The organism is Kitasatospora sp. CB02891 (genome assembly GCF_002803145.1).
GTDB classification, from domain to species: domain Bacteria; phylum Actinomycetota; class Actinomycetes; order Streptomycetales; family Streptomycetaceae; genus Kitasatospora; species Kitasatospora griseola.
Genome location: NZ_NNBO01000001.1, coordinates 622,747 through 735,591, shown reverse-complemented (window position 1 = coordinate 735,591; position 112,845 = coordinate 622,747). Strand labels below are relative to the sequence as shown.

111 protein-coding genes (2 of these 111 cut by a window edge) are annotated in these 112,845 nt (G+C 72.2%); 57 read left to right on the top strand and 54 right to left on the bottom strand.

Going from position 1 to position 112,845, the window contains the following annotated elements; all coding sequences use genetic code 11:
- A protein-coding gene (locus tag CG736_RS03505) for a DUF6271 family protein (protein ID WP_100584624.1) crosses the window boundary here: on the bottom strand, window positions 1-85 show its 5' portion. It extends 1,220 nt beyond the left edge of the window; only the first 85 of its 1,305 coding nucleotides appear in the window; its start codon is at window positions 83-85; the stop codon falls past the left edge of the window.
- A 639-nt stretch (window positions 86-724) separates the two neighbouring features.
- On the bottom strand, window positions 725-3,637 hold the full coding sequence (locus CG736_RS03500; protein ID WP_100584623.1) for an AfsR/SARP family transcriptional regulator: 2,913 nt from the start codon (window positions 3,635-3,637) through the stop codon (window positions 725-727).
- Window positions 3,638-4,075: 438 nt separating this feature from the next.
- Here CG736_RS03500 and CG736_RS03495 point away from each other — a divergent pair, with 438 nt between their 5' ends.
- Together CG736_RS03495 and CG736_RS38800 are read left to right on the top strand one after the other, a co-directional pair.
- Entirely contained in the window at window positions 4,076-4,786 is a 711-nt protein-coding gene (locus CG736_RS03495) for a response regulator transcription factor (RefSeq protein ID WP_100584622.1), read from the top strand.
- Window positions 4,787-4,939: 153 nt separating this feature from the next.
- A complete protein-coding gene (locus tag CG736_RS38800) occupies window positions 4,940-5,125 on the top strand; it encodes a hypothetical protein (protein ID WP_100584621.1) in 186 nt (61 codons plus the stop codon).
- On the opposite strand, the gene CG736_RS03485 is transcribed toward CG736_RS38800, so the two are convergent.
- From CG736_RS03485 to CG736_RS03420, 12 genes are all read right to left on the bottom strand, one after another.
- Entirely contained in the window at window positions 5,110-6,279 is a 1,170-nt protein-coding gene (locus tag CG736_RS03485; protein ID WP_100584620.1) for a hydroxymethylglutaryl-CoA synthase, read from the bottom strand. The genes CG736_RS38800 and CG736_RS03485 overlap by 16 nt on opposite strands.
- A gap of 3 nt (window positions 6,280-6,282) precedes the next feature.
- A complete protein-coding gene (locus CG736_RS03480) occupies window positions 6,283-7,344 on the bottom strand; it encodes a hydroxymethylglutaryl-CoA reductase (protein WP_100584619.1) in 1,062 nt (353 codons plus the stop codon).
- Window positions 7,341-8,435 (bottom strand): type 2 isopentenyl-diphosphate Delta-isomerase, encoded by a 1,095-nt coding sequence (gene fni, locus CG736_RS03475; protein ID WP_100584618.1) that lies wholly within the window; start codon window positions 8,433-8,435, stop codon window positions 7,341-7,343. The genes CG736_RS03480 and fni overlap by 4 nt, the downstream gene beginning before the upstream one ends.
- Entirely contained in the window at window positions 8,432-9,526 is a 1,095-nt protein-coding gene (locus CG736_RS03470; protein ID WP_100584617.1) for a phosphomevalonate kinase, read from the bottom strand. The genes fni and CG736_RS03470 overlap by 4 nt, the downstream gene beginning before the upstream one ends.
- Complete coding sequence (gene mvaD / locus CG736_RS03465) at window positions 9,517-10,563, bottom strand: diphosphomevalonate decarboxylase (protein WP_100584616.1); 1,047 nt, start codon at window positions 10,561-10,563, stop codon at window positions 9,517-9,519. The genes CG736_RS03470 and mvaD overlap by 10 nt, the downstream gene beginning before the upstream one ends.
- Window positions 10,553-11,542, bottom strand: a complete 990-nt coding sequence (gene mvk, locus CG736_RS03460) for a mevalonate kinase (RefSeq protein WP_232733760.1) — start codon at window positions 11,540-11,542, stop codon at window positions 10,553-10,555. Before mvk ends, mvaD begins: the two co-directional genes overlap by 11 nt.
- Window positions 11,543-11,639: 97 nt before the next feature.
- On the bottom strand, window positions 11,640-12,686 hold the full coding sequence (locus tag CG736_RS03455) for a polyprenyl synthetase family protein (RefSeq protein ID WP_232733759.1): 1,047 nt from the start codon (window positions 12,684-12,686) through the stop codon (window positions 11,640-11,642).
- 493 nt (window positions 12,687-13,179) lie between these two features.
- Window positions 13,180-13,392: a ferredoxin gene (locus CG736_RS03440; protein ID WP_043911625.1), complete on the bottom strand. Its 213-nt coding sequence runs from the start codon at window positions 13,390-13,392 to the stop codon at window positions 13,180-13,182.
- Window positions 13,385-14,812, bottom strand: a complete 1,428-nt coding sequence (locus CG736_RS03435; RefSeq protein WP_157815387.1) for a cytochrome P450 — start codon at window positions 14,810-14,812, stop codon at window positions 13,385-13,387. Before CG736_RS03435 ends, CG736_RS03440 begins: the two co-directional genes overlap by 8 nt.
- 84 nt (window positions 14,813-14,896) lie before the next feature.
- Window positions 14,897-15,832, bottom strand: coding sequence for a hypothetical protein (locus tag CG736_RS03430; protein ID WP_100584611.1), 936 nt, complete (start codon window positions 15,830-15,832; stop codon window positions 14,897-14,899).
- Window positions 15,832-17,361, bottom strand: coding sequence for a prenyltransferase/squalene oxidase repeat-containing protein (locus CG736_RS03425; protein ID WP_157815386.1), 1,530 nt, complete (start codon window positions 17,359-17,361; stop codon window positions 15,832-15,834). Before CG736_RS03425 ends, CG736_RS03430 begins: the two co-directional genes overlap by 1 nt.
- Entirely contained in the window at window positions 17,354-18,676 is a 1,323-nt protein-coding gene (locus CG736_RS03420) for a cytochrome P450 (protein ID WP_157815385.1), read from the bottom strand. Before CG736_RS03420 ends, CG736_RS03425 begins: the two co-directional genes overlap by 8 nt.
- A gap of 513 nt (window positions 18,677-19,189) precedes the next feature.
- On the opposite strand from CG736_RS03420, the gene CG736_RS03415 reads away from it, so the two are divergent.
- Window positions 19,190-19,702, top strand: a complete 513-nt coding sequence (locus CG736_RS03415) for a DinB family protein (protein WP_100584608.1) — start codon at window positions 19,190-19,192, stop codon at window positions 19,700-19,702.
- A 52-nt stretch (window positions 19,703-19,754) separates the two neighbouring features.
- Here the strand turns inward: CG736_RS03415 and CG736_RS03410 are convergent, their stop codons facing one another.
- The 3 genes from CG736_RS03410 to CG736_RS03395 all read right to left on the bottom strand — a co-directional run bounded on the left by CG736_RS03410 (window position 19,755) and on the right by CG736_RS03395 (window position 24,035).
- Entirely contained in the window at window positions 19,755-21,182 is a 1,428-nt protein-coding gene (locus tag CG736_RS03410; RefSeq protein ID WP_198520339.1) for an MFS transporter, read from the bottom strand.
- Window positions 21,183-21,846: 664 nt separating this feature from the next.
- Window positions 21,847-22,788 carry a 5'-3' exonuclease gene (locus CG736_RS03400; protein ID WP_100584607.1) on the bottom strand — a complete coding sequence of 314 codons (942 nt, stop codon included), beginning with the start codon at window positions 22,786-22,788 and terminating at the stop codon, window positions 21,847-21,849.
- 173 nt (window positions 22,789-22,961) lie between these two features.
- On the bottom strand, window positions 22,962-24,035 hold the full coding sequence (locus CG736_RS03395) for a cation diffusion facilitator family transporter (RefSeq protein WP_100584606.1): 1,074 nt from the start codon (window positions 24,033-24,035) through the stop codon (window positions 22,962-22,964).
- 176 nt (window positions 24,036-24,211) lie between these two features.
- On the opposite strand from CG736_RS03395, the gene chrA reads away from it, so the two are divergent.
- Window positions 24,212-25,402 carry a chromate efflux transporter gene (gene chrA, locus CG736_RS03390; protein WP_232733758.1) on the top strand — a complete coding sequence of 397 codons (1,191 nt, stop codon included), beginning with the start codon at window positions 24,212-24,214 and terminating at the stop codon, window positions 25,400-25,402.
- Between the two features lie 52 nt (window positions 25,403-25,454).
- Here chrA and CG736_RS03385 read toward each other — a convergent pair whose 3' ends face one another.
- Complete coding sequence (locus CG736_RS03385; protein WP_100585028.1) at window positions 25,455-26,183, bottom strand: gamma-glutamyl-gamma-aminobutyrate hydrolase family protein; 729 nt, start codon at window positions 26,181-26,183, stop codon at window positions 25,455-25,457.
- A gap of 217 nt (window positions 26,184-26,400) precedes the next feature.
- Here CG736_RS03385 and CG736_RS03380 point away from each other — a divergent pair, with 217 nt between their 5' ends.
- Window positions 26,401-27,483: a DUF2510 domain-containing protein gene (locus tag CG736_RS03380; RefSeq protein ID WP_198520337.1), complete on the top strand. Its 1,083-nt coding sequence runs from the start codon at window positions 26,401-26,403 to the stop codon at window positions 27,481-27,483.
- Window positions 27,484-27,502: 19 nt separating this feature from the next.
- On the opposite strand, the gene CG736_RS03375 is transcribed toward CG736_RS03380, so the two are convergent.
- The 3 genes from CG736_RS03375 to CG736_RS03365 all read right to left on the bottom strand — a co-directional run bounded on the left by CG736_RS03375 (window position 27,503) and on the right by CG736_RS03365 (window position 30,354).
- Window positions 27,503-28,654: an RNA polymerase sigma factor gene (locus CG736_RS03375; RefSeq protein WP_100585027.1), complete on the bottom strand. Its 1,152-nt coding sequence runs from the start codon at window positions 28,652-28,654 to the stop codon at window positions 27,503-27,505.
- A 74-nt stretch (window positions 28,655-28,728) separates the two neighbouring features.
- Window positions 28,729-29,139 (bottom strand): YciI family protein, encoded by a 411-nt coding sequence (locus CG736_RS03370; protein WP_100584604.1) that lies wholly within the window; start codon window positions 29,137-29,139, stop codon window positions 28,729-28,731.
- A gap of 198 nt (window positions 29,140-29,337) precedes the next feature.
- On the bottom strand, window positions 29,338-30,354 hold the full coding sequence (locus CG736_RS03365) for a transposase (protein WP_232733757.1): 1,017 nt from the start codon (window positions 30,352-30,354) through the stop codon (window positions 29,338-29,340).
- Between the two features lie 370 nt (window positions 30,355-30,724).
- Here CG736_RS03365 and CG736_RS03360 point away from each other — a divergent pair, with 370 nt between their 5' ends.
- The 10 genes from CG736_RS03360 to fdxA all read left to right on the top strand — a co-directional run bounded on the left by CG736_RS03360 (window position 30,725) and on the right by fdxA (window position 40,610).
- Complete coding sequence (locus tag CG736_RS03360) at window positions 30,725-31,333, top strand: TetR family transcriptional regulator (RefSeq protein ID WP_369879789.1); 609 nt, start codon at window positions 30,725-30,727, stop codon at window positions 31,331-31,333.
- Between the two features lie 390 nt (window positions 31,334-31,723).
- Entirely contained in the window at window positions 31,724-32,968 is a 1,245-nt protein-coding gene (locus CG736_RS03355) for an NAD(P)/FAD-dependent oxidoreductase (protein ID WP_100584601.1), read from the top strand.
- Between the two features lie 96 nt (window positions 32,969-33,064).
- Complete coding sequence (locus CG736_RS03350) at window positions 33,065-33,403, top strand: cupin domain-containing protein (protein ID WP_100584600.1); 339 nt, start codon at window positions 33,065-33,067, stop codon at window positions 33,401-33,403.
- Between the two features lie 11 nt (window positions 33,404-33,414).
- Complete coding sequence (locus CG736_RS03345; RefSeq protein ID WP_100584599.1) at window positions 33,415-35,025, top strand: class I tRNA ligase family protein; 1,611 nt, start codon at window positions 33,415-33,417, stop codon at window positions 35,023-35,025.
- A 75-nt stretch (window positions 35,026-35,100) separates the two neighbouring features.
- A complete protein-coding gene (gene panD / locus CG736_RS03340; protein WP_043911639.1) occupies window positions 35,101-35,478 on the top strand; it encodes an aspartate 1-decarboxylase in 378 nt (125 codons plus the stop codon).
- A gap of 119 nt (window positions 35,479-35,597) precedes the next feature.
- Window positions 35,598-36,938 (top strand): SidA/IucD/PvdA family monooxygenase, encoded by a 1,341-nt coding sequence (locus CG736_RS03335; protein ID WP_100584598.1) that lies wholly within the window; start codon window positions 35,598-35,600, stop codon window positions 36,936-36,938.
- The gene (locus CG736_RS03330) at window positions 36,935-38,020 is read left to right on the top strand and encodes an FAD-binding oxidoreductase (protein ID WP_100584597.1); all 1,086 of its coding nucleotides are present in this window, start codon (window positions 36,935-36,937) and stop codon (window positions 38,018-38,020) included. The genes CG736_RS03335 and CG736_RS03330 overlap by 4 nt, the downstream gene beginning before the upstream one ends.
- The gene (locus CG736_RS03325; protein ID WP_100584596.1) at window positions 38,017-39,351 is read left to right on the top strand and encodes a hypothetical protein; all 1,335 of its coding nucleotides are present in this window, start codon (window positions 38,017-38,019) and stop codon (window positions 39,349-39,351) included. Before CG736_RS03330 ends, CG736_RS03325 begins: the two co-directional genes overlap by 4 nt.
- A 2-nt stretch (window positions 39,352-39,353) precedes the next feature.
- Window positions 39,354-40,280, top strand: coding sequence for a VOC family protein (locus tag CG736_RS03320; RefSeq protein ID WP_157815384.1), 927 nt, complete (start codon window positions 39,354-39,356; stop codon window positions 40,278-40,280).
- A 3-nt stretch (window positions 40,281-40,283) separates the two neighbouring features.
- The gene (gene fdxA / locus CG736_RS03315) at window positions 40,284-40,610 is read left to right on the top strand and encodes a ferredoxin (protein ID WP_100584594.1); all 327 of its coding nucleotides are present in this window, start codon (window positions 40,284-40,286) and stop codon (window positions 40,608-40,610) included.
- On the opposite strand, the gene CG736_RS03310 is transcribed toward fdxA, so the two are convergent.
- Window positions 40,605-41,612 (bottom strand): LysR substrate-binding domain-containing protein, encoded by a 1,008-nt coding sequence (locus CG736_RS03310; protein ID WP_232733755.1) that lies wholly within the window; start codon window positions 41,610-41,612, stop codon window positions 40,605-40,607. The genes fdxA and CG736_RS03310 overlap by 6 nt on opposite strands.
- A 93-nt stretch (window positions 41,613-41,705) precedes the next feature.
- On the opposite strand from CG736_RS03310, the gene CG736_RS03305 reads away from it, so the two are divergent.
- Window positions 41,706-42,944 carry a cytochrome P450 gene (locus tag CG736_RS03305; protein ID WP_100584592.1) on the top strand — a complete coding sequence of 413 codons (1,239 nt, stop codon included), beginning with the start codon at window positions 41,706-41,708 and terminating at the stop codon, window positions 42,942-42,944.
- Between the two features lie 112 nt (window positions 42,945-43,056).
- Here the strand turns inward: CG736_RS03305 and CG736_RS03300 are convergent, their stop codons facing one another.
- The 3 genes from CG736_RS03300 to CG736_RS37415 form a co-directional block, all read right to left on the bottom strand.
- Window positions 43,057-43,887: a thioesterase family protein gene (locus CG736_RS03300; protein ID WP_100584591.1), complete on the bottom strand. Its 831-nt coding sequence runs from the start codon at window positions 43,885-43,887 to the stop codon at window positions 43,057-43,059.
- Window positions 43,888-43,975: 88 nt separating this feature from the next.
- Window positions 43,976-44,959, bottom strand: a complete 984-nt coding sequence (locus tag CG736_RS03295) for a GlxA family transcriptional regulator (RefSeq protein WP_100584590.1) — start codon at window positions 44,957-44,959, stop codon at window positions 43,976-43,978.
- Between the two features lie 193 nt (window positions 44,960-45,152).
- On the bottom strand, window positions 45,153-45,536 hold the full coding sequence (locus tag CG736_RS37415) for a hypothetical protein (RefSeq protein ID WP_232733827.1): 384 nt from the start codon (window positions 45,534-45,536) through the stop codon (window positions 45,153-45,155).
- Between CG736_RS37415 and CG736_RS03290 the strand changes: the two genes are divergently transcribed.
- The 4 genes from CG736_RS03290 to CG736_RS03275 all read left to right on the top strand — a co-directional run bounded on the left by CG736_RS03290 (window position 45,424) and on the right by CG736_RS03275 (window position 50,320).
- Window positions 45,424-46,560 (top strand): MFS transporter, encoded by a 1,137-nt coding sequence (locus tag CG736_RS03290; protein WP_232733754.1) that lies wholly within the window; start codon window positions 45,424-45,426, stop codon window positions 46,558-46,560. The two genes, CG736_RS37415 and CG736_RS03290, sit on opposite strands and share 113 nt — an antisense overlap.
- 132 nt (window positions 46,561-46,692) lie before the next feature.
- On the top strand, window positions 46,693-48,543 hold the full coding sequence (asnB, locus tag CG736_RS03285) for an asparagine synthase (glutamine-hydrolyzing) (protein ID WP_100584588.1): 1,851 nt from the start codon (window positions 46,693-46,695) through the stop codon (window positions 48,541-48,543).
- A 150-nt stretch (window positions 48,544-48,693) separates the two neighbouring features.
- Window positions 48,694-48,933, top strand: coding sequence for a hypothetical protein (locus CG736_RS03280; RefSeq protein ID WP_100584587.1), 240 nt, complete (start codon window positions 48,694-48,696; stop codon window positions 48,931-48,933).
- Window positions 48,920-50,320: an amidase gene (locus CG736_RS03275; RefSeq protein ID WP_100584586.1), complete on the top strand. Its 1,401-nt coding sequence runs from the start codon at window positions 48,920-48,922 to the stop codon at window positions 50,318-50,320. Before CG736_RS03280 ends, CG736_RS03275 begins: the two co-directional genes overlap by 14 nt.
- Here the strand turns inward: CG736_RS03275 and CG736_RS03270 are convergent.
- The 3 genes from CG736_RS03270 to CG736_RS03260 form a co-directional block, all read right to left on the bottom strand.
- Window positions 50,305-51,525 carry an alanine racemase gene (locus CG736_RS03270; RefSeq protein WP_100584585.1) on the bottom strand — a complete coding sequence of 407 codons (1,221 nt, stop codon included), beginning with the start codon at window positions 51,523-51,525 and terminating at the stop codon, window positions 50,305-50,307. The genes CG736_RS03275 and CG736_RS03270 overlap by 16 nt on opposite strands.
- A 153-nt stretch (window positions 51,526-51,678) precedes the next feature.
- Window positions 51,679-52,716 (bottom strand): ABC transporter substrate-binding protein, encoded by a 1,038-nt coding sequence (locus CG736_RS03265; protein WP_100584584.1) that lies wholly within the window; start codon window positions 52,714-52,716, stop codon window positions 51,679-51,681.
- Between the two features lie 96 nt (window positions 52,717-52,812).
- Complete coding sequence (locus tag CG736_RS03260; protein WP_100584583.1) at window positions 52,813-53,145, bottom strand: hypothetical protein; 333 nt, start codon at window positions 53,143-53,145, stop codon at window positions 52,813-52,815.
- Between the two features lie 152 nt (window positions 53,146-53,297).
- On the opposite strand from CG736_RS03260, the gene CG736_RS03255 reads away from it, so the two are divergent.
- Together CG736_RS03255 and CG736_RS03250 are read left to right on the top strand one after the other, a co-directional pair.
- Window positions 53,298-54,032, top strand: coding sequence for an SseB family protein (locus CG736_RS03255; protein ID WP_100584582.1), 735 nt, complete (start codon window positions 53,298-53,300; stop codon window positions 54,030-54,032).
- 182 nt (window positions 54,033-54,214) lie between these two features.
- Window positions 54,215-54,568: a beta/gamma crystallin domain-containing protein gene (locus tag CG736_RS03250; protein WP_100584581.1), complete on the top strand. Its 354-nt coding sequence runs from the start codon at window positions 54,215-54,217 to the stop codon at window positions 54,566-54,568.
- A 61-nt stretch (window positions 54,569-54,629) separates the two neighbouring features.
- Here CG736_RS03250 and CG736_RS03245 read toward each other — a convergent pair whose 3' ends face one another.
- Complete coding sequence (locus tag CG736_RS03245; RefSeq protein WP_100584580.1) at window positions 54,630-57,749, bottom strand: phosphocholine-specific phospholipase C; 3,120 nt, start codon at window positions 57,747-57,749, stop codon at window positions 54,630-54,632.
- Window positions 57,750-57,981: 232 nt separating this feature from the next.
- On the opposite strand from CG736_RS03245, the gene CG736_RS03240 reads away from it, so the two are divergent.
- Window positions 57,982-58,671, top strand: a complete 690-nt coding sequence (locus CG736_RS03240) for a GNAT family N-acetyltransferase (protein ID WP_100584579.1) — start codon at window positions 57,982-57,984, stop codon at window positions 58,669-58,671.
- 105 nt (window positions 58,672-58,776) lie between these two features.
- Here CG736_RS03240 and CG736_RS03235 read toward each other — a convergent pair whose 3' ends face one another.
- Together CG736_RS03235 and CG736_RS03230 are read right to left on the bottom strand one after the other, a co-directional pair.
- Entirely contained in the window at window positions 58,777-58,968 is a 192-nt protein-coding gene (locus CG736_RS03235) for a DUF5999 family protein (protein WP_043911656.1), read from the bottom strand.
- A 348-nt stretch (window positions 58,969-59,316) separates the two neighbouring features.
- Window positions 59,317-60,000, bottom strand: a complete 684-nt coding sequence (locus CG736_RS03230) for a hypothetical protein (protein ID WP_232733753.1) — start codon at window positions 59,998-60,000, stop codon at window positions 59,317-59,319.
- A 361-nt stretch (window positions 60,001-60,361) separates the two neighbouring features.
- Between CG736_RS03230 and CG736_RS03225 the strand changes: the two genes are divergently transcribed.
- From CG736_RS03225 to CG736_RS03215, 3 genes are all read left to right on the top strand, one after another.
- A complete protein-coding gene (locus CG736_RS03225) occupies window positions 60,362-61,861 on the top strand; it encodes a glutamate--cysteine ligase (RefSeq protein WP_100584578.1) in 1,500 nt (499 codons plus the stop codon).
- Between the two features lie 111 nt (window positions 61,862-61,972).
- Complete coding sequence (locus CG736_RS03220) at window positions 61,973-62,761, top strand: CPBP family intramembrane glutamic endopeptidase (protein ID WP_232733752.1); 789 nt, start codon at window positions 61,973-61,975, stop codon at window positions 62,759-62,761.
- Between the two features lie 89 nt (window positions 62,762-62,850).
- Window positions 62,851-63,162 carry a hypothetical protein gene (locus tag CG736_RS03215; RefSeq protein WP_100584576.1) on the top strand — a complete coding sequence of 104 codons (312 nt, stop codon included), beginning with the start codon at window positions 62,851-62,853 and terminating at the stop codon, window positions 63,160-63,162.
- Here the strand turns inward: CG736_RS03215 and CG736_RS03210 are convergent.
- The 7 genes from CG736_RS03210 to CG736_RS03180 all read right to left on the bottom strand — a co-directional run bounded on the left by CG736_RS03210 (window position 63,143) and on the right by CG736_RS03180 (window position 69,241).
- Window positions 63,143-63,661 carry an HAD domain-containing protein gene (locus CG736_RS03210; RefSeq protein WP_100584575.1) on the bottom strand — a complete coding sequence of 173 codons (519 nt, stop codon included), beginning with the start codon at window positions 63,659-63,661 and terminating at the stop codon, window positions 63,143-63,145. The genes CG736_RS03215 and CG736_RS03210 overlap by 20 nt on opposite strands.
- A 79-nt stretch (window positions 63,662-63,740) precedes the next feature.
- A complete protein-coding gene (locus CG736_RS03205; RefSeq protein WP_100584574.1) occupies window positions 63,741-64,997 on the bottom strand; it encodes an MFS transporter in 1,257 nt (418 codons plus the stop codon).
- A gap of 43 nt (window positions 64,998-65,040) precedes the next feature.
- Window positions 65,041-65,562 (bottom strand): GNAT family N-acetyltransferase, encoded by a 522-nt coding sequence (locus CG736_RS03200; protein ID WP_100584573.1) that lies wholly within the window; start codon window positions 65,560-65,562, stop codon window positions 65,041-65,043.
- Between the two features lie 47 nt (window positions 65,563-65,609).
- Entirely contained in the window at window positions 65,610-66,305 is a 696-nt protein-coding gene (locus CG736_RS03195; protein ID WP_100584572.1) for a dienelactone hydrolase family protein, read from the bottom strand.
- Window positions 66,306-66,418: 113 nt separating this feature from the next.
- Window positions 66,419-67,780 carry a sugar porter family MFS transporter gene (locus CG736_RS03190; RefSeq protein ID WP_255418980.1) on the bottom strand — a complete coding sequence of 454 codons (1,362 nt, stop codon included), beginning with the start codon at window positions 67,778-67,780 and terminating at the stop codon, window positions 66,419-66,421.
- A 154-nt stretch (window positions 67,781-67,934) separates the two neighbouring features.
- Window positions 67,935-68,582: an FMN-binding negative transcriptional regulator gene (locus CG736_RS03185; protein ID WP_100584570.1), complete on the bottom strand. Its 648-nt coding sequence runs from the start codon at window positions 68,580-68,582 to the stop codon at window positions 67,935-67,937.
- Window positions 68,576-69,241: a pyridoxamine 5'-phosphate oxidase family protein gene (locus CG736_RS03180; RefSeq protein ID WP_100584569.1), complete on the bottom strand. Its 666-nt coding sequence runs from the start codon at window positions 69,239-69,241 to the stop codon at window positions 68,576-68,578. Before CG736_RS03180 ends, CG736_RS03185 begins: the two co-directional genes overlap by 7 nt.
- A 35-nt stretch (window positions 69,242-69,276) precedes the next feature.
- On the opposite strand from CG736_RS03180, the gene CG736_RS03175 reads away from it, so the two are divergent.
- The 3 genes from CG736_RS03175 to CG736_RS35870 are packed head-to-tail and all read left to right on the top strand — an operon-like array spanning window position 69,277 to window position 71,508.
- Complete coding sequence (locus tag CG736_RS03175) at window positions 69,277-70,620, top strand: aminotransferase class I/II-fold pyridoxal phosphate-dependent enzyme (RefSeq protein WP_100584568.1); 1,344 nt, start codon at window positions 69,277-69,279, stop codon at window positions 70,618-70,620.
- Between the two features lie 21 nt (window positions 70,621-70,641).
- A complete protein-coding gene (locus CG736_RS35875) occupies window positions 70,642-71,283 on the top strand; it encodes a hypothetical protein (RefSeq protein WP_157815383.1) in 642 nt (213 codons plus the stop codon).
- A gap of 39 nt (window positions 71,284-71,322) precedes the next feature.
- On the top strand, window positions 71,323-71,508 hold the full coding sequence (locus CG736_RS35870) for a hypothetical protein (RefSeq protein ID WP_157815382.1): 186 nt from the start codon (window positions 71,323-71,325) through the stop codon (window positions 71,506-71,508).
- A 132-nt stretch (window positions 71,509-71,640) separates the two neighbouring features.
- On the opposite strand, the gene CG736_RS03165 is transcribed toward CG736_RS35870, so the two are convergent.
- Entirely contained in the window at window positions 71,641-72,999 is a 1,359-nt protein-coding gene (locus CG736_RS03165) for an NAD(P)/FAD-dependent oxidoreductase (protein ID WP_100584566.1), read from the bottom strand.
- A gap of 146 nt (window positions 73,000-73,145) precedes the next feature.
- On the opposite strand from CG736_RS03165, the gene CG736_RS03160 reads away from it, so the two are divergent.
- The 4 genes from CG736_RS03160 (at window position 73,146) to CG736_RS03145 (ending at window position 75,778) form a co-directional block, all read left to right on the top strand.
- Complete coding sequence (locus tag CG736_RS03160) at window positions 73,146-73,901, top strand: HipA family kinase (protein ID WP_100584565.1); 756 nt, start codon at window positions 73,146-73,148, stop codon at window positions 73,899-73,901.
- Complete coding sequence (locus CG736_RS03155) at window positions 73,898-74,287, top strand: DUF3037 domain-containing protein (protein ID WP_198520366.1); 390 nt, start codon at window positions 73,898-73,900, stop codon at window positions 74,285-74,287. Before CG736_RS03160 ends, CG736_RS03155 begins: the two co-directional genes overlap by 4 nt.
- A gap of 81 nt (window positions 74,288-74,368) precedes the next feature.
- Window positions 74,369-74,809: a MarR family winged helix-turn-helix transcriptional regulator gene (locus CG736_RS03150; RefSeq protein WP_043911675.1), complete on the top strand. Its 441-nt coding sequence runs from the start codon at window positions 74,369-74,371 to the stop codon at window positions 74,807-74,809.
- A 54-nt stretch (window positions 74,810-74,863) separates the two neighbouring features.
- Complete coding sequence (locus tag CG736_RS03145) at window positions 74,864-75,778, top strand: DUF2797 domain-containing protein (protein WP_157815381.1); 915 nt, start codon at window positions 74,864-74,866, stop codon at window positions 75,776-75,778.
- A gap of 7 nt (window positions 75,779-75,785) precedes the next feature.
- Here the strand turns inward: CG736_RS03145 and CG736_RS03140 are convergent, their stop codons facing one another.
- Window positions 75,786-76,142, bottom strand: coding sequence for a DUF6204 family protein (locus CG736_RS03140; RefSeq protein ID WP_100584562.1), 357 nt, complete (start codon window positions 76,140-76,142; stop codon window positions 75,786-75,788).
- Between the two features lie 32 nt (window positions 76,143-76,174).
- A complete protein-coding gene (locus CG736_RS03135; protein WP_369879781.1) occupies window positions 76,175-78,427 on the bottom strand; it encodes an ATP-binding domain-containing protein in 2,253 nt (750 codons plus the stop codon).
- A 118-nt stretch (window positions 78,428-78,545) separates the two neighbouring features.
- Here CG736_RS03135 and purB point away from each other — a divergent pair, with 118 nt between their 5' ends.
- Both purB and CG736_RS03125 read left to right on the top strand, forming a co-directional pair.
- A complete protein-coding gene (gene purB, locus CG736_RS03130) occupies window positions 78,546-79,985 on the top strand; it encodes an adenylosuccinate lyase (RefSeq protein WP_100584560.1) in 1,440 nt (479 codons plus the stop codon).
- Window positions 79,986-80,185: 200 nt separating this feature from the next.
- Window positions 80,186-80,842, top strand: coding sequence for an RlpA-like double-psi beta-barrel domain-containing protein (locus CG736_RS03125; protein WP_157815380.1), 657 nt, complete (start codon window positions 80,186-80,188; stop codon window positions 80,840-80,842).
- 23 nt (window positions 80,843-80,865) lie between these two features.
- Here CG736_RS03125 and CG736_RS03120 read toward each other — a convergent pair whose 3' ends face one another.
- Together CG736_RS03120 and CG736_RS03115 are read right to left on the bottom strand one after the other, a co-directional pair.
- A complete protein-coding gene (locus CG736_RS03120) occupies window positions 80,866-82,359 on the bottom strand; it encodes an MFS transporter (protein ID WP_100584558.1) in 1,494 nt (497 codons plus the stop codon).
- A 92-nt stretch (window positions 82,360-82,451) separates the two neighbouring features.
- Complete coding sequence (locus CG736_RS03115) at window positions 82,452-83,378, bottom strand: diiron oxygenase (RefSeq protein ID WP_100584557.1); 927 nt, start codon at window positions 83,376-83,378, stop codon at window positions 82,452-82,454.
- 198 nt (window positions 83,379-83,576) lie between these two features.
- Here CG736_RS03115 and CG736_RS03110 point away from each other — a divergent pair, with 198 nt between their 5' ends.
- Entirely contained in the window at window positions 83,577-84,581 is a 1,005-nt protein-coding gene (locus CG736_RS03110) for a PHP domain-containing protein (RefSeq protein WP_100584556.1), read from the top strand.
- A 47-nt stretch (window positions 84,582-84,628) separates the two neighbouring features.
- Window positions 84,629-85,369 carry a VOC family protein gene (locus CG736_RS03105; RefSeq protein WP_198520335.1) on the top strand — a complete coding sequence of 247 codons (741 nt, stop codon included), beginning with the start codon at window positions 84,629-84,631 and terminating at the stop codon, window positions 85,367-85,369.
- A 287-nt stretch (window positions 85,370-85,656) separates the two neighbouring features.
- Here the strand turns inward: CG736_RS03105 and CG736_RS03100 are convergent, their stop codons facing one another.
- A complete protein-coding gene (locus tag CG736_RS03100; RefSeq protein ID WP_100584555.1) occupies window positions 85,657-86,457 on the bottom strand; it encodes a tyrosine-protein phosphatase in 801 nt (266 codons plus the stop codon).
- 291 nt (window positions 86,458-86,748) lie between these two features.
- Between CG736_RS03100 and CG736_RS03095 the strand changes: the two genes are divergently transcribed.
- Together CG736_RS03095 and CG736_RS03090 are read left to right on the top strand one after the other, a co-directional pair.
- Window positions 86,749-87,315 carry a DJ-1/PfpI family protein gene (locus tag CG736_RS03095; protein WP_100584554.1) on the top strand — a complete coding sequence of 189 codons (567 nt, stop codon included), beginning with the start codon at window positions 86,749-86,751 and terminating at the stop codon, window positions 87,313-87,315.
- Between the two features lie 73 nt (window positions 87,316-87,388).
- Entirely contained in the window at window positions 87,389-87,994 is a 606-nt protein-coding gene (locus CG736_RS03090; RefSeq protein WP_100584553.1) for a TIGR03086 family metal-binding protein, read from the top strand.
- A gap of 46 nt (window positions 87,995-88,040) precedes the next feature.
- Here CG736_RS03090 and CG736_RS03085 read toward each other — a convergent pair whose 3' ends face one another.
- On the bottom strand, window positions 88,041-88,619 hold the full coding sequence (locus CG736_RS03085; protein ID WP_369879780.1) for a TetR/AcrR family transcriptional regulator: 579 nt from the start codon (window positions 88,617-88,619) through the stop codon (window positions 88,041-88,043).
- A 399-nt stretch (window positions 88,620-89,018) separates the two neighbouring features.
- Between CG736_RS03085 and CG736_RS03080 the strand changes: the two genes are divergently transcribed.
- On the top strand, window positions 89,019-90,452 hold the full coding sequence (locus CG736_RS03080) for an MFS transporter (RefSeq protein ID WP_100584551.1): 1,434 nt from the start codon (window positions 89,019-89,021) through the stop codon (window positions 90,450-90,452).
- Window positions 90,453-90,544: 92 nt separating this feature from the next.
- Here CG736_RS03080 and CG736_RS03075 read toward each other — a convergent pair whose 3' ends face one another.
- Window positions 90,545-90,934 carry an SCO5389 family protein gene (locus tag CG736_RS03075; RefSeq protein ID WP_043911687.1) on the bottom strand — a complete coding sequence of 130 codons (390 nt, stop codon included), beginning with the start codon at window positions 90,932-90,934 and terminating at the stop codon, window positions 90,545-90,547.
- A 204-nt stretch (window positions 90,935-91,138) separates the two neighbouring features.
- On the opposite strand from CG736_RS03075, the gene CG736_RS03070 reads away from it, so the two are divergent.
- Window positions 91,139-91,405: a DUF2630 family protein gene (locus CG736_RS03070; RefSeq protein ID WP_100584550.1), complete on the top strand. Its 267-nt coding sequence runs from the start codon at window positions 91,139-91,141 to the stop codon at window positions 91,403-91,405.
- 186 nt (window positions 91,406-91,591) lie between these two features.
- On the opposite strand, the gene CG736_RS03065 is transcribed toward CG736_RS03070, so the two are convergent.
- Window positions 91,592-92,338: a helix-turn-helix domain-containing protein gene (locus CG736_RS03065; protein WP_100584549.1), complete on the bottom strand. Its 747-nt coding sequence runs from the start codon at window positions 92,336-92,338 to the stop codon at window positions 91,592-91,594.
- Window positions 92,339-92,614: 276 nt separating this feature from the next.
- On the opposite strand from CG736_RS03065, the gene CG736_RS03060 reads away from it, so the two are divergent.
- Window positions 92,615-93,820, top strand: a complete 1,206-nt coding sequence (locus tag CG736_RS03060) for a serine hydrolase (RefSeq protein ID WP_100584548.1) — start codon at window positions 92,615-92,617, stop codon at window positions 93,818-93,820.
- 739 nt (window positions 93,821-94,559) lie between these two features.
- Here the strand turns inward: CG736_RS03060 and CG736_RS03050 are convergent.
- Window positions 94,560-95,063, bottom strand: coding sequence for a GNAT family N-acetyltransferase (locus CG736_RS03050; protein ID WP_100584547.1), 504 nt, complete (start codon window positions 95,061-95,063; stop codon window positions 94,560-94,562).
- Window positions 95,064-95,779: 716 nt separating this feature from the next.
- Here CG736_RS03050 and CG736_RS03045 point away from each other — a divergent pair.
- Window positions 95,780-96,094, top strand: coding sequence for a hypothetical protein (locus CG736_RS03045; RefSeq protein WP_157815379.1), 315 nt, complete (start codon window positions 95,780-95,782; stop codon window positions 96,092-96,094).
- Entirely contained in the window at window positions 96,087-97,523 is a 1,437-nt protein-coding gene (locus CG736_RS03040; protein ID WP_100584545.1) for a caspase family protein, read from the top strand. Before CG736_RS03045 ends, CG736_RS03040 begins: the two co-directional genes overlap by 8 nt.
- A gap of 266 nt (window positions 97,524-97,789) precedes the next feature.
- Here the strand turns inward: CG736_RS03040 and CG736_RS35865 are convergent, their stop codons facing one another.
- Complete coding sequence (locus CG736_RS35865; RefSeq protein ID WP_157815378.1) at window positions 97,790-97,945, bottom strand: hypothetical protein; 156 nt, start codon at window positions 97,943-97,945, stop codon at window positions 97,790-97,792.
- A 516-nt stretch (window positions 97,946-98,461) separates the two neighbouring features.
- On the opposite strand from CG736_RS35865, the gene CG736_RS03035 reads away from it, so the two are divergent.
- Complete coding sequence (locus tag CG736_RS03035) at window positions 98,462-99,151, top strand: suppressor of fused domain protein (protein WP_232733751.1); 690 nt, start codon at window positions 98,462-98,464, stop codon at window positions 99,149-99,151.
- 779 nt (window positions 99,152-99,930) lie between these two features.
- Here the strand turns inward: CG736_RS03035 and CG736_RS03025 are convergent.
- Both CG736_RS03025 and CG736_RS03020 read right to left on the bottom strand, forming a co-directional pair.
- On the bottom strand, window positions 99,931-100,392 hold the full coding sequence (locus tag CG736_RS03025) for an SMI1/KNR4 family protein (protein ID WP_232733750.1): 462 nt from the start codon (window positions 100,390-100,392) through the stop codon (window positions 99,931-99,933).
- A 379-nt stretch (window positions 100,393-100,771) separates the two neighbouring features.
- Window positions 100,772-101,284 carry a tetratricopeptide repeat protein gene (locus CG736_RS03020; protein ID WP_198520334.1) on the bottom strand — a complete coding sequence of 171 codons (513 nt, stop codon included), beginning with the start codon at window positions 101,282-101,284 and terminating at the stop codon, window positions 100,772-100,774.
- 159 nt (window positions 101,285-101,443) lie between these two features.
- On the opposite strand from CG736_RS03020, the gene CG736_RS03015 reads away from it, so the two are divergent.
- The 9 genes from CG736_RS03015 to CG736_RS02990 all read left to right on the top strand — a co-directional run bounded on the left by CG736_RS03015 (window position 101,444) and on the right by CG736_RS02990 (window position 108,087).
- The gene (locus tag CG736_RS03015; RefSeq protein ID WP_100584543.1) at window positions 101,444-101,971 is read left to right on the top strand and encodes a SigE family RNA polymerase sigma factor; all 528 of its coding nucleotides are present in this window, start codon (window positions 101,444-101,446) and stop codon (window positions 101,969-101,971) included.
- Between the two features lie 22 nt (window positions 101,972-101,993).
- Complete coding sequence (locus tag CG736_RS03010; RefSeq protein WP_100584542.1) at window positions 101,994-103,205, top strand: hypothetical protein; 1,212 nt, start codon at window positions 101,994-101,996, stop codon at window positions 103,203-103,205.
- 488 nt (window positions 103,206-103,693) lie between these two features.
- On the top strand, window positions 103,694-104,587 hold the full coding sequence (locus CG736_RS03005; RefSeq protein ID WP_369879777.1) for a site-specific integrase: 894 nt from the start codon (window positions 103,694-103,696) through the stop codon (window positions 104,585-104,587).
- Window positions 104,575-104,805: a hypothetical protein gene (locus tag CG736_RS38795; RefSeq protein ID WP_369879776.1), complete on the top strand. Its 231-nt coding sequence runs from the start codon at window positions 104,575-104,577 to the stop codon at window positions 104,803-104,805. Before CG736_RS03005 ends, CG736_RS38795 begins: the two co-directional genes overlap by 13 nt.
- Entirely contained in the window at window positions 104,802-105,260 is a 459-nt protein-coding gene (locus CG736_RS03000) for a hypothetical protein (protein WP_157815377.1), read from the top strand. Before CG736_RS38795 ends, CG736_RS03000 begins: the two co-directional genes overlap by 4 nt.
- 290 nt (window positions 105,261-105,550) lie before the next feature.
- The gene (locus tag CG736_RS38790; RefSeq protein ID WP_198520333.1) at window positions 105,551-105,775 is read left to right on the top strand and encodes a hypothetical protein; all 225 of its coding nucleotides are present in this window, start codon (window positions 105,551-105,553) and stop codon (window positions 105,773-105,775) included.
- A gap of 17 nt (window positions 105,776-105,792) precedes the next feature.
- Window positions 105,793-106,863 carry a hypothetical protein gene (locus CG736_RS38785; RefSeq protein ID WP_198520332.1) on the top strand — a complete coding sequence of 357 codons (1,071 nt, stop codon included), beginning with the start codon at window positions 105,793-105,795 and terminating at the stop codon, window positions 106,861-106,863.
- Window positions 106,835-107,686 carry a hypothetical protein gene (locus tag CG736_RS38780; RefSeq protein ID WP_369879774.1) on the top strand — a complete coding sequence of 284 codons (852 nt, stop codon included), beginning with the start codon at window positions 106,835-106,837 and terminating at the stop codon, window positions 107,684-107,686. The genes CG736_RS38785 and CG736_RS38780 overlap by 29 nt, the downstream gene beginning before the upstream one ends.
- Window positions 107,683-108,087: a hypothetical protein gene (locus tag CG736_RS02990; RefSeq protein ID WP_100584540.1), complete on the top strand. Its 405-nt coding sequence runs from the start codon at window positions 107,683-107,685 to the stop codon at window positions 108,085-108,087. The genes CG736_RS38780 and CG736_RS02990 overlap by 4 nt, the downstream gene beginning before the upstream one ends.
- A 136-nt stretch (window positions 108,088-108,223) precedes the next feature.
- Here the strand turns inward: CG736_RS02990 and CG736_RS02985 are convergent, their stop codons facing one another.
- The 3 genes from CG736_RS02985 to CG736_RS02975 form a co-directional block, all read right to left on the bottom strand.
- The gene (locus CG736_RS02985) at window positions 108,224-108,787 is read right to left on the bottom strand and encodes a helix-turn-helix transcriptional regulator (protein ID WP_100584539.1); all 564 of its coding nucleotides are present in this window, start codon (window positions 108,785-108,787) and stop codon (window positions 108,224-108,226) included.
- 487 nt (window positions 108,788-109,274) lie between these two features.
- Window positions 109,275-109,853: a PASTA domain-containing protein gene (locus CG736_RS02980; protein ID WP_100584538.1), complete on the bottom strand. Its 579-nt coding sequence runs from the start codon at window positions 109,851-109,853 to the stop codon at window positions 109,275-109,277.
- Window positions 109,850-110,398, bottom strand: coding sequence for a SigE family RNA polymerase sigma factor (locus CG736_RS02975; RefSeq protein WP_100584537.1), 549 nt, complete (start codon window positions 110,396-110,398; stop codon window positions 109,850-109,852). Before CG736_RS02975 ends, CG736_RS02980 begins: the two co-directional genes overlap by 4 nt.
- Window positions 110,399-110,678: 280 nt before the next feature.
- Here CG736_RS02975 and CG736_RS02965 point away from each other — a divergent pair, with 280 nt between their 5' ends.
- The 3 genes from CG736_RS02965 to CG736_RS35860 form a co-directional block, all read left to right on the top strand.
- On the top strand, window positions 110,679-111,011 hold the full coding sequence (locus CG736_RS02965) for a PadR family transcriptional regulator (RefSeq protein WP_073810844.1): 333 nt from the start codon (window positions 110,679-110,681) through the stop codon (window positions 111,009-111,011).
- A gap of 143 nt (window positions 111,012-111,154) precedes the next feature.
- Entirely contained in the window at window positions 111,155-111,997 is an 843-nt protein-coding gene (locus CG736_RS02960; RefSeq protein WP_100584535.1) for a hypothetical protein, read from the top strand.
- Between the two features lie 598 nt (window positions 111,998-112,595).
- Window positions 112,596-112,845, top strand: partial view of a hypothetical protein gene (locus tag CG736_RS35860; protein WP_157815376.1) — the 5' portion only. The gene runs 32 nt beyond the window's last position; the window shows 250 of its 282 coding nt (coding positions 1-250); its start codon is at window positions 112,596-112,598; its stop codon lies off the right edge, out of view.

The following is a 112,845-nucleotide window of genomic DNA, read 5'->3' as shown; positions in this document are numbered from 1 at the left end:
CGGCGTAGGCCGCCTCCTCGGTGAGGTCCGCGATGGTGCCGGGGCAGGCCCGCATGGTGGGCAGGGCGAGGCAGACTCGTTGCATGGTGATGGGAATCTCCGTCTGATCGTCAGATTCGTTGCGGCGCTCGGCGGTCGAGCGGGGGGAGCGGCCGGGGCCGGTCCGTCGCGCCGTCCCGGACGAGCTCGCCGGCGCGGGCGGAGGGCTGCCGCGGCACCGTGGATGACCTGGTCGCCCCACAGTGGACTGGACCAATCCGGAGTGTCAACGCTCTGCTCCCGGGCCGCCCGCACCGCCCGCCGACACTGCCCGATGGGGCAGCCGGTCCTGCCCCGGGGCGGCCTCGGACCGGCCTCGGACCGGCGTCCGGACCGGCGTCGGACCGGCCTCGGACCGGCTCCCGGGCGGGCCCCGGCGCGAAATGGTTCGAGTGCGCCCGGGGGTCCTCCGGGTGAACGGAGAACGGTCGTGCGGAATCCGGCCGGGAATCGTCGACGGCCGGTGCGGCCCGACTTCCGTACCCGAAGTCCGGTGGCCCGGCGCCCGCTGCGAGCGAATGATCTCCGGAATGTCAATTCGCTGCGCGGGCGTTCACTCCGAAATTGATCCGTGATGATCGTTGCGCAGCCTGCGCCGAATATCTCGGGAAGATAACGGATTTGCGGTGGAGATGTTCCGGAGACGGCGAAGACCTTTACTTCCGGACCGCCCCGGAAGGGCCGGCTACGCCAGGCAGGCCCGGCCCCGGTCGCGCTCCCCGAGGTCGAACAGCGCCCGCCCGATGGCGGCCAGCGCGCTCGCCCCGCGGTGTTCCAGGCCCACCTTCCGGGAGATCGCCAGCGCCTGCTCGGCCGCCTCCAGCGCCCGGGCCGGCAGCCCGGCGGCCCGGCAGGACTCGGCCAGGCCCAGCAGCACGCCCGGCATCCGGTCCCGGGCGCCGAGCGCGCGCAGCGCCCCCAGGCACTCCCGGAAGTCCTCGCACGCCTCCTCGAACCGGCCCAGCCCGTGCAGCGCCGTCGCCCGCGCGTACAGCACGTGCACCTGGCCGACGAAGTCGCCCAGCTCCCGGAAGGTCACCAGGCTGCGCTCGGCCCGGGCCAGGGCCGACTCCGGCCGGTCGACGGCGAGGTCGGCCAGCGCCGCCATCCCCTCGACGAAGGCGTGCGAGGACCGGTTGCCCAGCTCGACGCTCAGCGCGACGGCCTCGTCGCACCAGGCCGTGACCTCCTCGTCGGTGCAGCGCGGGAGACCGGTCAGCGCCAGCACGATCAGCGCCCCCGGCAGCAGCGCCGTCTGCCCCGTCCGCCGGGCCAGCGTTACCACCCGGGCCGCCTCGGACCGGGCCTGCCAGGTGCGCTGGAACTCCCGCTGCGCCCACATCAGCGTGTACCGGGCCCGCGCCTCGCTCTCCGGCAGGCCCGCCGCCCCGGCGGCCTCGGCCACCCGTCCGGCCAGGTCGCACAGCTCCGGCACGGCCATTCCCAGGTCGATCAGCTGGATCAGCACCAGCGTCAGGTCCGCGACCACCGCCAGCGGGCCGTCCGGGTCCCGGGTGACCTGCTCGGCGACCGCCAGCACGGCGGCGACCTCCTGCCGCGCCCAGCGCAGCCCCTCGGCCGGCCCGGCGAAGGCCGGAACGGCGGGCGCCGGCCCGGCGACCTCCGCCGCCACCAGGTCCGGGAACGGGTAGCCGGGCCGGACCACCCGGTACAGGCCCGCCACCGTCGCCAGGTAGTGCCGCAGCAGCCGCTCGACGGCGGCCCGCCCGACCGCCTCCCCGTCCACCTCCCGGACCAGCTCGCGGGCGAACAGCCGCAGCAGGTCGTGGTACTGGTAGCGGCCCGGGAACGGGCAGGACAGCAGCCCCAGGTCGGTCAGCGCCTCGGCCAGCCGCTCGGCCGCCGGCTCCGGCAGCTCCAGCAGCACCGCGGCCGCCGCCGAGGACACGCCCGGGCCGTCCGCCAGCGACAGCAGCCGGAACGCGCGGGCGGTCTCCGGGTCGAGCTGGTCGTAGCTGAGCCGGAACGACGCGGCGACCGCCAGCTCCCCGGTCTCCAGCTCGGCCAGCCGCCGCCGCTCCGAGGCCAGCCGGTCCGCCAGGTGCGACAGCTGCCAGGCCGGACGGGCCGCCAGCCGGGACGCCGCCGTCCGCACCGCCAGCGGCAGGAACCCGCAGGCCGCCGCCAGCCGCCGGGCCGCCGCCGGCTCGGCCGCCACCCGGGACGCCCCGGCGATCGCGGTGAGCAGCCGCACCGACTCCTCCGAGGTCAGCGGCTCCAGGGCGACCCGACGGGTCATCGGAACCCCCGACAGCCAGGCCCGGCCGGTCACCAGCACCGCGCAGGAGCGGCTGCCGGGCAGCAGCGGCCCGATCTGCCGGCTGTCGCGGGCGTCGTCCAGCACGATCAGCACCCGCAGGCCCGCCACCCGGGACCGGAACAGGCCGGCCCGCTCCGCCGTCCCCTGCGGGATCGCCGCGTCGGCCACGCCCAGCGCGCCGAGGAAACCGGCCAGCACCTCGCCCGGATCGGCCGGGAACGCCCCCGCCCCCTGCAGGTTCACGTACAGCTGGCCGTCCGGGTACAGCCCGCCCACCGCGTGCGCGACGTGCACCGCCAACGTCGACTTGCCGACCCCGCCCAGGCCCGACACCCCCACCACCGGCATGGCCGGACCGCCGGGCGCCAGGTCCGCGCACAGCGCCGCGCACAGCTCGTCCCGGCCGGTCCAGTCGGAGAGGTCGGCGGGCAGCTGGGCCGGCGCGACCGGCGCCGGCCCGGTCGGCCCGCCGCCCGCCTCGACCACCGGCGCGGGCGCGGCGGCCGGCGCGGCCAGCTGCGGATCGCCCGACAGGACGCCCAGGTGCAGCTCGCGCAGCCGCGGCCCCGGATCGACCCCGAGCTGTTCCAGCAGCGTGCGGCGGGCGTCCGCGTACACGCCCAGCGCCTCGGCCTGCCGTCCGCTGCGGTACAGCGCCAGCATCAGCAGCTCCCGCATCGGCTCCAGCAGCGGGTACTGGCTGACCCAGATGGTCAGCTCACCGATCACCTCGGCGTGCCGCCCCGCCTCCAACTCGGTCTCCAGCCAGGCCTGGACGGCGTTCAGCCGGCGCTCGACCAGCCGGGCCCGGTGCGCCTGGGCGAACGGCCCCGGCAGCCCGGCCAGCGGCTCGCCGTGCCACAGCCCGCACGCCTCCCGCAGCAGCCCGAGCGCCCCGGCGACGTCCCCCAGCGCGCGGGCCCGGCCCGCCTCCGCGACCCGGCTCTCGAACACCTCGGCGTCCACGCAGTCCGCCGGGAGCCGCAGCACGTAGCCGCTGCCCGAGGACACCAGCACCGTCGGGTGCACCCGGTCCGGCTCCAGCACCCGCCGCAGCCGCGACACGTACGTCCGCACGACGGTGGCGGCCCGGGCCGGCGGCTCCTCCCACAGCGCGTCGAGCAGCTCGTCGACCGACACGATCCGGCGCGCCCGCAGCGCCAACGCGGTGAGCAGCGCCCGCTGCTGCGGCGGACCGAGCTCCAACTCGCGCTCCCCGCACCAGGCCTGCACCGGCCCGAGCAGACCCAGGCGCAGCCGCTCCCCGCCGTCCGGCTCCGAAGCCGACGTGCCGCGGGGTTCTCCGATTTCCGTCATCGTCAGACGGTAGCGGTTCCGACCAACCGGCCGCGGTGCCGGGGCGGGCGCAATTCCGCCGCCGCGCCGGGGCCTTGTCGGCCGCCCGTCCGCGCGCTTTCGATTCCGCCGCGACCGGTCGCGGAAACGGCCGCGGCGCGGATCGTCCGCCCGGCGGGCCCGGAAAAAAAGAAAACTTCCCCCGCCGAACGGGAACCGATGACGCGGATGCGGATCCGTCAATCTTTTATTGATCGGCGGCGGATAGCGTCGGCCCTGGTGCACATGTCCGTCGGACCTCAGACGGACACGGGAGCTCCCGCGGTGCCAGCCGGGCCGCAGGAGGAGGAGAGACGGCGTCTCGTGCGGACGACGCCAGCCGACCGGTTCCGACGGTGCGCCGCCGCCAGTGGGGGGCGGTGGGCGCACCGCCAAGCGCAACGAAAGGAATCCAGCGCCGTGCTTCAGTACGCCGACGACGTCCGCGCGACGACGACCCGAACGATCCCGACGCAGACCGCCCGAACGATCCCGGCCCAGACCGCCCGGCCGATCCCGGTCGCCGTCCACGCCCTGGACCCGCTCTCCCGAGCCGGAGTGGTGAGCTACCTCCGGCAGTGCCCGGAGATATCGCTCGTCGAGGAGGACCACCAGCAGGCCGGCGCCGGCGTCGCCCTGCTGGTCGCCGACACCTTCGACGAGGCCGCCATGGCCGGCCTGTCCCGGCTGGTCAAGGCCGAAGGGACGCGCGTGGTGCTGATCCTGGACCGGATCCAGGAGCCCGAGCTGCTCAACGTCGTCTCGCTCGGCGTCACCACCATCCTGTGGCGCCGCGAGGTCACCGGCGAACGCCTGCGCCAGGCCGTCCGCACCGCCGTCCGCGGCCACGGCGACCTGCCCCCGGACCTGCTCGGCAAGCTGATCGGCTGCATGGGCCGCCGACGCACCGGCGACAGCCCGGACAACAGCCCCGCCGACTACGGCATGCTGCCCCGCGAGGTCGACGTCCTGCGCCTGGTCGCCGACGGCATGGACACCGGGGAGATCGCCGTCAAACTCCTCTACTCGGAGCGGACGATCAAGAACATCATCCACACCGTCACCACCCGCTTCCAACTCCGCAACCGCGCCCACGCGGTGGCCTACGCCCTGCGCGAGGGCTACATCTAGGCGGTGTCCCGGCGGTCCCTCGTCGAACCGGGCGGCCGACCCCCGGCCCTGCCGCGCCGGACCCGGTCGGCGGCCCGGTCGGCCTTCTCCGGAAGGACGTGCCGGATTCCACGTCTGCGTAGGCAGCGGCCGGTCCGGCGGCTGCTGTGGGCCTTGTCCGCGCTGACGCTGTCCGGCGTCGTGCGCGGCCTGCCGCAGGTCGGCCTCGGCACCCGGATCCCGTCCATGACCGGCTCGAACCGGGTGCGGTCGGCGCACTGCCGGGGTGTGACGACCAGCGACAGCACCCGCCAGCGGCCGTCCGCACTCGGGTGGATCTCGGTTCAGCCCGCCTGGTAGAGGCGCTTGTGGCCGCTGATACCGGCCAGCCGGAACGGTCCCGTGGTCTGCTGCGGGGTGGCGTGGTCGCCGCCGTCGGCGGGGAAGGCCCACTCGTGCAGCTCGCGGTAGCCGGCGTAGTCGATGGGCCGTCGCCGGGAGACCGCCTCGATGTTCGCCTCCGTCCGCAGCCGGTCCTGGTACCCAGCGACGACGGTCCCGCCGAAGAACTCGGCGACGCTGCCGGAACCGTAGCTGAGGAATCCGATGCGCTCACCGGTCAGGTCGTCGGCCCGGTCGAGGAGCGCGGCGAGGCCCAGGTAGACGGACGCGGTGTAGCTGTTCCCGATCACCCTGTTGTAGGCGGTGGTCCGGCCGACGGCACGGGTGATGTCGTCGTCGCGAATGTCGTGGCTGCAGTGGTTCAGCAGGTGTCGGTGGGCCTTGTGAGCCATCTTGGTGAACGGCTGGTGGTAGCAGAACGCGGCGAACTGCTCCAGGGAGTGGCCGCCCCGCTCCGCGTAGTCCTTCCAGGCCCCCGCCACCGCCTGGAGGTAGGCGTTGATGGATTCCTGGCCGTCGACCAGAGCCGTGGTGCGGTAGTTCGGCCGCCAGAAGTCCATGACGTCGGCGGTGAACAGGCCCGACGGATCCTCGATGCGCACCAGCCCCGGATTGGCGCTGACGAGTATGGCGACCGCGGCGGCGCCCTGCGTCGCCTCACCGGGGCTGTCCAGGTCGTACTTGGAGACGTCACTGGCGATGACGAGAACCTGCTGGGCGGGCTCGCGCTGCACCAGGCCGATGGCGAACTGCAGGCCGGCCGTGGCCCCGTAACAGGCCTGCTTCAGCTCCACGACGCGGGTGGCCGACGGCAGTCCGAGCAGGGAGTGGACGTACACACCGGCCGACTTCGCCTGGTCGATCGACGTTTCGGTCGCGAGCACGACCGTGCGGATCCGATCGCTGCCGTGCCGGGCGACGACTGGTGCGGCAGCCGTCGCGGCCAGGGTCACGATGTCCTCGTCGGCGGCCGGGATGCTCATCGACTCCTGGCCGATGCCCACGTGGTACTTGCCGATCTCGGTTCCGTTGTGAGCGGCGAGGGCGGTGTGCGGCAGCACGAACTCGCCGGTGGCGAACGACAGATCATGGATGCCTATGGCGAGGGGCATGCTCTAGACACCAGCCTTTGCGGTCTTGTGGCCTCGTTCCAGTTGGACATGCGCACGCATCAGTTCGCCGGGGTTGGTCTGCGCCGCGAGCAGCGACAGCTCCCCGCAGAGCACCGTGGCCGCCGCGATGACGGCGAGCCGGCGGGCGTTCTCGCCGGGCTCGCGGGCCGCACGGCAGCCGAGCCGGTTCAGGTTGGTCTCCACGAAGCCCAGGCCCTTGCCGTTGCCGACCGTGCCGACGATGAGGTTCGGCAGCGTGCAGGCGAAGTACAGGTCGCCGTCGCGGTCCTCGGCCGTGACGACGCCCTGGGAGCCCTCGACGATGTTCGCCGCGTCCTGACCGGTTGCCAGATAGAACGCGAGCAGCATGTTCGCGTAGTGGGCGTTCGCCGAACGGATGCCGCCCGCGAGAAGGGTCCCGAGCAGGTTCTTGCGGAGGTTCAGCTCGGCGATCTTCGCGGCGCTGGTGTTCAGGACGTCGGCCACCACGTCACGGGGCACGAGCAGCTCGGTGACGACGTTCTTGCCGCGGCCCAGGATGCCGTTGATGGCGGTGGCCTTCTTGTCCGTGCAGTAGTTCCCGGAGATCGACCCGTAGGAGATGCCGGGAATCGTCTCCAGCAGGTGTTGGAGGAGCACGTCGGAAGCCAGGGTCGCCATGTTGTGCCCGGAGGCGTCACCGGTGCTGAACTCGAACCGGACGAACAGCAGGTTTCCGGTGATCTCGTGCCGGATGCCGATCAGCTGGGCGAACCGGCTGCAGCCGCGCACCAGCTCGCGCAGCTCGTCGACGCGAGCCTCGATGGTCCGTGCCGCGGAGAGCGCGGTGAGCGCGTCGGTCGCCTCGACGAGCACGGAACGGGTCATGCGCTCGTCGACGAGCGTGGCGACGATGCCCTTCTCGGTCAGCCGGGACACCTTCGCGCCGCGGCCGACCGAAGGCCAGAGCGGAGACTCGTACGTGGCCAGCGGTACCTGGGTTTCGACGGTGGCGACGTTTCCCGAGATGCGGACGGGCCCCACCCACCTCATCGGGACGCCGGCGGTGGCGTGCGCTTCGGTCATCGTGTGCTTCCTGTCATCTCGGAACGGATGTCGGCGGAGCTGCTGCGCTGGGCGAACCGCCGGATGTCAACGCCTCGGTCCGTGCAGAAGGACCGGAGCGGGCCGTGGATCAGCACGTCGCAGCGGGTGAGGTCGGCGGGGGTCCGCGCACCGAGCATGGTCTGCAGCGCGGCGAGCTGGTCCAGCCAGGTGGAGATCTGTGCGATCAGGGCGGGGACGCCCCCGTCGATCAGCGTGCGCAGGAACACGCCCGAGGAGCCCACGGCGCCGGCGCCGAGCGCGAGCGCGCGGGCGACGTCGAGCGGGTTGCGGATCCCACCGGAGGCCAGCAGGGGGAAGCCGACGTCCTGGGCGTCCAGCAGACAGGCCGGGGTGGACTGCCCCCAGCCGTGCAGGAAGGCGTAGTCGCCCAGGGCGCGCCGGCTGTTCTCGATCCGGGCGAAGTCGGTGCCGCCGCGGCCGCTGACGTCGGCGACCCGCACCCCCAGATCCGGCAGCGCCAGGAGGGTCTGCCTGCTGAGCCCGTTGCCGACCTCCTTGACGATCACAGGGACGTCGACGGCCGCCGTGATCTTCGCGATCTGGGCCGGCCACGACCCGAACGACCGGTCGCCTTCCGGCATGGGCGTCTCCTGCGCCGTGTTCAGGTGGATCTGCAGGGCGTTCGCCTCGATCAGGTCGACGGCACGGCGGGCATCGTCGACGGACGCGGTCGCGTTGACGTTCGCCATCACGAAACCGTCGGGGTTCTCGGTGCGCAGCACGCGGAAGGTGTCCGCGCAGGAGGGGTCCCTGAAGTAGGCGTGCATGGACCCGGACGCGATGGCGGCGCCCGTCTCCCGGGCGGCGATGGCCAGGTCCCGGTTGATGGCGCCGGTCTTGGCGCTGCCGCCCGTCATCGCGTTGATGTACAGCGGCAGTTGCCAGGTGATGCCGGCGAACGTCGTGGCCAGGCGGACGTCCGGCCGGTCGATTCCGGCGAGGGCGTGGTGGACGAACGACACGTCGTCGAACTGGTTGCGTCCGCTGTGCGCGCGCTGCTGCTCCGTGGCGAGCCGGACATGGTCGTCCTTGCGCTGGGCACTGCTCATTCCTCGACTCCTTCCGCGGCGGGCGACACCGGTAGCGGCAGCACCCCGGCCGCGGCCCATTGCCTGTGTAACGGTGAGCGGTCGTAGCCGGCCTCGGCGTCCAGCAGCGCGATGCCGCAGTCGCCGCCCCCGGCCCCCGAGGGCTTGGCGGCGCCTCCGACGCGTTCGGCGATGGCGCAGAGGGCCGTCAGTTCGGGGGTGAAGATGCCGAGGCGGACCTCGTCGTCGAGGCGGACCAGCTCCTGACGGGCCCGCCGGACCTGCCGCAACAGGCCCTCGGCATCGCCGTCCTCCAGCGCGATGACTGCGGCCTGCACGAGCTCGCCGGTCGCCCCGACGTACTTCCGGTACGCGGGGCTGCCCCGCCAGGTGCGCCGCTGCAGGTCCGTCACGAGGGACGTGGTGGACACGGGGTTGCCGGTCCAGCCGACCTCGAGGCAGAGGTTCCGGGGCGGCGACAGCCGTCGTACGGAGAAGTCCGGCCACGGCGCCCGGAGTGCCTCTTCGACTCCCTGACGGCGGGTCAGGTCGAGCACGGCGTCCCGGTCGGGCGCCCGGTAGGCGATCCAGCCGCCCCAGGTGCTGGTGGCGATGTCTCCGCCGGATCCCTTGGGGTCGACACGGGCGGCGGCGATCAGCGCCGTCCGGAAGTGTTCTTCGGCGGTGAGTTCCAGTCCGCAGTGGGCTGCGACGGCACTGACCGTCGCCACGGTCACCGCGCCGCTGGAGCCCAGCCCGAGCTTCCGGCCGCCCTCGTGCAGCGTGCTGCTGATCGACACCGCCAACGGCGGGACGGACCGGCCGCGTTCGGCCAGGAGGCGGGCTACGGTCTCGACCGCCGCCACCACATGAGGCATGCCCGTACCGCCTGTCAGCCGCCCGTCCCGCCACGGGTGGTGCACCCGGCCGGCTCCGATGTCGGAGGAGACGACGACACCGGGTGCGGCGCCGTCGGACACGGTGACGGTGACGTACCGGTCGACTGCCACCAGGATCGCCTGGTTGCCCGGTTCCACCACCGCGTACTCACCCGCGACGAAAAGCTTGCCCGGAGCGCGCCGGGTCACCGTGCGCGGGCCGGTCACCGGCATTCCTCCGCCACCAGACGAGCACCCCGCCCCGGACCGGCGATGTGCACCGCTTCGACCGGTGCGGCGGCGCGCAGTGCTGCCGAGACCCGCTCGGCGTCCGAACGTGGGCAGAGCACCTTCACGTTGGGACCGGCATCCATCGTCGCGTAGGCCGGCACGCCGTCCCGCCGCAACTGGAGAACGCTGTCGAGTACGGCGAGCGAGGCCGGTGACAGGTAGCGCACGGCGGGGCGTGCGGCCAGCATGGTGGCGTGCATGCCGAGGGCGTTGCGCTCCGCGATCTCGCCCACCGCCGGCAGGTCGCCGCGGGCGAGCGCGGCTCGCATGTCCGCCAGGTCGGCCCGGCTGGACACCGCCCACGGCTCGTACAGCGGTGAGGTGTCCACGGTCCTCCGCATGGCCTCCCGGCTGGACACCGCCTTGGGGGCGGAGCTGACCACCGCGACCACCAGCGCCGGCTCCAGGTCCACGGCCGGCACCGGTTCGGCGTACGAGCTGAGATCGGCCTCCTCGGCAGTGCCGCCCGCGTGGCCGGCGTGCCATACGGCGAACCCGTCGAAGATCGACCGCGAGGCCGACCCGGAGCCGCGCCGGGCCAGCCGGGACAGGCCCCGCGCGTCGAGACCGAGCCCGTACGCCGCGGCGGCGGCGACGGCGAGGGCGGCGAAACCGCTGGCCGAGGAGGCCAGGCCGGCCTTGGTGGGGACGGTGTTCTCCGTGTCGACGTGAGCCCGTTCGGTGCGCCCCGACCGCTCCCGCACCAGCCGGAGGAATGCGGTGATCCGCCGCTCGGCCTCTCCCGTCGCGGGCTCGCCGTTGAAGACCACCGTGTCCTGCCCGGCGCCGGGTACGAGCCGGACGCGGGTGGTCGTCGGGAAGATGTCCAGAGTCATCGACAGGCTGTCGGTACGGGGCAGGAACAGGTGCTCGTCCTTCTTGCCCCAGTATTTGATCAGCGCGATGTTCGGCTGGGCGACGGCTGTCGCGGTGTCCGTCCGCTGCGCGGACAGCAGGGCGGACGGCTGTTCAGAGCTCATGGGTGGACCTCCTCAGCGGTACGGCCCACGTGCGCACGGCACCGGCAGCGTGCAGCTGCCGGGCCACTTCCCCGGCCCGCTCCGGGCGGGACACCGCGAGAACACAACCGCCCAGACCACCACCGGTGATCTTGGCGCCCAGGCTGTCGGCCTGCAGCGCGGCTTCCACCAGCGCATCGATCCGGTCGGTGCTCAGACCCGCCCCGCGCAGCAGGTCGTGATACCCGGTCAGGCACGATCCGAATTCCTCGGGTTCGCCCTCGGCGAGGGAGGCCCTGGCATCGTCGACGAGTTGCGCGGCACGGCGCATGAACCGTTCCTCCTTTCCGGTCCCGGCCCGGAATCCGGCGCGAAGCAGCTCGACCGCCTCCTTGGTGCTCCCCGCGGTTCCGCTGTCCGCGACGACGACCAGTGCGTCGCAGCCGATGTCCAGTGCCTGTGCCTCGCCCGACTGGAAGAGGAGCGGGGCGGCGGCCCCGACGGTCATGGCGTCGACGCCGCTGGCCCGGCCGTGCGTCAGGTTCTCGGCCGCCTGCACCAGGTCGAACACCTCGCGTTCGGTCAGCTTCCGGCCGAAGAGGTCGGCCAGGGCGAGGACGATCGCTCGTGCGTTCGCGGCGCTGGAGCCGAGCCCGCGGCCGGGCGGAATCGCCCCGTCGAGGCTGACGTCGAGGTGGTGTCCGCCGGTTGCTCCCGTGTGCGCCTCGAACGCGGCGGTCAGACGTCGCAGACCGTCCGAGGCCTGTGCCGTGACCGCGCCGCGGGAAGCCGGCCCGGTCATGGTGAAGGTCGGATCGCCCCGGCTTCCGGCGGAGTGGCTGGACCATCCTGCGCTTGCCGTGACCGCGAGTTGGGGAACGGGCATCGCGAGCGCAGGGGTGCCGTACACGACCGCGTGTTCTCCCAGCAGAATGGCCTTGGCATGAGCGCGACCGGTACCGACGGTGCGAGCCCGGTGGGCCTTCGATCCCTCCTCCACCGAGGTCGGAAGAGTCAACGCACTCAGCTCCCCATGTCGTTGCCGCGGTGAGACCGCATCGTCAGGAATCCAGGAATATGCGAGGAGGAACGTTTCTTCAGTGGTTCCTGAGAGCGACATAGTCGGCCATGGCCAGCAGCGGCCGGCGCTGCTCCTCGGTGAGGCCCAGAGCCGCCAGCTGATCCGCCGCAGCTCTCCGGTGCCGGTCGATCTCGGCTTCTGTCCACGCGCGTCCGCCGGCCGACTCGATCAGCTTGGCGGCGCGGTCGGCCATGTCGTCGGTCAGCGGCTCTGCGCCGCGGTAGATCGCGGCCAACTCCTCGGCGGCTGCGCCGGTGCCGTTCATCGCCGCGGCCACCGGGATGCTCTTCTTCCTGTTCCGCAGATCGGAACCAGCCGGCTTGCCGGTGGTCGCGGGGTCGCCCCAGATGCCCAGGACGTCATCCACCAGCTGGAACGCCACCCCCAGATGCCATCCGAACCTGGCCAGGCGCTCACGAGCCTCGGCCCCGCCCCCGGCGAGTCCCGCACCCAGCTCGCAGGCGCAGCTCAGCAGCGCGGCGGTCTTCGCCTCGGAGACGGCCAGCGCCTCCTCCAGCGAGATGGTCGTGCGGTGCTCGAATGCGACATCCGCCATCTGACCTTCGGCGAGCGTCGCGATCGTCTCGGTGAGCAGCTTGGTGGCCCAGACCCGGTGCTCGGAGTCGTCCTCCAGGACCGCGCAGCCACGCGCGAGCAGAACGTCGCCGGCCAGAATCGCGGCCGGGACACCCAACGTGGCCCAGACAGTGGGGCGTCCTCTGCGCTCCAGATCACCGTCCATGACGTCGTCGTGGAGCAGGGAGAAGTTGTGCACCAACTCGACTGCGACGGCGCCACGCACCGCCCGCTGGACATCGCCCCCGCAGGCCTCCGCCGAGAGGACGGTCAGGGCCGCGCGGACCATCTTGCCGCTGCCCTGGTCCGTCGGCTGCCCTGCCAGGTCCAGCCAGCCGAAGTGGTAACCGACGATCGGGCGTATTCGGCTGCCGAGGGTGTCAATGGTGGCGCGCAGTGCAGGTGTGGCGATTCCGGCTGCCCGCAAGATGTGGTTGCGGCCCGCATCGACTGCGCTCTCCAGTGTTTCGGCGGTATCGGTGTACAAGAAGTGCCCCTTGCCATGAAATGGACAGGACGATGCGGCGAAGATCCGCGGGCGTAACGGTGGCTCCTGGATCCGGCCCGGCCGGCCCGGCATCGAGCTCGGGCCGGCCGGACGTCAGATCCAGGTCGTGCCAGGGCGTCTTGCGAAAGTGCTGGTCACAGCCACTCGTTGATGGCTGCGACCAGCACGGTCGCCTCGTAACGGACGGCGAGCTTCTCGGATCGCGTCGCCACGGCCCGGTGGCGCTCGAGATGCCCCAAGACCGGGCTGTCATGCCGCTGACCAGCAGCGACGAGCAGCGACAGTGGCTTTTGTCCCTGCTCGACTGCGCCGTGTGCCGGCTGTCGACTGCCGCTGGCTCCACACCGGTGGACGGCCCGGCTTCTGCCCAGCGGCAGCAGCGGTTCAAGCCGGGCCCACTGGTCGTTCGTCAGATCCCCACGTCCCGCGACAGGCGATCAGTCACGACCGAGATCGACTTTCGCGACACGCCCTAGTCCGGGCGATGCCAGGACAACGCCCCGGAGGGGCACTTCTCGACCGCTTCCTGCACTTCTTCGTTCGTGGCGAGATCGGCCGTCGGGGCGTCCGGCAGCAGTTCCACGTACCCCTCGATGTCCTGCCCGAAGTAGTCGGCGGCAGAGATCAGGCACTGCCCGGAGCCGACGCACAGGTCGCGGTCCACCCGCACCTCGAGGTCACTCATCGCGCGCTCCGCTCTCCGCCCGCTTGGTGAACAGGAACTCCAGGTCCTTCGGGGAGAGCGTGATCGTCGCGTTCATCTTCGGCTCCGAGTAGTCGCTGAGCGCGAAGTCCCACTGGTGGACCATCATGGCCAGGCAGTAGGTCGCCTCCAGCACCGCCACGCTTTCGCCGAGGCAGCGGTACGCGCCGAACCCGAACGGCATGAACGCGGACGCCGTGACCTCGGTACCGTCCTTGTCCAGCCAGCGGTCGGGGTCGAACTCGTCGCCGTGCGGGAAGTTCCGCTCGTCCCGCTGCTGTCCGTAGTGCGAGTACAGGATCGTGGCGTCCTTCGGGATGGCGTAGCCGCCCAGCGTCGTGTCCACCGACGCCTGCCGCGAGAGGAGGTACGAGGACGGGTACATGCGCAGCGCCTCGAACAGCACCCGCTTGAGCGCCGGCAGATCGTGCCGACCGATCTCGATGTCCAGCCAGTTGCGGTCCTTGACCAGCGCGTCGATCTCCGCCCGGCATTCGGCGAAGATCCGAGGGTGCCGGGCCAGTTCGTAGCAGGCCCAGCTGATGGTGTTCGCCGTGGTCTCCGTCGACGCCAGCAGGATCGTCGCCGCCTGGTCACGGACCTCGGTCCGGTCGAACTTCTCGCCGGTCTCCGGGTCGGTGGCGTTGATCAGCATGTCGAGGAGGCCGGCTTCCTCACCGGCTCCGTTACGGAACTTGTCGTCGATGACCGAGTACATGTACTCGTTGAAGGCGTTGAGCAGCCTCTCGAAGTCCCGGTTCGACTTCGTCGGCAGGTGCTTGTAGATGCCGGTCACATCGACGGCCTGGATCGCGGCGTTCTCGACGAAGACCGGGACGGCCTCGCGGACGAGCCGCAGGACCTTCGGCGGGGTCTTCTCGCCGAGCATGGTCGAGGTCACGATGTCGCAGCCGACTCCCATGACCGGTCCCATCAGGTCATAGGGCTGCTGTTCGGGCACCGCGGCGACGAACTCGGACATGATCTTCCGCATCACGGGGAGATGCATGGCCAGCCGGCGCTGGCTGAACGACGGGAGCATGATCCGTCGTTGCCGCCGGTGCAGGTCGCCGGAGGTCGTGACCACTCCGTTTCCGACCATGTTCCGCATCTTCTTGAAGTGGATGCCGCGCACGAACTTGTCCGCGTCACTCACCAGGATCTGCGCGAGCAGCTCGTAGTCGTTGACGAAGTACGCGGTCTTCGGGCCCAGCTTGACCCGCGTCACCGGACCTGCGTTGCGCACTGTTTCGATGAACTCGAAACGGGACCGCAGGATCATCGGCAGATGCCCGAGCACCGGAACGCCACCCGGGGCCAGGCCGGGAGTCCTACCCGGAGTCGTAGCGGTTCTGGGGGTGGTGACGGAGCCGGTGACGCTGGGAGAGGTGGCAGTGCTCATCGCTAGTAGGTTTCCCTTCATCCGTACACCGAGGGCGCGGAGAGACGGCCCTCTTTGTGGGGGGTCGATGGCGCAATTTGCTGCTCAGCGGTAGCGGTCTGTCTCCGTCGGCCAGGTCGCCGCTGCGTAGACCAGCGGTCGATGGCAGGCGAGGTAGTCGAGCAACTCCTGTGCATGGCTGCCGAGATGGCCGCTGCGCTTGATGGATTCCTCGATGCAGTCCAGGTCGGTGATCGCCTGTACGCAGTCGTCGCGAACGTGGGCCAGCGCGGTGCTCTCGTCGTAGCCGGCGTGGTCCATCAGGATCCGCACCGCATTCGACTTGTCGACCGCCTTCTTCTCCCGGCCCCACGAGTAGTAGTCGTTCGACATGCAGCCGAACCGCACCACCACATCGTCGATCGCTCGCCGGATGGGGTCGTCACGCAGCGCTGCGAAACTGCGGCCGCCGTTGATCCACTTGTCCAGGACGACCTGGACGTCCATCGTGCAGTAGCCGCGGCGGAAGCTCAGGTACGTCGCCAAGGACGTCTTCTTGGTGTATTCGTTCCATACCCCTTCCCACTTCATCGCCGTGACGGCGCGCTTGATTTCGTGGCCGATCTCGTCTGCCGCTTCCGCGCCGAGCGCTGCGTCGAGCCGGGACATCGTTGTCCGTACCAACTCGAAGAAGGGGTCCGACAGGCGGGGCCCGCCAGTTCGCCAGGTGTCCACCACCTCGGTGACCCCGTCGAACCACTCGCCCGGAGTCAGCCGCCCGCCGTCCTCCTGGACGTAGTCCCACCGGTCGTCGTTGACGATGAGGCAGGCCGTCCACAGCGAAGCCGCCAGCAAGGTCTCGGCATCCGCATCGGGATAGACCAGCGCCGCGGCCCCCACGATCCTCGAGTGCCCGGAAATCACGGCGTAGTCGGATTCCTGGAGTTCGAGCGCAGCAATGATGGAGCTGTAGGCCGATTCGGCCTCCGCCGAATTCGGGTTCCGCCGGCCTTCGTGCTCGAACTCGATCGCGTCGGGCATCAGTACCTGCTCACGACGGCGCGGCCGCACATCACCGTCACTTCGACGATCCGGAAAGGCGTGTACAGGTCCTTGCCCATCCACAGCGGGGGATTCTCCCGGGACTCGTCCTTGAAGAATTCCTTGGCCCTGGATATCGCTGCCGCACACTCCTCGGCGCCCTTGCCGCCACGGCTCGCGAACAGGTCGAGCGCCATCACCGCGTAGGCCGTTTCCTCGGGTGACGGCTCCGCCATTCCCCAGCCGCCCGAATCCGTCTGGTGCCGGAGCAGCCATTCCCTGGCGCGACGCAGCGAATCCAGCTGCGGTTCATCCTGCTTCCGGGCGTCGAGCAGGGCTTCGACACATGCCGCCGTGGAGTAGTACGGCGAGACATTCCATTTGTCGTACCAGCAGCCGTCCTCGGTCTGCTGGGAGATCACCCACTCGGCACACGCGTCCTCGACGGCACCGTATTCCGCGATGCCACGGCGCAGCCTGAGATGATTCAGGTACTCGAGGGCGTGCGCGTTCACGGTCTCCGAGGGTGTCTGCTCCCCCGGATACGAAACGAAGTGGTCCTCGGCCCAGAACTTCATCAGGATTTCCGGGTGAGTGGGGGCGCCGAGTTTATCGCCGGCGAGATTGGCGTAGGCCGTGTCGTCCCCGTCGGGCGGCAGACCCGGCCCGCCGCCGATGCCCGACTCGCTGAAGCCGGCGGCAATCTCTTCGATGATCTCCCTGGGGATCGGCACGTCCGGGAAGTACTTGAGCACCAGGTTGAGCACCCAGAGCACCTCGAAGTACGGCATGGAACTTCCCATCGGGATCGCTCCGCCGTACCGGCTCTGCGCTTCATCGAGATAGGCGCGAGTCGATGCCCCGGCGTCCGTCCCCACCGCCGACACCCAGGCCGCTGTGGACGACGGAGAACACGTCACCGCACCGTCCGCGGCGGGCGTCACCGTCGCCGCGAACTGTTCCGGCAGCGGATGGAACGCCTCGAGTGTGTGCCATGCCGTCTCCGGGATGGCCTGCCCCCGGGCGATCCGGTCGCTCAGTCGGCGCCACAGCTCGGGCTTCGCGCCCGGCGGACTGGGAAACTCCTGCTCGTGCCCGGCCTTGCCGCCTGCAGCCGGGCGGTGGCGCTGCAGCACCTCGCCCAGCAGATCGATCAGGCTGGGCACGATGATCTCGGATGCCACGGTGTCGGGCAGCCTCGGCAGCCCGCCCTCACCGAGCGCCAGCTCCCAGAGCTTTTCACAGGCCCGCGCCACGGCGTCCGTCACTCCGGCCCGGTCGGCGTATTCCGGCCGCGAGGACAGACCCGCCACCGCGCCCAGCGTCGGTACGAGCTCGAACCCGACCGACCCCCACAGGCCGTCCGGCCGCTGCGTCGCGAGCAGGTAGTCGATCTGCGGTGTGCCCACGTCCGCACGCTCGGATATCCGCAGGAACTGTCCGGTCTCGTACGGCGAAGGGCTGAACTTCGTTACCGGGTCGGCAGCGCGGTCCTTCAGCAGGGCCGCTATCCGATCGGCGTCACTCATCGCCGGCACCGCTTCCGCCGACACCCCGCAGATTGACGGGGAGCGTCTTCAATCGTCGGCTGATGAGCAGCACCGGCTGCCAGTCAGGAGTTTCATATCCGGGGCTGACGTCAGGGAAGCGGTCCAACAGAATCCTGAAGAATTCATCCGCCTCCATCCGGGCGAGCGCCGCACCGAGGCAGTAGAACATGCCGGTGGCGAAAGCGAGATGGTCGTTCGGACGCCGGGTGGCGTCCAAGCGGTCCGGGTCCTCGAATACCCGCGGGTCGCGGTTTCCCGCCATCAGCGCCAGGAGGAACTGCTGCCCCGCTTCGAATTGATGACCGGCCACCTCGACCGGCTCGGTGCTGACCCGTGAGATCACCGAAGCCGGTCCGGCGAGCCGGAGCATCTCCTCGACCGCACCCGGCATCAGGTCGGGATCGGACTTCAGCAGCTCCAGCTGATCAGGGTGATCGAAGAGCTGGACCAGGCCGCTGGTGATCAGTCCGCCGGTGGTCTCGTGCCCGGAGAAGAGCAGCATCACGCAGTTGGAGAGGATCTCCGCCTCGCTCACGAGGCCCTCGCGTTCGGCGGCGACGAACATGCTGATCAGATCGTCCTTGGGCTCCGCCCGGCGCTCCTTGACCACCTCCAGGACGAAGTCCTGCATCGCCAGCAGGCTCCGCTGGCACTCCATGAGCCGGTCGTAGCTGACGATTTCGGCGATCGCGCCGATGTCGGCCGACCAGGCGAGCAGTTGCGCCCTGTTGTCCATGGGCACGCCGAGCATCTCGGCGATGACGCACGCGGGCAGCGGGTACGCGATGTCGGAAACGATGTCCATGCGTCCGGCCGGCTCCACCGCATCAAGCAGTTCATGCGACAGCTGCCGCACGCGCGGCCGCATCCGGTCGATCATGGCCGGGGTGAAGTAGCGCTTCAGCAACCCGATGAACCGCTGATGATCCGCGGGAACGGTGTGCCCCATCCACTTCTTGACGGCGCTGCTCAGCGGCTCCAATTCCTCTTGCTGTTCGGGGCTGAGCAGTCGTATGCCCTGTGTCAAGTTGGCCGGAGCCATGCGGTGATCTTTCAGCACTCGGACGATATCGGCGTGTCGAGTGAGAAAAGCTGCGTCCATAACCGGAACCCAGGCAATGGGGGTTTTCTCGCGCAATTCATGGAGCTCTGGAATTCGGTCCACGTTCTTGCCGGACGAGATCAGTTCGTACTTGGGAAACCTAGTCTCTAAGCCAGCCATCTGGTGCATCTCTCCAGTCGCTAATAGTGCAACCTTCACGAACGACAGACCGGTGATACTGATGCTCAGCACTCTAGACTTGATGACGTGTCACAGTCAAGTTCAACTGGACGTTCCGGCAAGGGCCTTGCCGGTGCATCGCTCAGAGAGGGACGAGTCGACCTCGGGGCCCCGGGGGGGAATCCCGTTCGCCCGTTTTGATCACGGTATGCCGTGCAGGTTGAGGGCTGCGTGGACCGTCTCGGTCTGCCACTTCTTCGCGCCGACGCGTGACGGTCCTCGCCGAGGTGACGGGCGTGCTCCTTCTGCGCGTGCACCGCGTCCACCGTGATCACGGCCTCGGGCAGCTCCGCGTCGTCGACGGTGTCCAGGAGCGGGGCGAACCCGCAAGGCCGGGTGGTTGGCGTTCTCGCGGGTCGCGCAAGGGAGTTGACCGATGTTTGCGTAGCGGCCGGGTAGCTGTCGGGGCCGTGCTCGGCTGCTGTCGTGGCGGATCGCCACCCGTCTGCACTGGACAACTGTTCGCCCTGCTGACAGGCCCTGTCGGCCGACGGATTCGGCCGACGGTCAGCGATACTTGGTCGGGTGAGCACCACCGGCCGCCCTGTACCGCCCTTGAACGCCGACGAGCGCACCACGCTCGAGAGCTGGCTCGACTTCCACCGCGCCACGCTCGCCATAAAGTGCGAAGGCCTGAACGACGAGCAGGCCGCCGTCGCATCGGTGCCACCGTCCGGCTTCACACTGATCGGCCTGGTCCAGCACATGGCGGAGGTGGAGCGGAACTGGTTCCGCCGGGTGCTCACCGGAGAACAAGTCCCGCCCATCTACGACCCGCAGGCCGACCCGGACGGCCCGGACGGCGGTTTCGAACTGGCCGAGGGCGTCACTCTGCGCGACAGTCTCGCCACGTGGCACGCGGAAGTCGTCCGCGCCCGCGAGCACTCCGTCGGCCGTGCTCTGTCCAACACCGGCCGATTCATGGACCAGGACGTCAGCCTCCGCTGGATCTACGTCCACATGATCGAGGAGTACGCCCGCCACAACGGGCACGCTGACCTGGTCCGGGAACGCATCGACGGCGCCACGGGCGTGTAGAGCCGGTCGGACGGTGCTCGCCCCGCCGGCCCTCTGCGTATCGCCCGACCGGTCAGGTGTCCGCCGACTGCCGGTGCCGGAAACCGAACGCCACCGCGATGCCGCAGGCGGCGAAGACGGCTGCGCCGACGAATGCCGTGGCCATTCCGTCGACCAGGAGTCCGTGCGGGAGGACACGTGCGTGGCCGGTCGCGAAACCGAAGACGGTGATCAGCACGGCGAGCCCGACCGACGAGCCCACCTCCTGCATGGTCTGCAGGACACCGCCTGCCGCGCCGGCGTCCTGCGCCTCCACGGTCGACATGATCGCCACGTTGGCCGTGGAGAACGTGAACCCGATGCCCATGCCCAGCAGCAGCATCGGTACGAGCAGACCGGACAGGTACCCACTGTCGGTGGACAGCTGGGTAAGGGTGACCATGCCGATGGCGATCAGCGAGGTGCCGGTGATCATGAGCCATTTCGTTCCGAACCGGGGCAGCAGCCGGGCGGTCAGGCGACTGGTGACGACCAGGCCGAGCGCCATGGGCAGGAACGCGAATCCGGTGACGAGCGGATTCCAGCCGAGCACGTTCTGCAGGAACTGAGTGAGGAAGAAGAAGGTCGAGATCATCGCCATCGCCATCAGGAACGTGATCACATAGGCGGCGGCACGGTCACGGTCGGCGAACACTCGAAGCGGCATCAGGGGTTGCCCGGTGCGTGACTCGATGACCAGGAACGCTGCGACGAGAACCAGCCCGATGCCCAGCGCGGCGATGGTCAGCCCATCGCTCCAACCCCGCTCGGCGGCCCGTAGAAGCCCGAAGATCAGTGCCGCGACACCACCGGTCGCGGTGATCGCGCCCGGCAGGTCGAGCCGGGCCGCGTGACGGGTCGGGGCGGGCACCAATCGCGGGGTCAACAGGGCGATCGCGAGCCCGATCGGCACATTGATGAACATGGCCGCCCGCCAGGACAGCCAGTCGGTAAACAGGCCGCCGACGATCAACCCGATCGGAAAACCCCCGCTGGCGATCGCGGAGAACCAGGCGAGGGACCAGTGCCGATCCTCTTCCTTGGTGAAGGTAGTGGTGATGAGCGCAAGCGCGTTCGGTCCGGCGGCGGCGGCGCCGATCGCCTGAACAACCCTGGCGATCACCAGCGCAGAGGCCGAGTCGACGAGGCCGGCGGCCAGCGAGGCGCTCGTGAACACGGCGACTCCCGCCACGAACACCCGGCGTCGACCGAACAGGTCACCGGCCCGCCCGCCCAGCAGCAGCAGGCACCCGAAAACCAGAATGTAGGCGTTCACGACCCAGGAGAGACCGGTGGAGGTGAAGCCGAGATCGTTTTGAATATGGGGTAACGCCACATTCAGCACGGTGGCGTCGATGACCAGCATCAGCTGGCACGTAACCAGCATCAGCAGCACCGGGATCCGCCGGAAAGTCGGTTCCGACGTGCGTGGCAAGTCAGCAGCAGAGAGCTGATCTGTCATGGGGTACCTCCAGGGTTGTCACGAGGACTGGGGGAATCTCCTTGAGCCGGCTTCATGCCGAGCTCTTGAGTGGGCCGAGCATACGGACCGGTCTTTGCGCTTTCAAAGCAAGCAACGAGTTTTCGACATCTTTGCCGATCACTCCGCAGGTGGTCGAACGTCTGGCGGATTCCCGTCGTTGTGGTGTGCGGTGGGCGGATCACCGCAGCGAGCGCCCGTCGAGGTGAGCGCCCCGGCCCGGTACGACCTGCCTTCAGGCATGTGCTCGTACTCTGCGCACCTGCACGCTCGCTCCCTCCTCGGGATCCTCGCCGACTTCGCCGGTGTTATTTGCGATGGCTGGAAAACACGTCAGCGGGCCCAGCGAACAATAGGCTCACCGCCCTGGTCGCCCGGACTGCGGCTCGGAACCCGGAATGTGCTGGAATTGTGCGGATCGCATGCCGCCGGGTACGGCTCACGAGCGGTCGGCGGTTACTGGGGTGGAATTCGTGGAGTCGTAGCGGCTGACGGCTCGTCGCCCCTGCGGTAACACCGGGGCATGCGGTATCCACAAGGGGGCGAACCGCCGAACGGCAGCGGTTCCGCGAGGAGTTACGGCTGAAGGCGGCCGAGAGGTTCGCCCAGGGCGAGGCGAGCTCGGTGATCGCCGGGGACCAGCGGGTCAGCGTCCGTTCGGTGCAGCCGTCCGGCTCCGTTCTCGGCGGGTGTCGGCGAGCGTGTCGAGGAGGCGGGTCAGGGAGGTGCCGAGGCCCCAGCGGTCGGCGAGCTGGTCGAGAGCCATCGGGTCGCGCGGTTCGTGGGGCAACTGCGGGTCGAAGACGGGGAGTTGGATGTCGGTGGCGACGCGGACGACGGTGGGGGCGACGTCCAGGTAGGGGGCCGCTTCGAGGAGGTTCTTGCGGCGGGCCGGGGTGAGCTTGGAGGCGGGGTCGGCGGCGGCGGCGCGGACGGCCGCCAAGTCGCCGTAGGTCTGGATCAGTTGGGTGGCGGTCTTCTCGCCGATGCCCTTCACGCCCGGCAGGCCGTCGCTGGCGTCGCCGCGCAGGGCGGCGAGGTCGGCGTAGGAGGAGCCGGGGACGCCGTACTTCTCCAGCAGGGCCGCGTCGTCCATGCGCTGGGCCGCGCCGATGCCCTTCGCCGGGTACAGCACCGTCACGGCGCGGGCGTCGTCGACCAGTTGGAACAGGTCCCGGTCGCCGGTGACGATCTCGACCGGGCCGGTGGCGCGGGTGGCCAGGGTGCCGATCACGTCGTCCGCCTCGTAGTCGGGCACGCCGACCCGGGCCAGGCCGATGGCGTCCAGCACCTGCTCGATCACCGGGACCTGCGGGGCGAGGGTGTCCGGCACCTCCTCCTCGCCGTCGGTCGCGGCCTCCGCGACGCGGTGCGTCTTGTAGGTCGGGATCAGGTCGACCCGCCACTGCGGCCGCCAGTCGGCGTCCATGCAGGCCACCAGGTGGTCCGGGTCGTGATCCTGGACCAGGCGGGTGATGAAGTCCAGCAGCCCGCGCACCGCGTTCACCGGCTCGCCGTGCGGCGAGCGCAGTGAATCCGGTACGCCGAAATAGGCGCGGAAGTAGAGGCTGGCGGTGTCGAGCAGCATCAGGCGCGGTGCGTTCGGTGCGGTCACCCTCCGATAATGCCGCATGCCACCGACAGCGCCGCTGACGCCGGGTCAGCGCGGCCGACGTCGGGCCGGTGCGGCCGACGCCGGGGTCAGCGCGGCCGACGTCGGGCCGGTGCGGCCGACGCCGGGTGAGCGCGGCCGACGCCGGGTCAGTGCGGGTGCGGGCCCGAGCGGTGCACCGGGCCGTGGGCGTCCTCGCAGTGCTCGCGGGCCTCCTGCTCGGCGGCGGCCGCCGCGCTGCTGGAGGAGATCTGCAGCAGCCCGTCCGCGCCGCTCTCGCCGACGTGGTCGACCTGGAGGGTGGCGTGGGTGATCCGGTACTCCTCGCGCAGCCGCCGCTGGAGCTCGCGCTGCACCGCGTGGCAGTCGCCGCCCGGGGCGACCAGGATGTGCGCCGACAGCGCCGGCTGGTTGGAGGTGATCTCCCAGATGTGCAGGTCGTGGATCTCCTCCACCTGGTCGGTGGCCACCAGCCGGTCCGCGACCTGGTCCGGGTCGATGCCGGCGGGCGCCGCCTCCAGGAAGATCCGCGCCGAGTCCCGGACCAGCCCGATCCCGGCCCGCAGCATCAGCGCCACCACCACCAGCGAGGCGATCGCGTCCGCCCGGACGAACCCGGTGAACAGCACCACCGCACCGGCCACCGCCGTCGCGATGAACGCGTACAGGTCGGTCAGGACGTGCTGGAAGGCGCCTTCCACGTTCAGCGAGGACCGGTTCGCCTTCGACATGCACCAGGTCGCCGCGACATTCACCACCACGCCCACCAGCGCCGTCACCAGCACCAGCGAACCCGTCACCGCCGGCGGCGAGATCAGCCGGGCGACCGCCTCGTAGCCCAGCCACGCCGACAGCACCAGCAGCGTCACCCCGTTCGCCTGCGCGGACAGGATCTCCGCCCGCTTCAGCCCGAACGTGTAGCCGCCGCGCGCCGGACGCGCCGCCAGCCGCATCGCCACCAGCGCCAGCGCGATCGACGCCGCGTCCGTCAGCATGTGCGCCGCGTCCGAGATCAGCGCCAGCGACTGGGCGGCGAAACCGACCACCACCTCGCCGGCCATGAACACCACCAGCAGGATCAGCGCGCTCCACAGCCAACGGCGGTCCGCGTCCGCCGCGACGGCGTGGCTGTGGCCCGCGTGGCCACCGCGCCCGTGGTCGTGGTCGTGATCGCGATCGTGGTCGTCGTGCGCGTGCTCGTGCGCGTGCTCGTGCTCGGCCATCGAGGCTCCTCCGCTGCGGTCTCCGACCCCGAAGTGAACCTCAATTCGGAGGAAGATCCAAAGGCTGCACTGGTGACCGTTGTCGTTCTCCTGTAGGCCATTCGGGTCGGGTAGGGTGCGGCCCGCATCCGCGCAGGTCGTGCGGGTTTTCGAGGCGGCGACGGGAGTGCGGAGTGGTGACGGAGCAGGTGCCGCTGACGGTGGTCGCCAAGGAGTGGGGTCGGATCGGCGTGCTCGGGTTCGGCGGGCCGCCCGCGCACATCCTGCTGCTGCGCCGGCTGTGCGTGGAGCAGCGCGGCTGGCTCGCCGCGAGCGAGTTCGAGGACGGCATCGCCGCCACCAATCTGCTGCCCGGACCCGCCTCCACCCAGCTGGCGATCTTCACCGCCTGGCGGGTGCGCGGCACGGCCGGCGCGCTGGTCGGCGGGGCGGCGTTCATCCTGCCCGGGCTGGTGCTGATCCTGCTGCTGTCCGCGCTGTTCCTGGCCGGCAACCCGCCGCGCTGGGTGCTCGGCGCGGCCGCCGGGGCCGGTGCGGCGGTCGCCGCCGTCGCCGCGCAGGCCGCGAGCGCGCTCGTCCCGGCCAGCCTGCAGCGCTCGGGCGCCGGCGCGGCCCGGGTCCGCTGGGTCTGCTACCTGCTGCTCGGCGCGGCGGCCGCGATCCTCACCGGCCCGTGGCTGGTGCTGGTCCTGCTGGCCACCGGCGCCGCCGAGATCGCCTTCCGGCGCGGTGCCCGCCGAACCAGCCGAACGGGTGACACCGCGCCGCCGCGACCGAAGGGTGACGCCCCGCGTGCCGCGCTGCCGCTGCTCGTCCCCGGCCTGGCCGCGACCGGCGGCTTCGGGGCGCTCGCGTGGGTCGCCTTCAAGGTCGGCGCGCTCTCCTACGGCGGCGGCTTCGTGATCATCCCGCTGATGCAGCAGGACGCGGTGCACCGCTACCACTGGATGACGGACGGTCAGTTCCTGAACGCCGTCGCCCTCGGCCAGATCACCCCCGGCCCGGTCGTCCAGACCGTCGCCGTGGTCGGCTACGCCGCGGCCGGCGTCCTCGGCGGACTGTTCGCCGCGGCCGTCGCCTTCGGCCCTTCCTTCCTGCTCGTCCTGCTGGGCGCCGCCCACTTCGACCGCCTGCGCGCCAACGCCGCCGTCCAGGACTTCCTCACCGGCGCCGGACCGGCCGTCATCGGCGCCATCGCCGGCTCCGCGATCCCGCTGGCGCTGGCCCTGCACCAGCCCTGGCAGTACGCGATCCTCGCCCTCGCCGCCGCCTGGCTGCTCCTCCTGCGCCGCACCGTCGTCCCCTGCCTGCTGGCCGCCGCCACCCTCGGCACCCTCGCGGCGATCTCCGGCCTCACGCTCCCGTAGGGCGACGGTGCCGCCAGGGCTCACGCCCAGGAGGCCCGATGCCGACCTCCGGTCAGGCGGCCGGGACCGGGACCGGGGTTCGGCGGCTGGCGTGGAGGAGGGCGTGGGCGAGGCGGGTGTCGTCGCCCTGTTCGGGGTGCCATTGGACGCCGAGGGTGAAGCCGGGGCCCTCGATGGCCTCGACGGTGCCGTCGGTGGCGTGGGCGCAGGCGGTGAGGCCTTCGCCGAGGCGGGCGACGGCCTGGTGGTGGTAGGTGGGGACGACGACGGAGGGTTCGGGGAGCAGGTCGGCGAGCAGGGTGCCGGCGACGGGGTGGATCGGGTGGCGGCCGTACTCGGTGGGCGCGCCGAGGTGGTCGTGGTCCTCGCCGACCACGTCCGGGAGGTGCTGGATCAGCGAGCCGCCGCAGACCACGTTGAGCAGTTGCATGCCGCGGCAGATGCCCAGCAGCGGGGTGCCGGAGGCGAGCGCGGCGCGGATCAGCGCGGCCTCCCACAGGTCGCGCTCGGGGGCGGAGGCCACCGTCCGCGGGTGGGCGGGTTCGCCGTACAGCGCGGGGGAGACGTCCTCGCCGCCGGCCAGCACCAGGCCGTCGAGGTGGGCCACCGCGGTGGCCGCATGCTCGGGGGCGTCGGGCGGCAGCAGGACGGCGATGCCGCCGGCCTGCTGGAACAGGGCCGGGTAGCGCTCGGGGAGCAGGACCGACCGCATGGAGTCCCACCGCCCCCAGCCGGCGTCGGTGAGGAAGGTGCTGATGCCGATCACGGGGCGAGAGGTCATGGCGCGCATTCTGTCCCGCTGCCGCGCCCCCGGTAGTGCGACGCTCCACCGGCGTGCGCCTGTCAGGCGCGTGGAGCACAGAACACGCCCCGGTCGGCGTATCCGGACCACCCGAACAGCGGTTGTGCGCGATTCTCACCCGAATCTCATCGCGGGACCCCGGATTGTGGCCGCACGCTGATTTCCCGCTTATCCGGGGCCGCTTAGGGTCTTGGGTGTGACCGAGCAGCAGATTCCGGCCGGGTGGTACCCGGACCCCGTCGACACCGACAGCGACCCCCGCCCCGAGCGCTGGTGGGACGGCAAGGGCTGGACCGCCAGCACCCGCCCGGCCTCGGCCGCGCCCACCGGCGCGCCCGCCGACACGCCGGCCGACGCCGTACCGCCGCCCGCGTCCGGCGCCGAGGACACCAGCGTGCTGGAGGGCACCGTGCTGGACGCCTCCGGGCAGGCCGTCCACTATCCGCCGCTGCCCCCGTACGGCGAGCAGCCGCCGGTCAAGCGGCGCCGCGGCCCGGCCAAGCCGGTGCTGATCGCGGCCTCGGCGGCCGCGCTGCTCGGCCTGGCTGTCGGCTCCGGCGCCACCTACCTGGCGATGGACGGGCGTTCGGACAGGTCCGCCTCCGCCCACCAGGCGCCGCAGGGCCGCCACGGGTCCAACGGCACCCCCGGCGACGGCTACGGCGGCGGGAACGGCCAGGGCGGTCAGAACGGCCAGGGCGGCGGCCCCGGCAACGGCCTGCCGAGCTTCCCGGGCCAGGGCGGCGGGGGAAGCGGCAAGGGCGGCGGCGCGAGCACGAACCTCGCCGTCGACATGGTCAACGGCATCTCGCTGACGGTCCCGGACGGCTGGACGGGCGGCACCACCACGAAGGGCTTCGCCAGCGCGTTCGTCGGCGAGTACACCTGCGCCGACGGTTCGGACACCTGCTCGCTGGGCGGCGTCTCCACCAGCCGGATCAGCGGCACCGACGCCAAGCAGGCCGCGCAGCAGGACATCGCGGACGCCGCGAAGGAGTCCTACGGCGACATCACCGGCCACCAGGAGCTGAAGAGCGAGGCGGTCACGGTGCTCGGCCGCGCCGGCTACCTGGTGCGCTGGCAGGTGAACGTGTCCAAGGGCAACAACGGGTACGTGGAGACGGTGGTCTTCCCGACCGCCGACGGCAAGGCGCTGACCGCCGTCCGCTTCGGCTTCGACATCGCCGACAAGGCCCCGGGCGTCGACCAGATGGACGCCATCGTCAAGGGCATCGCCACCGTCCAGGGCGGCCCGGCGGGCACCGGCACCACCACCTGAACGCCGGCCGCCGCGCGGCTCAACCCTCTTCGCGCAGAAGAGTGTTGAGCCGCGCGGCCTGCCGCACCAGATGGTCCCGCTCGGCCACCGCGCCGGCCTTCGCCGCGGCCTCGGCGTACAGCCGGGCCGCCGCCCGCAGGTCGCCGGAGCGCTCGTGCAGGTACGCGGACGCGGCGGTGTGCCGGGGCAGCGCGTCGTCCAGCGCGGCGAGCGCGGCCAGGCCCGCCCGCGGGCCGTCCGCCTCGCCGACCGCGACGGCCCGGTTGAGCCGCACCACCGGACTGTCCGTCAGCGCGGCCAACTCGTCGTACCACTCCACGATCTGCACCCAGTCCGTCTCCTCGGCCCTCGGCGCGTCCGCGTGCAGCGCGGCGATCGCGGCCTGCGCCTGGAACTCGCCCAACCGGTCACGGGCCAGCGCGGCCTGAAGGACCGTCACCCCCTCGGCGATCAGCGCGGTGTCCCACCGGGTGCGGTCCTGCTCGGCCAGCGGGACGAGGCGGCCGTCCGGCGCGGTGCGCCCGGCCCGGCGGGCGTGGTGCAGCAGCATCAGCGCCAGCAGGCCGGACACCTCCGGGTGGTCGACCCGGGCGGCCAGCTGCCGGGTCAGCCGGATCGCCTCCGCCGCCAGGTCGACGTCCCCCGAGTAGCCCTCGTTGAACACCAGGTACAGCACCCGCAGCACCGTCGCCAGGTCGCCCGGCCGGTCCAGCCGCGCCCCGCTCACCGTCCGCTTGGCGCGACTGATCCTCTGGGCCATGGTCGCCTCCGGCACCAGGTACGCCTGCGCGATCTGACGGGTGGTCAGCCCGCCGACGGCGCGCAGCGTCAGCGCCACCGCCGAGGCAGGCGTCAACGACGGGTGCGCGCACAGGAAGTACAGCCGCAGGGAGTCGTCGACGGCCGGCACCGGCCCGGGCTCCGGCTGCTCGTCCACCAGGTCCTCGCGGCGGCGGCGCGAGGCGTCCGAGCGGGCCGCGTCCAGGAAGCGCCGCCAGCCGACGGTGATCAGCCAGCCCTTCGGGTCGCGCGGCGGATCGGCCGGCCAGGTCCGCACCGCTTCCAGCAGCGCCTCCTGGACGGCGTCCTCGGCGGCCGCGAAGTCCGCGCCGCGACGGACCAGGACGGCCAGCACCTCCGGCGTCAGGACGCGCAGCAGTGTCTCGTCCATGGCGTCCGCCCGGCCGTCCCGCTCGTGGTCGTCCACCCGGTGAGGGTGGTCGTTCGCCCGGTGGCGGTGGTCGTTCACTCGGTGACGGTGTTCGGCATCTCGGTGAGGAACGGGCGCAGCTCCAGCCACTCGTGGATCGGCTCGCCGTTCGCGCCCGGTGCCGCGGAGAGTTCGGCGGCCAGCTCCAGCGCCCGCTCGTAGGAGTCGACGTCGATCGCCATCCAGCCGGCGATCAGGTCCTTGGTCTCGGCGAACGGACCGTCGGTGACCGGCGGGCGGCCCTCGCCGTCGGACCGCACCCAGGTGCCCTGCGGGGCCAGCGCCTGCGCGTCGACGAACTCGCCGGTCTCCTTCAGCCGGTCCGCGAAGGCGTTCATGTAGTCGATGTGCGCGGTGACCTCCTCGGGCGTCCACTGGTCCATCGGCACGCAGTTCACCGCCGGCGGGTTGCCGCGGTAGTGCTTCAGCAGCAGGTACTTCGCCATCGTTCTCACTCCTCAGTGGTGACGCGACCCATTGTGGTCGCCTTCACCCCGGGGACGGAGCCGTGCCGGGGTTCTCGACACGGCTCCGAAAAATCTTTCCGCCGCTCGCCGCTCGCCGCTCGCCGTCGACGTCCGCCCCGGCAGGCCGGACGCCGACCTTCCGGTCGGCAGTGGCGGGCGTCCGGCTCACGCCCGCTCCTACGAGACGTCGGCCAGCCTCCGGTAGGCGTAGGCCGCGGACATCAGGGTCATGTAGCGGTGCCAGCCCGGGTAGGAGCGGCCCTCGAAGTCCTGCAGGCCGAAGTCCAGCGCCAGTTCGCGCGCCGCCTCACCGGTGGCCGCGTGGCATTCGAGGAGGGAGAGCAGTTCGTCCGTCCGGTGCCGCACCATGTTGGTGATCCAGACGACGGCGGGGCGCCGTCGCTCGGTGACCAGGCGGTACGTCTCTCGCGACCAGCCGCCGGCGGTGGAGGGCAGCCGGACCAGGCCGTGCGGGGCGCCCAGCGAGGACGCGGACGTGGCTGCCTGGAGTTCGCGGCCGGCCTCGGAGACCGGTACGACCATGAGGTCGCCGGGGACGGCGAGTACGAAGTCGTGGCCGTGGCGCAGCAGGAGGCGCAGCAGCTCCGATGTCCTCCTGGTGCCGCGGATGTCGGCCACGAGCGGGGCGGGGGCCAGGTCACCGGAGCGTTTCAGCCGATCCACCATGTCGAGCGCGTCGGCCCAGATGGGCAAGGGCCGCACGTTGCTCGGGACGCGCGCCTGCCCGCGAAGGTAGGGGAGCGACCAGTCCTCCGGCAGGTGCAGGCGCCAGTCGACGGGCACCGCCGAAGCCCGGTCGGACAGGAACAGCCCGATCCCCACCTGGCAGTTCACCGTCCGACCCAGCTGGGGGACGAAGCGCCGGTGCACCCCGCACGAGTGGTCTCCGCGTTTGGGCAGCACCGTGGTGGCGACCGTCCACGCCTGGGGCCGCAGCCGAGTTTCGGCCCAACAGGCCAGCTCATGGCGGACGGCTTCCCAGTGCCACGGACTGGAGTTGACGAACTGCTGGAGCGATTGCGAGGCGGTCGGCGAGTCCGTGGCGGCGGCCGCCACGCTCCGGACCGTCTTCTTGCCCGGGACGGTGAGCAGCCCGTGGAGGTAGGCGTGGCCCCGGCGGCGCTGATCGGCACGCTGCAGATGGACGAACACGGCGTCCACAAAGGCGGACAATTGATCAGTGGAGGGCACTGAACCGGCGGCAATGGAGCAGCGTAACTGCATTGGCACCCTTCCCTTTGAAGCGTCGCTCCCGGAGCCAAGAATAATTGAGTCGACGATGTTTTCAGAGACTGGAAACCAGACAGCGCACATCGGGGCAAATCGACTTCATATCGAGGTCATTGCTCCGGATGTGGAAGGATTCGGCCACCGGCTGGTCCGAGGGTTCAAACCCGGTGCAATCGCACTGCGGCTGCGATGCCGCGTGCCGCGTCGCTCAGCACCATCAGGTGGCTGATCTTCGCGCCGCCTCCCTGTACCGGCCGTGATTGCAAATGCTTCCCTGGGGAGTTCCAGCCTTCCCAGCCCCTGCGACCAGCCAATGCCCCGGAGCCACCACATGCAGGCACGAGCAGTACGAACCCGAATCGCTCTGGTCCACGCAGCCGCCGCGGAGTTCGATCGACACGGCTATGCGGGCACGTCAATGCTGCAGGTGTCCAAAGCGGCGGGGACCACCACCGGCGCCCTCACCTTCCACTTCGGCTCCAAGATCGAACTGGCGGACGCCGTCCAGGACCTCGGGCGCAGTGCGGTCCGCGCCGTCGTCGACCGCGTGACGGCGGGCGCCGGTCCTCCCCTCGATCTGATCGTCGAACTCACGATGCATCTCGCCCGGCTCCTGGAGGACGACATCGCCGTACGGTCGACCGCCCGGCTCATGCGCGAACGCCCCGACAGCCGGCCCGGGCTGTCGGCCTGCTGGCTGCCGGCGGTCAGCGAACTGGCCCGCCACGCCCACCGCGCGGGCCAGTTGCGGGCCGGCACGTCCCCGGCCGCCCTGGCCTCCCTGGTCGCGCACCTGCTCACCGGGACCGAGGCCCGGACGCGTACCGCCCTCGAGGAAGCCAGGAAACCGGACGCCGTGGAGCAGCTCCGGCAGATCTGGGACATCACCCTGAACGGAATCTGCGCCGACCGGGAAGTCTGAGCAGTTTGACCGCGTTTTGCAGCGCGGATCTCCTTTCCTCTCACGAGACCCATCCGACCCACTCCTTCCGTTCCGCATCTCGGGGAACACCGCCCGGGATCCCGCACGACGTCAATGTCCCGTTCGCCGAATAACAGGGCCGAACAGGACATCTGCCCGGTCGGAATTCGGTGGAAGGCCGGTGGTGTCCGGCGCGCCCCTCGGTCAAGATTCCTTCCGGGGCATTCGCGCCGTGGCCCAAAGTGAACGACGAGTGTCACGTCCTCGTCTCGTCCCGGCCCGATGCGGCAGCGATGATTCAATTCATGACGAACTCGGCACAACAGGTTCGGCCGGCGATTTCCCCGGCCCTGCCCGGCGTGCTCGCATTCATGTTCCGGAGGGGATTCCATGGCGAAAGCTGAACGCATTGACGCGGTCATCGTCGGCGGCGGGATCGCCGGATCCGCGCTGGCCGCCGCCTTGGCCGGGGACGGGCACCAGGTGCTGCTCCTCGAACGGCAGACCGTCTACCGGGACAAGGTCCGCGGCGAAGTGATCAACTGCTGGGGTGTCGCGGAACTCCTTGAGCTGGGACTGGAGGAGTGCATTCTCAAGGCCGGCGGCACCTACGTCGACCGCTTCGTCGGATTCGACGAAATAGTCGACCCGGAAACCGCCCGGGCCAGGGCCCTGCACCTGGACAAAATGCTTCCCGGAATCCGCGGAGTGCTGGACGTCGGGCACCCCGAGGCCTGCGAGGCGCTGTCCAACGCGGCGGAGGACGCCGGCGCCACCGTCGTACGGGGCGTGGGCGACGTCCTGGTGAGCGGTGGAGCCAACCCCCGGGTCCGCTACGAGCACAACGACCTCGAGTACGAGGTGGACTGCCGCCTCGTGGTGGGCGCCGACGGGCGGATGTCGACCGTGCGCCGGCAGCTGGGCATCGGCCTGACCCAGACCCCGCCGAACTCCCTCGGCGGCGGGATGCTGGTGGAGAACCTGGACGCCTGGCCGGTGAACGTCACCTCCATCGGCACCGAGGGGGACCTGCTGTACTTCGTCTTCCCGCGCGAGGGCGGCCGCGCAAGGCTGTACCTGCTGCACGACGTCGCCCAGAAGGGCCGGTTCTCCGGGCCGAACCGGCACGCCGAGTTCCTGCAGGCCTTCCAGCTCGACTGCCTTCCCGACCGCGAGATGTTCGCCACGGCCACGCCGTCCGCGACCTGCGCCTTCTACCCGATGAACGACGCGTGGGCCGATCTGCCCTTCGCCCCGGGGGCGGTACTGGTCGGGGACGCGGCCGGGTGGACCGATCCGGTCATCGGGCAGGGGCTGTCCATCGCGCTGCGGGACGCGCGCATGGTGCGCGACGCCCTGCGGTCCTCCAGCACGTGGGAGCCGAAGGCCCTCGAACCGTACGCCCGGGAGCGCGAGATCCGGATGCACCGCCTGCGGATCTCCGGCTCGGTGCGCACCACGATGAACATGACCTTCACGCCCGCGGGTGTCGCCCGCCGCCGGGCGTACGCCGAAGTGTGGCCCACCGACCCGGTGTTGGCGGGATCGCGGATGGCCACCTTCAAGGGCCCCTTCCAGGTGCCCCCCGAGTCCTTCGAACCCGAGGTCATCGAGCGCCTCTTCGCCCTGGGATGACCCGGGCTCCGGGCCGGCACCACTCCGCAGCACGCCAGGCACGCCGGCTCCCGTCGCGGGGCGGGGCGCGCGGCAGCAGACACGAGAGGACACCGCATGCACGTCAAGACAGCGACCGGTGACGAACTGATCCGCAAGAACGGGTGCGACATCCGCCAGCTCTACCCCTGGGACGGCGTCGTCACCCCGCCGTGGAACAGCACCCTGTGCTCCATCAGGCCCACGGAGTCCAGCACCCCGCACGGGCACGCCACCGACGAGACGTTCATCTTCGTCAGCGGGCGCGGCCGGGCGCGGGTGGCCGACGAGGAGCGGGACGTCGTCCCCGGCGACGTCATCTACATCCCCCACGGCACCGACCACATCGTCACCAACGTCAGCGCCGACGAGCCGCTGACCTTCGTCAGCATCTACTGGCTCCAGCCCGCTCAGTGAGGAGGGGTTCCATGACGACCGACGCCTCGCGCGGCGCCGACCGGGGACGGCGACGGATCAACGTCACCTTCTCGCCGCCCACCCCCAACGGGGACCTCCACCTCGGACACCTGTCGGGGCCGGTGCTGGGCAGCGACGTGTGCGCCCGGGCGCAGAAGATCCACGGGCACGACGTGGCCTTCGGCACCAGCACCGACGACAACCAGACCTATGTCGTCACGACCGCCGAGCGGCTCGGCACGGAACCCGAGTCGCTCATCCGGCAGGCCTTCGACAGCGTGACCAAGACCCTGGCGCTGGCCGGCGTCGACGTCGATCTCTTCGAGCGTCCCGACGCCGCCTACACCGCCTTCGTCGAGAACTTCTTCACCCACCTGTGGCGGCACGGCGCCTTCGACCGCCGTGAGGTGGAGCTGCCCTACGACGAGGTCGCGGGCGAGTACCGGGCCGAGGCCTTCGTCACCGGGCGCTGCCCGACCTGTCTGGCGCACGCCCGGGCCGGCGTCTGCGAGGCCTGCGGTCTGTACAACCTGCCGGGCGCGCTGCTGCCCGTGGCCGACACGGCCTCGGCCCTGCCCCGCCGGCCGGTCTCCATCTGGGTCCTGGACCTGGAACGCCACCGGTCGATGCTCACCAACTGGTACCGGTCCTCGGACATCAGGCTCCGTCCCGATCTGGAGCGGGTCGTCGAACAGTCCCTCGCCGGGCCGCTGCCGTACATTCCGGTCACCTACCCCAGCAGCTGGGGGATCCCGGTGGACTGGGACGGCCCCGACGCTCCGGGCCAGGCCGTCAACGCCTGGCCGGAGATCTACGTCGGCCACCTGTACTGGCTCGACCGGGCCCGGGAGGGCCGGCAGGCCGGCGCGGACGAGCTGGTCCAGTTCATCGGCATCGACAACGGCTTCTACAACGCGTTCGTCTACGTCGCGCTGTCGCTGCTGGCCGTGCGGCACGGGCTGCCGGTCGAGCTGCCCAGGACCCGGACCCTCACCAACCAGTACTACCTGCTGGAGGGCCGCAAGTTCTCCACCAGCAAGGGCGACGTGCGCTGGGCCGGGGAGTTCCTGGAGGCGTTCGGCCGCGACCGGACCCGCTTCGTGCTGTCCCTGACCAGTCCCGAGCTGCAGCAGTCCGAATTCAGCGAGCCGGTGGCCGCCTCCACCCTGGCCACCCGGTTCGACGCACCCGTCGCGACCATCGCCGGGAAGTTCACCGCCGCCCTGGCCGGGCGGTCCGTCGACGCCGAGCCGTCGCCCTGGTGGACCACCGCGCTGCAGGCGTCCCGCCGGCGCTTCGAGGACGCCTACCGCCTGGAGACCTTCTCCATCCGCAGGGCGGCGGAGGCGCTCGCCCTGCACCTGGAGGTCCTCGCCCTGCGCTGCGCGGACCTCGACATCGACGACCCCGGCGAGGTCTCCGGCGCCCTGCAGTACCTCTGGACGCTGCGCACCCTGGCCTGGCCCGTGACCCCGGACCTCGCCGAGCAGGTGTCCGACGCCTTCGGCGCCCCCTCCACGGTGGGGAACCCGCCCCTGCTGGCAGACCTCGACCGCCGACCGCCGGCCGCTTTCGCCCGGTTGTCCGTCGGCCGCAGCCTCCCGGCGCCCGAGGGCAGCTGATCCGCCGCGCAACCGACCGTCCCACCCGCCGTCCCGCGCCGACCCGCACACCACACACCGTCAGGGAGACGCATCATGCAGCGCACCTTCATGCACTCGAAGATCCATCGCGCGACCGTCACCGACAGCAACCTGAACTACGTCGGTTCGATCACCATCTCGCCGGAACTGCTGGAGGCCGCCGAGATCGGAGTCCACGAACTGGTCCACGTCGTCAACGTCAACAACGGCGCCCGGTTCGAGACCTACACCATCCTGGACGACTCCCCGGAACCCCCGGCGGGGCAGATCGTGATCAACGGCGCCGCCGCCCGCCTCGTCCAGCCGGGCGACAAGGTCATCATCATCAGCTACGCGCAGCTGAACGAGGACGAGCAGGTCGGATTCAAGTCCCGTGTCGTCCACGTCGACGACGCCAACGCGATCACCGAGACGACCCTGCTGAGCTCCTGACCACCGCCGGACCCGTCAATCCCGCCGGGCGGGAACGACCGCGCCGGGCGGGGCGCCCGCAAGCGCCCCGCCCGGCGCGGACCCTCCCGCACACGCGACAAGCTGAGGATGCGTGAAGAGTGACGAAGGACAAGGTTCATCCGATCTTGGGTATCGGCTTCGGGCCGGCGAACCTCTCTCTGGCCGTGGCGCTCGAGGAACTCGGCCGCCTGCACGAGGTCCACTTCATCGAGCGGTCGCCCGGCTTCCAGTGGCAGGACGAACAGCTGCTGCCCGGCGCGGACATCCAGAACAACCCGTTCCGCGACCTGGTCATGCAGCGCAACCAGGACAGCCCCCACACCTTCATCAAGTACCTCGCCTCCCGGGGGATGCTGACCGACTACCTGCACCTGAACACCAAGTTCCCGCTGCGTCGCGAGTACGCCGGCTACCTCGCCTGGGTCGCGGAGTCCTTCGCACCCTCCGTGGACTACCAGCAGTCCGCCACGGCGCTCTCGCTCGTCGACGACGCGGACGGCGGCGAGCTGTTCTGCGTGGAGACCCGGGAAGGCCGGCGCTATCTCGGCGAGACCGTCATCGTGGGCACCGGCCGCTCCCCCCGGATCCCGTCCGCCTTCCACCACGCCCTCGGTCGGACCGTCTTCCACTCGGCCCGCTACCTCTCCTCCATCAAGGCCCTGGCGCACGAGGACATCCGGGTCGCGGTCGTGGGGGCCAGCCAGAGCGCCATCGAGATCGTGCTCGACCTGCTGGAGCGCCCGAACGTCCGGCAGGTCACCTCCCTCCACCGCGGCATCGGGTTCCGGCTCAAGGACACCAGCCCCTACAGCCGCCAGGTGTTCCTGCCGGAGTTCGTCGACTACTTCCACCCCCTGCCCACCGCGACGAAGCGACGCCTGCGCGAGGAGCTGCGCTCCATCAACTACGCCGCCTGCGACCAGGACGTGATCGACCGGCTCGTGGGCGTCCAGCGCGAGTACGAACTCACCGGGTCCGACCGCCTGCGCCTGCTGCCGTTCACCGAGGTCACCGAGGTCGCCGCCGCGGCACCGGGCGGACCGCACCGCCTGACGGTGCGCGACATCAACCACTTCACCCCGGAAGCCGTCGACGCCGACGTCGTCATCCTGGCCACCGGCTTCAAGGACTTCGGCACCGGTGCGGGCGACGAGCGCTACCACCCGCTCCTGGAGGGCGTGGCCCACCGCCTGCCCCTGGACGACGACGGCGTCCCCGTCGTGGACCGCGACTACTCGATCGCGCTCAAGGCCTCCGCCACCGCCCGGCGCCCGCTGAAGGTCTACCTCAACGGACTGTGCGAGGCCAGCCACGGCATGGGCGACGCCGGGGCCCTGGCCATGCTGTCGGCACGGTCCTCCGACGTCACCGAATCGCTCCTGCTGCTGCGGGACGCGGACGCGCCCCGGCACCGGCTGGCCGAACGGGTCCTGCAGTGACGACGGCCCTCACGGCGGACGTGGCGATCGTCGGCGGAGGCATCATCGGCCTGGCCACCGCCGAACGGCTCACCGCCCACGGCGCATCGGTGGTCCTGATCGACGACACGGGGGCCACCGGCGGGGCGACCAGCGCCTCCGGCGGGCTGGTGCGCGCCTTCGATCCCACCGGCGCCCACGCCGCCTGGGCCGCCGAAGGCTGTGCGCTCTACCAGCGGCGCGGCTGGCACGGCACCTGGCCCGAGCTGCGCGAACACGGCAGCCTGACGCTGCTCGACCGTGACTCCCTGGTCCGCGCCGGGGCGGCACTGGAGGCGGCACACGCCGCCGGGCACGAGACCGTCGTCCTCGACTCCGGCGGGATCGGAAGGACGTTCCCCGGCCTCGCCGTCCCCGAGCACCTGCTCGGCGTCCTCGAACCGCGCGCCGGCTGGCTGCCGGTCACGGCCGTCGCCCGGGCCGTGCTGCGCGACGCCGGGAGCACGCTGCGCCTGCTCACCGCCCGGGCCACCGCGCTGCTGACGCGCCCCCTGTCCCGCATCCGCGGCGTCCGGACCACCTCGGGCCCCGTGTACGCGGACGCCGTCCTGCTCGCGGCCGGCGTCGAGAGCGAACCCCTGGCCGCATCCGTGGGCGTCCGGCTGCCCATGCGCACCCGGGCGGTCGGCTACTGCCTGTTCCGCTGCGAGGACACCGCGGGCCTGGCGAACCTGCCCACCGTCGTCGACGGCAGCACCGGGGCGTGGCTGCGGCGGTGGGACACCGACGGAGTCGTCCTGGCGGGCGTGTCCTCCACCCGGACCGGTGTGCCCGCCACCGTGCGGCAGACCGTCCCGGCCGCCGAGGAGCAACGCGTCCGCGGCGTCGTCCGGCACCGGTGCCCGCAGCTGTCGGGCGCCCGTGCCGTCGGCGGCGTCGCCGCCTACGACGCCCTCACCCCCGACGGCCCGGGAGCGGTCACGAGCTGGCCCCGCCCCCGGGGCCTGGTCACCGCCGTCGGCTGGAACGGGGGCGGCTTCAAACTCGCCCCCGCCGTCGGCCGGCACGCGGCCGACGAGCTGCTCAAGGCGGTCGCCCGATGAACGACGCGACGTCCTGGCGGCTCAACCCCACCGACGAGATGCTGCACCACGCGGCGCAGTCGCTCGGCTCCTCCCGCGTCGTCCAGGTCCTGTGGCGCTTCTCCGCCCCGCTCCCCGCGGAGGCGCTGCAGGCCGAATGGCGACGTCTCGACGGGGGACTGCTCAGCCGCCGAGCGGCCCCGGTGCGCTTCCCGGGAGCCCGCCGCGCCTGGGTCCGGGCCGCCAACACGCAGCCGCTGCACCTGGAGCAGCGGCCGCTGACCGACGCCACCGCGCCGCAGTGGATCGACGCCCAGGTCCAGGAGCCCCTGCCGGCCGACTCCGCGGCCCTGTGGCGCCTCGCGGCCGCCCCCTACCGGGGCGGCTGCCTGGTCTCACTGACCGTGCCGCACTTCCGCAGCGACGGCCTGGGCATCCTCAACGCGCTCGCCGGCAGCACCGTCGCCCGCCGGCCCGCCGGCCTGCGCCACAGCGATGCCGCCGACGCCCTGCGGCAGGTGGGAGGGGCCGTCGTCCAGTCGGCCCGCTGGTCCCTGGAGCTGGTCGGGGACCCCCGCCGACGCGCGCTGATCGGCACGGCACTGCGCCGGCGCCCCGCCCCGCCGCCCGGCCCCCCGGCGCAGCCCCGCTTCTTCACCACGGCCATCGTCGACGTGGACGCCTCCGCGTGGGAGGAGCGGGCCCGCGCCTGCGGCGGCACGACCAACAGCCTGTTCCTGGAGATCGCCGCCAACCTCGTCCGCGCCCACGTGCCACGCCCCCGGCGGAGCGACATCGAGCTCGGCATCCCGATGAACCTTCGCCGCGGCGCGGCCGACGAACGCGCCAACGCCCTGGTCGTCGTACCTCTGGGCGTGCCGGACCGCCCCGTGCAGCACGAAGACCTGCGCCGGACCCGGCAGGCGACGAAGACGCTCCTGGAGGGCTCCGGCGCGCACAGCGCCACGCTGGTGCCCGCACCGCTGTGGCACCTGCTGCCGACCCGCCTCGCCGGTGCGCTGAAGAACCCCGGAGCGCAGCAGACCGACGCGGTGGCCTCCAACTTCGGGCAGGCCCCCGACGCCGTGGCCCGTCTCGCCGGCCGCACCGCCGAGTCCGTGGCCCTGCGCACCATGAACGTACCGGGCCTGCACCCGGACAAGGCCCGGCTCCGGGCCTCGCTGTGCCTGTGCCGGCTGGGCTCCCGCATGGCCCTGACCGTCACCGGCATGCCCGACCACTTCGGCGACTCCACCTCGCTGCACCGGCTGGTGGCCGAGGAGCTGACGGCCTGGGGGCTGACCGCGCGGTCGTGGTGGTGCGCCCCGGCCCCCGACCCGACGAAGGGCTGACGATGTCCGTGCCCCGACGACCCGCCAACCCCGAGCGCTGGTTCCGCACCCGGCCCGACTCCTCGGCGCTGCCCCGGCCGCGGCTGCTCGCCCGGTCGCTCATCGACGTGCGTGACCTCGACGATCACCTCGCCTTCTACGAGCGCCTGCTCGGCGTGCCCGCCGACCTGCGGATGCCCATCCCCGACTTCGGCGGCCTGGAACTGGCCGCCGTCGGGAACCTCCTCCTCATCGCCAGCGAACGCCCCTTCACCGCGGTCCAACGGCAGACCGCCTACTCCCTGATCGTGCCGTCGCTCGACCGGCAGCTGGCGCTGCTGGACGGCACCGGCACCACCCTTCTCGAACCGCCCGAGCCCATCCTGCCGGGAGCCCGGGCCCGGGTCCGCTACCCCGACGGCATGGTGGCCGAACTGGTCGAGCACCGCCCGTGGAAGGGCGAGGAGGCCCGCCCGTCCGAGGGCCGGGACGGCGGCTCCACCGACCCGCACCTCGCGGCTCCACGGCTACTGGTGCGGCGCGCCGTGCACGACGACGACTTCCCGGGCGCCGTCCGGCTCTACGAAACGCTGCTGCAGACCTCCGCGACCGCCGCGCCCGAGCTGACGGGCCCGCGGCGGGCCCGCACGGCGATCGTGGGGAACCTCCTCCTGGTCGGCCTGGCCGCGGTCCCGAGCGCCCCGCAGCCGCAGCTGGCCCTGATCACCCCCGCGGGGGAGCAGCCGACCTCTCCCGCCCCCGGGACCGCCGGCGCCGTCGTGCTCCCCGGCCCGGTCACGGCCGAGCTCTGGAGCGAGCACCTCGCGGCGACCCGTGAGCCCCTGCGGCCACCGACGGCCGAACAACCCGACGCCGCCGGCGAACAGCGGGGCGAGGGCCACCTCGCGGCGCTGCCCGCCGGCGCCGACACCCGGAAAGTGGAGGACTGAACCATGGCTTTCGTCATCGCCCAGCCCTGTGTGGACGTCAAGGACAAGGCGTGCATCGAGGAGTGCCCCGTCGACTGCATCTACGAGGGCCCGCGCAAGATGTACATCCAGCCCGACGAGTGCGTCGACTGCGGCGCCTGTGAGCCGGTCTGCCCGGTCGAAGCGGTCTTCTACGAGGACCACGTGCCGGCCGAGTGGGCGGACTACGCCGCTGCCGACCGCGGGTTCTTCGTCGAGCTCGGCTCGCCCGGCGGAGCCTCGGCGACGGACCCCGCGGACGCCGACCACCCGCTGGTGGCGGCCCGGCCGCAGGCCGATCCGGCGTCATGAGACGGTCCCGGTGCCGGCCGCCGCACGGTGCCCCCGGCGCTGCCGCGGCAGCGGGACCGTCGCGCCGGTTGCCGGGGAAGCACGCCGCGTCGCGGCCGCTGCGCCCGCGACCCGCTCGCGGCAGAACGCGGCGAACGCCGCCGCCCGCCGGGTGGGCCGGGTGCCCGAGAGCCGGGCCAGCCCGACCGGGAGCGGGGCGACGTCGTCGGCGATGCGCCGCACCTGAAGGCCCAGCCCTTCGTAGCTGACGGCCAGGGCGGGGCGCTGGATCAGCAGGGAGTAGCCGGCGCCGCGGGCGACCAGGCTGCGGACCGTCTCGAAGCTCTCGGTGCTGTACCGGATCCGGGGGCTGACCCCGGCGGCGGCGAGCACCTCGGTGAAATAGCGGAGGCTGGGCGGCACGTCGAGCATGATCATGTCGTGCTCGGCGAGCTCCGTGAGCCGGACCGCCTCCGCCCCGGCCAGTGCATGCCCCTGCGGCAGCAGGACGTGCGGCACGACGGAGTACAGCGCGTCGAAGTCGATTCCGGCCTGAATGTCGGCGCCGTAGAGCAGGGCCAATTCGCATGTTCCCTCGCGCAGCAGATCCTGCAATTCGTCGAGGGATCCTTCGACGAAGTCGAGGGTGACATCGGGACAAACGGTCCGGAATTCCTCCAGCACGCACGGCAGCAGGAACGGCGCCAAGGTGCTGAAACAGCCGATCGTCAGCCGGCCGGCCAGCCCGCGGCCCGCCTCCCGCATTCCGAGCCGGAGTTCCTCGCTGCGGGCGAGCAGCGCCCGGGCCTCCGGCAGGAACAGGCGTCCGGCGGGCGTGAGGGTGAGCCCCTTCGCCTTCGCGCGGACCAGCAACTGCACTCCGAGCTGGTGCTCCAGCTCGCCGATCCCCGCGGACACCGCGGACTGCGAGACGTACAGCAGCTGGGCGGCGGCGGTCATCGTGCCGACTTCGGCGGCCGTCACGAAATAGTCCAACTGACGCAGGCTCATGCGCTCAGCCATGAGAAAAACCCGGGTTTCCGTCCATATCAATCACCTTTCCAGGAGAGCCGGGCCCGGCGACACTGGAGATCACCGAACCCAGGAGGTTCCGTCATGACGGACGCGATGGCGTGCCCCGTCAATCACAGCTTCGATCCGCTGGGCGACGCCTATGTCGCCGACCCGTATCCGATCCTTTCCGGAGTGCGTGAAGAGGCTGCGGCTTTCTACGCGCCGGCGATCGACATGTGGGTGATCACCCGCTTCGACGACATCCAGAGCGCCTTGATGGACCCCGGGACGTTCTCCGCGGCGGTCGGGCAGCGTCCGGTCTTCCCACTGGCCGAGGAGGCCCAGTCCATCCTCAAGGCCGGCTTCCACGCCTACCCGGTGATGTCCGACTGCGACCCGCCCCGGCACACCCGGATCCGCCGCCACAACCAGAAGGCGTTCTCCGCACGACGGATCGCGACCCTGGAGCCGAAGGTCTGGGCCAAGGCCACGGAGCTGGTCGACGCGATCGAACCCGGCGTGGTCGACCTGGTGTCGGCGCTGACCTATCCGCTCCCCGCGTACATGATCTTCACGTTCATCGGCTTTCCCGATGAGGACATGGACATGTTGAAGTCGTGGTGCGGCAACCGCATCGCCTTCAGCTGGGGCCGGCCGACGGTCGACGAGCAGCGCGACATCGCCAACAACATGGTCAACTACTGGCAGTACTGCGAGGAGTTCGTCGCCAAGCGCCTGGCCGAACCGGTCGACGACTTCACCAGCGACCTGATCCGCATCCACCAGGCGGATCCCGAGAGCCTGTCGATCCCGGACATCACGAACGTCGCGTACGGGCTGAGCTTCGCCGGTCACGAGACCACCACGAGCTTCACCGGCAACGCGGTCCGCCGGCTGCTCGTCAACCGCGGGCAGTGGGACGACCTGTGCGCCGACCGGTCGCTCATCCCCAAGGCCGTCGAGGAGATCCTCCGCTACGACAGCAGCATCCCCGCCTGGCGACGCATCACCACCAGGGCGGTCACCGTCGGCGGGGTCGAGATCCCCGCGCACGCGAAGATCCTGCTGCTGCTCGGCGCGGCCAACCGGGACGCGAAGCACTTCGAAGCCCCGGAGACCTTCGACGTCCACCGCGAGGACTCCCGCAAGCACCTCTCCTTCGGCCAGGGCATCCACTACTGCATAGGCGCCCCGCTCGCGCGCATGGAGGCGCGGATCGCCCTCGACCTGCTGGCCCAGCGGGCGCCCGGGATGCGCCTCGTCGAGGACCAGGACTTCGACTTCCCCGCCAACGTCTCCTTCCGCGGCCCGCGCAAACTGCTGGTCGACTGGCCGCAGTAGCCGGCGCCTCCCGTCGCCGGTCCCGGTCGCCGTGCGGCCGGCTCGCCGCGCATCCGCCGCCGGCCCTCCCGCGCCTCCACGTGCCGGAAGGGCCGGCGACGAGCTCCCGCAGTCAGCGTTCATCGACCAGCAGCGTCTGCAGCACCCGGCCGCAGTCCCCCACGACGTCGGCCAGCCGCCCCTGGGCCAGACCCGAGCCGTCGGGGCTCGCCTCCGTGGTGGAGCGCAGGCAGAGCCACTCCCCGACGGGATCGCGGTGCAGGAGCAGCGTCACGTCGGTGTTGATGACGAACCGCCCGCGGTGGTCGAGCTCGAAGGCGACGGCCCAGTTGCTGTCCGCCAGCGTCAGCGCGCGGGTCAGCGGCGTGTCCTCGTGACCCGCGAGCAGCGGGACGCGCTGACGCGCCCAGACCGTGCCGGGCCCCATCGTGTCGAAGCCCCTTCCCGGCTCGAACCGCCACTCCACGGCCGCGATGTAGCCGTCCAGGTGGGCGTCGGCCATGGTGTGCGGTGGCTGCGCGTCGGGCAGCGGCGGGGGCTTCGGCCCGGGGTACAGGGCCGGGGTGTCCGGCGGGCTCGCGGCCAGCCGCCAGGCCCGGGCCAGCATCACCGTCTGCCCGCCGGAGCTGATCTCCCCCTCGACCAGTTCCGCGCGCCGGCCGGAACGCACGGTCCGTACCTCGACCCGGAGTTCGGCGACCGGGACCGGACGCGGCAGTTCCACCGTGACCCGGGCGATCCGCAGGCCCTCCCGCGGCTCGTGCCGTTCCAGCGCCCGCCCGAGCAGGGCCGACGGGGGACCGCCGTGCTGGAACTTCGCGCTCCACGGCCCCGCGGTGGCCGGACTGCTGGCGAACCTGCCGGGCCCCAGCTCGCGGTAGAAGGCCTCGGGCAGGTGCGGTGGTACGGACCGCGCCTGCACGGACGCGTCCTCGGTGTTCATGAACGGGTTCTCCCTTCGGGGCTGCGGAAATCGATCAGGGGCGTCGTGGTCGGGGAGCGCCGCGGGGCCGCCCTCCCGGAGGCCGGCGCTACGCCGACGGCACCGGACTCCAGTCGCCCCGGCCCCGGCCGCGGAACCAGCGCCGGTAGGAGTCCGGCGGCACCCCGACCGAGCGGCTGAAGTGCCGGCGCAGGGTGGCCGCCGTGCCCATGCCGGTCTGCGTGGCGACCTGCTCGATGCTGAGGTGGGTGGTCTCCAGCAGCCGCTGGGCGAGTTGAACGCGCTGGGTCAGGAGCCACTGGAGGGGGGCCATGCCGGTGCCGGCCCGGAACCGGCGGACCAGGGTGCGGCGGCTGACGTTCGCCTGCTGCGCCATGTCCTCGACGGTCACCTGCTGGTCCAGCCGCCCGGCGGCCCAGGACAGCACCTCGGTGAGCACCCGGTCCTCGGCGCCGGGCTCGGACGGGGCGGAGGGCGGCGCCTGCTCGTCGGCGGTCTGGTGGGGCATGACCAGCCGGTGTGCCAGGGCCTTGGCGACGGCGGCCCCGTGGTCCAGCCGAACCAGGTGCAGGAACAGGTCGATGGTGGCCGCCCCGCCGGCGGAGCTGAGGATGTCGCCCTCGTCGACGTAGAGGGCGTCCGCGTCGACCCGCACGCGGGGGTACCGGGCCGCCAGCAGGTCGGCATGGGCCCAGTGGGTGGCGACCCGCCGCCCGTCCAGCAGGCCGGCCGCCGCCAGCACGAAGGCGCCCGTGCCGGCGGAGACGATGCGCGCACCGGCCTCGTGCGCGTCGCGGATCGCGTTCACCAGAGCAGTGGGCGGCGCCTGCGTGAGGTCCGGCCAGCCCGGGACGATCACGGTGTGGGCCTTGGCCAGTTCGTCGAGACTGCACAGCCGATCAATACGGCATGCGTCACAACTCTGTACAGGGTCCACGACGTACGCGGCGAAGTCGTACCACGGATCGACCAGACCGGCGCCGGCGCGATTGACGCCGAACATCTCACGCGCGGCCGCAAGGTCGAGGCTTGAGATTCCTGCAGCGAAAACGAGGGCTATCGGGATCGGCATGGCTCATACCGTCACCGTCGAACCGGCCCGGGTCAATGCGGATTTGCCAAAGTATCCGTGAATTGCCGCGACGCGGCGCCGGCCCCGGAGAAGAGTCCGACGCCCTGCGGATTCAGCGTAGCACCGGCGGCGGGCCGGGCACGCCAGTTCCTGGTCGGCAACCTGCCCAAGTAGCAGCCGACTTGACGCCCCTTCAGGCGCGGCCGTCGCCCCGGAAAGGCCGCTTCGACCTGCGGCAACAGTGCTCCGGGGCGGCGGATTCGGGCCAGCGGCCGTCCCTCGTAACGGTGATGTCGTAAAGCCGCCAGCCCGCATCCCGGGGAACCTGCTGGACTTGCCGGGCACCGAAAGGCACTTCAAGGACGGAATTCATGGCTTCAACAACTACCGCCACTTCGCACCCCGGCGGAACCGGCCTGCCGGCCCGATCACCAGTGATCGAATGGCTGGCCGTATTGTCAGTAATGCTGGGGATCTTCTCGATCGTCACCACCGAGATCCTGCCGATCGGCCTGCTCACTTCGATCGGATCCAGTTTCACCATCTCGGACGGGATGGCAGGACTGATGATGACCATGCCCGGATTCCTTGCAGCGATCTCGGCGCCGCTGGTCACGATGGCGACCGCGCGCATCGACCGCCGGAAGATGCTGTGCGCGTTCATGCTGCTGCTGGCCCTGGCGAACGGCCTGGCCGCCGTGGCGCCGGACTACTGGCTGGTCCTGGTGTCGCGGGTCATGGTGGGCATCACCATCGGGGGGTTCTGGTCGATCGGGGCCGGACTCGCCGACCGGCTGGTGCCGGCGGAGAAGGTCGGCCGGGCCGTCTCGGTGATCTTCTCGGCCGTCCCGCTGGGATCCGTGCTCGGCGTCCCGGTCGGCACGTTCATCGGCGATGTGGCGGGCTGGCGGACGGCGTTCGTCGTCATGGGCGTCCTGACGGTCGGCGTGCTCGTCATGCTGCTGCTCGTCATGCCGCCGCTGCCGCCGATCGAGACCACCCGGATGAGCGTGCTGGGCGGGATGTTCCGCAGCGTGAACACCCGCTTCGCCCTGCTGCTGACCTTCCTCATCGTGCTGGCCCACTTCGGGACCTACACCTACGTGACCCCGTTCCTCGAACAGGTCACGCATGCGGGCCCCAAGCTGATCACCGTCTTCCTGCTGATCTACGGAGTCGCCGGAATCGTCGGCAACTTCGTGGGCAGCTCCCTGGTCGCCCGGCGTCCCCGCGTCGGGTTCGGCGCGGCGGCCGCCCTGCTCGCCGGGGCCACCCTGCTGCTGCCGGTGCTCGGCGGCTCGAACGTCGGGGCGGTGGCGCTGCTGATCGTCTGGGGCGTCGCCTACGGAGCGGTCCCCGTGTCGTCCCAGACCTGGTTCGCCAAGGCGGCGCCCAACGCGCCCGAGGCGGCCTCGGTGCTGTTCACCGCCTCCTTCCAGGCGACGATCTCGATCGGCGCGCTGGTCGGGGGGAGCATCGTGGACCGCACCTCCCCGTCCACGGTCATGACCCTCGGCGGCGTCACGGCCGCCCTGATGGTCCTGGTCACCTTGATCCACTTCGCCCGCGGTCTCAGCTGGCCGAGCGCCACGCGCTCCTGAGCGGCTCGTAGACCTGGTTCCTACCGTCACCCCCGGGTCGCCCGGAATCCCGTCCCGCACGGGATTCCGGCGCCCCGCCGCGGCCCGTGCGCCGCGCCCCCGGTGCCACACCTTACGGAGAGGACAACACACATGTGCGGAATTGTCGGCTGGGTGGACTTCGAGCGTGATCTGACACTCGAGCGCTCCACGATCGACGCCATGACGGAGACCATGGCCTGCCGCGGTCCGGACGCCGGGGGAACCTGGCTCGACCGGCACGCGGCCATCGGTCACCGCAGGCTGTCCGTGATCGACCTGGAGGGCGGCCGGCAGCCGATGGTCGCGGAGGAGGACGGCCGCCCGCTGGCCGTCCTGACCTTCAGCGGCGAGATATACAACTACCGGGAGCTGCGCGCCGAGCTCGTCTCCCGGGGCCACCGCTTCCGTACCGAGAGCGACACCGAGGTCGTCCTGCAGGCCTACCTCGCGTGGGGCCAGGGCATGGTCGACCGGCTCAACGGCATGTTCGCGTTCGCCGTCTGGGACGTCCGCCGCGAGGAACTGCTCCTGGTCCGCGACCGGATGGGCGTCAAGCCGCTCTACTACTTCCCCACCCGCCACGGGGTCCTGTTCGGCTCGGAGCCCAAGGCGATCCTGGCGAACCGGGAGGTTCCCCGGCGGGTGAACGCCGACGGCCTGCGGGAACTGCTGGACATGGTCAAGACCCCTGAGCACGCCATCTTCACCGGCATGTCGGAGGTCCGCCCCGGGCACATCGTCCGGCTGACCCGCCAGGGCCTGAGCAAGCACCGGTACTGGGCGCTCGAAGCCAAGGAGCACACCGACCCGCTGGACAGGACGATCGGCACCGTGCGGGAACTGCTGGAGGACATCGTCTCCCGGCAGCTCGTCTCCGACGTCCCGCTGTGCAGCCTCCTGTCCGGCGGCCTGGACTCCTCGGCCGTGACCGCGCTCGCCGCCAAGGCCCTCAAGGCCGAGGGCGCCGGCCCCGTGCGCTCCTTCTCCGTCGACTTCGTCGGCGCCGCCGAGAACTTCGTGCCGGACCCCCTGCGCAGCACCCCCGACGCGCCGTTCGTCCGCGACCTCGCCGAACTCGTCAAGGCGGACCACAAGGAGATCCTGCTCGACAGCGACGACCTGAGCGACCCGGCGATCCGCGCCGCCGTGCTGGCCGCCACCGACCTGCCGCCCGTGTGGTACGGGGACCTGTGGCCCTCCCTGTACCTGCTCTTCCGTGCCGTGCGCGAACGGTCCACCGTCGCCCTGTCCGGCGAATCGGCGGACGAACTCTTCGGCGGCTACAGCTGGTTCCACGACCCGGAGGTGCTCACCGCCGAGACCTTCCCCTGGCTCACCACCACGCCCGGCCCGTTCTACGACGGCACCCCGCTGTTCGACCGGAGCCTCCTGGGACGGCTCGACATCCCCGGGCGCCGGCGCCAGAGCTACCACGAGGCGATAGCCGAAGTCCCCGTGCTCGCCGGGGAGACCGGTCTTGAGAAGAGGATGCGGGAGCTCGGCTACCTCAACCTCACCCGCTTCGTGAACACCCTCCTGGACCGCAAGGACCGGATGAGCATGGCCGTGGGCCTGGAGGTCCGCGTCCCGTTCTGCGACCACCGGCTCGTCGAGTACGTCTTCAACACCCCCTGGGCCATGAAGAAGTTCGACGGCCGGGAGAAGAGCCTGCTGCGCGCGGCCACCCGTGACGTGCTGCCCCAGTCCATCGTGGAGCGCGTCAAGGCCCCGTACCCGAGCACCCAGGACTCCGGTTACGAGAAGAAGCTCCGCGACCGGCTGGCGGAGGTCATCGCCGACGGCAAGGCGCCCATCCTGCCGCTCCTGGACCTGGACCGGGTCACGGACCGCCTGAACCGTCCCGTCAGCTCCGAGAGCACGCAGATCACCCGCATCGATCTGGAGGTGCCGCTCTCGATCAACGCGTGGCTCGAGAAGTACGACGTCACCGTGGACCTGTGACCCGGCCCCACCCCGCTCCCCTCGTACGGCCCCCGCGCACCGCACGCCCCGCGTGCCGGCCGTGACCGGCACGCGGGCCTGATTCCGCCCGGCGGCCCTGTCGACTCCCCGGTCAGCAGGGCCGTCGGGCTTTCCCGAGAGGAAGCGTCAGTGTCCTTGCCCACCGTCCCGCCCGAGCCGGCCGCCCAAGGGGCCCCGCCCGCACCGCACCCGGACCCGCCGCCGGTGGACGACCGGCTCCTCGCGGCCATCGAGCTGAGCAGCCGGCTCCACGGCCAGATCGGCGCACTGGGCGAGCTCGACCTCATCGGGGTCGCGCCGGCGCCGGTCTTCCACGCCGTCGACGACCCCGCGGCCGCGCCCGGAGGGTCCGACGATGCAGCCCTATGAGCTCACGCTCGCCGCCGCCGCCGAGGCCGTCGCGGCGAAGGACCTCTCGCCCGTCGAGCTGACCGAATCGGTCCTGGGACGCCTCGACGAGACCGAGGGCGGCCTCCACGCGTACGCCACCGTCACCGCCGAGGCCGCCAGGACGGCGGCGGCACGAGCGGAGCGGGACGTGCTGGCGGGTCGGCACCGCGGCCCCCTCCACGGAATTCCCTTCGCGCTCAAGGACAACATCGACACCGCCGGGGTGCCGACCACGGCCGGCTCCCGGGTCTGGGCCGGCCGCCTGCCCGCGGCGGACAGCACGGTGGCCGCCCGGCTGGCGGCCGCGGGCGCCGTGCTGATCGGCAAGACGCACACCCACGAGTTCGCCTACGGCCTGATCACGCCCCGGACCACCAACGCCCGGCACCCCGGCCGCATCGCCGGCGGCTCCAGCGGCGGTTCGGCGGTGGCCGTGGCGGCCGGTTCGGCCGTCTTCGCGCTGGGGACCGACACCGCCGGCTCCATCAGGGTCCCCGCGGCCCTCAACGGCGTCGTGGGACTCAAGCCCACCTACGGCCTGGTCTCCCGGCACGGCGTCGCACCGCTGTCGTGGTCCCTGGACCACGTCGGCCCGATCACCCGGAGCACCCTCGACGCCGCCCTCGTCCTCGACGCCCTCGCCGGCCGCGATCCGCGCGACCCGGCGAGCATCGCCCCGCCCCGCACCCTTGGTGCGTACGAGGGCTCGACGGACCTGCGGGGCCTGCGCATCGGCATCCCCCGGAACCACTTCTTCGACCGGGTGACACCGGACGTGGAGGACGCGGTCCGGGCCGCCGTCGACCTCCTCACCGGCCTCGGCGCGACGGCGGTCGAGGTGGAGGTCCCGCTGACCGACTACCTGCTGCCCGTCGTGTGGGGCCTGATGGGACCGGAAGCGGCCTCCGCCCACGAACACCACCTGCGGCACAGCCCGGACCTGTTCGGCGAGGACGTGCGGGTGCTGCTCGAAGCCGGGAGTCTCCTCCCGGCCGGCGACTACCTGCGGGCGCAACGCGCCCGCGCCGTCGTCCGGCAGGCCTGGCGCGACCTGTTCGGCCGCATCGACGCGATCGCCGCACCGACGGTCGCCTGCACGGCCACCGAGCGCGAACAGTCCGAGGTGCACTGGCCGGACGGCTCGACCGAGACCGTCACCGACGCGTACGTGCGACTCACGGCGCCGGCCAACGTCACCGGTCTGCCCGCCCTGACGCTACCGATCGGGCTGGACGGCGCGGGCCTTCCCATCGGCCTGCAGCTGATCGCGGGGGAACTCGCCGAGCCCGTTCTCCTGCGCATCGGAACCGCCTACGAAGCAGCCCGCGACACCAGCGACTCCCGGACGGCCTACAGGAAGGCGTGACCCTCGCCGCGGTAGGTCGGCACGGTCTCCACCACCGCGTCGCCCTCCACCAGGTGCAGCTGTGCGAACCGCTCGCACAGCTCGCCGGCCTTCGCGTGCCGGAACCACACCCGGTCGCCGATCAGCAGGTCGTCCGCCGCCGACCCCAGCAGTGGCGTCTGCACCTCGCCCGCGCCCTCCTGCGGGTCGTAGCGCAGACCGGCCGGCAGGTACGGGACGGGGGAGCGGTCCGCCCCCGCCGGGCCGGACGCCGGGTAGCCGCCGCCGAGCACCGTCACCACGCCGACCCCGGGCCGCCGCACCACCGGCTGCGCGAACAGCGCCGCCGGACGGCCCCGGAACGAACGGTAGTTGTCGAACAACCGCGGAACGAACAGGCCCGAACCGGCCGCCACCTCGGTCACCGCGCGCTCCGCCACCGTGGACTCCACGCTGCCGGTGCCGCCGCCGTTCACGAACTCCAGCTCCGCGACCTGCCGCACCCGGCGCACCACCTCGGCCCGCCGGTGCGCCAGCTCGGCCCGCGCCTTCGCCTGCATCAGCCGGATCGCCGCCGACCGCACCGCCCGGCCCGGAACCGCGTCGCCGACACCCGCCACATGGCCCTCGTACGCCATCAGCCCGACCACCTGGAAGCCGCGCCGCCCGTTCACCAGCTCGGCGAACCGGCCCAGCTGCTCGGGCGTGCGCAGCGGCGACCGCCGCGCCCCGACCCGGACCCGGCCGCCCAGCAGGTGCAGCGAGGTGTCCAGCTCCAGGCAGACCCGCACCGTCGCCGAACCCTCCCGGGCCGCGTCGATCAGATCCAGCTGCGCCACGTCGTCGACCAGCACGGTCACCTGCCGCGCCAGCTCCGGATCCGCGGTCAGCCGCCCGAACCCGGCCCGGTCCGCCGACGGGTACGCCAGCAGCACGTCCGTGAACCCGCTGCGCACCAGCCACAGCGACTCCGCGAGCGTGAAACTCATGACGCCCGCGAAGCCGTCCCGGGCCAACACCCGTTCCAGCAGCGCCCGGCAGCGCACCGACTTGGACGCCACCCGGACCGGCTTCCCACCGGCCCGCCGCACCAGGTCCGCCGCATTGGCGTCGAACGCCGCCAGGTCGACGATCGCCAGCGGCGCGTCCAGGTGGGCCGTCGCCCGGTCGTACCGGGCGCGCTCGGACACGGTGCCGCCCGGAGCGGTGGTTTCAGCGAGAGCCATGGCCGCAGACTGCCACATCCCCCTACCGGGCGGTAGGCCCCCGTTCCGGGTAGTTCATCAGACTGATTTCCCGACTTCTCCACGCCCGCCTGCCGGGCGTGCGCGCGCCGACGAGTGCCCGCCCCCGCCCCGGGGCGGGCACCGTCGTTCCGCTCAGCCGGTGTGCAGCACCCGCCACCGGCCCGGTGCGGCCGGGTCGCGGTCGGCCACCTGGACGGGAGCCCAGGCCCACTGCCGCACGCCGATCCCCGGCACCCGGTCGAACCGGATCGGCCCCCGGCTGCCCGTCACTCGGACGTCGGACCAGTCGGCGGCGCCCGAACCCGCCATCGCCGCCAGCACGGTGACGGTGTCCCAGCCCTCGAACGCGACGAACGACGGCTCCGCGCCCAGGTGTGCGCGCAGCGCCGCCTCGACCCGCGCGCCGAGCGGGTCGAGGCGCTCCGGCAGGTAGCGCAGGAACGGGACCCCGGCGGCGTCCGCGCCCAACAGGCGTTCCCACTCGGCGAATTCGGGCTGCCCGGCCGGCGCGCCGATCAGCACACCGGCCAGCCGCCGGTCCCGGCGGACGGCCCGGACGATCGGGACCGCCGGGTCGGGGAAGCCCGTCAGCAGCAGGACGGCGCTCGCGCCCGACGCGGCGAGGGCGTCGCCGACCGTGCCGGGATCGGCGTCCAGCTCGACCACGCCGCCGCCGTCCGCCGCGAGGCGCTCGTGCAGGATGCGGGTGCCGGCCTCCCAGTACGCGCCGCGCTGGGTCGCCACCGCGACGCGGCGGTGGCCGGCGGCGAGCAGGAACTCCGCGTACACCCGCCAGCCGTGCGACTGGGCGGGCGCCAGTCGGGCCACCAGCTCCGTCGGGCGGTCGGTCAGGGCGTCCAGCACCGCCGACGAGCAGAGGAACGGCACCCCGAGCCGGTCCGCCCGGGTCGCGGCCGCCCGGGCCGCCACGCTGTGGAACTCGCCCGCGATCGCGCGCACGCCGAGCGCGGCCAGCTCGTCGACCGCCGCTGCCGCCCGCTGCGGATCGGCCGCCGTGTCCCGCACCAGCAGCTCCACCGGCCGCCCGCCGACGCCCGCCGCCTCGGCCTCCCGGACGGCCGACTCCATTCCGCCCAGCAGCTGCTGACCCGCCTCGACCCAGCCCGGCCGGCTCAACGGAGCCAGCACGCCGATCCGCAACCCACCCATGCCCGCACCACTCCCGCCCGACGATCCGCCCACACCGGGTGGGCCCGTCCGATCATCATGGCGGCACCGGGCGGAGGCGGCGGTCGGCGGCCCGGGTCAGCGGACGGAACGCGCCGTGCCACCGGCCTTCCGGATCTGCTCCACCAGCTTCGCGGCGGTGGCCGCCGCCTCCGAGACCAACTTGGCCGCGTCCCCGGCCTGCGGGTCCGCGGTCAGCCCCGGCAGCGCGTCGGCCTGCTGCCGCAGCAGATCCGCGAGCGCGACGGTCAGCCTCTCCATCTGCTCCAGCGAATTGACGGCGTCCGCCGGCCGGTCCCAGGCGGCGTGCCCGCCGGCCACGTCCTTCGCCGCCTCGGCCACCGCCTCGGCCGCCCTGCGGACCGCGAACATCGGGTCGTACCCCACGATCTCCCCTTCCACCGGCACCATCTGCGCCCAGCGTGCCGCACCGCCGCCGCGTCCGCGGGGCGAACCGCCGGAGCCACGCGCACAGGAGCCGGCCGCACTCCTCCCGCGGCGCGCCCGCGCCCCGCACGCGCACCGCCGACCGCCCCGACGTAAACGTGGCATACGCTCGACGGGTGGAGCGCAAGAACATCCCCGATCCCGGGTTCGCCGAGGACGACGGCACCGCCGACCCCGTCCTCGCCGCAGCCCTCGCCGCCTGGCAGCAGGACCCGTCCACCGAGGGCGAGTTGCTGTCCGCGTTGACGCCGAGCCGGCTGATGGTGCCGATCGTGGCCGTGCTCGGGGAGGTGGAGTACGACGAGAACGGGCACAAGCGCGAGAAGACCAGCGACATGGCGGTGCCCGTGCTGGAGTCCGCCGACGGCCGGCGCGCCCTGCCCGCGTTCACCTCGATGGAGACCATGGCCGCCTGGCGCGCGGACGCCCGGCCCGCGCCGGTGGCCGCCCCGCAGGCCGCGATGGTCGCTTTCTCCGAGCGCGCCGAGATCCTGCTGGTCGACCCGGCGGGCCCCGTCACCTACCTGCTGACCGGCGCCCGCCTGCGCGCCGTCGCCGAGAACCGGCCCTACCTCCCGCCGCACGCCGACCCCGAGGTGCACCGGGCGCTGCGCGACCTGCTCGCCCCCGAGCCGGAGATCGCCGCCGCCCACCTGGTCCCCTCCACCGAGGCGGACGCCACCCTCGCCCTGGTCCTCGCCGACCCCGCCGCCGACCCCCGCCCGCTGGCCACCCGCCTCGCCCAGGCCCTGGCCGCCGACGACACCCTGCGCCTCAGGCTGGACCACGGCCTGCAACTGGCGTTCCTGCCCCGGCAACTCGACCAGAAACCGTTCTTCGCCCGTCCCTGACAAGCGCCCTGACAAGCGCCCCGACAACTGCCCTGACACGAACGGGTGAAGTCGCGCGGGGGTGGTTCGCGTTCGGAGTGTTGCGGCCGAACGGGGGACCGCCCTCGCTAACTTGAGGGCTCCCGGAGCGGGTGGGCGGCAGTGGGCCGTTCGCCGGCCGGCTTCGTGCGAAGGGGAATCCCGTGTTCTCGAGGACCAAGAGGGTCGTCTGTTCGCTGGCCACGGCGTTCGCGGCGGCGATCGCGTTCACCATCACCGTGCCGAGCGGCCACGCGTTCGCCATCGACCACGTGCAGTGCGTCGGCGGCGAGAACTTCCTGAAGATCTGGTCGCACCTGGACGGCCGGCAGAGCGTCGACTGCTATGCCAACGGCGGCACCACCGACTTCGGCAGCTGGTGGGTGGACCGCATCTCCACCGGCAACAACGACCTGATCTACTACGACGTCAACGGTGACTCGGTGCGGATCGACCGTTGGACGGACATCACCTTCCCCAACAACCCGCCCCGGGTCCGGGCCATCCAGATCGTCTGAACAGCCAAGCCGGGCCCAGCTCCTGACGGCACATCAGGAGCGGGGCCCGGCCTTCCTCGGCTCAGCCGCCGATCGGGCGGACGTCCAGGCGGACGTGGTCGACGGCCCAGTACCAGTTGTTGCCCGCGTCGTACATGCGGAACTTCAGGGTGACCGTGCCCGCGTTCGGCGGGACGGCGAACTGGCGGGTGACGAAGGCGTTCTCGGCGTCCTTGCCGCCGTTGTCGTTGCCGGTGGCGTCGCTGCTGTAGGTGAGCAGGCGGGTCTCGGCGCCGGTGTCGAAGACGGCGGTGACGGTGGCCTTCTGGGGGGCCTCCTGGCGGTAGTGGGAGTCGAAGGCGAGGTGCAGGGTGGTGGCGCCGGGCGGGATCGGGACGGCGGGGGAGACCAGGGTGGAGTCGAACTTGCCCTTGGCGGACGGGGATCCGGTGTCGTCCCAGTCGTCGGGGTCGGCGACGGCGAGGATGCCGAGGCCGCGGGTGAAGTTGCCGCGGTCCTGGCCGGCGGGGGTGGACCACTCGCGCTTGGTGTGGAAGGTCCAGCCCTGGAGGCGGACGGTGCCCTGCGGCATGCCGGGCGCGTTGACCACCGACCAGCCGGCGGGCGCCTTCGCGGTCCAGCCCAGCACCCCCGCGACGGGGGCGAGCTGCGGGGCCAGCGACTCGAAGTCCTCGCCGAGCAGGTACCCGGCCATCGACGGGGCGGTGCGCGCCGCGAGCTCGCCGTCGGCGACGGCGTACCGGTCGGCGGCGGTGGCGCGGGCGGTGACCAGCAGGCGGCTGACGCCGGTCGCGGGGAGCGCCGCGGGCGGCAGGACCTCCCACTCGGCTTCGACGACGGCGCCGGCGGGGACGGTCGACGGCGGTGCGGTCACCACCCGGGCCGCGGGCCAGCCGTCGGGCAGCAGCGGCGAGGCCTCCAGCGCGGCGAGGTCGGCGGTGGCAGTGAACCGGGCCTTGAGCCGGGCGGGCCGGCCGGGCAGCAGCAGCGGCTCGTCGATGGTGGCGGACGCGGAGCCCAGCGTGACGTCGACGGTCAGCGGGTCGACCAGGCCGATCGCCGGGTCGGTGAAGCCCACGGCCCGGTTCGGCAGCCGGCCGGCCCGGCGGAACCGGTAGCGGGCGTCGTCCCGGGCGGTGACCACCACGTCGTACCAACCCTCCTTGCCCACCGGCAGGTTGACGACCGCGGACTCGCCCGCGCCGAGCCGCACCTCGCGCTGCCCGCCGCCGTAGGCCAGGTCGCCGATGGTCATCACCCGGCTGACGGAGGTGCGGTTGGCGACCTCGACGGCCAACTGCCAACCGCCGCCGCCGTCCTCGGAGACCGACGCCTCGTAGGAGCCGGCCGCGTCGCCGCGCAGGTGCCACAGCGCGCCGTTCGGGCCGTGCAGGCGCAGGTCGTAACCGTCCGGGCCGAGCTGCCAGCTGTCGGAGAGCTTGCCCTTCACGTCCACCGTGTAGTGCCGGGGCGCGGCGCCGGGCTCCGGGTAGGCGGCGATCACCGCACCCTGCCGGCCGGGGTTGGCCAGGTCCAGGGTGAGCACGCCCTTGCGGACCCGCGCCTTGACCTGCAGGTGGTACGGGACCGGCCGGGCGGTGCGGGTGGCGCGCGGCTGCTGCGGGAAGCGCTGCGGCTTGGGGACGGTCGGCGCGGGCAGCTTGCCGGTGTCGGTGACCTTCTGCCGGTTGCCGGAGGTGTCGGGCAGCGCGGGCCACGCCGGGTCCTGCCCGGAGAAGTCGAACAGGTTGGTGAGGTCGCCGGTGACCGCCCGCCGCCACGGCGAGATGTTCGGCTCGGCGACGCCGAACCGCTGCTCCAGGAAGCGGATCACCGAGGTGTGGTCGTACACCGTCGAGTCGACCACGCCGCCGCGGGTCCACGGCGAGACCACCACCATCGGCACCCGCACGCCCAGGCCCATCGGGAACGGGCCGGCCACCAGGGTCTCCCCGGCGGGCAGCGCGGTGGACCAACCCAGGCTGCCGTCCGCGTTCCTGACCCGGTAGCGGCCGTCCTGCCCGACCACCCGGTGGTAGGTCGAGCCGCCCTTGGACACCCGCACCACCACCTCGCCGTCCACGGGGACGGTGGAGGCGCCGCGCCCGGCGGCCAGCGGCGGCACCGGCGGCAGCTGGTGGTCGAAGAAGCCGCCGTGCTCGTCGTAGTTGAGGATGAACACGGTCTTCGCCCACACGTCCGGGTTGGCGGTCAGCGCCGCCAGCAGCCGGGCCGTCAGGTGCTCGCCGTTCGGCGGGGCGTAGTTGGCGTGCTCGGACAGCGCGGCGGGCGCGATCAGCCAGGACACCTGCGGCAGCCTGTCGTCGCGCACGTCGGCGGCGAACGCGTCGACCAGGGCGTCGCCCATCGCGAACGGGTCGCCCTTCTTCGCCGGGTCGCCGACCTGCCGCAGGCCCCGCTCGTACAGCGCCGAACCCGGCTTGGCCTGAATGAAGTTGGTGAACCAGGCCAGGGCGTTGTCGTCGAAGTTGTCCAGCGCCTGGTACGTCCGCCAGCTGACCCCGGCGCGCTCCAGGCGCTCCGCGTAGGTGGTCCACTCGAACCCGGCGGCGGGCTCGGAGTTGTCGGTCACCGGGGTGTCGCGGACGGTGCCGCCGCTGGTGCCCGACATCAGGTGCTCGCGGTTGGTGTTGGTGTTGCACTGCACCGAGGCGTAGTACGCGTCGCAGGTGGTGAACACCGAGGCCAGCGCGTGGTAGAAGGGCATGTCGGCGCTCTCGTAGTAGCCCTGGCCGAGCCAGCCGGAGGAGCGCCGGGTCACCGAGCCGTCCGCCCGGCCGTCGTTCCAGGCGCTCATCGAGTCGACGTAGCCGAACGCGGGCGCGCCCTGCTGGTAGGCGCTGGTGTGGGCGGCGTTCATCGGGAAGGGCAGCAGGTGGCCCTCGGGCCGCGACGGGTCGGGCTGGTGGAAGATCGAGCGGCCGTTGACGCCGCGCACCGCGGCGCGGTCGCCGAAGCCGCGGACACCCGGCAGGGTGCCGAAGTAGTGGTCGAACGCCCGGTTCTCCTGCATGAAGACCACCACGTGCTGGATGTCCTCCAGCTTGCCCGGGCGGGCCGGCGCGGCCAGCGCCTGACGGACACTCAGCGGCAGTGCGGACAGCACGGTCGCGGCGGCGGCGCCGCCCAGCAGGGTACGGCGCGACAGTTCGGGACTCATCGGGGGCTCCTCGTGCACGGTTCCGGGCTTCGCTCCGCCCGGCCGCGACCATTCCTAGGCCGCCCAGGTGGACTGGACCAGTGCGGCGGATGGCCGGTGGATGACGCGCTCCGCAACCTGTACAGACATCTCGGTGCGGCGGGGCGCGCGAGGAAAAGCCCGGGACGTCCGCATCGTCGGCAGGTAACATCCCCAGGTGCAATTGGACCCTTACCGATCTCGGAGTGTGCCCATGCCCGACGACCCGACCGTCCCCGCCCTCGTCCGGGACTGGCTCAGCGGCTGGACGGTCGCCCGCGGCGCCGCCGACCCGCGGCCCGAACCCTGGGGCTGGAGCATCGACGTCGGCCAACCCCGCCACCCCTGGCGGCACGTGCTGCCCGCCCCCGTCGAGTCGGACGTCCGCGCACTCACCGAGGGCATCACCGCCCCGTGGACCTGGCTCAAGCTGTTCGACGTCGACGAGCGCGCCCTGCCGTGGATCGGACCGGGCTGGCACGTGGACGTCCCCGGCCACCTGATGACCTGTCGGCTGCGCCCCGAGCACCCGGCCGTCCCGGCCGGCTACCGGATCACCACCTGGAGCCGCGGCGGCGTCGTCCGCGCGATGGTGCGCACCGTCGGGGGCGAGTACGCCGCACGGGGGCAGATCGGCATCGCGCCCGACTCCGAGGGTTCGCTGCTCGCCGCCGTCGACCAGGTCGAGACGGCCCCCGAGCACCGCCGCCGCGGCCTCGGCTCACTGCTGATGCGCACCCTGCAGAGCGAGGCGCACGCGGCCGGCGCGCGCACCGGCCTGCTGGTCGGCACCACCGAGGGGCGCGCCCTCTACGGCGCCCTCGACTGGCAGTGGCACGCCCCGATGCTCAGCTTCTGGTACGACCCGTCCACGGCGGCCGATCTCCCGCTCGGCGGATCCTGAACCGGCCCCGGGGCGGTCTCCCGACGAAGGGCCGGAAACGCCGAAGCCCGCCGGGAGGGCGCACTCCGGGCGGGCGACGATCGGCGAAGACAGCTCGAACCGCGTTCAGGCGGCGATCAGCAAGGTGCGGCGCGGGGCGATCACGCGGCCGTCCGGCAGCAGTTCGCCGGTGTCGTCGAACAGCAGCACCCCGTTGCAGAGCAGGCTCCAGCCCTGCTCGGGGTGGCGGGCGACCGGCTCGGCCGCCTCACGGTCCGAGGACTCGGCGGACGGGCAGTCGGTTCGGTGCTGGCACATCGTTGTACCTCGCTTCGCTCGGGATTCGCGCCGTCGCACGGTCACCCCCCGGGGCGCCCGCCCTGTCGACGGAAACTTTCTCACCGCATCAGGTGTGAAACGGCGTCAGCCGGGTAGGACGTGTGGTCTTCCCCCGGCCGACACCAGTGTCCGACTCTCCGGGCGCTCGCGCAGGCATTTGGTGACATGCGCCACAGAAGATCGGGCGAGATCACCCTACCGGGCGTCGGGCGGCCCGGTCCGCGCCCGAACGGGCCATCCCGGAACGATCCGATCGGATCATTACGGCATGGCCCGTTGGGGTGGTACACCGAGCAATGGCGCCGGGGAACGGGGCCGGGCGGGGCGTCAGCCGATCAGCGCCGTCGGCCGCGCCGCCGGGGCGTTCGCCAGCCGGACGGGCAGTTCGGCGGCGGACAGCACCTGATGGGCCGCCATCCCGAGCGGGGCGGGGGCCAGCGGGATCAGCAGGTCCTCGCCGGGCAGCGCGCTGTGCAGCCACAGCGCGGACGCGTAGTGCTCGGGCAGCGAGAGCAGCCGCGGCTCGTAGTGGGCGGGGGAGGGGTGCACCAGCTGCCAGGCCTGGCGCAGCGCCCGGACGGTGGAGTCCAGGTAGGGGCCGGCGGTCAGGTGCGAGAACACCGGCCCGTCCGCGCCGGCGGCGACCTCGGCGGCGGCCACCACGTGCTCCAGCCCGTCCTCGGTGAACTCGCCCGTGACCAGCGGGCGGTGCTCCGGCCGCCCGTGCGCCGCCCCGCCCGCGCCGTCGCAGTCCCCGTGCGGGCACGGCGGTCCCGCCGCGTCCGGGCGGGCCGCGCGCAGCAGGAACCGCCAGCCGGTGCAGTCCGCGTCGGCCAGCCGGGGCGCGGGCCCGCGCAGGGCGTGCACGGGCAGCGCGAGCAGCGGCTCGGGGCGGTCGGCGCTATGGCGGAGCACGGCGGCCGCGGACGGCGGCAGGGCCGCCCCGGGCGCGAGGGCCGAGCGGACGGCGTGCAGGGCGCCGGCCGGGGGCTGGGACAGGTGCAACGTCATGGTGAGTCGCCTCTCCGTTCGAGATCGGCGTACTGCGGCATACCGGCATGGCTTCGACAGCGAGGGGTCTGGCCGTGTCCGGTTGGGCAAGATCGCCGAGGGGGTGGGCGGGTCGTCGACGAGTCCCTCGACGGTGGGGGAGTCTCGGACGGCCCTGACCTGGCCTGAGCGGCGTGCGAATTCTACTCGAACAAGTGCGCAGGGTGACCTTCATATCACGTTCCGTGGCGTCACGCAAGTGGGTTTGAGCTGACGCGTCGTCAGAAACAGTGTGGCGTTCGGCTGTTCGGACCGTGGGCTATAAATCTTCGCGCGGGGCATGATGCACAGGCACTGTCGACCGAGGGGAGGGAAGGCACCCGTGGGCGAGAAGGTCGTGGCGACCCGGGCGGAGCTGGCCGACCGGCAGCTGTACCGCCGCAAGCTCCAGTCCTGTCTGGACGTCCTGGGGCGGATGCTCAGGGAGGAACGGTTCGACCGGCCGAAGGCCATGATGGGCCTGGAGATCGAACTCAATCTGGCCGACGAGCAGGGGCAGCCCATGCTCGGCAACGAAGCGGTGCTGGACGCGATCGCCTCCACCGACTTCCAGACCGAGCTCGGCCGCTTCAACGTCGAGCTCAACATCGCCCCGCGCCGCCTGGGCGGACACGTCTTCGAGGACCTGCGCGAGGAACTCGGCACCGCCCTGCGCTACGCCGACCGGCGGGCCGGGCAGGCCGGCGGACGGCTCGTCATGGTCGGCATCCTGCCGACCCTGGACCTGGCGCACGCCGGGCTGGAGGCGATGTCCAGCAACGACCGCTACACCCTGCTCAGCGACCAGATCCTGGCCGCCCGCGGCGAGGACATCGCGCTCGACATCGACGGCGTGGAGCGGCTCACCATCGACTCGGTGTCGATGGTCGCCGAGGCCGCCGCCACCTCCCTGCAACTGCACCTCCAGGTCACCCCCGCCCGGTTCGCCTCGGTGTGGAACGCCGCCCAGGCGATCTGCGGCGTCCAGCTCGCGCTCGGCGCGAACTCGCCGTTCCTGTTCGGCCGCGAGCTGTGGCGCGAGACCCGCCCGGTGCTGTTCCAGCAGGCCTGCGACACCCGTACGGCCGAGCTCAAGGCCCAGGGGGTGCGCCCGATCACCTGGTTCGGGGAACGCTGGGTCGACTCCGCCTACGACCTGTTCGAGGAGAACCTCAAGTACTTCCCGGCGCTGCTGCCGATCTGCGACGACGAGGACCCGGTCAAGGTGCTGGCCTCCGGCGGCGCGCCCCGGCTCGGCGAGATGCGGCTGCACAACGGCACCATCTACCGCTGGAACCGCCCCGTGTACGACGTCGCCGGCGGCGTCGCCCACCTGCGGGTGGAGAACCGCTGCCTGCCCGCCGGCCCGACCGTCGCCGACATCCTGGCCAACGCCGCCTTCTTCTACGGCCTGGTCCGGATGCTGGCCGAACAGCCCCGCCCGATCTGGACCAGGCTGCCGTACGAGAAGGCCGACCAGAACTTCCTCAACGGCGCCCGGCACGGCATCGACGCCGTCCAGTGGTGGCCCCGCTCCGGGCGCGGCGCCCGCGGCCTGGTCGAACTGCCCGCCACCGACCTGGTGCTGAACGAACTGCTGCCGCTCGCCCACCAGGGGCTGGACCGGTGGGGCATCGCCGCCCGCGACCGCGACCACTACCTCGGGATCATCGAACAGCGCTGCCTGCGCCGCACCAACGGCGCCGCCTGGCAGGCGGCCACCGTGCACCGGCTGCGCGAACGCCGCGGCCTCGACCCGAACGCGGCGATCGCCGAGATGACCCGGCGCTACATCGAGGGCATGCGCAGCGGCGAGCCCGTGCACACCTGGCCGGTGGACTGACCGCACCGACGCCCCTGAACAGGGTCCAGGAACGTCTCATCGTCCTGTGAAAGGATGATCGGCCCGGAGCCGACCGTGAGCTCCGGGCCGCATCCGCCCTCGGGGAGACCAGTGACCACCGCCTCGGCCGAGCCCGCCACCACCAAGACCCCCTCCCGCCAGCTGCTCGCCGTCGAACTGCTCATCGTGCTCGGGCTCTCGCTCGGCGCGAGCGGCGTCTCCGCGCTGATCAGCTTCGCCGGCTCGCTCACCGAACCCGTCGGCCTCGGCCAGCAGGTCGCCACCCTCAACGCCTCCCGCGCCCCCGGCCGCCCCTGGCTCGACCTCGCCTGGCAGCTGTACTACATCGCCCGCGGCCTGATGCCCGTCGTGCTGGTCGGCTACCTGCTGGTCCGCGAAGGCGCCTCGCTGCGCACCATCGGCTTCGACCTGCGCCGCAAACTCTCCGACCTCGGCCGAGGCACGCTCCTCGCCGCGGCCATCGGCGGCTCCGGGCTCGCCCTCTACCTCGGCGCGCAGGCGGCGGGCTTCAACCTGACCGTCGCCCCCTCCGGCCTGCCCGACGTGTGGTGGCGGATCCCGGTGCTGGTCGCCGCCGCCTGGCAGAACGCCATCCTCGAAGAGGTCGTGGTGGTCGGCTACCTGGTGCGCCGCCTGCACCAGATCGGCTGGTCCTGGCCCGCGATCATCACCGCCAGCGCCGTCCTGCGCGGCTCCTACCACCTGTACCAGGGCGTCGGCGGCCTGGTCGGCAACATGGTGATGGGCGTGGTGTTCTGCCTGCTGTACCGCCGCTGGCGCCGGGTCGGCCCGCTGGTCGCCGCGCACGCCCTGATCGACACCGTGGCCTTCGTCGGCTACGCCCTGCTGGCCGGGCACGTCAGCTGGCTGCCGTCCTGAAACGCCCGTTCCTGACGGGCGGTCGGCTGCGAGTAGGGTGACGCCCGGCGGGCGCGCGGCCCGCCCGGCGGCAGGGGAACGGGAGCGGCATGGGCGGGCAGCAGGGGTGGCACGGCGAGCGGGAGCGGAACCAGGAGCGCGCCCGCCGGATCGCGGACGCGCTGCACAAGCTCACCGGCCGCCGGCCCCTGGTCGAGCACGACCGCAACGGCGGCGCCACCAAGGTCAGCCTCAAGGTCGTCGAACGACCCGACCGCACCCAGACGTTGGCGGTGCTGCGGGTGCTGCGCCACGGCGACCGCTTCGGGCACGCCCGCACGGCCCGCTGGGAGCACGTCTGGGTCGAGGTGGGCGCGCGCCGAGGCGCCGGTCCGGCGCCGGTCAGCCCGCCCACCGGTTGAGCCAGGTCTGCGACGGGGGACGGCGCAGCAGCCGCTCCACGTGTTCGCGCTGCAGGCCCTGCGCCGGGTCGATCGGCATCAGCAGCCGGTCCGGGCGCAGCAGGCTGCGGCGCACCAGCCGCGCGGGGATGCAGTCGTCGATCCAGGCGAACGGGCGGCCCTGGGCGTAGCGCAGCAGCGGCGCCCACTTGAAGGCGGAGAACAGCTCCATCAGCGGCACCCGCGGGTCGCCCGGCTGCGGGACGTAGCCGCTGAACTTGACCACCGGGAGGTCGGGCAGACCCAGCAGCGGGGCGATGTACCGATTCGCCTCGAACTCCCAGGTGGTCGCCCACACCAGGTCGTAGCGCTCGGCCAGTTCGTGCAGCCACTCGCCGTGGCGCGGTGACAGCAGCACCGAATAGCCCAGCAGGGTATGGGAGTCGAAGTCCTCGTCGGGGTGCGGGAACACCGGGTTCAGCACCCCGTCGACGTCAATGTACAGCAGCGGCTTGCCCATGCGGGTTCCTCACCGGGTCGTGGCCAGTTGCCCGCACGGACGCATTCCGGCCCCCGGGGGTTGCAGACCGGGGCGGCAGTCACCCGGACGTGGCAGGCTCCGGTTGCGGCAGGTTGCCGCGCGCCTCGGGCACCTTGCGCTCCAACTGCCGTACCTCCGGCACCAGCAGCACCGCCGCGGCCAGGCCCAGGCACGTCAACGCGCAGGCCCACAGCGCGCCGGAGCGGCCCAGCACGTCCGCCGCCGGACCGGCCAGCGCGGTGCCCGCCGGCATCAGCGCGAAGGAGCCGAAGGCGTCGTACGCGGAGATCCGCGACAGCAGCTCCTCGGGGATCTCCTGACGGAGCGCCACCAGCCAGCCCACCACGAACACCGTGACGCCGACGCCGGACAGGAACATCGCCACCACGACGGGGACCAGCGGCAGGTCGAGCGCCAGCGCCAGCGCGGGCAGGCCGAACAGGAACACGCCGCCGTTGCCGACCAGCAGGATCCGGCGCGGCTGCCAACGGGCCATCAGCACCGCGCTCACCACCATGCCGACGCTGAGCGCGGCCATCGCGGTGCCCCACGCCCCGGCGCCGCCCATCCGGTCCTCGGCGATCACCGGCCCGTACACCGTCTCGACGGCCAGCACGCAGGCGTTCATCAGGGAGAACTGCACGACGATCGCCCACAGCCAGCGGCGCGAGACGAACTCCCGCCAGCCGACCCGCAGTTCGTGCACCAGGCTGGGCCCGGCCGCGCGCTGCCCGCCGACCTGCGTCAGACCGGTGCGCATCAGCGCGGCCACCGCGAAACAGGCCGCGTCGCCCGCCAGCACCCAGCCGGGGTCGGTCGCCGCGGCGAGCAGGCCGCCGAGCGCGGCGCCGGCGATCTGCGCGCCGTTCGTGCCCATCTTGAACACCGAGAGCGCCTTCGACGCGTGCTCGGCCGACACCGCCTGGAGGATCACGCCCTCCGCGGCCGGGGTGTAGAACGCCTGCCCCGCGCCGCCCGCCGCGGCCAGCGCCAGCAGCGCCCACAGCGGCGGATGCCCGATCAGCACCAGCGCGGCCAGCGCCGCCTGCGACACCGCGTTGAAGGCGTTGGCGCCCACCATCACCACGTGCCGCGGCCAGCGGTCGGCCACCGCCCCGCCGATCAGCATCAGCACCACCAGCGGCACCGTCCGCGCCGCCGTCACGTAGCCCACCTCGGCGGTGCCCCAGCCCGCGCCCAGCACGGCGAACGCGGTGGCGATCGGCGCGGCCGCGTTGCCCAGGCCGCTCACCACCGTGGCGGCGGTCTGAATCCGGTAGTTGCGGCCGGCCCAGGCCGGGTAGGTGATTCGCACCGACCGACGATGGCCCGCGGGCGACCGCCCTGTCCACCGAATTTCAGGGCGCCCAGTCCTCCGCGAGCAGCCCCAGCACCACCTCGTCGACGAACCGGCCGGAGACCCAGGCGGCCCCGCGCATCGTCCCCTCGACGCGGAACCCGGCCCGTTCGGCGGCGCCGATCATCGCCGTGTTGTCCGCCAGCGTGTCCACCTGCAGGCGGTGCAGGCCGCGCACCTCGAAGCCGTACCGGCACAGCACCCGCACCACGTCCGTCCCGAAGCCGCGCCCGCGCACCGCGGGCCGCAGGGACATCCCCAGGTGGGCGGAGCGGTGATGGGTGTTGACGCCCCACAGCACCGCGGCTCCGGCGAGTTCGCCGCTCGCGCGCTCCACCGCCGAGAACACCGCCGACTCCTCGGCCCCCGTCACCCGGAACGGCGAGGCCTCGACGGGCAGCGGCCGCCAGGGCCGCCCGTCGGTGCGGGTGCGCACCGCGACGTCCTCGTACAACTCCGCGTGCAGCACCGCGACATCGCTCTCCTGCCGAGCCCGCAGCAGGACCTTCTCCCCGATCAGCATCCGCCAGGACTACCACCCGCCGCCCGGCCCGGACCAGGGGTTTTCCGTCAACCCAGGTGCGCCCAGAGGAAGGTGAGGGTGCGGCGCCAGGCGATGGCGGCCTGCAGCGGGTCGTAGCTGCTGGGGGTCTTCTCGTCGTTCATGAAGGCGTGGCCGGCCGGGTAGAAGTGGATCTCGGGGCGGCGGCCGGTGGCCTCGCCGATCCGGATCGCGGCCTCGTCGACCACGGCGGCGGGCAGCGAGGCGTCCTGCTCGCCGAAGTGGCCGAGGACGTGCGCGGTCAGGCCGCGGTAGTCGTAGTCGGGGTCGCCGGGCAGGCCGTAGAACGGGACGACGGCGGCGACCCGGTCGCCCTCGCGGGCGGCGAGCTGAAGGGCGAGGCCGCCGCCCATGCAGAAGCCGGTCACGCCGATCGCGTCGCCGACCGCCCCGGGGTGCGCCAGCAGGTGCGAGACGGCCCCGGCGAGCTCCTCCGCGGCGCGTTCGGGCGGCAGTTCGCGCTTCATCCGGGCGGCCGCGTCCCGGTCGTGGGTGACGGTGCCGCCGTACAGGTCGGGCGCGAGGGCGAGGAAGCCCTCGGCGGCGAGCCGGTCGGTGAGTTCGGCGATGTGCCGGGTCAGGCCCCACCACTCCTGGACCACCAGGACTCCGGGGCCGACCCCGGCGGGCGGCACCGCCAGGTAGCCGTGCACGGTCCGGCCGGAGGGGCCGGCGAAGCTGACGTTCTGGCGGGCAGCGCCCATGGCCTCTCCGTCGGGGTGGCCGCGCGCGCGGCGGCGGGCAGGAAGGTTCGTCTGGCACTCTAGGCCCGGATCCACCTCCCGCACCGCCACAGTGACGGTGTGTCAGCGAGAGTTCAGCCCATCTCTTCCAGCGCTTTGCCCTTGGTCTCCTTGATGCAGAAGGCCACGAACGGGATCGACAGCAGGGCGAAGCAGGCGTAGATGACGTACGTCGCGGACAGGTTCCAGTCCGCCAGGTTCGGGAAGCTGACGGTGATCGCCCAGTTGGCGATCCACTGCGCGGACGCGGCGACCGACAGGGCCAGTGCCCGGATCGCGTTCGGGAACATCTCGCCGAGCAGCACCCACACCACCACGCCCCAGGAGAACGCGAAGCAGAACACGAAGACGTGCGCGGCGACCAGTGCGACGGTGGCGTGCGTGTTGTCCAGGGTGGCCGTGTTGCCGGTGCCGTGCCGGAAGGAGAACGCCCAGGCGGCCAGCGCGAGCGCGATCGCCATGCCGACCGACCCGGCCAGCGCCAGCGGCTTGCGGCCGATCCGGTCGACCAGCGCCATCGCGACCACCGTGCCGATGACGTTGACGATCGAGGTGGACAGCGAGATCAGCAGCGAGTTGGACTCGTTGATGCCGACCGACTGCCACAGGAACGACGAGTAGTAGAAGATCACGTTGATGCCGACGAACTGCTGGAACACCGAGGCGCCGATGCCGACCCAGACGATCGGCAGCAGCCCGAACCGCCCGCCGAGCAGGTCCGTCAGCCGCGGCTTGCGCCGGGTGTCCAGCACCCGGCGGATCTCCGCCACCCGGCTGTCCAGGTCGACGTTCGGGCCCTCCACCTCGACCAGCACCTTGCGGGCCTGCTCCTCGCGCCCGTCGGCGATCAGGTAGCGCGGCGACTCGGGGATGGCCATCGCCATCAGCCCGTAGACCAGGGCGGGCACCGCCTCCACGCCGAGCATCCACTGCCAGGCCTGGATGCCCGCCAGGTGGTTGGTGGACTCGCCGCCCGCGGCCTGGTTGAGCGCCCAGTTGGCGAGCTGCGAGACGGTGATGCCGAGCACGATCGCCATCTGCTGGAACGAGGCGAGGCGGCCCCGGTAGGCGGTCGGCGCGACCTCGGCGATGTAGGTGGGGGCGATCACCGAGGCGATGCCGATCGCGATGCCGCCGAGCACGCGCCACACCCCCAGCACCTCGATGCTGGGCGGGAACATCGACCCGATGCCGCTGATCGCGAACAGCGTCGCGGCCAGCAGCATGGTCCGTACCCGGCCCAGGTGGTCGGCCAGCCAGCCGGCCATCACCGCGCCGGCCGCCGAGCCCAGCAGGGCGATCGCCACCACGAACGCGGTCTCGCCGTTGCCGACGCCGAAGTGCTTCTGGATGCCGGTGACCGCGCCGTTGATCACCGCACTGTCGTAGCCGAACAGGAAGCCGCCCATCGCGGCGGCGGCGGAGATGAACACCACATGGCCGAGGTGCTCGTCCCGGACGGCGGAGTGGGTAGCCAGTGCTCTCTCCCTACGTGATGATCCGTCCGGTTACGGGCGGATTTATCCGGAGGTAATTCGACCAGCGGCTACCCCGCGGCGCGGCTTCGACACGCCCGGAACCGATGAGCTGTCAGTCCGATGAACCGCCGAGGGCGGGGCGACGGGTGCGTCGCCGCAGCAGCTGCGCCCGGGCCGCCGCGTCCTGCGGGTTCCCGGTCGCCGCGTACCGCTCGGCCAGCCGCTCGGCGATCTCCAGCTGCACCTCCACCGGCTTCTTGTCGTCGTACTTGAACTTCGCCCGCACCCGGCGCACCGTCAGCCGCAGCCCGCACAGGCCGGTCAGCTGCGGCCCGTACGGCGCGGCCCCGACCACCACCCGGTCCTCGGGCCACTCGGGCTGGAAGTGCGCCAGCTGCCGGTTGAGGATCTCCGCCTTTCCGGCCGGGTCCTCCACCGGCTCGGCGGTGCAGGAGAACTGCACCGAGGCGTAGTAGCTGGTCGGCGTGTACGGCGCGCCGCGCCAGCGGCCCGGCGCGAACGCGTAGTCGTCGGTGACCGCCAGCGTCACGTGCGGGTCGGCCCGCACCGCCGCCAGCAGCGGATTGGGGGCGGCCAGGTGCAGCAGGATCTCGCCCGCCGCGGCGTCCAGCAGGAAGTGCGTCGGCGCCAGGACCGGGCCCTCGGGCCCGTTGGCGGCCAGCGTGCCGAAGTCCCGTCCGGCCGCCAGCCACTCCTGCCACTCCTGCTCGGTGCCGCGGTCCCAGCCGCGGATCAGCACGTCGGGCCGGCCAGGTACCCGGGCAGCGGGAGGTCCGAGTGCGGGGAGGCCTGCGGCGTGCCGTAGACCGGGGCGACGGGGACCACGCCCGCCCAGTACGGCAGGTCGAGGTCCGCCTCGTCGTCGACCACGTCGCCCGTGCGGGACTTCGCCGACACCTGGTCCAGCTCCAGCCGGATCACCGCCGTCGCCGCCAGCTCCTTCGCACTGCCCGGCCGGCAGTCCGCGGCCCGCCCCGGCGCCACCTGCTCGACGATCGCGTCCAGCGCGATCCGCAGCTCCTCGGGGTCGGTGACCTGGTGGGCGGTGCCGTGCGCCACCACCGAGCGGTAGTTGACGGAGTGGTTGAACGCCGACTTCGCCAGCACCAGGCCGTCCAGGTGCGTCACAGTCACGCACACCGCCAGGCCCTGCTCGTCGCGCGCCCCGCGCAGCGGGCGGCTGCCGGTCGAGCCGTGGACGTACAGCCGCTCGCCGACCCGCGCGTACAGCGTGGGCAGCACCACCGGCGCGCCGTCCCGGACGAAGCCCAGGTGGCAGAGGTACCCGGCGTCCAGGATCGCGTGCACCGCGTCCCGGTCCCAGGCGGCCCGCTCCTTGTCCCGGGTGGGGGTGGTGAGATCGTTCCGGGCGTACGTGTCCCTCGGCGTGTCCGACATGACAACCCCCAATGTACTAGTGCATAATTATCTTTGTGCTAGGAGAGTATCGGATCACGGGTCGGCGAGCCAGCGAGATCGCCGCCGACATCGAACGCGCCGTCGCCGACGGGAGGTTGGAGCCCGGAGCCGCCCTGCCGCCGATGCGCGACCTGGCCGCCGAACTCGGCGTCAACCCCAACACCGCCGCCGCCGCCTACCGCCTGCTGCGCGAACGCGGCGTCATCGAGACCGCCGGCCGCCGCGGCAGCCGGATCCGACCCCGCCCCGCCACCACCCCCCGCGACGAAGCCCGGCTGCCCGTCCCGCCCGGCGCGCGCGACCTGTCGGCCGGCAACCCCGACCCCGCCCTGCTGCCCCCGCTCGGCCCCGCCCTGGCCGCTGCCGCGGCCGGCCCCGCCGTCCTGTACGGCGATCCCGTCGCCGAACCCGAACTCCTCGACGGCTTCCGCGCCGAATTCCGCGCCGACGGCGCCCCCGACGGCGAACTCGCCGTCTGCTCCGGCGCCCTGGACACCATCGGCCGCGTCCTCGCCGCCACCCTGCGCACCGGCGACACCGTCGCCGTCGAAGACCCCGGCTGGGGCAGCGTCCTCGACCTGCTGCCCGCCCTCGGCCTGCGCACCGCCCCCGTCCCCGTCGACGACGAAGGGCCGCTCCCGCACGCCGTCGCCGCCGCGCTCGACGGCGGCGCCCGCGCCCTGATCGTCACCAGCCGCGCCCAGAACCCCACCGGCGCCGCCCTCACCCCCGGCCGCGCCGCCGCACTGCGCACCGTCCTCGCCGCCCGCCCCGGCACCGTCCTGATCGAGGACGACCACGGCCACGGCATGGTCGACCAGCCCTTCCAGTCGCTCGCCGCCGACGGCCGCGGCGGCACCACCGTCACCCACTGGGCGCTGGTGCGCTCCGCCGCCAAGGCCCTCGGCCCCGACCTGCGGGTCGCCGTCGTCACCGGCGACGCCGACACCGTCGCCCGGGTCCTCGGCCGCCAACGCCTGGACGCCGGCTGGGTCAGCCACCTGCTGCAACGCGCCGTCGTCGAACTGCGCCGCACCGACGCCGCCCCCGCCGCGCCGATCGCCGCCGCCTACCGGGCCCGCCGCGACGCGCTGCTCACCGCGCTCGCCGCGCAGGGCGTCCGGGCCCACGGCGAGAGCGGCGTCAACGTCTGGGTGCCCGTGCCCGACGAGACCGCCGTCGCCGCCGCGCTGCTGCACCGCGGCTGGGTGGTCGCCCCCGGCTCCCGCTTCCGCCTCGCCTCCCCACCCGCCATCCGGATCGGCATCGCCCCCCTCGACCCCGCCGAAGCCCCCGCCCTGGCCGCCGCCGTCGCCGCCGCCCTGCACGGCCCCGCCCACGGCTCCCGGGTCACCTGAGATGGCGAACTGTCGCTGGTGATGGGTGAGTTCGGTGATGGGGCGATGTCCGGAGGCGGCATTCTGCACCTCGTCGAGGACCGCGCTGCCGCTGATGCGCTCAAGGCTCTCGAATCCTGGGTCGCCGTTGCTGGCGTCTCCGGGTCCGGGAGTTATGTCGGTGGTGAACTTCTCGCGCTGATAGGCGAGGTCGGTAATGGGCTGGTGTCCGGCAGTGGCATTTTGCGCGCCGTCGAGGCTTGCGCTGTCGCCGGTGTGCTCAAGGATCTCGGTTCTCGGGTCGCCGTTGCGGCGGCTCCGGGGCCGGGAGTCATTGTCGGTGGTGAACTTCAGTTGCCGGTAGGTGAGTTCGGTGCTGGTCGGTGTCTGGCAGTGGCATTTTGCGCGCCGTCGAGGCTTGCGCTGTCGCCGGTGCGTTCAAGGGCCTCGGTTCCCGGGTCGCCGTTGTGGACGTGTTCGGGGCCGGGAGTCATTGTCGGTGGTGAACTTCCTTTGTCAGTAGTTAAGTTCGGTGATGGCTCAGTGTCCTGTGGCGGCGTTCTGCGTCCCGTCGAGGCCCGCGCTGTCGCTGGTGCGCTTCCGGCCCTCGGATCCGAGGTTGCCGCTGCTGGCGTCTCGGTGCTTGGCGGCGGCAGTGTCCCGCGCCGTGCCCGGGTCGCCTGAGATGCGGATCCGCCTGGACCCCTGGACCAAGACCCGTCCGTGCTCGCCGAGGTTCGCACCCCGTGCGGTGCCGCCGTCGCCCGTTGGCGCGGAGACCTCGCCGACCCGCCCGGCCACTGCCAGGTGGAGTGGACGATCGGCGAGGACCATGCCGCCGTCCGGCCCGCCTCCGGGGCCGGCCCCGAGATCTGCTGCGAGGGTCAACTGTTCGTGCTGCGGGGCTAGTTCGACGGCGAGGCGGTGCTGCGGGTCGGTGATGCCATCGTGCTGCTCGACCTGCCGGCCAGGCCGCCCGGCCGCCTCGAACAGCACGTGACGAAGCCCCCGCCCGGTGCGGGCGGGGGCTCGGCGGTGGGCTCAGCCCTTGGCCAGCAGGGCCTGGGCGTGCTCGCGGACCTGGTCGCGGGAGAGGTAGGCGTCGGTGTACTCGAAGTCCCGCAGGCGGGCGGGCTGGCGGGCCAGGAAGCCGGTGCGGACGAAGTCGTCGCCGGCGGTGGCGTTCAGCAGCCAGTTCGCGCTGGTGCGGTACTTCGCGGCGTTGGTGCGCATCGCCATCACGTGGTAGCCGCGCGCCACCAACTGGGCGGGCAGGCCGTGCAGTTCCACGCCCATCGGCTTGGACACCGCGTCCTTGCCGCCGAGGTCGACCACCAGGCCCAGGTCCTTGTGGAAGTACGGCTGCAACGGCTGGTTGCGGACCGCCGCCACCAGGTTGTCGGCGAGCTGCCGGCCCTGTCGCGCCGAGTGCTGCGCGGTCGGCGGGCAGACCGCGCCGTCGCCCTTGGCGAGGTCCGGCACTGCGGCGGCGTCGCCGAGCGCGAACATGCCCTCGAACTGCGGCACCCGCATCTCCGCGGTCACCGCGAGGCGTCCGCGCACCGTCTCCGCGTCCAGCGTGCCGATCAGCGGGGACGCGGCCACGCCCGCCGTCCAGATCAGCGTCCGGCACGGCAGCGTGCGGCCGTCGGTGAACTTCACCGTCTCCGCGCCGACCTCCGCGACCGACACGCCCAGCGACACGTCCACGCCGCGGCCGCGGAGGATCTCCATCGCGGTCTCGCCGAGCTTGTCGCCCAGCTCCGGCATCAACTTCGGCGCGATGTCGATCAGGTGCCACTTGATCAGGTCCGGGTCCAGCCGCGGGTAGCGCCGGATCGCCGCCGTGGTCAGCCGTTGCAGACAGGCCGCCGTCTCGGTGCCCGCGTAGCCGCCGCCGACCACCACGAACTGCAGCCGCGAGGCCCGCTCCTTCTCGTCCATCGACGCGGAGGCCAGGTCGAGCTGCGCGATCACGTGGTCGCGGATGTACGTCGCCTCGGCGAGGGTCTTCATGCCGCGGGCGTAGTCCGGCAGGCCCGGGATGTCGAAGGTCCGGGTGACGCTGCCCGGTGACAGCACCAGGTAGTCGTACTTCTCCGCCACCACCTCGTCGGTGATCTTGCGGACCACCGCCACCCTGGAGCGCGGGTCGATGCCGATCGCCCCGCCGGGGACTATGTGGGTGCGGCGCAGCGTGCGCCGAAGCGAGATCGCCACCGACTGCGGGGTCAGCACCCCGGCGGCGACGTGCGGCAGCAGCGGCAGGTACAGCTGGTAACTGAACGGCGTGACCAGGGAGATCTCCGCCTCGGAAGGGGCGAGCTTGCGCTCCAGGCGGCGCGCGCACTCCAGCCCGGCGAAGCCGCCGCCGACGATCAGGATCCGAGGTCGTTCCATCGTTCATCCCCTACGTTTGCGGGTCCGTGACTGAGTCCGTGACTGACTTAAGGACGACTGTTGGCCACACTCGCACGGGCCCACGGAGGGTGCATCTCCAACGGCTCCCGGCCGGAGCCGCCGATGAGGGCCGCTAGGCTGTCGGGATGCTCTCCGAGGTGACGGCCGTCCGCTACGCGACGCCGCTGCGCGAAGGCGGTTCGATGCCCGGCCTGATCGAGGCCGACGACCGCCGTCTGTACGTGTTGAAATGGGTCGGCGCGGCCCAGGGCCGCAAGGCGCTGGTCGCCGAGGTGCTGGCCGGTGAACTCGGCCGCGGGCTCGGCCTGCCGGTGCCCGAACTGGCCCTGGTCGACCTCGACCCGGTGCTCGCCCGCAGCGAGCCCGAGGTGCAGATCCAGGACCAGATGCGGGCCAGCGGCGGCGCCAACCTCGGCATGGCGTTCGTGTCCGGGGCGCTCAACTTCGACCCGCTCTGCTTCGACGTCGACGTCGACACCGCCGCCCGGGTGCTCTGGTTCGACGCGCTGATCGGCAACGTCGACCGGTCCTGGCGCAACCCCAACCTGCTGGTCGCGGCCGGCGGCCTGCGGGTCATCGACCACGGCGCCAGCCTGATCTTCCACCACAGCTGGGCGCGCGCCGAGGCCTGGCGGCGCAAGCCCTACGACGCCTCCGACCACGCCCTGCGGCACGCCGCCGGCCACCTGTCGAAGGTGGACGCCGAACTCGCCGCGCTGGCCGAGGCCGCCCTGCCCGCCGCCGTCGCGGCCGTCCCGGACGTCTGGCTCGCCGACGAGCCCGGCTTCGACGGCCCCGACGCCGTCCGCGCCGCCTACACCGCGCAGCTCACCGCCCGCCTCGCCGGGCCCCGCGACTGGCTCCCGGAGGTGGCCGGCTGATGGACCAGCACCCCAAGGACTACGAGTACGCGCTGATCCGCGCCGTTCCCCGGGTCGAGCGCGGCGAGTGCGTCAACATCGGCGTCCTGCTGTACTGCCGCGACTCCGGCTACCTCGGCGCCCGCACCCACCTCGACCAGGGCCGGCTGCTCGCCCTCGACGCGGTCGCGGACGTGGCCGGCGTGCGGCGCGCCCTGCGCGGCATCGCAGCGGTCTGCGCGGGCGGCGAGGCCGCCGGACCGGCCGCCGCGGACAACCCCGGGCAGCGCTTCCGCTGGCTCACCGCCCCGCGCAGCGCCGTCGTCCAGCCCGGCCCCGTGCACACCGGCCTGACCGCCGACCCGGAGGCGGAACTCCACCACCTGTTCGACCGTCTGGTGCTGTAACGCCCGCCGTTCCTGGACATTTTGATTACTTGCCTCACTCAATACTGGAGGCACTGAAACGATGGGCGTACCCTGACCGCCATGGGCAGCACCACAGGCACCGGCACCACCCCCTCCACCACCGAGCTGATGGAGCAGGTCGCGGCCGTCGGCACGGCCTACTTCCAGGACTTCGCCGCCGCCGCGGCCCGCCACGGACTCAACTCCTCGCAGGCCAAAGCACTCAAGGCCGTCCTCGAACCCGTTCCGATGCGCGCCCTCGCCGGACGCCTCGGCTGCGACGCCTCCAACGTCACCGGCATCGTCGACCGCCTCGAAGCACTCGGCTACGCCCACCGCGAAGCCGCCGCCGCCGACCGCCGCGTCAAGATCGTCACCATCACCGACGACGGCCGCACCGTCCTCGACCGGATCCGTGACGACATGACCCGTGCCCGCCAGGCCTTCGACAGCCTCGACGCCGAGCAACGCGCCGCACTGTCCCGGCTCTGCCAACAGGTCCTGCCGCTGCTCCGCCCCTGACCGGCCGTAGCCCCTCGGGTGCCCGCTGTCGGTCCCATGCCCTACGCTCGCCGGATGCACCAGGCGAACGGATGGACCTCGACCGGACTGCGCTGGCTGGACGGCGCACCCCGCCTCACCGCCACCGACGGCCGCACCCGCCACGACCGGCCGCTCACCGACGGACTCCCCGTCGCCTGGCGGATCGCCGGCCCGCGCCGCTGCACCGGCGCCTCCACCGCCCGCGGCCACCGCCCCTGCCCGCACCACGCCGCCATCGAACCCGACGGCACCACCACCCAGTGCCCCACCTGCCAGAGCGCCGACCGCGGCCTGCAACTCGCCCGCGACCGGATCCTCGACGACGGCCGCAGCTACCGCCTCTACCTCGCCTGGTTCGGCCCCGGCCTGCTCAAGGTCGGCCTCACCGCCGAAGAACGCGGCACCGTCCGCCTGCTCGAACAGGCCGCCCTCACCTGGACGTTCGTCGCCCACGGCCCGCTGCCCGCCGTCCGCCGCGCCGAACTCGCCCTCGCCCACGCCAAACTGGCCCGCGAACGGATCCCCGCCGCCGCCAAGTACCCCGCCTGGTGGACGCTCCCCACCGCCGCCGACCGGCACGCCGAACTCACCGCCGGCCGCACCCGCGCCCTGCACCTGCTCGCCCGGCAGCCGCCCGCGGGGCACCCGCTCACCCTGCTGCCCGACCACCCCGTCACCGACCAGGTCGAGCTGTACGGCCTCACCGCCGGCGCCCCCGACCAGTACCAGCAGGTCAAGGCCCTCAGCGACGGCGCCCGCCTGACCGGCCGACTGCGCCGACCGATCGGCGGCCACCTCTTCCTCGACCCGCCGGCCGGGCCCCCGCTGCTCCTCGACACCCGCCTGCTCACCGGCTGGACCCTGCACGCCGAACCCGCGGACACCTGCGACGGCCTCACCCTGCTGCCCCGGGCCCGCCCCGCCGCCGAACAGGACACCCTGTTCTGACCGGCCGTCAGGACTTCCGCCGGGCCTCCTGCTTGCCCCGCGCGCCCACCGCCGCCAGCGACATGTCCTGCGCCTGCGACTTCAGGTTCTTGTAGCCGTACCCGCGGTCCGTCAGCCACAGCTCCGCCGCCGTCTCCGCCCGTACCGACGCCGCCACGACGTCCTCCTCCGCCTCGCCGTACTCCAGGAACCGGAAGGTGAAGAACGGGCGCGCCGACAGGTCGTACGTCAGATGCCCCTCGTCGGTGAACTGCGCCTTCAGCACGTCGTGCTCGGCCGCGGCGGCCGTCAGTTCGGCGTGCTGCTTGGGGGTGAGGGCGTCGAAGGCGCCGCGCACCATGATGCGGAACGTACGAGTCGTCATGGCGGGACCCTAACCCGTCCCGCGCGTCCGGATCACCCCATTTTCGCCGACCCTGCCCGTTCGACAGCGGCCCGTTCGACAGCGGCCCGTTCGACAGCGGCCCGCTCGAACGCCGCTCGCTCGAACGCCGCCCGCAGCGGCTCCGGCAGCGGGCCGTGGTGGGCGACGGTCAGTCGGCGGGTGGCCCGGGTCAGCGCCACGTACAGGTCGTGGCCGCCGCGCGGGGACTGCGCCAGGATCGCCGCCGGATCGGCCACCACCACCGCGTCGAACTCGAGTCCCTTGCTCTGCGCGGTAGTCAGCGCCCCCAGGTGCGCCAATTCCGCCAACCGGCCGTCCGGCACCACCAGGCCCGTGGTGCCCGGCCCGTCCGGCGCCAGCAGCGCGGGCAGCTGCGCCGCGTAGTCCCCGACCGCCACCGCCCGCGGCGCCTCGCCCTCGGCCCGTACCGACTCGGGCGCTCGCGCCGCCGGATCGACGGCCGCCAGCAGCGCCGCCGCCACCGCCATGATCGGCGCCGGGGTGCGGTAGTTGACGGTCAGCCGCTCCTCCCGCCAGCGCGTGCCCAGGTAGCGGCCCAGCATCTCCTGCCAGTCGTGCGCGCCCGCCGCCGACGAGGTCTGCGCCAGATCGCCCACCACCGTCAGCGACCGGGTCGGGATCCGCCGCATCACCATCCGCCAGGCCAGCGCCGACAGCTCCTGCGCCTCGTCGACCACCACATGCCCGAACGTCCACTCCCGGTCCGCCGCCGCCCGCTCGGCCGTCGACCGGTACGGCCCCTCCTCGGCGTGCCGCTCCGCCAGCGTCGCCGCGTCCAACTCGCCGTCCTGGTCCGTCACTTGGAGCACTCCACGGGCGTACTGCTCGGCATCGGCCCGGGCCCGGCCCCGCTCGGCGGCGGCCCGGCGCTGCTCCGCGCCGTCGCTGCCGAGCAGTTCGGCGGCCTCGTCCAGCAGCGGGACGTCCTCCACCGTCCACGGTGCGCCGGGCGCGCGGTGCAGCGCGGCGCGTTCGGCAGGGGTCAGGGACGGGGCGAGGCGCTCCGGGTCGGCGAGCAGCGACGTGAGCAGCCGCTGCGGCGTCAGCAGCGGCCACATCGCGTCCAGAGCGGCCCGCACCTCCGGCTCGGCCCACAGCTCGCCCGGCGCGTACCGGGCCTCCTCCTCGTCCCACGGGCGGCCGATCGCGTCCGCGCGGGCCCGGGCCAGGCCGCGCAGGGCGGTGCGCAGGAACTCGGCGCGGGCCGCGTTGTGCGGCAGCCGCAGGCCCCGGGCGCCGTCCCGGGCGGCGGCCAGCAGCCGGCGGGGGAGCGGCAGGTCGAGCGCGGTGATCAGGCCGTCCCCGGCGGGCAGCCGCTGGTGCAGGCGCACCGCCTCGGCGAGCACCTCGGCCATCTTCGGCGAACCCTTCAGGAAAGCGGTTTCCGGTCGGTCCGCGTCAACCGCGTGCACGCCCGGGAACAGCTCGCCGAGGGTGCGCAGCAGCACCTCGGTCTCGCCGAGCGAGGGCAGCACCTGCTCGATGTAGCGCAGGAACGCCGGGTTGGGGCCGATCACCAGCACGCCGCGCCGCTCCAGCACCTCCCGGTGGGTGTACAGCAGGTACGCGGCCCGGTGCAGCGCGGCCACCGTCTTGCCGGTGCCGGGGCCGCCGTGCACCACCACCGCGCCGTGCAGCCCGGAGCGGATCACCCGGTCCTGCTCGGCCTGGATGGTCGCCACCACCTCGCGCATCCGCCCCGTCCGGGCCCGGCGCAGCTCGGCCAGCAGCGCGGCCTCGCCGACCAGGGTGCGGCGGCCGTCGGCGTCCAGCGCGTCCAGGTCGAACGCCTCGTCGTCCAGGCCGACCACCTGCCGGCCCCGGGTCCGCAGGTGGCGGCGGCGGAGCAGACCGGCCGGGTCGGCGGCGCTCGCGGTGTAGAACGGGCGGGCGGCCGGGGCCCGCCAGTCCAGCAGCACCGGTTCGAACTCCTCGTCCAGCAGGCCGATCCGGCCGAGGTGGTGGACGGCGCCGTCGCAGCCGTCGATCCGGCCGAAGCACAGGCCGCGTTCGACGGCGGTCAGCCGGGCCAACCGGCGGGTGCGCTCGGCGAGCACCACCTCCTGCTCCAGCCGGGCCTGCCGGGTGCCGCCGGGCCGCGCGCTCTCGGCGCCAGCCTGTTCCAGCGCGGCGCGGGCCTGTTCGCGGGTGGCGTCCAGTCGGGCGTACAGCTCCGTCAACCGGCGCTGCTCGGTGCGGAGTTCGGCTGCCAGGACGACGTCGCTTGCCATCTCTTCGGTCAACGTGATATCCTTGCCCTGAGGAAGTTATGCGGTGGTATGTGAGTCAGTGTTCAACCGGCCATGCTACCCCTCCTCATGGCGGAGGCGCTGCGTTCCCTCCTGACCTCGACTGTTAGGCTTGCGAAGCGTGAGCGCGAAGCCCAAGATCCCCAATGTCCTGGCCTCCCGGTACGCCTCGGCGACCCTGGCCCAGCTGTGGTCCCCCGAGCACAAGGTGGTGCTGGAGCGCCACCTGTGGCTGGCCGTCCTGAAGGCCCAGCAGGACCTCGGCATCGAGGTGCCGCCCACCGCGATCGCCGACTACGAGCGCGTCGTCGACCAGGTCGACCTGGCGTCCATCGCCGCCCGTGAGAAGGTCACCCGGCACGACGTGAAGGCCCGCATCGAGGAGTTCTCCGAACTCGCCGGGCACGAGCAGATCCACAAGGGCATGACCTCGCGCGACCTCACCGAGAACGTCGAGCAGCTGCAGATCCGCCAGTCCCTGGAGCACGTCCGCGACCGCACGGTGGCCGTCCTGGTCCGCCTCGGCCGGCTCTCCGCCCAGTACGGCGAGCTCGTGATGGCCGGCCGCTCGCACAACGTCGCCGCCCAGGCCACCACCCTCGGCAAGCGTTTCGCGACCGCCGCCGACGAGGTCCTGGCCGCCTTCGCCCGCCTGGAAGAGCTGATCGCCCGCTACCCGCTGCGCGGCGTCAAGGGCCCGGTCGGCACCTCCCAGGACATGCTCGACCTCCTCGGCGGCGACGCCCAGAAGCTCGCCGAGCTGGAGCGCCGGGTGGCGGGCCACCTCGGCTTCGACAACGTCCTCACCTCGGTCGGCCAGGTCTACCCGCGCTCGCTGGACTACGACGTGGTCTCCACCCTGGTCCAGCTCTCCGCCGGCCCGTCCAGCATCGCCAAGACCATCCGCCTGATGGCCGGCCACGAGCTGGTCACCGAGGGCTTCAAGGCCGGCCAGGTCGGCTCCTCGGCCATGCCGCACAAGATGAACACCCGCTCCTGCGAGCGCGTCAACGGCCTCGCCGTCATCCTGCGCGGCTACGCCTCGATGACCGCCGAGCTGGGCGGCGACCAGTGGAACGAGGGCGACGTCTCCTGCTCCGTGGTCCGCCGGGTCGCGCTGCCGGACGCGTTCTTCGCCTTCGACGGCCTGCTGGAGACCTTCCTCACCGTCCTCGACGAGTTCGGCGCCTTCCCCGCCGTCATCGAGGCCGAGCTCGACCGCTACCTCCCGTTCCTGGCCACCACCAAGGTCCTGATGGCGGCCGTCCGGGCCGGCGTCGGCCGGGAGACGGCGCACGAGGTCATCAAGGAGCACGCCGTGGCCGCCGCGCTGGCCATGCGCGAGGGCGCCCGCGAGAACACCCTGGTCCCGGCGCTCGCCGCCGACACCCGGATCCCGCTCGACCGCGAAGCGATCGACGCCCTGCTCGCCGACCGCCTCTCCTTCACCGGCGCCGCCGCCGCCCAGGTCGGCGAAATCGTCCGCCGCATCGAGGCCGTCGCCGCCACCCACCCCGAGGCCGCCAAGTACGTCCCGGGCGACATCCTCTGACGCTGACGCCCCGTCGCCGTCGCGAAGCCCCGGAAGGCCCTGCACCCGCAGGAGCCCTCCGGGGCTTCGCGCATGCACCGGGCGGAACGGCCGCACTGCTGAGCAGGCCCGCATGCCGGACGTGAGTCGGGCGTGAGCGGACGCTGCGAGCCTGGTGCGCGCGACGCCGGTCGGCGTCGGCAGGCGATGAAGGGGAGTTCATGAAGGCAGCACGGATGGCGACGACCGGCGCGGCAGCGCTGGTGCTCGCCGGCGGCATCACGCTGGCGACGGCCGGGCCCGGCGCGGCGTACACGGGGCGGGCGACCTACTACGACGTGGGTCTCGGCGCCTGCGGCGTGCGGTCCTCGTCGGGCGACATGGTGGTGGCGCTGAACTCCGCCGAGTTCGGCAGCGGATACCCGGGGCCACACTGCTTCCAGAAGATCAGGATCCAGCACGGCACGAGGTCGATCGTCGCGACCATCGTCGACGTGGCGCCCGGCGCCTCCTTCCACGGGCTCGACCTGTCGGCCGGAGCCTTCCGGGCGCTCGGCGGCGACGCCTACGACGGCGTCATCGAGGTCAGCTGGGACTACGTCGGCACCGCGCCGAAGCCGACCACCACCACGAAGGCACCCACGCCGAAGCCGACGTCCACGACGAAGGCACCCACGCCGAAGCCGACCACCACCACGAAGCCGCCCACGCCGAAGCCGACGTCCACCACGAAGGCCCCCACGCCGAAGCCCACTACCACCACGAAGCCGCCCACGCCGAAGCCGACCACCACCACGAAGCCGCCCGCGGTCGGGCCGGTCGACCCCGCATCTGCGGCGACACCGCTGCCGGTGCCGATGGTGACCGTCCTCCAGTAGTCACGCCCTCGCGCGACGAGCCGTCAGGCCTCCTCGTGGTTCGGATGGATCGGCGGGGAGGTCGGCGCGCAGTACCAGTCGCAGTCCGGTTCGGCGACGGGGTGGGGCGGGGCGAGCGAGTCCGCGCGAATGGTCGCGAACGCGATCGCCGCGCCGGCCGCGAGCAGCGAGGCGCAGATCAGCATGGACGTACGGAAAGCGCTGTCCACCTCGGACGGGATCCGGTACGCGTCACCGCTCAAGCCCGCCAGCGGCGGGATCGCCGCCACCGCGAACAGCCCCGCGGCGCGGGCGGCGGCATTGTTCACACCGGACGCGATGCCGGCCCGGCGGACGTCGACCGCGGCGAGGACGGTCGCGGTCAACGGCGCCACCAGCAGCGTCATGCCCGCGCCCTGGACGGTCACCGCGGGCAGCACGTCCAGCCAGTAGTTCGCGTCCGGGCCGATCCGCAGCATCAGCAGCACCCCCGCCGCCACCAGCAACGGCCCGACCGTCAACGGCAGCCGGGGCCCGACCGTGCGGCCGAACTGGCCGGCCCGCCCCGAGAACAGCAGCATCAGCACCGTGATCGGCACCAGCGCCACCCCCGACAGCAGCGGCGTGAACCCGGCGACGATCTGCAACTGCACCGTCAGCAGCAGGAACACCCCGCTGAACGCCGCGTACACGCACAGCGTCACCAGGTTGACCGAGGTGAACAGCCGCGACCGGAACAGCGACAGCGGCAGCATCGGGTTCGGCGACCGGTGCTCGACCAGGATGAACGCGGCCGTCAGCGCCACACCCGCCAGCCCCGCGACGATCGCGCCCGGCGTCAGCCCGGAACCCGCCTCCGTCAACGCGTACGTGATCCCCGCCAGCGCCAGCGCCGCGAGCAGCGCGCCCAGCACGTCGAAGCGGCCCTGCTCGTCCGGATCACGGGTCTCCGGGACATGACGGACCGTCACCGCCACCACGACCGCCGCCAACGGCAGGTTCAGCAGAAAGATCCACCGCCAGCCCGGACCGTCCACCAGCCAACCCCCGAGGAACGGACCGACCGCCGCCGCGACACCGCCCAGACCCGACCAGGCGCCCACCGCACCCGCCCGGTCGTCCTCGTGGAACACCGCCTGCAGCATCGCCAGCGAACCCGGCGTCAACAACGCGCCACCGATGCCCTGCAGCGCCCGCGCCAGGATCAGCACCTCGACGTTCGGCGCCGCCGCGCAGCCCGCCGACGCCAACGCGAACCAGCACACCCCGATCAGGAACACCCGACGGCGGCCGTACCGGTCACCGAGCGAACCGCCCAGCAGGATCAACGCGGCGAGAGTCAGCATGTAGGCGTTGATCGTCCACTGCAACGAGGCGAGATTCGCCCCCAGGTCCTCCCCGATCCGCGGCAACGCGACGTTCACCACCGTGCCGTCCAGCATCGCCATCCCGGACCCCAGCGCGGTCGCCGCGACGACCCACCGCCCACGCGCCGTCCCCAGCCGAATCCCGCCGACCACACCCGCAGCATCACTCACGCAACGAATCCTCCGTCAGAACCCACCCCCGCGCCCAGTCCGCCACGCCCTCCGGGCAGCCGGCGGCGGAGGGGCACGGGCGGGCGACCGGGTCAGGGGAGGAGCGAGGCGCGTTGCCAGCGGCGGGTGGTGGCGGGGGTGATGATGCCGAGGTCGGTGAAGAAGTCGAGGGCCTTGCGGGACCAGTCGATGCGGGCCTGGCGCCAGTGGGGGTTGGCGGCGGCGGCGCGGGCGGCCTCGGTGGGGTCGAGACCGGCGAGGGAGTAGACGCGGGGGTTGACGATCTCCGCGACGGACTGGCGGGCCAGGAGCGCGAGGGCGCGGCGGAAGACGGCGCGGCGGGCGGGGGTCATCCGGGCCCAGCGGCGTTCGAGTTCGGGCTTGGCGTAGCCGATGTGCCGGGCCTCCTCGATGACGTGGATCCGGGCGACCGAGCGGGCCAGCGGCTGCAGGCTCTCGTCGCGGATCATCTCCCGCTGCATCGCGTCCGTGAACTCCTCGACGAATATCGCCCCGGCGAAGGTCATCGTGGTGTCGTTGAGCAGGAAGTGCAGCCGCCCGAGCCGGTCCGCGCGCTTGGTGGGCCGGGCCGACGGGTATCCGGTGGCGGTGATGTAGCGGGCGAACATGGTGGAGTGCCGGCACTCGTCCGCGACCTCGGTCAGTGCGTACTGGGCGTGCCCGGTGGTGAGGTCGTTCGCGTAGACGTGCCGGATCAGGCCCTCCATCAGGACCAGTTCGAACCAGATGCCGGCCGCCGTGGTGGAGGCGAGTTGATGGACGCTCAGCTGCGCGCGCTGCCGTTCGTCGAGGCGTTCCCAGAGCGGAGTGCCGTACAGGGTGACGCGGTGGGCGGGCAGCGCGTAGTGGTCGGGGTCGACGGGGGCGGTCCAGTCGACCTCGGTGAGCGGGTCGTGGGAGTGCTTGGCGGAGGCGCGCAGCAGGCGGGACGCGTTGAGCTCGCGGTCGGCGTTGCGCTGCTGGGCGATCGTCCCGGTGGGGGCGGCGGTGTCGGGCATGGGCGGGCTCCGGAGGGTGGCGGGGGCAGGGGCTCCAGGAGGAGTAAACCAATGAGACAGACTGTCAACAAGGGTTTGGGGCAGATCAGAGGCCCCGCAGCGCCCGCCGCCGCTCCCGTCACGTGCGCCCGTCCGGCCCCACGGCCGTCCGGCGGCAACCCGCATGCGGCCCGGTACCGCCCCGCGCAGACTGGCCGCATGGATCCGGTCACCGCCCTGGAACGCATCGCCTTCCTGCTGGAGCGTGAACTCGCCTCCCCGTACCGGGTCAAGGCGTTCCGCACCGCCGCCGAAGCCGCCACCGGGCTGCCCCCGGGGCCGGTCGACGTCGCCGCCGCGGAACGCCTGCCGGGCGTCGGCCCCGTCACCGCCCGGGTGATCGCCGACGCCACGGCGGGCCGGACCCCGCAGTACCTGCTGGAGGCGGAGGCCCGGGCGGCCGCCGGGCCCGCGCCGTCCACCGCCGCGCTCCGGCTGCGCGAGCAGCTCCGCGGCGACTGCCACCTGCACTCGGACTGGTCCGACGGCGGGGCCCCGATCGAACTGATGGCCCGTACCGCCCGCGACCTCGGCCACTCGTGGGCCGCGCTCACCGACCACTCGCCGCGCCTGACGGTCGCCAACGGCCTGAGCGCCGAGCGGCTGCGCGACCAGCTCGACGTGATGGAGGACCTGAACGGCCGGCTCACCCCGTTCCGGCTGCTGTCCGGCATCGAGTGCGACATCCTCGACGACGGCTCGCTCGACCAGGACGAGGAACTGCTGGGCCGGCTGGACGTGGTGGTCGCCTCGGTGCACTCCAAGCTGCGGATGGACGGCGCCGCGATGACCCGCCGGATGCTGGCCGCCGTCCGCAACCCGCTGGTCGACGTGCTCGGCCACTGCACCGGGCGGCGGCTCGGCGACAAGCCGCGTCCGCAGTCCGAGTTCGACGCGGAGGCGGTGTTCACCGCCTGCCGGGAGCACGACACCGCCGTCGAGATCAACTGCCGCCCGGACCGCCAGGATCCGCCGGACGACCTGCTCGCCCTCGCCGTCGACCTCGGCTGCCTGTTCGCCGTCGACACCGACGCGCACGCCCCCGGCCAGCTCGACTGGCAGATCGCCGGCTGCGAACGGGCCGTCGCGCTGGGCCTGGACGCCGAGCGGATCATCAACGCCTGGTCGGTCGACCACCTGCTGGCCTGGACCGGGGCCCGCTGACCCGTGGTGGTGATCATTCTGTCGGACTGCGGCGCTACGCTGCCCGGATGACAGAGCTTCAGGTGCAGGTCGGGCAAGGCGAGCAGGTCGGGCAGGGCGGACAGGTCGGGCAGGGTGAGCAGGTCGAGGCGGACGTCAGGATCCGGCCGTCGGCGTTCCATGCCGCGCCCGGTACGGCGGACTGGCGGGTCCTGGGCGAAGGGGCGTGCACGTTCTTCCGCACCGGCTCCTTCGCCGACGGCGCCCGGCTGGTGGCCGCGATCGCCACCGCCGTGGACGGCCTCGGCACACCGGACGTGGACCTGCGGCCCGACGGCGTCACTGTCCGACTGATCAAGCCGGGCGAGGAGTTCTACGGCCTGACGGAGCGTCACATCGAGCTGGCCCGGCGGATCTCCGCTGCCGCCCGCGAGTTCGGCGCCACCGCCGACCCGCACGCCGTGCAGACCGTGCAGGTCACCGTGGACGCCCTGGAACGGCCCGCCGTGGTCGCCTTCTGGCGGGCCCTGCTCGGCTACCGGGACCGCGCCGGCAGCCCCGAGGACCTGCTCGACCCGGCGCGCCGCGGCGCGCCGTTCTACTTCCAGCAGATGGACGAGCCCCGGCCCCAGCGCAACCGCGTGCACGTGGACGTGTGGGTCCCGCACGACATCGCCGCGCAGCGGGTCGCCGCCGCCCTCGCCGCCGGCGGCCGCCTGGTCACGGACGCGGACGCCCCCGCCCTCTGGGTCCTGGCCGACCCCGAGGGCAACGAGGCCTGTGTCGGAGCGGCCGGCGCGACCGGCTGACGCCGGGTCGGGTCGGGTGGCTGCCCGAGAGCCGGACGGCCTGCGGAAACCGCTCTCCGGCTCCTGCGGTGGCCACCTGGCGACGGACGAGCCTGCTCTCCGAGACGAGCCTGCCCTCCGACGGACGAGCCTGCTCTCCGGCGGACGAGCCTGCCCTCCGGCGGACGAGCCTGCCCTCCGAGGGGCGTGCGCGTGTCAGGGCCAGCCGGAAAGCGCTTTCCCGTCGCTGTGCGCACGAGTCGCCGAACCAACGGGAAGGCGCTTTCCGGCCGCCCGCCGACGACCCGTCAGGACGCCTGCACCAAGCGGTTGCGGAGGCTGTCCAGGGTCTCGTCCTTGAGGCCGAGCGCGGCGCGGGCGTAGCTCTCCGGGTCGCCCCAGTGGTCGGCGAGGGTGTCGAGGGCGGCGGCCAGGTACTCGGCGCGGACCGAGAGGATCGCGTCGGCGATCTCCGGGTCGCCGCCACCGGAGAGGAAACGTTCCAGCAGCGGCGCGTAGCGGATGTGCACCGCCGGGTCCACGGACAGGTACTCGGTGCGGACGGTCTCCTCGTCCGCACCGAGCAGCAGCAGGATCAGGCTGGCGCCCCAGCCGGTGCGGTCCTTGCCGGCGGTGCAGTGGAACAGCACCGGGCCGCCGCCCTGGTGGGCGAGCGCGGTGAGCAGCTGCTTGTAGGCCTGCCGGGCGGCCGTGGAGGTGACGAAGGCGCGGTAGTCCTCGCGGAGGGCGAGGGCCGCGCGGCCGCGGCCGAGGGTGCGGCTGGCGGTGGCGGGGTCGTCGAGTGCGGCGATCAGCGCGGCGGTGACGCCGTGGCCCGCCCGGTCGGCGAGCACGTCGGCGACCAGCAGGTGGGCCCCGCGGGGCACCCGGTCCGGGTGGGCGGCGCGGTCGGGGCCGCTGCGCAGGTCGATGACGGTGCGCACGCCGAGCGCGTCGAACATCGGGTCGCCGGCCGCGTCGAGCCGGTCCAACTGGCCGGAACGCAACGCCAGTCCGGACCGGACCCGGGCGCCGCCGGGCAGGTCGATGCCGCCGAGATCGCGCAGGTTGGCGACGGTGGCGGAGTCAACGATGTGCGAGTGCTGCATGACGACCTCCCGTGCCGGCGGACTTGTGGTGGCGGCCGGGCCCGGCGGCACCGCGAGCGTCAACCCGAGGCCGGCCCCGTCAGCACGCTAGGCGCGCCCCGGGCGGGTCGCCCCCGGAGTTCCCCCGGCCGGGCGGACACTGCATCGAGCGGCGGAGCGCACGCCCCGGCCGTGCGCCGTGCTGCGCGCGCCCCATTGATTTGACGGCGTGTCAGCGGGCAGGGTGGCAGCGTCGGCCCCGTCGGGGGGTGGGCGACGCGCCAGGCGCGAGGAACGGGACGGGAGCCACGAATGGCAGCAAGGATCCTGATCATCACCGGTGACGCGGCCGAGTCGCTGGAGGTGTTCTACCCCTACCAGCGGCTGCTGGAGGAGGGGTACGAGGTGGACATCGCCGCGCCGACCAAGAAGACCCTGCAGTTCGTGGTGCACGACTTCGTCCCCGGGTTCGACACCTACACCGAGAAGGCCGGCTACACCTGGCCCGCCGACCTGGCGTTCGCGGACGTGGACCCGGCGCAGTACGTGGCGCTGGTGCTGCCCGGCGGTCGGGCGCCCGAGTACCTGCGCAACGACCCCGAGGTGCAGCGGATCGTGTCGCACTTCGTGGCCGACGACAAGCCGCTCGCGCAGATCTGCCACGGCCCGCTGATCACCCTGCGGACCGGTTCGATGGCCGGCCGCCGCACGGCCGCGTACCCGGCGCTGGAGCCGGACGTGGCCGCCGGCGGGGCGGACTTCGTGGACGGGGACGCGGTGGTGGACGGAGCGGTGGTCTCCGCCCGTGCCTGGCCCGACCACCCGGGGTGGATGCGGGCGTTCGTGCAGCTGCTGCGCGAGAAGGCGCCGGTCGAGTAGCCCGCCGTCACTGCGGGGTGTCGCTGCGGGGTGTCGCCTTGCCCGGGCGGCGCGGGCGGGCAAGCGTGGGCTCATGGCGACACACCTCGACGACCAGGACCTGCTCGCGCTGCACGCCGGAGCCCTGGACCACTTCGGCCGGCTGGTCCGCGCCGTCCCCGACGACCGTTGGCAGGCCCGCACGCCGTGCACCGACTGGACGGTCCGCCAACTGGTCGGGCACCTGACCTACGAACAGCTGTGGGTGCCGGACCTGCTCGCCGGTGCGACGGTCGCCGAGGTCGGCGACCGCTACGACGGAGACGTGCTCGGCGACGACCCGGTGGCGGCCTGGACGGCCGCCGCCGACGCCGCCCGGGCCGCGTTCGCCGAGCCGGGCGCGCTGCGGCGGACCGTCCATCTCTCGTACGGGCGGCGGCGGGCGGCCGGGTACTGCCGGGAGATGACGGTGGACGCGGTCGTGCACGGCTGGGACTTGGCCACGGGGATCGGTGCGGACGCCCGGATGGACCCGGCGGCGGCGAGCTTCGCGCTGGCCGAGATCGCCCCGCAGGCCGGTGCGTTGTCGGCCTCGGGCCTGTTCGCGGACGCGGTGCCGGTGCCGGCCGACGCCGATCCGCAGGACCGGCTGCTGGGCCTGGTGGGCCGCGACCCCGCGGACCCGTTCGGCGCGAACTGAGGAGACGTCGGGAGCGGGGGAGGGGAGGAGGTTCCGGGGGCCGGCGTCAGGGGCGGGGGCGGATGCCGTCCAGGGCGATGGCGAGGACCTTGGCGCGCTGCTCCTCGGCCGGGAAGGCGACGGAGGCGATGCCCGAGACCATCCGGAGCAGGTCGTCCATGTCCATGTCGGCGCGGACGGCGCCGTCCTGCTGGGCGCGTTCCAGCAGGGGAGTGCCGGCGTCGTACATGGAGCGGCGGCAGGCCAGGAAGACGGCGGTCTCCTCGCCCTGGAGGGCCTCGCGGATGGCGCGCTTGGTCATCGCGTAGTCGACGAAGCGGCGCAGCCACGCGGTGAGGGCGTCCCAGGAAGGCAGGTCGGTCAGCGCGGCCGCCACCCGGCCGAGGTCGTCGACCTCGTTGGCGTAGACCGCCTCGAAGAGGTGCCGGCGGGTCGGGAAGTTGCGGTAGAGGGTGCCGATGCCGACGCCGGCCCGGCGGGCGATGTCCTCCAAGGAGGCTTCGGCGCCGTGTTCGGCGAAGGCCTCGCGGGCGGCGGTGAGCAGCGCGTCGAAGTTGCGCGCGGCGTCGGCGCGGCGCGGGCGCTGGGCGGCGAGGAACTCGCGGACGGAGATCGGTTCGGACACGGGGACCTCGTTTCGACACATCCGAATTGAACCGGAGGCTCACCTCCGCTAATCTGGAGGCATGCCTCGACTTTAGCATCGGGGCCCGAATCTCGGCCTGCCCCACCACCCGTGGCGGGCCGCCCGTGTCACCCGGGCCGGCAGCCCTGTCGTCAAGCGGGGTTGACCGGACCTGCACCACTTCCGTCAATCGCGATTGACGGAAGCTGCCTCATCGTCGTCAATTCCCGTTGACCGTACCCGCATTGGCCGTGCCGGTGACGGCCGCGCCGGCATCGACCGTTGTGCACCACGGATCACTCCTTCTCCGCACCACCGCCCGTTCGGGCGTCTGCCTGCCAGTGCACGCCGCGGCGGCGTTGTCTCCGTGCGCCGCGACCCGAGTCCCGAGAGGGTTCGATGAACCGCCAGTCCCACCGCCTCACCTTCGGCGTGCTCGCCGCCGGAGCGGGCGTGTTCGCGCTGCTCCAGTCGCTGATCACGCCGGCCCTGCCGATCGTCCAGGAGGCGATGCACACCTCGCAGTCCACCGTCACCTGGGTGATGACCGCCTACCTGCTGTCCGCCTCGGTGTTCACCCCGATCCTCGGCCGGGTCGGCGACCTGGTCGGCAAGAAGCGCACCCTGGTGGCCGCGCTGGTCGCCCTGCTGACCGGCTGCCTGGTCGCCGCGCTCGCCCCCAACATCGCGGTGCTGCTGGCCGCCCGGGTGCTCCAGGGCATCGCGGGCGCGCTGTTCCCGCTGTCCTTCGGCATCATCCGCGACGAGTTCCCGCCCGGGCGGGTCCCCACCGGCATCAGCAACCTGTCCGCGGTGATCGCCGTCGGCAGCGGCCTCGGCATGGTGCTGGCCGGCCCGATCGTCGGCGCGCTGGACTACCGCTGGCTGTTCTGGCTGCCCGTCATCGTGGTGGCCGGCACCGTGCTGCTCGCCTGGCGCTACATCCCCGAGTCGCCGACCCGCAGCGAGGGCAGCGTCGACTGGATCTCCGCCCTGCTGCTCTCCGGCTGGCTGGTCGCCCTGCTGCTGCCGGTCAGTCAGGCCGCCCAGTGGGGCTGGGGATCGGCCCGGGTGCTCGGCCTGCTCGCCGCCGCCGTCGCACTGTTCGCGCTCTGGGCGTTCAACGAGGCCCGCTCCCGCAACCCGCTGATCGACCTGCGGGTGATGCGACTGCCCGCCGTGTGGACCACCAACACCGCGGCCCTGCTGTTCGGCGGCGGTATGTACGCCGTATGGGCGTTCCTCCCCGGTTTCGTCCAGACCCCCGCCGGCGCGGGCTACGGCTTCGGCTCCACCGTCACCGGGGCCGGGCTGCTGATGCTGCCGATGGTCGGCGCGATGTTCGTCTCCGGCATCCTCGGCGGACGCCTGGCCGGTCGCTTCCCCGCCAAGGCGCAGCTGGTCACCGGCGCGCTGTTCGGCGCCGTCGCCTGCGCGCTGCTCGCCGCCCGGCACGGCACGCAGGCGGACGTCGCCGTCGCGTCCGGCGTGTTCGGGCTCGGCGTCGGCCTGGCGTTCGCCTCGATGAGCAACCTGATCGTGCAGAGCGTCTCGCCCGCCCAGACCGGCGCCGCCACCGGCATGAACGCCAACATCCGCACCATCGGCGGCTCGATGGGCGCCGCGCTGATGACCTGCCTGGTCACCGGCCACCTGCAGCCCTCCGGCCGCCCGCTGGAGTCCGGCTACACCGACGGCTTCGCGCTGCTCGCGGCGTTCTGCCTGGCCGCCGCGTTCGCGGCGCTGCTGGTGCCCTCCCGCCGCGGCCGGCCGGTGGCCGCGCCGGTGGAGCCGGCGGCGCCCCAGCGGGACGCCGAAGTCGGCGCCGGCTGAGGCGAGTCGGGCGGACGCCCGCCGAGCGCCCGGCGCCCCCGGACTCTGTGCCGAGGGCGACGGGCGTTCGGGCGCTGCGGCGGTGAGCGGGGTCAGCAGTCCCGCAACTCCGGTGACTGGTTGAGCAGTTGGGCCCGAGGCGAGGTGAACCTCCGGTAGGCGTCCGTCTGTTCGGCGTTCGGGTGGAAGACCGCCAGCCGGTGGCAGTTCTGAAAGGCCAGCTTCACCGAGAAGTGTCGCTCCAGTGCCCCGCGGATCGAGTCGCTGGCCAGCGCGCGCAGCAGCTGGGCCCGCTCGGCGTCCGTCGGGGCGACCGTGTTGTCCGCGAACTCGGCGTCCGTGGTGGCGAGTTCCGCCGTCAGGTCGTTGACCAGCCGGTACGCGTAGGGCAGCGAGGTGCGGACGGTGGCGAGGAAGTCGGCGTCGGCGACCTCGTCGCGTTCGGCCAGCGCCAGCAGGGAGGGGGAGACGTCCAGGGACATGGGGGTAGCGCCTTTCGGAGCGACTGGAAGTGGAAGTCGTTTTCAATAAGCGATCCTGGCAACCCCCTGACGCCCTGTCAATTACGCTCCCCCGTTCGGGGCAACGCGCCACGCCACGCCGGGACGCCGCCCCGATCCGCCCTGCTGGCGGCCCGCACCCCCGCTACCTACAGTGAGGCGCAGACGACCGCGAGGAGAGCCCCGATGGACGAGCAGAGCACGGGCGGCGCCGACCGCCGCATCCTGGACCGGATCAGCGACATGGTCGAGACGGAACGGAAGCTGCGCGCCGCCCTCCTGGAGGGCCGCATCGACCAGTCCACCGAACAGCGTGAACTCAAGGACCTGGAGGAACAGCTCGACCAGTGCTGGGACCTGCTGCGCCAGCGCCGCGCCCGCACCGACGCCGGCGAGGACCCGAACCAGGCCAGCGTGCGCAGCGTCGAGGAGGTCGAGCGCTACGAGTCCTAGGCTCGCGTTCGTGGAGTGGGTCGGTCGTTGTTCCGTTCGTGCTGCGCCGACCTGAACCGACGGACGAGTCATGGGCGTTGGCGATTCGTCGCCGGCAACGGGCCGCTGCCCTTGAGTCGACGACGGCGCGCACGGGCTCCGCGGGCCCGTACGCCGGCGGTCGGGAAGGGGTGGGTCGTCGGGCGATCAGGACGGGACCGGGCCGCGTTCCTCGTGCCACTGCCGGACGGACCGCACGATGTCCTGGCCGATCCGCTCCAGCAGCGCGGACGCGTCGTCCATCCGGGCGCCCGCGGGGGTGGCGGGTCCGAGCAGCTCGGCGCCGTGGCGGGTGATCCCGGCGAGCATCGCGTTGCGTTCGGCGCTGGCCAGCAGGGCGCGGTACCAGATGTCGGCGCCGATGACGTACCGCTCGCGGCGCTGCCGGTCGTCGCGCTCCCGATGGACCAGCGACTGCCCCTCCAGGTAGCCGATCGCCTTGGAGACGGCGGCCGGGCTGACCTGAAGTCGCTGCACCAGGTCGCCGGAGGTCAGGCTGCCCTCGTCGGTGACGTAGAGGCAGCCGAGCACCCGGGCCGCCATCCGGGGCATGCCGACGTGCACCAGCAACTCGGCCAGCTGGTCGGCGAATTCGCCGACGGCGGCGGGGTCCCGGTCGCGGCTGACGGCAACCGGGTCCCGGTCGAGGTCGACGCGGGCCGGGACGGTCCGGCGCGGGGCGGGCGCGGTACGGCTGCGACGGGAGCGTTGGGCGGTCGCGTGCTGGGCGCGCTCGGCCCGGTAGCCGGACGGGCCGCCGTTGCGGCCGATCTCGCGGGTGACGGTCGAGGTCGGCCGACCGAGGCCGCGGGCGATCTCGCCGTAGCCGAGCCCCTCGGCCAGGCCGGTGGCGATCTGGCGGCGGTCCTGCAGAGTCAGTCGGCCTCCGGGCATCCGTCCTCGTCCCCTCGTCCCCTCGTCCGCTCGGGTTCCTTGCGCGGGTTCCCTGCGCAGGTTCCTTGCGATGGTCAGGGGAGTATCCGCCCGATGCTCGCGTTGTTGCAATGGGAGTGCGGAGGTGTTGCATTCATGGGCAGTCCCATTGCAAGGAAATGCGCCACCTGACCTGCGGAGATGTGAGCGTGCCGGTGGAGTTTGTGTTGACGGCTTCGTCAACTGACGGGAGCGTTCTCTCCGTCAACGGGCAGCACCGTCGAGGGGGAACAGACCATGAGGACCACCATCCGCGCCACCGTCACCGCCCTGCTTGCCGGGGCCGTGCTCGCCGCCACCGTCACCACCGCCGCACCGGTGTTCGCCGAGCAGGCCGGGCAGCAGACCGGGCCGCGGGACCGTCACCCGGGCGTGCAGGCCGTGCTCGACCGGGGTGTGACGACCGGTGGACTCCCCGGAGCCGTCGCCGAGGTGCGGGACGGACGCCACCGTTGGTTCGGCGACGCGGGCGTCGCCGACATCGCCACCGGCCGACCCCGCCAGGAGCAGGACCGGTTCCGGATCGGCAGCACCACCAAGACCTTCGTCGCCACGGTCGTGCTCCAGCTCGCCGCCGAGGGCCGGCTGGGCCTGGACGACAGCATGGAGCACTGGCTGCCCGGCGTCCTCGACGCCCCCGGCTACCAGCCCGACCGGATCACCGTCCGGCAGTTGCTCAACCACACCAGTGGCGTCCCCAACTTCGCCACGGACGACGAGATCGGGAAGGAGTTCTGGCACGAGCCCTTCCTGCAACACCGCTTCGACCACTTCACCCCCGAGCGGCTCGTCGGCATCGCCCGCGCCCACCGGCCCGACTTCGCCCCCGGCGCCGGCTGGACGTACTCCGACACCAACTACGTCCTCGCCGGGATGATCGTCGAACGGGCCTCCGGCAGCACCCTGGCCCAGCAGATCCGACAGCGCATCACCGCCCCGCTGGGCCTCACCAGCACCTACGAGCCCGCCGCCGACGACGTCACCCTCCACGGGCCGCACGGGCGGGAGTACTCCCACCTCGGGTACACCGACCCGACCACCCCGGACTACGACGTGACCGAGCTGAGCCCGTCCTGGGGCTGGGCGTCCGGCGACATGATCTCCACCACCCGCGACCTCAACACTTTCTTCGCCGCCCTGCTGGCCGGACGACTGCTGCCGCCGGCCCAGCAGCAGGAGATGTTCACCATGGTCCGGACCCCGGCGGACAAGTGGATCAAGGACGCCGCCTACGGCCTGGGCGTCAGCTCCGTCGACCTGCCCTGCACCACCGTCTGGGGCATGGGCGGCGCCATCAACGGCTCGTGGACCTACACCTACGGCAGCCGCGACGGCCGCCACCTGCTCTCCACCAACGTCAACGGAGACTGGCTGAACGGCGGCAACGGGCCGATCGACCTCTTCACCGCCGAGCTGAAGGCGGAGTTCTGCCCGGGCTCCTGACCCGTCGGCAGGCCCGGCAGGGACCTCTACGGGCGGCGCAGCGTCGTCGAGGGCTGCTTCAGCCGGCTCAAACAGAACCGGGCCCTGGCCACCCGCGACGACGAACGAGCGGTCCACCGCCAAGCCATGGCCACCCTCGCCTGCCTCCGCCTCCGGCTCCCACAGACCCCCGCTGGCTCGGGGAGGACGGACACTGCCAGGGCGGTGCCGCGGGCTGGGGTGGCCGGCCGACCTCCACGGCTGTGGAGAGGACACCTCGCGTTGATTCGGCATCAGGAGAACCGACGACTGAGGCCGACTCCCGCTCGCGCGGGGATGGCGCGTCGGAGACGTGCCGGAAATCAGGCAGGCAGCGGAGCGCGTCCACCAGCTGCCGATGGCAGTAGCCCTCGGGCCGTCCATCCCGCCCGTGGAACCAGGCCGGCGTCGGCAGCAACGGCCGGACGCTGCGCAACTCCGCGTTCGTCGTGTCCGACGGACACCGGTGTGCCCGGTCCTGATGGTTGGCCGCGTTGCGGTACACGTGCGCGAGGCAATTGCGCTAAACGGCAGGCGAGTTGAGGTCAACCTGCACGGGCACGTACAACAACGACAACAGGGCGTCCGGGAACCATTCGGAATGGGATCGCACCCAGGGCTACCTGGACGCCCTGCTGTCACACGCGGAAACCGCCGCAGTCACCCGGTCGAGACTCCCGTTCGATCGACAGCCTTCGAGATCGGTACGGGCAGCAACCACTTACCTGTCGGGATGCTCCGGCAGGGCGAGCCAGTCCGACCAGGAGATCTCGTGGCCGAGGAAGCGCGGCTGCTCGAACGGCCAGTCGGTGGCGATCCACTGCGGCACCAGCGCGTCGAGGGCCTGCTCGACCGTGCTGCCCACCAGCTCGTCCACCACCCACCAGGAGATCTCGCCGTCCGCGCCGGCCCTCTCCGGTGGGTCGATGTAGACACAGCCGAGCAGGGCTGTCTCCGCCGAGTCGAACAGCGCGTAGTTGAAGGACTGGTGTGCGGCGATCTCCTTCTCGTGCCGCAACAGGTCGGCCTGGTCGGCCTCGTAGGTCATGGTGGCCGCGGGCCAGCCCCAGGCCGGGCCGAAGACGGTCCACAGCCGCTCGCGCGAACCCATCACAGCCGGATAGTCGAGCGCGGTGTCCGCCTCCCGGATCGGCCGCAGGTGATGGCCACCGCCCGGCAGCGGTACCAGGACGGGGTGGACGAAGTCATCGGGAAGCCAGCTCATGGCGCCCGACCGTAGCAGCGCGCGGCCGTCCGCCCCCCTTGATTTTCCCCGTGTACCGCCAGGCCTGCGCACACGCCGGGCAGGGCCCGCGATCACCCGGTCGAGACTCCCGTTCGATCGACAGACTCCGTGATCGGTATGGCAACCAGGATTTCGAGCTCAGGCGCGTCCTCGGGATGGAGGACGGTGTTGTTGCGCGGTCCTGCGGACTTCAGGAGCCCTCTCTCATCGGATTTCCGGCCCGCACGACGTTGTGAGGGGCCGTCCGCATCGTCCCCGTATGGGATGTCGGGTGCGCCCACGGCTCGGGTTCGATCGCGTAGTGCCCCCGGGGCATCGTCGCGGGAGACCTCCGCGTCCCTTGGTCTCGCTCCTCGTGCGGGGGTGGTTCCGGAACGGGACATGCCGGAAGGGGCGGCGTCGGGTTCGAGCTGTGCCCTTCTGGGGGTATGTGTCAGTCGGCGAGCGGATCGTTTTTCGGTCAACTCGCCGAGGAGTCAGCATACTTGGCCGTCGAGATCGGATCGGATCGGGCCGGGCTGCGGCAGCCGGCGGGTCGGGACGGAGCAGTGGAGTCCTGAGGCGCCTGTCGGCCGCTCCGATCGCGACAACCTCATCCGGGGGTAGGAGAGATGGACAGAGCACCACACGAGGTCAGGCTCGACCTCAGTGACCCGAGAGGCCCTGAAGCCGCCGACCGGGCAATGGAGTTCCTGGTGGAGGAGGTCCGCCAGCTGCGCGTTCTGCGCCTTGCCCACGCTCCGGGAGGGTCGGCGCCGACGGGCACCAGGGCCGGTGAGACGGTCGTCTACAGTTCCCTGCTGCTCAGCCTGGCCGGAACGCCCGCGCTGCGAGCGCTCATCCTGCTGGCGCAGGACTGGCTGGCACGCCGCAACAGCGGCACGATCCACATCAAGGTCGGCGACAACGTACTTGAGATCACCGCCGGAAAGCCGCGACAGACGGCGGCTGCCATCGAAGCGTTCACCAGCCTCGTGGCAACGGCTGCGCAGGAGCAGGACGATGAGTAAGCGCGCCCTCATCATCGCCAACCAGTCCCACGACGACCGCAACTTCGCCGAACTCCCGGGCGCGGCCGCCGATGCGAGGGAGCTCAGCGCGGTGCTCCGGGACTCCGAGATCGGCGGGTTCTCCGTCACCGTGCTGCGGGACGCGACCGCCACCGAGTGGAAGCGTTCGATCCAGAAGTTCTTCCAACAGGCGGAGCACGACGACGTCCTGCTCCTCCACCTGTCCTGCCACGGGCAGAAGGACAGCCGGAACCGTCTCCACTTCATCGCCCGCGACAGCGACGCGGACCTGGTCGAGGCGACGTCGGTCAGCGCCGAGTTCCTTGCCGACTGCATGGAGAGCAGTTCCAGCCGCAGCATCGTCCTCCTCCTGGACTGCTGCTACAGCGGCGCCTTCAACCGGGCCATGCGCGCACGCGGCGAAGCGATGGACGTCAATGTGAGCGAGACGTTCGAGGGCAGCGGACGCGTCGTCATCACCTCCTCCACCGCGCTCCAGTACGCCTTCGAACGGGACTTGATGGGGAGCCGGCAGGCGGGCACCCCCTCCCTGTTCACGGCCGCCGTCGTCCACGGTCTGCGGACCGGCGAAGCCGACCTGGACCAGGACGGCCATGTGACGGTCGACGACCTGTACGGGTTCATCAACAACCGGGTGCGCGAGCAGGAAGCCCGACAGACGCCGACGCTCAGTGTCATCTCGGTCGACGGCCCGATCCGCCTGGCCCGCAACCCGAACCGGGTCGACATGATCGCCCGCGGCGGCTCCGAAGGACGGCCGGTCGCCAACGAACTGGCCACCGAACTCGCCCGGCGGCTCAAGGCGCGGGAGAAGGAGGTCAACCACTACCGGAAGGCCCACCGCGGCGCGATCCGGGAACTCGCCAGGATCACCCTGTGGTTGCTGTTCGTCTGCGCTTCGGCCGCAGGGCTGTGGACGGCCACCTGGTGGGCCCACGACTTCGTCCTGCCCACGCAGCCGGGGCAGAAGATCCTGGCCCTGCTGCTGCTCGGCGCGGTCCACGGGTTCGTCGGAACCATCCTCACCGTCCTCGGCTTCCTGCCGGTGGTGGGCCTGGGCATCGGGGTGATTTCCTGGCTCAACGCCAAGGAACCGTTCGACAACTACTCCGGCGCCGGGCGGGTGGCCGCCGGTGCGATTGTCGGAATCGCCATCTTCCTGGGGATCGCCGGAGCGGCGATCGACTTCATCTGGGTACCCTCGCGCGGCCTCCTCGCAGCAGTGTGGGTGGCCCACAAGGTCGGCCTGCACGTGACCGCGCCTTCCGGCTGGCACGCGGTCCTCACCTCGCTGTCCGCCATCGCGGGAGCGCTTGTCGTCGCCGCCCTCGGATTCGGCAGCGCGATGGCCTCGGACGAGGACGAAGACCGGCAGCGGAACGGAAGCCTGACCTTCAACGGCTTCTGACCCCACCCCACGGGTGGCCCCCGCACACCTGCGGCGGCCACCCGCTCCCATCTCCGACGACCACCGGCGTTGCCACTGATGGTGCCGGGAGGACCCGGGGGGCCGTTCGTTGCGCCGTCTTTGCGCCACCGACGAGGTGCGGCCCATCGGGGCGCCGCGCCGGACTCCGTGCCGGATGCCATGCCGAAACAGTCCGGGCCGTCCGGCCTGTTCGCGCGCTTCCGCCGGTAGCCGGTAGCCGGCAGCCGCCGAAGCGTGACGGTCCGTCAGCCCTGCTCGGCCTTCAGGATCCCGGGGAGGTGGACCATCCTCGGCAGCGCGACGCCGAGGAGCAGAAGGCAGGACGACTTGCCCAGGGTCGGCCACCAGCCCCACCCGAAAGCGGCCCCTCGCTGCTGGTGCCACGCCTGGTGGAGCAGCACCCACCCCGAGGGGTCATCAGCAGCAGGCGCAGCCCGGACGCCGCGAGCAGCGGCAGCACCGTGGGCGCTGCCCCAGGAATGTGGCATGTCGACGATCTGCTGTTCCGGCCCTGTGATCGTCTGCCGGAGTTCGTCGATGTCGATCGGGATGCCCGGACCCGATTCGTGCCGGACCTGTTCACTTGGAGCGACCCCAGGGACACCACCTCACGCCAAACCTGCCCGCGCCTGACAGAACCCGCGTGGGTCCCGCCCGCGAGGGTGAGCAGCTGCGGGGGAGCAGGCATCACCAGCCCGACAGCGGTGCAGTCGAACGACCCGGTGCGATCGAGGTGCTGGCGATGGGACAGACTGTGGCGATGAGTACCGATCACAGCCCGGTGGGGCTGCTTTTTTCCTCGTCCGCCGTCGATGAGCCGGTTGCCGCCGACCGCCTCCCGCGCCTGCCGTCCGTGGAGCGCTCGCCGTTCCTGGAGCCGGAAACCGCCCCGGCCTCGGCCACGACCGTCTCGTCAGATGGTCGTCGAGACCCGCTCGGCCGCCCGCGCCCGTCTTCGCAGATGCCAGCGCTGTGTGACACTGAGTGATTGGTCGAAGCGCCCGTCGGCGGTCTGGCCTGATCGCGCGGTGAGTGTTGCGACGGTGCGGGCGGCGGAGGTCGTCGAGTCACATGTCCGAAGGTTCTTCGACGGGCATCCGGTGGAGGTCGTCGAGTACGACATCGGGCCGGGGCGGCGAGAGGCGTTGGCCGACCTACGCGTTCTCGTCGTGGGTCCCGGCCCGCGCAGCGATTGCTGGGCCCATGTGACGGCCGGCTGCTGGTCCGCGGAGGAGCGGGCCGGCCACGGACTTGAGTTCGTCATGACCGCCCAGGTCCGTGACCAGCGGTTCGTCGAACTCATGGCGATGATCGCGTACTACCACTGCGGAGGGCATCGGCTCGACCTGGAGCACAGCATGCCGATCGGTGAACCGTGGGTGCCGGGTTCGGCCTGCGACCACCTGCTGATCAGCCTGCCCTATCTCCACGGGCCCGAGCTTGAGCGCTGCCCGTTGCCCGCCGGACACGCCCGCATCCTGTGGGCCTTGCCAGTGACGGCAGCCGAGAACGAGTTCCGTCGACGTCATGGCCACGAGTCGCTGGAGCAACTCCTCGACGAGGCCGAGATGGTTCCCACCGACCCCTTCAGGGCCTCGGTCGTGTGAGTTCTCGTCTGGCAGCCCACGGGTCACGGGACTCGATCCCGGCTGATGCATCGGCTCCAGGTTCCACCGGCTTCGGTGACGAGTGGGGTGGCCGTTCTGCCGTGACAGCCGAGGCCTTGGCGATGACGGGGGCAGAGGTTTGAAGGACGAGACGTCGGGTGGGGGAAGGTTGCGGGGCGTCGATTGGGGATGCCGAGATCGCGGAGGGCGTCGCGCAGGGCGGCGGTGTTCACTGGCCTGCCTGGGCGATGGACGGGGGAAGAGTCAGTGGAGTGGGTGGAGAGCTCTACCGCTGGTGTGTGGGCCGGGAGTGAGCGGAGGTGGTCCCGAACGAGATCAGGCGTATCGGGTCCACGACAGGAGAGCCCGGCCATGGACCCGGTACGCCTGATCTCGTTCGGCTACCTGCACCTCAAGGGAGGCCGCCGCCGACCACTGACCGCGTCGAGGACGTCCGCAGCCGGCTCCGCGGCCCGTCCGCCGCCCGCGACATCCTCGGCCTCGGCGGCCTCACCCCTCGCGTCCAGCCGATCGTCCTCAACACGACCGGCGCCCGCGAGCTGATCGCCAACCCCGCCGGCTACAGGGCCCCGACCCATCGCCATCGGATGCGCCGGGGGCTGGCACAGGGCATCCGTTCTCACCGAAATCCTCGCCAACGAACGTCGACACAGCGGCCACCAGGTTGAGGTCGAGCACCTCCACGTTCGCCTTCCCTGCATACTGAAGCCGACAGGCCTGCGACACCTCAGCCTCGGCGCCAGATCACCGACGGTGGCTCACAGCCGATACCAGTCGTCTCCACCAGTGCGAAGCGAACGACCCAGGTAGTCCCGCAGGTTGTTGGCCACCCACCTGCGGCTGTCGCTCTCGTGTTCCCAGACGAACACGTCCGGACGCTCGGGCTTCTGCACCAAGGCGAACTGATCACCGCCTCCGTTGTCCCCGAAGAACAGGAGGGCGTCGAAAGGCATATACAGCTGGGCGAAGGATTCGTCGGACCAGAAGAGCAGGTTCTGCTGGACGATCTGGTCGACGGTCCAGACGGTGTCCACATGGGTGCGGCCGGTGATCCCGTTGCTCTCGAGGAGCAACTGCCTGAGCTCCGCAGGCAGCGTTCGCCCAAGCCGCTTCTCGGCTTCGACGATTTCGAACGCCTGAGCCGGCTCCTGGAAGCCTGCCTCGGGAAAGACCTCCCGGACTACTTGTCTCCACATGATCGAGAGCTTAGCCAGGCGCATTCGCGGCTTCCCCATGCCGGAGTTTTACGACCTTGCGCATGGTCAGCTGTGGCCCATGTGCGGTCGGCTCGTTGGACCGTTCGTGGTGGGGATGGCGACACGTGCATTGATCGTCTCGGAGCGTCGGATCACCGGCCTGTCGCAGGTGGTGATCACTGACCTGGTGGCCGAGTTGGGGCCCGTGCGGCAAGCCCGGCGCGACGCCGAGCCGGTCGGCCGTCCGCGTCGACGCGCGCTGGGAGCGGGTAATTGGAATGAGAGAGGAACCCTCGCCCCCACAGCCACTCATCGCGACAGAGAGCCGATCTTCCGTTAGGCGCTGCCGTGCGCATGCCAGTTTCTGGTGCGCGCACCAGCTGAGGTGCAGGGCGGATGCTTCCTATTCGGGGCGGCCGTCGGCGAGCCACTGGGCGAGGCCGCGCAGCCCGACTGTCCACCGTCCGAGGTCGGTGACCTCGGCATGGCCGGTGACGACGGAGAGCAACTCGGCCACCGCTTCGTCCGGCCGCTGGGCGTCGTTGAGGGTCAGGGCGCGGAAGACGCGGACGGAGTCGGAGTCGGGGAATTCCCTGCGGGCGCGGTCGAGCACCGCCAGCGACTCGTCCAATTCGGCCAGCCACCTCAGGGTGCTGGCGTACTGGCACAGGCACCGGCGCAGGACGTCGCCTTCGAGGCCGAGGGCGAGCGCGCGCTCGTAGTAGCCGCGGGCGGTCTCCTCCTGGCCCGCAGTGTCGTAGGCGCCACCCACCTCGTACACGAGGACCGGGTGGTCCGGGTGTTCGGCAAGCAGCGCCTGGAAGTAGGCGATCGTCGGCGCCATGTTCGCCCGGTCGCGCTGGTCGTAGCCATGCTGGATCGCCTCGGCCAGTTCGGGCGTCACGTCGGTCGTCACTGCTGCGCCCCCACGCGTACGAGTCCGGAGATCAGCTCACCCTATCGGAGCCTCGCCCGCAGGCGCCTGCCTGTGGATCGGCCCGGCGTTTGCCGCTCCTTCGTCCTGATGAGCCGTCCCGCCCGGGACGCGGCGGCAGGCACGTCGCGTTAAAGAGACATGAAGCATCCATCGGCCAGTCCCGATCCGGCGCAGCCTCCGGACTTCCGGGAGTTCGCGGTCTCGCGAGGACGTCATCTCCTGCGTACTGCGTACCTGTTGACGGGCGGTGACGCGCATCTCGCGGAGGACCTGGTGCAGGAGGCCCTGGGCAGGGTCTACGGACGGTGGCGCAAGATAGCCCGGTTGGGGAATCCGGCCGGCTATGCCCAGACCGTGCTGGTCAACACCTTTCTGTCCCACCGTCGACGGCGGGCGAGCAGTGAGCAGGCGACCGACACCTTCGACGAGGTCGCGGTCAGCGATCCCGATCCCTCGTTGCGGCTGACCCTGCTGCGGGCGTTGAGCGCGCTGCCCCCGCAGGACCGCGCCGTGCTGGTCCTGCGTTTCTGGGAGGACCGCAGCGTCGAGGAGACCGCCGCCGTGCTCCAACTGAGCGCCAGCGGTGTCCGCTCGCGCAGCAGCCGGGCGCTGGAGCGCATCCGCGCCGTCCTCGGCGACCAACTCGACGAGCTCGTCCGTCACTGACCCTCGCAGGAGAGTTCTCCCCATGCCTTCCGACAACGCCGTCTCCGAACTGCTGCGGGACGCCGCCGATCTCGCCCCCGACACGTCCGGCGAGGTGCTGGCCGATGCCGGCGAACGCCTCGGTCGGCGACGGGTCCTGCGCCGACGCGCTGCCGCGGCCGCGGCAGCGGGCGCGGCGATGACACTGGTCGTTCTGGGCGGCATCGCCGTGCAGCCGGGCGGTGCGAACGCACCCGCGGCCGTCCGCCGGCCAGCGAACCCGGCCGTCACCGGCCAATTCATGATCGACACCTTGACGTCCCTGTTGCCGCCCGGTCGGGTCGACGACACGTACGGCGAGGGCTCGGACGCCCAGTTCGGCGGCCCCTTCGCGCACGTCGCGTACGACGACGGCCGGGGCGCTTCGGCGATGACCCTCAGCACCGACTGGGTCGCGCTGCCGATCGGCCCGGGGACCGAGGGCACCCAGTGCGTGGATCCGACCGAGCGTCCCACCGCCGGCTGTACCCGGACCGTGGGTACGGACGGCTCGATCCTCGTCATTCAGAAGTTCACCCCCGAACCCGGTGGCGGCCCCACCTCCACCTGGACCGCGATCTGGACCGGCTCCGACGGCCGCCGCGTCCGCCTCTTCGAACTGAACTCCCGCACGGCCGGCCCGCCGCTGACCCGCACCGAACCCGCCCTGTCCGTCGAGCAGTTGGCCGCGGTGGTCAGCAGCCCGGCGTGGAACCCGGTGTTCGAGGTGTTCGCCACCTCGACCAACACTCCTGCGAGGTCCCAACTCCCGCTTCCTGACGCCATCTTGACCACCGCTGAAAGCCTCCTGCCGTCGGACGTCCAGCGTGACCGCGGCAGCACTCCGCAGACCACCCCGGGGGCGGCCCATCTCATCGTGACCGTCGACGGGCGGACCAGTCTGCTGTCCATCTCGGTCACGCCGCAGTGGATGAAGGACGGCAATCCGCGAAGCCTCTTCGCCGATCTCGCCGCCGGCGGGCACCCGACCCGCACCCGGAGCGGCGCCGACGTCATCACCTCGACCTCCGGCGCCACCAAGAGCTCCCCCACCCCGCCCGTCCGCTGGCTCGTCGACGCGCTCCTGCCCGACGGCACCCGCGTGAGCATCTCCGAGAACAACGGCACCACCGGCTACGACGCCCAGCCCGGCAACCCGGCCCTGACGCTCGACCAGCTCGCCGCCCTCGCCGCCGCCACCGCCTGGCAGCACTGAACGGCGGCCAGGACGAGCGTGGCGGACAGGGCGACGAGGGCGGCCGAGGCACGGCGCCAGAACCGGCGAGGAATGATCACGCGGCCATCCGTACCGGGCCCGTCCGCCGACGCCGGAGATCCGCCTCCGGTCGTGGGCGCAACGAACAGGGGACCGACCCTGGGCGGCTCGCGGCTGAGCCGGGTGCGGTGGAGCGCCTGCTGGTCCTTCGGACGACGGCCGTGTTGGCGCTGCGGCGGCCGGAGGTGTCGGAGTTCGCGACCGCATGGCTCGGTGAACTCCTCGACTCCACTTCTCTGATGATTCTGTGAGTTCAAGCATCAGGGAGGCGTCGGTTGATCGAGTGGCAAGTGGTGTGGGTACCCGACGTTGACCGTTGGGGCACTATGCCGTCCGAGGGCGTCGCGGGGGTTCAGAACCTTCCGACGGAGGTGGCCCGGATCGGGCTGCGGCCCGGTGATCCGGTGTTCGTCGCGCCGGACGGGACAGTGGACCCCGATCTCCTGGACTTCGTCCGCTCCCCTCAGTTCCGGATCCTGGAGCGGGAGACGAAGCGGAACTACGCGACGGACATCCGCCCGCTCCTGACGTTTCTCTCGAAGCGCGGAGTGCCCTGGCACAAGGCGAGTCGGCGCGATCTCGTGGACTACCGGGACTGGCGGTGCAGGGCGGTCGAGAACCCGCGGCGCGTCGGCGGGACGAAGCGGAACCGGGAGGCGGCCGCGTTCACCAGGCTGTTCCGGTGGGCGAAGGTCGAGCCGCTGCCCGTGGACGAGGGCCGGAGCGAAGATCGGGCGGCGGACTCCGTCAGCTCCAACGTGCTGTGGCTGACGCCGCGGACATGGGGCCTGTGGTCGAACATCGGTCTGCGCGGCCACACCCCTGCCGCGGCGCCGACAGCCGGGCGATACGAGCGGTTGTCGGAGCTGCGTGTGGTCACCGCGGTGACCACGGCTCGCAGGCCGTCGGTGGAGTGGGTGGACCGGCGCGGGGTGCCGGGCCGGCACGAAGTGGGACGGCTGGGGTGGAGGGAGCGGCAGTTGCTGTTCCTCGACGGCCCGGACGGTCCGGAGCCGGCCTGGTTGTGGCTGACGGAGCAGGGCCTTCCCATGGCGCCGGAGCGCTGGAACGGGGTCTTCGCGGCGGCGAACCGGCGCTGCGAGCAGGTTCTGCTCACCGGCCTGGAGCGGGAGGTCGGGCGGGAGTTTCGCCTCGCGGAGGTCCGCGGCCGCAGCCCGTACGCGACGCCGCACGCCGCCCGCCACTCCTATGCGCTCTACATGCTGGTCCTGCTGAACACGCTGGTGGAGGCCCGGTTCGGGCTGACGAAGGCGGATCGGCGGGACTTCGCGCTGCTGTTCGGCGACCCGTGGTGCTGGTGAAGGCCCTGCTGGGCCATGCCGACGTGGAGACCACGAAGCGGCACTACCTCGCTCCCGTTGCGCACCTGGAGCTGGAGCCGATCCTCGCCGCTGCCGGTTCGGACGACGACCGGGACCGCCCGGTGGAGGACCTGACCGAGGTCCTCGCCAGGCTCGCCCGGGAGTCGCAGGGCATCCAGGACATCGACATCCTGCTGGCCGGGCGGGTGGGCGCGTGAGCGGGCGAGGGCGCAGGGCGGCCCAGCCGCCGGACGGGCACCGCGCCGCGCAGGCTCTGGCGCCGGACGGGCTGGTGGTGACGATCGCTCACGCCGAGGGCACCCGCAGCCGGTTCGACTTCGGCGAGCTGCCGGTTCCGGTACCGATGCAGCGGTCCCCGGCCCGGGTGTCGAAGACCCACGGCCTGAGCGGGGCGCTGTTCCAGCGCAGCCGCCGCAGCACCGTGATCCGTGAGGGCCGACCGCTCCAGCACGCGCCGGGCACCCACGAGAGCATCTACGTGCTGCCCGACGAGAACGTCCAGCGCGCCTCCCACGACGTCTTCGCCGACGGGGCCCAGGAGGCGCTCGCCCAGGCGAAGGCGGTGTTCGGCGGCCGGCTCGTCGATCGGCCCCGGCCCGGGCACACCGCCACCGCCACCGCGGACTGCGAGGACGAGGCGTCCAGCCCCTGACCGGACGGTCAGGGCGGCTGCGGGGCGGACTTCCTGCTGTGCCTGGGCTGCCCGAACGCCCACGTCCACCCGGGCCACCATCCCCGCCTGTCGCTCCTGCACAAGGAACTGCGAAGCCTGCGCTCCGTACTTCCCCCGGACGCCTGGCAGGAGCGCTGGGGCGAGTCCGGCAGCCGGCTGGACGACCTGCAGGACAGGGTTGGCGCCGCCGGGTGGGACGCAGCCGGCAACCGGGCCGGCGCCGACGACCGCACCCTGGTGCACCTGCTGCTGAAAGGGACGATCCGACCGTGACCGCCACCCAGGCCGGCACCGGGGCAGACCCGTACGTGCTGCCCATGCCCAACCCGGACAGCCCTGTGGTGCTGGCCAAGTGGATCAGCCCCGGCAACACCCACCCGAACTCCCGCTACCGGGACCCCTTCTGGGCGATGGCCCCGCTCATCGACAACCCTGCCTCCCCTTGCAGCGGATCTCCTGGAGGAACTGCCCGGCGCCGCTGCAGGGCCAACTGAAGCTGATCGCCCGGACGATGATCAACGGCCAGCTCAGACCCACCTACCTCCACGACCGCGGGGTCCAGGCCCGCGCGCGCACCTCCGGCGGCGACATGTACTCCACCTGCAGCGAGTGGATGCAGCTCGCCCGCTGGCTGCACCGCAACGGCGTCACCGACCTCGGCGACTGCACCGCCGAGCGCTGGCGCTCGTTCATCGGCGAGCGCCTGGCCGGCCTCTCGCGCACCACCGCGGCGATCGTCTGCGGCCGCCTGACGGACCTGTGGGCCTTCGACCGGCTCAGCGCTGCACCGACCGGCGTCGCCCGTACGCCCTGGGAGACCGAGGGGGTGGACGACTTCCTGCCGGCCGCCGACGGCGGACACGTCGAGAACACGACCGAGCCACTGGACCCGCAGGTCCTGGGCCCGCTGCTGGCCTGGTCGATCCGATTCGTCGATGACTTCGCCGACGACATCCTCACGGCCTGGAACGAACGCCGCCGTCTGATCGACCTCGCCGCGACCAGCAAGGCCACGACGACGACCTGGGCCGCGCTGGAAGACCTGCTGCTGCCGATGATCCGGGACAGGAAGGCCCTGCCAGCCGGCGCGGGCACGCACAAGGCGTCGCTGGCACGGCAGTACATCGCCGCGCTGACCGGCGCCAGCGTCGGCCAGATCCACCGCTTCGCCCTCCAGCACGACCTGGTGGCCGCCGTGGAACAGCAACCCGGCCCCTGCCGGATGGACGTCCCCGTCCGCGGCCGTCTCGACGGCCGGCCCTGGCGCGAACACATGGACTTCCACGAGACCGCGGAGCTGATGCGGCACCTGGTGCACCGGCGCCGCAGTGATCTGCCTCTACCTGACCGGCATGCGGCCCCAGGAGGTCCAGAGCCTGCGCTCCGGCTGCTGCCCCGACCCGCAGCCCACCGTCGACGGCGCACCCGGACGCCACCTGATCCGCGGCCGCCACTTCAAGAACGTCACCGACAGCGACGGCAACCACGTCTCCGCCGGCGAAGTCCGGGCCGTCCCCCGGGTCGCGATCACACCGGTCGTCAACGCCATCCGCGTGCTGGAGCGGATCGTGCCCTCGGGTGAACTCCTCTTCGGCTCGGCTCACCACTTCACCCAGGATCGCGCCGGCGCGCTGAAGGCCGGCACCCTGAACATCCGCATCAAGGACTTCGTGACCTGGATCAACGACGAAGCCGCCACCAAGGACCTGACTGGCCAGAGCATCCCCGACGACCCGCACGGCCCGATCAACACCAGCCGCTTCCGCCGCACCCTGGCTTGGCACATCGCCCGCCGCCCCGGCGGCCTGGTCGCCCTCGCCATCCAGTACGGCCACATGCGAACCGTCCTGGACGCCCGCACCTCCAGCGGCTACGGCACCCGCAGCCGCGGCGGCATCCACACCGTCCTCGACGTCGAGTCCGCGCTCGCCGCGGCCGACACCGCCGCCCGCCTCCGCGACCTACTTGCCGCCGGCGAGCGCATCTCCGGCCCCGCCGCCCAGCGCGCCCTCACCGCGGCCGCCCACGTACCCCGCTTCGAAGGCCGCATCGTCCCGCGCACCTTCGTCCACAAGGCCCGCGACTACCTCGCCCGCGACGGCATCGTCCTGTTCGACAACCCCGACGCCCTGCTGATCTGCGCGTTCAAGCGCGACAACGCCCTGTGCGAACCGGACCCCGGAGCGAACTCGCCCCGCCAGTACGACTGCCGATCCGGCTGTGCCAACACCGTCCGCACCGACACCCACGCCCGTCTGCTTCGGGCCCGGGCCGACGAACTCGGCCGCCTCGCCGACCGCCTGCCACCACCCGTCGGCCGCCGTCTGCGGTCCAACGCCGACCGGCTCCGCGTCGCGGCCGACACCCACGACTCCAGCGCCCAGACCGCCGAGGCCCCGCGATGAACCCGAACCACCAGAACGAGCGCACCCGCATCCGGCAGGCCATCGACCGGCTCCTGACCGGCCGGGCCACAGCCTCCAACGGCAGCCTCACCGCCGCCGCCCTCGCGGTCGAAGCCGGCATTCACCGCATGGCCCTGATGAAGCGCCACGCCGACCTGAAGAACGAGTTCTACGAGCGCGTCCGCACCGAGACCGGACAGATCCCGGAGACCGAGAAGCGCCTGCGGGAGACCGTCGCCGCACTCAAGCAGACCATCGCCGAGCAGAACGCCGAGATCCGCGAACTCCGTCAGCAGGTCACCAGGCTCGCCCTGGCCGGCGCCGTACTCACCGAGCGCCTGAACGACGCCGAGGACCGGTCCGGCGTTCCCGACAACGTCCTGCGCTTTCCTGGGCCCTGACCACCGGCGGGCGTGCTCAGCGGCCTGGGCGGGGTCGGCCGCGAGGTCCGGGTACCGGGGACTGGGCGGCAGCCGGCCTACCGATGCGGCCCTGCCCGCCTTCCTTGACGCCGGGGAGCCCGCTCGACCCTCTGTTTCACCAGCGCAGCCCACCCCGGGTCGGCCTCGCGGATGCGCTGCCACCGTTGCTCGCGCAGCACCGGCCAGTACTCCTCGGTACGGCGAAGGGCGGCCCGCACCCGCTCGGGGTGGCGCGAAAGGCCGGCGCGGCCCAGTCGTCCCAGGCGATCCACTCGTCACGCGCACTGTCGTAGTGGGCGCGGGTGGCACGGCGCCCGGTGGTCTCCAACTGGCGGTAGGTCTCCTCAGCGATGCCGAGCGCCTTGGCCATCTCGGCGCGGCTGCGGCCGGTGAACACGCGCAGGTGGACCAGGCGCTCGTGCTCAACGGTGCACAGGTCCGCCGGAGCGACGCCGACCGCCCTGGCCAGCCGGGGCAGCAGCTCCGGGCGGGGAACGCGGCTACCGGCGAGGTAGAGGCTCACCGCCCGCTCGGTCACGCCAACCTCGCGGGCGATCCGGGCGATCCGGGCGATCCGGGCGATCCGGGCGATCCGGGCGATCCGGGCGACCGGGGCGCCGGCGGCGGTGCGGGCCGCCCGTAGCTTCTCCGCGTCGAAGCCGTACGGGAACGTGCTCACACCCGTCTCCTACCCGCCGTCGTATGCGAAAGTCCGTTCACCCTGAACGATCGGCACATGGCCCGGGTGGGCGAAGGTCCGTTCAGGGGTGAACGGACCGCAAGGGGGGGACAGTCTCGCGTTCCGTTCACCCCTGGTGGGGTTCTCACTTGCAGGAAGGGGACCGACTCGGCCGCTCAGCCTCACGTTCCTGACACCTGTAGATGCCTTGTGACCTGCTCAAACGACCCATGAGTCCTGGATAGCAGCTGGCACGGGTCGGCGCGCGCACGGGCGGAGCGTCTGTGCGCGCATGCTCCGCCGACGCCACGGCCCTGCGCCCCACCGGCAGGAGCCCTCCCCCCTCCCCTCCCCGCACGCGCCCCTCGGAAAAGTCCAGCAGCGGCCCGGAGGAGCGGGCGTCCAGCCGGTGCGCCGCGGTCGACGGACTGCCCGGCACCGGCCCCTGGGTCACTCGGCCGGTGCGCGGGCCGAAGGGCCCGGTCGCTCAGGTTCCGCCGGGTTTGCCCGTCGAGACCAGCAGGAGGACGGACGAGCCCGGTGCCACCGGTTCTGCGCCGCCCCGGGGCTGACTGCTGATCACCTGCCCGGCGGGAGCGTTCCAGTCCGTGTGCCGCATGATCGTGCAGCTCAGTCCGAGTCCGCGCAGCAGGCTTCCGGCCTGTTCGACCGGCATGCCGGCCAGGTCCGGCAGTGCGATGCCCGCTCCCGCGGTCTGCTCCTGCTTCTGTGTCGGAGTCGCATCGGCGCTTCCGCTCTTGGGGGTGCCGGTGGCGAGCGGGGTGCACGCCCCGTTCGCCGGTGAGGACAGGGACGGGGAGGCACCGGGCGCGGGCGGCACGGGCTTCAGCGCGAAGAACCCCACCGTGGCGCACGCCAGCACGCAGCACGCCGCAGCGGTGCCGAGGAGCGCCCGGCGGGTGCGGCTGCGGCTGACGGCTCGCTCGATCGCGGCCGCGTCGACGACCGGCGCCGTCGGCCCGTCGGCGAAGGAGGCCACCGCGGCACGCAGCTCGGCTTCGAGGCCCGGCTCGAACGGGGCCGGTCCGGACGACGTGTTCCTCACTTCGTACCTCCGAAAGCTGCCGACGGCGTGTGCGGCGCCTGGGCGCCCGATACGGAATCGCGCAGCTTGGCCAGGCCGCGGGCGAGCTGGGACCTCACCGCACTCGAAGAGATGTCCAGGACGTCGGCGACCTGCCGGGCGTCCAGATCGTGCAGGTAGTACAGGACCACCACGCTGCGCATGCCCATCGGCAGCCCGAGCAGTGCCTCGATCAGTTCCGCGCGCAGATCCACCTGCCCGAACCGGTCCCGGGGGTCGGCCGTCTCGGGCACCCCCGACAGCCCGGGGCGCTCGCCCAGGCGCGACAGCCGCCGCCAGCGGTCGTTGGCCAGGTTGACCAGCACTTTGCGCACGTACGCCTCCGGCGAGTCCGCCACCGCGACCTTCCGCCACTGTCGGCACGCCCGCTCCAGCGCCTCCTGCACCAGATCCTCGGCCACGTGCACGTCACCGGTCAGCGCATACGCGGTGCGGAACAACGCTCCCGACCGCTGTGCGACGAACTCCGTGAATCCGTTGCCCGGACCGCTCCTGCGAAACCTCACCCGCCGACCTCCTCTCCTCGTCCCGTCCTGATCACTGCCCCCATGACGGCGGAACGGGGCCGGGTGCTGCACCGAGCCGCCGGCAGTGACGTGAATCACAGTCGGGACGGAAGGGTGTCCCAGGACCTCGCGCCGCTGCCGCCCGGGGTGCGGGCGGGGCCCGGCGAAGCGGAGGGCCGCCGGGCGGGCGGCCCGCAGTCGGCCGAGAAGAACGGGGGCGCCTCTTGCCGGATACTACGGTGACCGTACTACGGTGTGCCGGGTGAAGAACAAACGCTCCATGCAGGAGCCGACCTTCCTCCTCCTCACCGCACTCGCCGACCGGCCGCGCCACGGCTACGCGCTCGGGGACGAGGTCGCCGCGATCTCCGACGGTCGGGTGCGACTGGGCGCAGGCAGCCTCTACGGCACCCTTGACCGCCTGCTGGCTGAGGGGCTGATCCGCGTCGAGCGCGAGGAGACGGTGGACGGACGCCCCCGACGCGTGTTCACCCTCACCCCGGACGGAGAACAGTCGCTCAGGACCGAGGCCGACCGCCTGCGCTCCGCCCTGCGCGAGGCGGACCGCCGCCTGGCGGCACCCCGGACCCGTTCCGCAGGAGGCTCGGCATGACCTCGAAGCACCCCTGAACGCCTGGCTTCTCCGGCGGGCCCTCGCGCTCCACCCGTCCCCGTACGGCACCGGCGCGCTCGCGGAGGTGACCGACTTCGCCGCCCGCCGGATCGCTCTCCGGTCCGGCCGGAGGGCTGCGCGAGGTGGCCGACGTCGCCGGGCACGGAGTCCGAGTCCCGCTCGGCCTGGTCTCCTACCGCCCGACGGGCCGGGCGTTCGCCACCGCGGCGCCGATCGCCGCCCTGCTCGCCGGAACCTACGCGGCAGCCTCGATCGTGCGCGACGTGCGAACCGCCGTCAGCCCCGAGACCCACGGCTCCTCCACCAGCGGCTTCCCCGACGGAGGCCCGTTCCTGGCGGCGGTCTCGTTCCTCGTCCCGGCCGCGCTCACGGCCTGCGCGGTGGTGGCCGACCGCTGGTCCGCCGCACGGGTCCTGGCCCTGCTGGCCGCCGCTTCGGCGGCACTGTTCTGCCTGCTGTCCTACACCGGGCTGCTCGGCCTGGACCGAGCCGCAGCAGCCGAACTCGGCCTCGGCCCGCGCGGGTTGGGGCTGATCGCGCTCAACACCCTGATCCTCCTGCTCGCCCCGCCCGACCGGGAGCGCCGCCCCGGCACCGGGCTGTGGCTCGCCGTCGTCGTCACGGCCTCGGCCATCGGTGCCGCCGGCGGCGGGGAGGAATGGATCGAGGTCCTCACGACCTCCGGGCTCGGCCTCTGGGCCCCGCTCGCCACCGGAGCCGCGCCGGCCCGCAGCACCCGCGGGCCCAGGGACGCGGTGATGGCCGCCACCGTCCTCGCGGCCCCACCGCTGCTCACCCCCTGCTCTTCGGCGGCCAGGCGTCCGCCGCCACCGCCCTGCTGCCCCAGCTCCTCGTCCTGTCCACCTTCGGCTACCTGGCTGCCCGAGGCGCGATCCTCCTGTACCGCCGCCTTCCGAGGAGGGGGCTTTCCCGCAGCTGACCCACGCACCCTCCCTGCTCCCTGAAGGTGAGCGGTCGGCTGCCGGTCGGACCGCACGGAAGCGGACCGGCGAGCAGGCACTCCCCCGCGCGGCGGCCGGACGCTTCGGGGCCGTGCCGCCACCACGGGCTCCGGGACGACCGGAGTTCCCAGACCCGTAGGTCAGGGCGGGCGCTCCGGTCGTCCCGGTACACCTCGTGCCGGTAGCCCGCGTCGGCAGGCCGCCCAGGCACCGGGCCTTCGCCGCCGCCCCAGGGGTGGGCCGTGGTGACGACCCGGCAGGCGTCGAAGACGGACAACGGGCGGCGGAAGACCGCCACCAGGCTGCGCAACGGGTGCCGGACCACGTCCGGCACCCGCTGCCGGGAACGGGGGGTCATCCCCGCGGGCGCGGGGAGCAGTCGCGCATCCGGCGCAGCGCCTCGTCGGCCTGGGGGCCATCCCCGCCCGCGCCGGGGCGCCGTAGAACGCCCCGTACCGGGACGCCTGCTCATCCGTCAGAAACTCGACCGCCACAACGGCCCTCCGAAGATCGACAACATCGACCCGCGAAGGTTGGAGCCCACGATCAGCCCAGGTCAACGGCCTCCGGAGACCGGCCCGGCCTTGGCGCACGATCTGGCATGGATGTTCCTCAACCCCCGGGAAGCATTCCGCAACATCCAATATCCGCGCCTACCAATATCCACCAGGACAACGGCATCGCCCACCACGAGGCGTACGACCAGGGCATGCGCCGCCTGAGCTGCCGGGCCTGCCCGCTTGCGCACACCGACGACCTTGTCCGCAGCGCGCAGATCAACCCCGGGCTGTTCGACGAGTACGCCGACGCCGAGGACGAGATGGGCAACCCGTTCGAGAAATCGATCAGCC

Coding starts and splice junctions, on each gene's coding strand:
- CG736_RS03270 (WP_100584585.1), bottom strand. CDS start 51,525: ATGGCTCTCGCTGAAACCACCGCTCCGGGCGGCACCGTGTCCGAGCGC.
- CG736_RS03425 (WP_157815386.1), bottom strand. CDS start 17,361: ATGAGTGACGCCGATCGGATAGCGGCCCTGCTGAAGGACCGCGCTGCC.
- CG736_RS03105 (WP_198520335.1), top strand. CDS start 84,629: ATGACAGAGCTTCAGGTGCAGGTCGGGCAAGGCGAGCAGGTCGGGCAG.
- CG736_RS03385 (WP_100585028.1), bottom strand. CDS start 26,183: ATGACCTCTCGCCCCGTGATCGGCATCAGCACCTTCCTCACCGACGCC.
- fni (WP_100584618.1), bottom strand. CDS start 8,435: ATGAGCAGTGCCCAGCGCAAGGACGACCATGTCCGGCTCGCCACGGAG.
- mvaD (WP_100584616.1), bottom strand. CDS start 10,563: ATGAGCTCTGAACAGCCGTCCGCCCTGCTGTCCGCGCAGCGGACGGAC.
- CG736_RS03260 (WP_100584583.1), bottom strand. CDS start 53,145: ATGGTGCCGGTGGAAGGGGAGATCGTGGGGTACGACCCGATGTTCGCG.
- CG736_RS03075 (WP_043911687.1), bottom strand. CDS start 90,934: ATGTCCCTGGACGTCTCCCCCTCCCTGCTGGCGCTGGCCGAACGCGAC.
- CG736_RS03210 (WP_100584575.1), bottom strand. CDS start 63,661: ATGGGCAAGCCGCTGCTGTACATTGACGTCGACGGGGTGCTGAACCCG.
- CG736_RS03480 (WP_100584619.1), bottom strand. CDS start 7,344: ATGACCGAAGCGCACGCCACCGCCGGCGTCCCGATGAGGTGGGTGGGG.
- CG736_RS35875 (WP_157815383.1), top strand. CDS start 70,642: ATGGGTGAGTTCGGTGATGGGGCGATGTCCGGAGGCGGCATTCTGCAC.
- CG736_RS03230 (WP_232733753.1), bottom strand. CDS start 60,000: ATGACGTTGCACCTGTCCCAGCCCCCGGCCGGCGCCCTGCACGCCGTC.
- CG736_RS03430 (WP_100584611.1), bottom strand. CDS start 15,832: ATGCCCGACGCGATCGAGTTCGAGCACGAAGGCCGGCGGAACCCGAAT.
- CG736_RS03265 (WP_100584584.1), bottom strand. CDS start 52,716: ATGGGTGGGTTGCGGATCGGCGTGCTGGCTCCGTTGAGCCGGCCGGGC.
- CG736_RS03395 (WP_100584606.1), bottom strand. CDS start 24,035: ATGGCCGAGCACGAGCACGCGCACGAGCACGCGCACGACGACCACGAT.
- CG736_RS03245 (WP_100584580.1), bottom strand. CDS start 57,749: ATGAGTCCCGAACTGTCGCGCCGTACCCTGCTGGGCGGCGCCGCCGCC.
- CG736_RS03370 (WP_100584604.1), bottom strand. CDS start 29,139: ATGGCGAAGTACCTGCTGCTGAAGCACTACCGCGGCAACCCGCCGGCG.
- CG736_RS03110 (WP_100584556.1), top strand. CDS start 83,577: ATGGATCCGGTCACCGCCCTGGAACGCATCGCCTTCCTGCTGGAGCGT.
- asnB (WP_100584588.1), top strand. CDS start 46,693: ATGTGCGGAATTGTCGGCTGGGTGGACTTCGAGCGTGATCTGACACTC.
- CG736_RS03485 (WP_100584620.1), bottom strand. CDS start 6,279: ATGCCCCTCGCCATAGGCATCCATGATCTGTCGTTCGCCACCGGCGAG.
- CG736_RS03435 (WP_157815387.1), bottom strand. CDS start 14,812: ATGAGCACTGCCACCTCTCCCAGCGTCACCGGCTCCGTCACCACCCCC.
- CG736_RS03440 (WP_043911625.1), bottom strand. CDS start 13,392: ATGAGTGACCTCGAGGTGCGGGTGGACCGCGACCTGTGCGTCGGCTCC.
- CG736_RS03200 (WP_100584573.1), bottom strand. CDS start 65,562: ATGCTGATCGGGGAGAAGGTCCTGCTGCGGGCTCGGCAGGAGAGCGAT.
- CG736_RS03060 (WP_100584548.1), top strand. CDS start 92,615: ATGAGGACCACCATCCGCGCCACCGTCACCGCCCTGCTTGCCGGGGCC.
- CG736_RS03035 (WP_232733751.1), top strand. CDS start 98,462: ATGGTCGTCGAGACCCGCTCGGCCGCCCGCGCCCGTCTTCGCAGATGC.
- fdxA (WP_100584594.1), top strand. CDS start 40,284: ATGGCTTTCGTCATCGCCCAGCCCTGTGTGGACGTCAAGGACAAGGCG.
- CG736_RS03140 (WP_100584562.1), bottom strand. CDS start 76,142: ATGACGACTCGTACGTTCCGCATCATGGTGCGCGGCGCCTTCGACGCC.
- CG736_RS03235 (WP_043911656.1), bottom strand. CDS start 58,968: ATGTGCCAGCACCGAACCGACTGCCCGTCCGCCGAGTCCTCGGACCGT.
- CG736_RS03350 (WP_100584600.1), top strand. CDS start 33,065: ATGCACGTCAAGACAGCGACCGGTGACGAACTGATCCGCAAGAACGGG.
- CG736_RS03015 (WP_100584543.1), top strand. CDS start 101,444: ATGAAGCATCCATCGGCCAGTCCCGATCCGGCGCAGCCTCCGGACTTC.
- CG736_RS03065 (WP_100584549.1), bottom strand. CDS start 92,338: ATGCCCGGAGGCCGACTGACTCTGCAGGACCGCCGCCAGATCGCCACC.
- CG736_RS03115 (WP_100584557.1), bottom strand. CDS start 83,378: ATGCCCGACACCGCCGCCCCCACCGGGACGATCGCCCAGCAGCGCAAC.
- CG736_RS03300 (WP_100584591.1), bottom strand. CDS start 43,887: ATGAACACCGAGGACGCGTCCGTGCAGGCGCGGTCCGTACCACCGCAC.
- CG736_RS03125 (WP_157815380.1), top strand. CDS start 80,186: ATGAAGGCAGCACGGATGGCGACGACCGGCGCGGCAGCGCTGGTGCTC.
- CG736_RS38785 (WP_198520332.1), top strand. CDS start 105,793: ATGATCAACGGCCAGCTCAGACCCACCTACCTCCACGACCGCGGGGTC.
- CG736_RS03145 (WP_157815381.1), top strand. CDS start 74,864: ATGCACCAGGCGAACGGATGGACCTCGACCGGACTGCGCTGGCTGGAC.
- CG736_RS03375 (WP_100585027.1), bottom strand. CDS start 28,654: ATGGACGAGACACTGCTGCGCGTCCTGACGCCGGAGGTGCTGGCCGTC.
- CG736_RS03470 (WP_100584617.1), bottom strand. CDS start 9,526: ATGCCGGTGACCGGCCCGCGCACGGTGACCCGGCGCGCTCCGGGCAAG.
- CG736_RS03215 (WP_100584576.1), top strand. CDS start 62,851: ATGGGCGGGCAGCAGGGGTGGCACGGCGAGCGGGAGCGGAACCAGGAG.
- CG736_RS03275 (WP_100584586.1), top strand. CDS start 48,920: ATGCAGCCCTATGAGCTCACGCTCGCCGCCGCCGCCGAGGCCGTCGCG.
- CG736_RS02965 (WP_073810844.1), top strand. CDS start 110,679: ATGCAGGAGCCGACCTTCCTCCTCCTCACCGCACTCGCCGACCGGCCG.
- CG736_RS03295 (WP_100584590.1), bottom strand. CDS start 44,959: ATGCCGATCCCGATAGCCCTCGTTTTCGCTGCAGGAATCTCAAGCCTC.
- panD (WP_043911639.1), top strand. CDS start 35,101: ATGCAGCGCACCTTCATGCACTCGAAGATCCATCGCGCGACCGTCACC.
- CG736_RS03150 (WP_043911675.1), top strand. CDS start 74,369: ATGGGCAGCACCACAGGCACCGGCACCACCCCCTCCACCACCGAGCTG.
- CG736_RS03325 (WP_100584596.1), top strand. CDS start 38,017: ATGAACGACGCGACGTCCTGGCGGCTCAACCCCACCGACGAGATGCTG.
- CG736_RS37415 (WP_232733827.1), bottom strand. CDS start 45,536: ATGGTCATCATCAGTCCTGCCATCCCGTCCGAGATGGTGAAACTGGAT.
- CG736_RS03290 (WP_232733754.1), top strand. CDS start 45,424: ATGCTGGGGATCTTCTCGATCGTCACCACCGAGATCCTGCCGATCGGC.
- CG736_RS03240 (WP_100584579.1), top strand. CDS start 57,982: ATGCCCGACGACCCGACCGTCCCCGCCCTCGTCCGGGACTGGCTCAGC.
- CG736_RS03355 (WP_100584601.1), top strand. CDS start 31,724: ATGGCGAAAGCTGAACGCATTGACGCGGTCATCGTCGGCGGCGGGATC.
- CG736_RS03160 (WP_100584565.1), top strand. CDS start 73,146: ATGCTCTCCGAGGTGACGGCCGTCCGCTACGCGACGCCGCTGCGCGAA.
- CG736_RS03360 (WP_369879789.1), top strand. CDS start 30,725: ATGCCCCGGAGCCACCACATGCAGGCACGAGCAGTACGAACCCGAATC.
- CG736_RS03305 (WP_100584592.1), top strand. CDS start 41,706: ATGACGGACGCGATGGCGTGCCCCGTCAATCACAGCTTCGATCCGCTG.
- CG736_RS03050 (WP_100584547.1), bottom strand. CDS start 95,063: ATGAGCTGGCTTCCCGATGACTTCGTCCACCCCGTCCTGGTACCGCTG.
- CG736_RS03410 (WP_198520339.1), bottom strand. CDS start 21,182: ATGACAGATCAGCTCTCTGCTGCTGACTTGCCACGCACGTCGGAACCG.
- CG736_RS03320 (WP_157815384.1), top strand. CDS start 39,354: ATGTCCGTGCCCCGACGACCCGCCAACCCCGAGCGCTGGTTCCGCACC.
- CG736_RS03010 (WP_100584542.1), top strand. CDS start 101,994: ATGCCTTCCGACAACGCCGTCTCCGAACTGCTGCGGGACGCCGCCGAT.
- CG736_RS02990 (WP_100584540.1), top strand. CDS start 107,683: ATGAACCCGAACCACCAGAACGAGCGCACCCGCATCCGGCAGGCCATC.
- CG736_RS03400 (WP_100584607.1), bottom strand. CDS start 22,788: ATGCTGCTCGACACCGCCAGCCTCTACTTCCGCGCCTATTTCGGCGTA.
- CG736_RS03165 (WP_100584566.1), bottom strand. CDS start 72,999: ATGGAACGACCTCGGATCCTGATCGTCGGCGGCGGCTTCGCCGGGCTG.
- CG736_RS03070 (WP_100584550.1), top strand. CDS start 91,139: ATGGACGAGCAGAGCACGGGCGGCGCCGACCGCCGCATCCTGGACCGG.
- CG736_RS03095 (WP_100584554.1), top strand. CDS start 86,749: ATGGCAGCAAGGATCCTGATCATCACCGGTGACGCGGCCGAGTCGCTG.
- CG736_RS03025 (WP_232733750.1), bottom strand. CDS start 100,392: ATGCGCCTGGCTAAGCTCTCGATCATGTGGAGACAAGTAGTCCGGGAG.
- CG736_RS03090 (WP_100584553.1), top strand. CDS start 87,389: ATGGCGACACACCTCGACGACCAGGACCTGCTCGCGCTGCACGCCGGA.
- CG736_RS03195 (WP_100584572.1), bottom strand. CDS start 66,305: ATGGGCGCTGCCCGCCAGAACGTCAGCTTCGCCGGCCCCTCCGGCCGG.
- CG736_RS03180 (WP_100584569.1), bottom strand. CDS start 69,241: ATGTCGGACACGCCGAGGGACACGTACGCCCGGAACGATCTCACCACC.
- CG736_RS03310 (WP_232733755.1), bottom strand. CDS start 41,612: ATGGCTGAGCGCATGAGCCTGCGTCAGTTGGACTATTTCGTGACGGCC.
- CG736_RS03100 (WP_100584555.1), bottom strand. CDS start 86,457: ATGCAGCACTCGCACATCGTTGACTCCGCCACCGTCGCCAACCTGCGC.
- CG736_RS03040 (WP_100584545.1), top strand. CDS start 96,087: ATGAGTAAGCGCGCCCTCATCATCGCCAACCAGTCCCACGACGACCGC.
- CG736_RS03500 (WP_100584623.1), bottom strand. CDS start 3,637: ATGACGGAAATCGGAGAACCCCGCGGCACGTCGGCTTCGGAGCCGGAC.
- CG736_RS03080 (WP_100584551.1), top strand. CDS start 89,019: ATGAACCGCCAGTCCCACCGCCTCACCTTCGGCGTGCTCGCCGCCGGA.
- CG736_RS03345 (WP_100584599.1), top strand. CDS start 33,415: ATGACGACCGACGCCTCGCGCGGCGCCGACCGGGGACGGCGACGGATC.